The organism is Streptomyces sp. NPDC050147 (genome assembly GCF_040660195.1).
Classification (GTDB): domain Bacteria; phylum Actinomycetota; class Actinomycetes; order Streptomycetales; family Streptomycetaceae; genus Streptomyces.
This window is the reverse complement of the sequence record NZ_JBFALJ010000018.1, coordinates 55,424-170,766: the sequence shown is the minus strand read 5'-3', so window position 1 is coordinate 170,766 and position 115,343 is coordinate 55,424. Positions and strand designations below refer to the sequence as shown.

Sequence of the window (115,343 nt, the reverse complement as noted above, 5' to 3'; positions counted from 1 at the left end):
CGAGCTCGCGGGTTACGCCGACGACCTGGACGCCGATCCCCTGCGCCTCGCGGCGGTGGAGGAACGGCGGGCCGCGCTCACCCAGCTGACCCGGAAGTACGGCTCCGACATCGATTCCGTGCTCGCCTGGGCCGAGGAGGGGGCCGCGCGGCTCACCGAACTCGAGGGCGACGACGACCGCCTGGCGGAACTCACCGCCGAGCGGGACGCACTGCGGGGCGAACTGGCGGGGCTCGCGCAGGCGTTGACCGACGCGCGCCAGGAGGCCGCGTCGCGGTTCGCGGCGGCCGTCACCGCCGAGCTGGCCTCCCTTGCGATGCCGCACGCGCGCGTGACGATCGACATCACCAGTACGGAGGTGCCGGAGGGCTCGGACGGTGTGCCGGTGGACGGGCGCTTCGTCGCGTACGGCCCCGCGGGCGTGGACGAGGTGGAGCTTCTCCTCGCCGCGCATCCGGGCGCCCCGCCGCGGCCGATCGCCAAGGGCGCGTCCGGCGGTGAGCTGTCGCGCGTGATGCTCGCCGTCGAGGTCGTCTTCGCGGGCACGGACCCCGTGCCGACGTACCTCTTCGACGAGGTCGACGCAGGTGTCGGCGGCAAGGCCGCGGTCGAGATCGGCCGCAGGCTCGCCCGCCTGGCCAAGTCCGCGCAGGTCGTGGTCGTGACACATCTGCCGCAGGTGGCGGCGTTCGCCGACCGGCAGCTGCTGGTCGAGAAGACGAACGACGGAAGCGTCACGCGCTCCGGGGTGCAGGTGCTGGAAGGTGAGGACCGGGTGCGTGAGCTGTCCCGGATGCTGGCGGGCCAGGAGGACTCGGAGACCGCCCGGGCACATGCGGAGGAGCTGCTGGCGACGGCTCGGGGGGACGGGTAGCGGGGTCGCGGGCGGGGGCCTTTGCGGGCGGGGGCGCTTTTTGCGGGCGGGGGCGCCTTCAGCGGGTATGCCTTGTGTACCGCCGGTCACCGGCTTCGCCGTGTTCGTCCTCAAGCGCCGGACGGGCTGGAATTCGGGGCGTCTCCAGTGGGCAGGCATTGGGTCGCGTCGGTCACTGGCTTCGCCGTGTTTGTCCTCAAGCGCCGGACGGGCTGGGGTCTGGGTGTCTCCTGTGTGCAGGCATTGGGTCGGGTTGGTTGCCGGGTTCGCCGTGTTCGTTCTCAGACGCCGGGTGGGTTGGAGTTTGGGGCGTCTCCTGTGTGCAGGCCTTGTGTCGGGCATTGGGTCGCGTCGGTTGCCGGGTTCGCCGTGTTCGTCTTCGAGCGCCGGGCGGGCTGGAATCCGGGGTGCCTCCAGTGCGCATGCCTTGCGTAGCGTCGATCGCCGGGTTCGTCCTCGGATGCCGGGCGGGATGGAATCCGGCCCCCGTACCCTGATTCACATGATCACCCGCAAGCCCGCCCGACGCCTCACCGCCCTCCTCGCCGCTGCCGCCGTCACCCGGGCGGCCACCACCGTGCTGCGTTCGCGTGCCCCCGGCGGTCCCGACCGCTGGCAGCGGAGGAACTACGCGGGGCGGGCGGTTGAGTTGTACGCCGGGCCGGCCGCCGCCCTCGGTGCGGCGGCCGGGGCCGTGGCGCTGCCCGCGAGGACCCGCGCCGCCGCCGCGCTCGCCGTGCTCGGGGCAGGGGCCTGCGGGGCGTACGACGACACGGCGGGGGAGGGCGATCCGCGCCGGGGTTTCCGTGCTCACCTGGGCGCGCTGCGGGGCGGCGAAGTGACCAGCGGGGCCGTGAAGTTGTTCGGGGTCTCGGCGGCGGGGCTCGCCGCGGGCGCACTGCTCAAGGAGCGGCCGGTGGACAAACTCCTCGCGGGCGTGGTGATCGCGGGCACCGCCCACTTCGTCAACCTCGTGGACGTACGCCCGGGAAGGGCCGCCGGAGCTGTGGTCGCGCTGGGGACACCAGGGCTGTTGCGCCAAGGCGCCGCCGGGGTCCTTTCCGCCACCTCGGTGGGAGCCGCGGCGGCCGTCCTGCCGGACGACATCGGGGAGCGCGCCATGATCGGCGACGCGGGAGCACACGCCTTGGGCGCGGCACTCGGCCTTGCCGTCGCCGCGGGCAACGGCCGCGCGGGGCTCGCCGTTCATGCGGCGGGCGTGGTGGCGGCAGCCGCGTACGGCGAGAAGGTCAGCGCGATTGCGGGAAGTCGGGCCTAGGGCTCGGCTGGGCTGCCGGCGGCTGTGGCTTTCCAGCAGCACGACCCCGGCAGCAACATCCACGACACGACACGACACGACACGACACGACACGACACGACACGACACGGGCGCCGGGTCCGACCGCGCATCCCCGCGCCGTCGCGTTAAGGGGGAGCGCCTCATGGTGGGGGTGTGGGAGCGCCTTTTTTGTTGGCGGTGCTTGGCCTTGACGTTGTTGTGGCCGCCGGGCTGATGCGTGGCTCTGGCCCTGTCAGGGCCTGCCGTTTTCGTGGGCTGATGCGTGGCCCGCGGCGGAGTCCTGTCGTGCCCGGGATTTCGAAAGCCTTCCGCCCGGCAGGACGTCGCTGCGAAGATGCGGGGGCCGTAAGCCGTTCGCGGTGCCGAAACCTCGTTGTCCTCACCCGTGTGGGTGATCCGGATCAGGGAGTTGCCCGCCCCGACACGGAAGAGACCTTTCAGCGGTGCCGGAACGTCCGTACGGACTGGCATCCTTGGCGCAGCCCCCGACGCCTACCCAGGAGCCCCGGCTACGTGAGCCACGTGAGCAGCCACTCACCGCGCGGTCAGACCCCGATGCACACGGTGCAAGTCCTGGGCGGAGGCAGCGCGAGCAGCAGTGCACACGTCAGGTCGCTCGCCGGGGGCCTCGCGGCGCGGGGCGTACGGGTCACGGTGTGTGCCCCCACGGAGGCGGCCGACGCCTACGACCTGACGGGCACCGGCGCCCACCACGTCCACGTACCGCGCAGCAGCGACCCCGCGTCCGTCGCCTCCCTCCGCCTGGCCTGTGCCGACGCCGACCTCGTGCACGCGCACGGTCTGCACGCCGCACTCCGCGCCACCCTCGCGCTCACCGGCCGCAGCACCCCCCTCGTCGTCACCTGGCACACGCGCGCCCACGCGGAAGGCGCGCGCGCCCGCGTCCTGCGCCTCCTGGAGCGGCGCGTGGCCAAGGCCGCGGCCGTGGTCCTCGGCACCTCCTCCGACCTCGTCGACCGCGCACGCGGCAGGGGGGCGCGGGACGCCCGCCTCGCTCCCGTCACGTTTCCCGCGCCGCGGCCGGTGGCCGGGGCGGCCGAGGACGCCGAGGGGCTGCGCCACAAGGCCCTCGCCGAACTCGGCGTCTTCGGGCGGCCGTTGATCGTCACCATCGGCACGCTCGAACGGCAGCGGGGCTACGACATCCTCCTGGAGGCCACGCGCGCGTGGCGCCACCTCGACCCGCAGCCGCTCCTCGTCATCGCGGGCGAGGGGCCGGAGCGCGGCGCCCTGCAACGCCGTATCGAGGGCGAAGACCTGCCTGTCCGGCTCGTCGGGCGGCGCGACGACGTACCCGAGATGCTTGCCGCGGCCGATCTCGTGGTGCTGCCCAGCAGTTGGGAGTCCCGCTCCGTGCTCGCCCAGGAGGCCCTGCACGCGCGCGTGCCGCTCGTCGCGACCGCTGTCGGCGGCATCCCCGAACTGGTCGGCGACGCCGCCGTGCTCGTCCCGTACGGCGACCCCGAGGCCCTGGCCACCGCCGTCACGCGCCTCCTCGCCGATCCCGCGCTCAGGGAGCGTCTCAAGGACAGGGGCACGGCCCAGGCGGCGACGTGGCCGACCGAGGACGAGACGGTCACCCAAGTCCTGGGCGTCTACGACGAGTTGACCCAGCCCTACGGCATGTAGCCAAGGGCGGCGCGGCTACGCCACATGCCTGCGCGCCCGCAGCGCCAGGCTCAGCGCGAGCACCGTCTGCGGGTCGTCCAGGTCCGTGCCGAGGAGCTCACTGATCCGGGCCAGGCGGTTGTAGAGCGTCTGACGGTTCAGGTGCAGTTCGCGCGCCGTCTCCGCCTTGCGCCCCGCATGGGCCAAGTAGGTCTGCAGGGTCGGCAGCAGCGGTGGCTTCGCGCGCAGGTCGTGGGCCCGCAGCGGGCCGATCGCGCGGTCCACGAACGCCGCGAGCGCCGAGTCGTCGTAGTTGTGCAGCCGCCACAGCAGCAGGTCGATGTCCAGCCGCCGCGCGTCGTACCAAGGCCGGTCGACGAGGCCCTGCGCGGCCGTCGCCGTCTCCGCCGCGTGCCGAAGGCCCGCCGAAGCCGCCGCCCAGCCGCCCGCCACCCCCACCACCACGACCGGCGGCAACGCCCCGGCCCGCTGCATCCCCGCCCGCTCCACGCCCGCCCGCAGCGCTGCGGCGACCCGGTCGGCCACCGCGGTGCGTTCGGATTCCGAGCGGAGTCCCAGGAGCAGCGGGACACGCCCCTCGACCGGACGTACGCCGAGCAGCACCGGCACCCCCACCGCCGCGAGCTCCTCCGCCACCGCCCGCGCGAGCACCGCCCAGCCACCGCCGGGCGGCAGCCCGTCCGCGAGCCGCATCACGACCGGGAGCAGCGGGCTCTCGCCGGGCTTGAAGCCGAGCACCCGGGCCTGGGCGGGCGCGTCGTCGGCCAGGATCCGCCCCTCCGCCAGATCGGTCAGGAAGTCGCCCCGGCCCCGCGCGGCGAGCTCCTCCTCCTGGCGGGCCTGCATCAGGACCACCGCGAGCGAGCCCGCGGCCCGCTCCGCCGCGATCCGGTGGACCGGAAGCAGCGCGGACTCCACGGCGAGCAGCACCAGCCGGGCGCGCACCGAGCCCGACCCCGGACCGCCGCCCGGCACGTCGACGAGCAGCGCGCTCGCGGGCGGGCCGTCCTTGTGGTGCCCCCGCAGGCCCTCCCAGACCTGGAGCGGATCGGCACACTCCGTGCCCGCCCCGGCGGCGTACAGGAGCTGCCCGTCCGCCGTCTCCAGGAACACCGGATTCTTGCTGAAGTCCGCCAGGACGTTCAGGACTTGGGGTATGCCGCCCCCGCCGAGCAGCGCCTCCGTGCAGCGCCGGTGGACCTCCTCGGCCCGCTGGAGCAGCGCGTAATGGCCGTTGACGATCTCGGTGTGCACCTCTTCGGTGACCGTCACGAAGGGCACCTCCCGGTGCAGCTGCACCAGCGGGAGACCCGCCGCGCGTGCCGTCTCCACGATCGCCGCCGGGAGCCGTGCGAAGCGCGGGCCCAGCTCCACGACGAGCGCCGCGATACCGCGCTCGGCGAGCTTGCGCACGAAGACACGCTGCTCGGCGGGGCGCGCGCCGAGGCCAAGGCCCGTCGTCAGGAGCAGCTCGCCGCCCTTGAGGAGGGAGGCGATGTTCGGCACCTCGCCCGCGTGCACCCATCGCACCGTGCGCTGCAGCCGCTCGGCGCCCGCGACCACCTCGGGCAGCCCGCCGCGAAGTCCCGGAAGTTCCAGGGCACGTTGCACGGTGATGCCGCCCTGAGTGCCCTGCGTGCCCTGACTTTCCATGGGGCGGACGGTACCTGCGCTCACGTTCCTGGAACATCTCCGACCCGTTACAGGAATGATCTGATCCGCTCTTACCCCGACAACTCGTCGCCCCGGAGCGTCAATTGCGCGACCCCCTGTCGGTTGTGGCGTACGTCACGCCACGGCAGGGTGCCCGCCATGTCAGAGCACACGTCCGAGCAACCCACCAGACCCGGGGTCCACCGCCTCAAGGCGAACTCCGTCGGCCTCGTCGGCGTCGTCTTCATGGCGGTCGCCACCGCGGCGCCGATCACGGCGATGACCGGCAACCTGCCCATCGCCGTCGGCGCGGGCAACGGCACCGGAGCACCCGCGGGCTATCTCTTCGCCACGCTCGTCCTGACCGTCTTCTCGGTCGGATACGTCGCCATGGCCAAGCGGATCACCGCCGCCGGCGCCTTCTACGGTTACATCTCGCACGGCCTCGGCCGCATCGCGGGCATGGCGTCCGGGATGCTCGCCGTCCTCGCGTACGTCGTCTTCGAGGCGTCGATCGTCGGTGTCTTCGCGTACTTCGCCAAGACCACCGTCCACGATCAGCTCGGCGCGGACCTGCCGTGGATCCTCTACGCGGCCGCGATGCTCGCCGTCACCGTCGTCCTGTCGTACTTCGACATCAACCTCACCGCGAAGGCGCTCGGCGTGATGCTGATCGCCGAGATCGCGGTCCTCTTCGCCGTCGCCACCGCCGTACTGATCCACGGCGGCGGCCCCGACGGCATACCCGTCGAGCCGGTCAATCCCAAGAACGCCTTCACCGGCACCTCGGCCGGCCTCGGCCTCTTCTTCGCCTTCTGGTCCTGGGTCGGCTTCGAGTCCACCGCCATGTACGGCGAGGAGTCCCGCGAACCCAAGAAGGTCATCCCACGCGCGACACTCGTCTCGGTCGTCGGCGTCGGCCTCTTCTACATCTACGTCTCCTGGATGACCATCGCGGGCAACGGCCTCGCCGGTTCGGTCAAGGTCTCGCAGTCCAGCAGCCCGCTCGACCTGTTCTTCGACCCCGCCCACGCCTTCATCGGAGCCTGGGCGGTCGACACCTTCCAGTGGCTCCTGATCACCGGCTCGTTCGCCTGCGGCATGGCCTTCCACCAGTGCGCGTCGCGCTATCTGTACGCCATCGGGCGCGAGGGATTCCTGCACCGCGGCCTTGGCCGCACACACCCCCGGCACGGCTCCCCGTACATCGCCTCCTACGTCCAGTCCGCGATCGCCGTCGCGCTGGTCGCGGCCTTCTGGCTCACCGGCCAGGACCCGTACATCCACCTGTACACGCTGCTCGCGATCCTCGGCACCATGGCGATCCTCATCGTGCAGACCCTCTGCTCGTTCGCCGTCATCGGCTACTTCCGCAAGAACCACCCCGAGGACCGGCACTGGTTTACGACTCTGGTCGCCCCGCTGCTCGGCGGCATCGGAATGATCGCCGTCGTCGTCCTGCTCGTGATCAACATGGACACCGCGGCGGGCACGGCGGCGGACTCGCTCTTCTTCAAGGCCATCCCGTGGATCGTCGGGCTCGTCTTCTTCGGAGGTCTCGCCCTCGGCCTGTATCTGCGGGCCAGACAGCCCGCCCGCTACGAGATCATCGGCCGGATCGTCCTGGAGGACGCGGCCGAACGCACGGACGGCGACGGGGAACCCGTCGCCGTCCGGACCTGAAGGACCTCGCTAGCCGCCGTACGCCCCGCTGGCCGTAAGCCGCAGTGCCGTGTCGATCAGCGGCACGTGGCTGAACGCCTGCGGGAAGTTGCCGACCTGGCGCTGCAGCCGCGGATCCCACTCCTCGGCGAGCAGCCCCAGGTCGTTGCGGAGCGCGAGCAGCTTCTCGAAGAGCTTGCGGGCCTCGTCCACCCGGCCGATCATCGCCAGGTCGTCCGCCATCCAGAACGAGCAGGCCAGGAAGGCACCCTCGTCGCCCTCAAGGCCGTCCACGCCCGCGTCGTCGCCGGTGGTGGGGTAGCGCAGGATGAAGCCGTCCGACGTCGAGAGCTCCCGCTGGATCGCCTCGATCGTGCCGATCACGCGCTTGTCGTCGGGCGGCAGGAAGCCCATCTGCGGGATGAGCAGCAGCGAGGCGTCCAGCTCCTTCGAGCCGTACGACTGCGTGAACGTGTTCCGCTCCTTGTCGTAGCCCTTCTCGCAGACGTCCCGGTGGATGTCGTCACGCAGGTCGCGCCACTTCTCCAGGGGGCCGTCCGCGTCGCCGGACTCGATGAGCTTGATCGTGCGGTCCACGGCGACCCAGACCATCACCTTGGAGTGCACGAAGTGGCGGCGCGGGCCGCGAACCTCCCAGATGCCCTCGTCCGGCTGGTCCCAGTGCGTCTCCAGATACCGGATCAGCTTGAGCTGGAGCAGCGAGGCGTAGTCGCTGCGGGCCAGGCCCGTCATGTGCGCCAGGTGCAGGGCCTCGGTGACCTCGCCGTACACATCGAGCTGAAGCTGGTGCGCGGCGCCGTTCCCGGCCCGGACCGGTGTCGAGCCCTCGTACCCCGGCAGCCAGTCGAGCTCGGCCTCGCCGAGCTCGCGCTCGCCCGCGATGCCGTACATGATCTGCAGGTTCTCCGGGTCGCCCGCCACCGCGCGCAGCAGCCACTCGCGCCAGGCGCGGGCCTCCTCGCGATACCCGGTGCGCAGGAGCGAGGAGAGCGTGATGGCGGCGTCGCGCAGCCAGGTGTAGCGGTAGTCCCAGTTGCGGGAGCCTCCGATGTCCTCCGGCAGCGACGTCGTGGGCGCCGCGACGATGCCGCCCGTGGGGGCGTACGTCAGGGCCTTCAGAGTGATCAGCGAGCGGACCACGGCCTCGCGGTACGGGCCGTGGTAGGTGCAGTGGTCCACCCACTCCCGCCAGAAGTCCTGCGTGGCCTCCAGGGCGTTCTCGGGCTCGGCGGGCGGGGGCGGCTCCTTGTGCGAGGGCTGCCACGAGATGGTGAAGGCGACCCGGTCACCGGGCGAGACCGTGAAGTCCGAGTACGTCGTCAGGTCCTTGCCGAAGGTCTCGGCCGACGTGTCGAGCCACACGGAGTCGGGCCCCGCGACGGCCACCGTGCGCTCGTCGACCTTGTGCACCCAGGGCACCACACGGCCGTAACTGAAACGCATCCGCAGGGCGGAGCGCATCGGCACCCGGCCGCTGACGCCCTCGACGATCCGCACCAGCTGCGGGGCGTCCGTGTCGCGCGGCGGCATGAAATCGGTCACGCGGACCGTGCCGCGTGGGGTGTCCCACTCGGATTCCAGGATCAGCGAGTCGCCGCGGTAGGTGCGCCGCGCGGCGGTCGGCGGTTGCGCGTCGGGGCTGTGAGCGGGCCCGAGACGCCAGAATCCGTGCTCCTCCGTGCCGAGCAATCCGGCGAAGATGGCGTGAGAGTCGAAGCGGGGCAGGCACAGCCAGTCGACTGTGCCGTCCCGGCAGACCAGGGCAGCGGTCTGCATGTCTCCGATGAGTGCGTAATCCTCGATGCGCCCGGCCACGTGCATCTCCAGTCAAACGGCCACGTCGCCCTCGAGGGGCGCTCGCTCTACGGTCAAGGGTTCGCTGTGAAACGAACTGCTCGAGCCTCTTGTTTCATGAACGGTAGTGGGGGGTGATTGCCGTTAGTCGGTCCGGCTCGGCAGCAAGTGTCCGAGCAGGATACGACGCACCTCGGTGATCTGCGCGCCGCTCATGGCAACCAGCCTGCGCCGAACGGGTGAGCGCCAGGTGAGGGAGGTGTGACGTGGGCGCCCGAGCGTGGCCGGAAGCAGCCTCGCTCGGTCGCTGATACCCTGGTAGCCCGTGAGCCGGTGGTCATAGAACCCCCGAACCGCAGCGACGGCACCTCCTCCACATCCTGGGACGAGGCCGGTACGCACCCTTCAGACCGCGACCACGGGAGCCCCCTCTTGGCCATGCAGACTCGATCCTCGGCGTCATCGACGACCAAGCACATCTTCGTCACCGGGGGTGTCGCCTCTTCCCTCGGCAAGGGTCTGACTGCCTCGAGCCTGGGCGCGCTCCTCAAGGCGCGCGGCCTGCGTGTCACCATGCAGAAGCTCGACCCGTACCTCAACGTCGACCCCGGCACGATGAACCCCTTCCAGCACGGTGAGGTGTTCGTCACGAACGACGGCGCCGAGACGGACCTGGACATCGGTCACTACGAGCGCTTCCTGGACGTCGACCTCGACGGCACGGCCAACGTCACCACCGGCCAGGTCTACTCGCAGGTCATCGCCAAGGAGCGGCGCGGGGAGTACCTCGGCGACACGGTGCAGGTCATCCCGCACATCACGAACGAGATCAAGCACCGCATCCGCCGCATGGCCACCGATGACGTCGATGTCGTCATCACGGAGGTCGGCGGCACGGTGGGCGACATCGAGTCCCTGCCGTTCCTGGAGACCGTCCGCCAGGTCCGTCACGAGGTCGGCCGCGACAACGTCTTCGTCGTGCACATCTCGCTGCTGCCCTACATCGGCCCCTCCGGCGAGCTGAAGACCAAGCCGACCCAGCACTCGGTCGCGGCTCTGCGCAACATCGGTATTCAGCCGGACGCCATCGTGCTGCGCGCCGACCGCGACGTACCGACCGCCATCAAGCGCAAGATCTCGCTGATGTGCGACGTCGACGAGGACGCGGTGGTCGCCGCCATCGACGCCAAGTCGATCTACGACATTCCGAAGGTCCTGCACACCGAGGGCCTCGACGCCTACGTGGTCCGCAAGCTGGACCTCCCGTTCCGCGACGTGAACTGGACCCAGTGGGAGGACCTCCTGGACCGGGTGCACAACCCGGACCACGAGGTCACGATCGCGCTGGTCGGCAAGTACATCGACCTGCCCGACGCCTACCTCTCGGTGACCGAGGCGCTGCGCGCCGGCGGCTTCGCCAACCGCGCCCGCGTCAAGGTCAAGTGGGTCACCTCCGACGACTGCAAGACCGCGGCGGGCGCCGCCAAGCAGCTCGGCGACGTCGACGCGATCTGCATCCCCGGCGGCTTCGGCGACCGCGGCGTGACCGGCAAGGTCGGCGCCATCACCTTCGCCCGTGAGAACAAGATCCCGCTGCTCGGCCTCTGCCTGGGCCTGCAGTGCATCGTGATCGAGGCCGCCCGCAACCTCGCGGACATCCCCGACGCCAACTCCACGGAGTTCGACGCGGCGACCGCCCACCCGGTCATCTCGACCATGGCGGAGCAGCTGGACATCGTCGCGGGCGAGGGCGACATGGGCGGCACGATGCGACTGGGCATGTACCCGGCGAAGCTCGCCGAGGGCTCCATCGTGCGTGAGGTGTACGACGGCAAGGAGTACGTCGAGGAGCGCCACCGTCACCGCTACGAGGTGAACAACTCCTACCGCGCCGAGCTGGAGAAGAAGGCCGGCATCCTCTTCTCCGGCACCTCCCCGGACGGCAAGCTCGTCGAGTACGTCGAGTACCCCCGCGAGGTCCACCCCTACCTGGTCGCCACCCAGGCGCACCCGGAGCTGCGTTCGCGCCCGACCCGTCCGCACCCGCTCTTCGCGGGCCTGGTGAAGGCGGCGGTCTCCCGACAGGAAGAAGCGCGCCAGACGGGCAAGTAACACAAGAGCGATACGGTTGCCGGGGTACGAGCCTTATGGGGCGCGTGCCCCGGTTTCTGTTTGCACGTGTGGGAGGACAGGGCGACATGACGATCAAGGACACCGCCGAAGAGTGGCAGGTTACGGCCACGAAGACGCCCTTCGTGGGGAACAAGACCTCCGTGCGCACCGACGACGTGGTCATGCCCGACGGGACCGTCGTCACCCGTGACTACCAGGTGCACCCCGGCTCGGTCGCCGTACTCGCCCTGGATGACGAGGGCCGCGTCCTGGTCCTGAGCCAGTACCGCCACCCCGTCCGCCACAAGCTCTGGGAGATTCCGGCGGGACTGCTCGACATCCCCGGCGAGAACCCCCTGCACGCCGCCCAGCGCGAGCTCTACGAAGAGGCGCACGTCAAGGCCGAGGACTGGCGTGTCTTGACCGACGTCTACACCACACCCGGCGGTTGTGACGAGGCCGTGCGCATCTTCCTGGCCCGCGATCTGTCCGAGGCCGAGGGCGAGCGCTTCGAGGTCTCGGAGGAGGAGGCCGACATGGAGCTGGCGCGCGTACCGCTCGAAGAGCTCGTACGCGGTGTGCTCGCCGGTGAGCTGCACAACAACTGCCTCGTCGTGGGCGCTCTCTCGCTGACGGCCGTGCTGAGCGGCGACGGCGTCGACGCGCTGCGCCCGGCCGAAGCGCCCTGGCCCGCGCGCCCCTTCGAGGCCTGAGAAGCACCGCTGGGGGCCATCGGAGCTCTCCGGTGTGACGATCTGCTGATCCGATCGGGGGACTTGTGCGCGCTGCTCGCCGGGGGAGACGGCAGGGCCTGAACTAGGCTCTGGAAGCGTCCCGACCGGAGTCCCGGCGGGTTCGCGCGCAGGCGGACGGAGCATGGCCCGTGACGGATCAGGCGGTCGACACGGACGGTTCGGCGGCGGGCGGCGCGGTGCCGCGGCCCGCTCCGGCCCAGTCTTCCGAAGACAGTCGATTCGTCGGCCGACGCAGGGAGTTGAAAGAGCTCCGCGCCGACATCGACCGCACGGGGCTCGACACCATCGCCGGTCGCAAGGCGCCCCGGGCGCGCGTGCTCCTCATCGCGGGCCGCCCCGGCTCGGGCCGCACCGCGCTCGCCGAGGAACTCGCGCGGCAGGTCGCCGACGACTACCCCGACGGGGTGCTCCGCGCCCACCTCACCGAACCCGACGGCACGCGCGTGCCCACGGAACGCGCCGCCCGGGAACTCCTGGACGCCCTCGGCGTGCCCGCACCCCCGGGCGCCGACGAGGACGAGCTCTCCGAAGTGCTCCGCGAAGCCCTGACCGGACGCAGGGCCCTGCTGCTCCTCGACGGTGCCGCGGACGCCGAACAGGTCGACCCGCTGCTCCCGGACACGCCCGAGTGCCTGGTCGTCGCCGTGTCCCAGGGCCCGCTCACCGGGATTCCGGACGTGCGGCCGTGCACGCTGGGCGGCCTGGACACCGCCGCGGGGGTCGAACTGCTCTCCCGCGCGGCGGGCCCGGTACGCATCACCGTCGACCCGCGGTCGGCGGAGAGCCTGGTCGAGGCCTGCGCCGCGCACCCCGCCGCGCTCGTCCTGGCCGGCGGCTGGCTCTCCGGGCGGCCCAAGGCGGCCGTCGCCGACCTGGCCAAGCAGGTGCACGACCGGCCCGAGGACGAGTCCGCGTCCGGCGCCCTCGCCCGCATCTTCCAGCTCTCGTACACCTCGCTGCCGGGGGCTGCCGCGCGGATACTGCGCTACCTCTCCCTCGCCCCGGCCGGCCACATCGACCCGCACACCGCGTCCGCGCTCGCGGGCTGCTCCGTCTCCGCCGCCCGCACGACCCTGGACGACTTCGTGAAGCTCGGCCTGGTCAGGGCCGTGGATTCGCCCCTCCCGCAGTACGAGCTGCCGGCCTGCCTGGTGCCGCTGCTCCGCGCACGCACCGAGAGCCAGGACCGACCCGCCGAGGTGCAGCTCGCCCGGGCCAGGATGCTGGAGCGGACCGTGCGCCTCCTCCAGTCCTGCCGGGCGGTCACGGAACCGGACGGCTCAGGGGCCCGCAAGAAGCTCGCCGGGCTGCCGCGCGCCCTGCGGTTCCCCAACCCCGCCGCCGCCTCGGAGTGGCTGCGCATCCGGCAGCCCGCCCTGCTGGCCGCGGCCCGCCTGGCGGTCGCCGACGGGGAGCTCGACACCCTCGCGCGGCGACTGATGGCGGCTCTGACGCGGGCCCTGGTCGCCCATCGGGGCACGGAGGACGCGGCTCCCGAGCTGTACGGCATCCACCGGCTCGTCCTCGATGTCGCCGAGCGCCGGAATCTGCCCCGCGAGAAGGCGGCGGCCCTGCTGAACCTCGCGGATCTGGACGCGCGGACGGGACGTACGCAAGACGCACTGGTGCGCTATCGGCTGGCTCTGGACGCCGGACGGGAGGCAAATGATCCGTACGCGATCGGCCGCGCGATGGAATCCGTAGGCGGCGCCCATCAGGAGCTGGGGGACTGGTCGCGGGCCTCGGACTGGTTCGGGCGCGCACTCGCCCATCGCCTCGCGCGCGACGAGCGCACCGACGCCGCCCGCCTCTACGGCCGCATCGCCGCGGCGCACACGTACGCGGGTCGCTACGGCGAGGCGCTGCGCAACTGGAGCTCGGCCGTCACCGGGCACCGCAAGACCGGTGATGTGGCGGGCCAGGCAAGGGCGTTGAGCGAGCTGGCGCGGGTGCAGGAGTACGCGGGGCGGCCCGAGGAGTCGCTGCGCACCTGCCAGGAAGCCGTCGAGTGGGCGCGGCGCGCCGGTGACCTGCGGCTCCAGGCCGCGCTGCAGCTCAGGCTCGCCGACACCCTGGACCGGCTCGGCGACCCGGCGGCCGCGCGGCTGCACCGGGCCGCCGCCGATCGCATGCTGGGCACGGCGACCACAGGGAGCGAAGAGGCCGCAGGGTTTGCATCGAAAGCTGGAGCCGCGCCCTCCGCCTACGAAATCCGTAGCACTTCTGCGGAAGATTGATGCATTGAAAGGCTAGACAGCGAGAAGTCCTTCATTAGACTGGCTCCGCCACGTACTTCTGTGGTGTCTCCGATGCGCCCTCTTGTGTATCGGTATGTAGTTCATCGCCCGAAAGATCCCTGAGCCAAGAGGACCGTGATCGACGTGAAGGTCGGCATCCCCCGCGAAGTCAAGAACAACGAGTTCCGGGTGGCCATCACCCCCGCCGGTGTGCACGAGCTGGTGCGCCATGGCCACCAGGTCGTCATCGAGCGGAACGCCGGTGTCGGCTCCTCGATCACGGACGAGGAGTACGTCTCCGCGGGCGCCCGGATCCTGGACACCGCGGACGAGGTCTGGGCCACCGCCGACCTCCTCCTGAAGGTCAAGGAGCCCGTCGCCGAGGAGTACCACCGCCTGCGCAAGGACCAGACCCTCTTCACCTACCTGCACCTGGCCGCGTCCAAGGAGTGCACGGACGCGCTCCTGGAGTCCGGCACCACCGCCATCGCGTACGAGACCGTCGAGACCGCGAACCGCGCGCTCCCGCTGCTCGCCCCGATGTCCGAGGTCGCGGGCCGCCTGGCCCCGCAGGTCGGCGCCTACCACCTGATGGCCGCACAGGGGGGCCGCGGTGTCCTGCCCGGCGGCGTCCCGGGTGTCGCGGCCGGCAAGGCCGTCGTCATCGGTGGCGGCGTCTCCGGCTGGAACGCCATGCAGATCGCCATCGGCATGGGCTTCCACGTGACCCTGCTCGACAGGGACATCAACAAGCTCAAGGAGGCGGACAAGATCTTCGGCACGAAGATCCAGACCGTCGTCTCCAACGCCTTCGAGCTGGAGAAGGCCTGCCTCGACGCCGACCTCGTCATCGGCGCCGTGCTCATCCCGGGCGCCAAGGCCCCGAAGCTCGTCACCAACGAGCTCGTGTCGCGCATGAAGCCCGGAAGTGTCCTTGTCGACATCGCGATCGACCAGGGCGGCTGCTTCGAGGACTCGCACCCGACGACGCACGCCGAGCCGACCTTCCCGATCCACAACTCGGTGTTCTACTGCGTCGCCAACATGCCCGGCGCGGTGCCCAACACCTCGACGTACGCGCTGACCAACGCGACGCTGCCGTACATCGTCGAGCTGGCGAACCGCGGCTGGGTCGAGGCGCTGCGCCGTGACCACGCGCTCGCCCTGGGCCTCAACACCCATGACGGCAAGGTCGTTTACAAGGAGGTCGCCGAGTCGCACGGTCTCCAGCACGTCGAGCTGGAGACGCTCCTCGGCTGAACCTGACCGCTTTCGTCAACGAAAGTCGTCAATCTCACGCCCACGGCCGGACCTTGAGAGGGGTCCGGCCGTATGCGTATGTCCGTGGACATGGTCAACTCGCCTTGAACGTAACCCTTTAACCGATTCGCACACCCCGGAAATGTGCCAATGGCACCCCGTGCGCCCTTGACATGGGGGCGTTCGATTGCCGACACATCGGGCCGGGTCCGGCGGATTGTGTTGCTGCGGACCGGTGACACGCCATAGAGTCGCCAATCGTCGGCATGGTGCCACGCTGACCTATCGAGAAATTTCCTGGTCACCAAGGAGGTAAGACGACTTGTGAATGAGTCGACATTTGCTCCCGGGGGTGGTCAACCAGGAACCTCTGAGCGGGGCCAAGGACCCGTGGGGCTCGAGGCTGTCGGCTCCGTCGCTGTCCGCACCTTCGCAGCCCGACAGAAACCGCAGCCGACACCGTCTGCACCCCAGAGCATGGATGGCCATCACGTGAACGCCATGGCCGGCGACCGGAGTGGCGAGAACACCACCCACACCCAACTCGCCGACTACGAGGAACTGCCCCAAGGGCACTTCTACGACCCTGACGCCGAGTACGAACCCGATCCCGAGTACGCGGCCACGCTGGCCCCGGACGCGGCCCGTCAGCGCCGTGAGCGCATCGGTCCCACGGGACGCACGCTGCCGTACTTCCCGATCCCGGGTCCGCTGACCGATCACGGTCCCGCGAAGATCATCGCGATGTGCAACCAGAAGGGCGGCGTGGGCAAGACGACGTCGACCATCAACCTGGGTGCCGCGCTCGCGGAGTACGGACGCCGGGTCCTGCTGGTCGACTTCGACCCGCAGGGCGCCCTCTCCGTGGGCCTCGGGGTGAACCCGATGGAGCTGGACCTGACGGTCTACAACCTGCTCATGGAGCGGGGCATGTCGGCCGACGAGGTGCTGCTGAAGACGGCGGTCCCGAACATGGACCTGCTGCCGAGCAACATCGACCTGTCCGCCGCCGAGGTGCAGTTGGTGAGCGAGGTCGCGCGCGAGTCCACGCTGCAGCGGGCCTTGAAGCCGCTGATGCAGGACTACGACTACATCGTGATCGACTGTCAGCCCTCGCTCGGTCTGCTCACCGTGAACGCCCTGACGGCGGCTCACAAGGTGATCGTGCCGCTCGAGTGCGAGTTCTTCGCGCTGCGCGGTGTGGCCCTGCTGACGGAGACCATCGAGAAGGTCCAGGAGCGGCTCAACCCCGACCTGGAGCTCGACGGCATCCTGGCCACCATGTACGACTCCCGCACGGTGCACAGCCGTGAGGTGCTCGCGCGGGTGGTCGAGGCCTTCGACGATCACGTCTACCACACGGTGATCGGACGCACGGTCCGCTTCCCGGAGACCACGGTCGCCGGTGAGCCGATCACGACGTACGCATCGAACTCGGTCGGCGCGGCCGCTTATCGCCAGCTCGCCAGGGAGGTGCTCGCCCGGTGTCACGCCGAGTGAGTCTGCCGGGGGCCGACGAACTGTTCCGCACGACCGGGGGTATGGCGCTGCAGTCGTCGTCCCCGCGACGCCAGGCGAACGGCGAGGCACGGGTCCCCGCGCCCGCCGGCGAGAGCGACGACACCGCTGCCGGTGACGCACAGGGCGGCGCCACGGCGGGAGACGGCGGTGACGCCGAACACGGCGCCGCCGACGCGGAGTCGGGTGAGTCCCGCAGCCGTTCGGCCACCGCCGATGCCGAGAAGGACGGACGCCGCGCCGCACAGGGCCAGGAAGGCGCCGCCGCACAGAGTGGCGGCGGCCGGTCCGCGAACTCCGCCTCCACGGCGCAGGCACGGCGGCGGGCACGGGCCGCCAACCGGCGGCCGAGCGGGCGCGAGCGGCACGACGAGAAGATCACCGTGTATGTGTCCGCCGAAGAGCTGATGGATCTGGAGCACGCGCGTCTCGTGCTCCGGGGCGAGCACGGGCTCGCGGTCGACCGCGGGCGCATCGTCCGCGAGGCGGTGGCGGTCGTGCTCGCGGATCTTGAGTCCCGCGGGGACGCGAGCATTCTCGTACGACGGCTGCGTGGGCGGTAGCGGTAGCGTTCCCGCCTGATGGCCACGACTGACGACTCCGCACCGCCTGCCCCTCGCCGCGCCCTGGGGCGGGGCCCCGGGGCGGCTCCGGCGGAGCCCGAGCCGGAGCCTCGGTCGGTCGTGGAGCCGGAGCCGGACGTGTCCTCCGCCGAGCCCGACGCGTCCCCCGCCGAGCCCGACGACGGCAGGTTCAAGGTCCGGCTCGCCAACTTCGAGGGCCCCTTCGATCTGCTGCTGCAGCTCATCTCGAAGCACAAGATGGACGTCACCGAAGTCGCGCTCTCCACGGTGACCGACGAGTTCATGGCGCACATCCGGGCCATGGGGCCGGACTGGGACCTCGATCAGACCACCGAGTTCCTCGTGGTCGCCGCCACCCTGCTCGACCTCAAGGCGGCCCGCCTTCTGCCCTCCGCGGAGGTCGAGGACGAGGCGGATCTCGCGCTGCTCGAAGCGCGGGACCTGCTCTTCGCGCGGCTCCTGCAGTACCGCGCGTACAAGCGGATCGCGGACATCTTCAGCGAGCGGCTCGAAGAGGAGGCGCGGCGCTACCCGCGGACCGTCGGTCTGGAGGCCCACCACGCGGAGCTGCTGCCCGAGGTCGTCATCAGCATCGGCGCCGCAGGATTCGCCGCGCTCGCCGTGAAGGCGATGCAGCCCCGGGCGAAGCCCCAGGTGTACGTCGACCACATCCATGCCCCGCTGGTCTCCGTGCAGGAGCAGGCCGGGGTGGTCGTGGCCCGGCTCCGGGAGCGGGGCGAGCTCAGCTTCCAGGTGCTCGTGGAGGACGCGGAGGACACCCTCACCGTCGTCGCCCGCTTCCTCGCGCTCCTGGAGCTGTACCGCGAGAAGGCCGTGGAGCTTGACCAGGAGGCCGCCCTCGGCGAGCTGATGGTGCGGTGGACCGGCGGGGACGGCGACGGGGAGCCGACGGTGACCGACGAATTCGACCGCGCACCCGAGCTGACGGGTGAGACGAGTGAGGAGACGGCCCCATGAGCCCCACGAGCCCGGAGAGCCCCGCCGGAGACCTGGCGGGCGCCGTCGCCGATCTGGAGCTGCGGCCGGCCCTGGAGGCGGTCCTCATGGTCGTCGACGAACCCGCCACCGAGGAGCACCTCGCCAAGATCCTCGACCGGCCCCGGCGGCAGGTCGCCGACGCGCTGCGGGAGCTGGCCGACGAGTACACCGTGCAGAAGCGCGGCTTCGAGCTGCGGCTGGTGGCGGGCGGCTGGCGGTTCTACACGCGGCCCGAGTACTCCGCTGCCGTCGAGCGCTTCGTCCTCGACGGGCAGCAGGCACGCCTCACCCAGGCGGCCCTGGAGACCCTCGCGGTCGTCGCGTACCGCCAGCCGGTGAGCCGTTCCCGGGTCTCCGCGGTGCGCGGAGTGAACTGTGACGGCGTGATGCGGACGCTCCTCCAGCGGGGTCTGGTGGGGGAGGCGGGCGCGGAACCCGAAACAGGTGCGATCCTGTACAGGACGACGAACTACTTTCTGGAGCGGATGGGCCTGCGTGGCCTGGACGAGCTCCCGGAGCTCGCGCCCTTCCTCCCCGAGGCGGAGGCGATCGAGGCCGAGACGCTGGAGGGCGTTCCGTCGTTCGACCCGGACGCGCCCGACGCGCCGGGTTACGAGTACACCGAGGGCAAAGACGACTAACGGAAATTTGATGCGAAGCAGCAACGGCAAGAACAGCAGCGGAAACAACGGCGGGAGCCGTGGTGGCAACAGCGGCAGCCGTGGCAGCAGCGGTGGGCGCGGAAGCGGCGGCGGACGCCCGAGCGGCGGTGGGCGCCCGAGCAGTGGTGGACGCCCGAGCGGCGGTGGACGCCCGAGCGGTGGCGGTCGCCCGAGCGGTGGCGGTCGTGACAGTGGTGGCGGCCGCGATTACCGGGGGTCCGGCAACAGCCCCGACCGGCAGGGACGCGGCGCCGGTGGCGCGCGCGACGACCAGGCCGCGCCGAAGCGCGAGAGCAACCCGCGCCCCGAGGAGCGCCGCTACGACGTAGGCGGCGACGCCTCCCGTAAGGGCCGCGGCGCGGCGGCGCGCGGTGGCGCCAAGGGCGGCCCCAGGGCGCCTCAGAGCTCGGACAGGGGTACCCGGCGCGGCGCGGGAGCTCCCGCGACGTCCCGTGAGTACGACGCGCGGCAGGAAGAGCGCAACCGCGAGCGGTACGCGGGCAAGCCCAAGGTCAGCCCGCCCAAGACGTTCCCCGGCGCCGAGCAGGAGGGTGAGCGGCTGCAGAAGGTCCTCGCCCGCGCGGGCTACGGCTCGCGCCGTGCCTGCGAGGAGCTGGTCGAGCAGTCCCGTGTCGAGGTCAACGGCGAGATCGTGGTCGAGCAGGGCATGCGGGTCCAGCCGGAGCGGGACGAGATCAAGGTCGACGGCCTGACGGTCGCCACCCAGTCGTACCAGTTCTTCGCGCTGAACAAGCCCGCCGGTGTCGTCTCCACCATGGAGGACACCGAGGGGCGCCAGTGCCTGGGCGACTACGTGACCAACCGCGAGACGCGGCTGTTCCACGTGGGCCGTCTCGACACGGAGACCGAGGGCGTCATCCTGCTCACCAACCACGGTGAGCTCGCGCACCGCCTCACGCACCCGAAGTACGGCGTGAAGAAGGTCTACCTCGCGCACATCGTCGGCCCGATCCCGCGTGACCTGGGCAAGCAGCTCAAGGACGGCATCCAGCTCGAGGACGGGTACGCCCGCGCGGACCACTTCCGCGTCGTCGAGCAGACCGGCAAGAACTACCTGGTCGAGGTGACGCTGCACGAGGGCCGCAAGCACATCGTGCGCCGCATGCTCGCGGAGGCCGGCTACCCGGTCGACAAGCTGGTGCGGACGTCCTTCGGGCCGATCGCGCTCGGTGACCAGAAGTCGGGCTGGCTGCGCAGGCTGTCCAACACCGAGGTCGGCATGCTGATGCAGGAAGTCGACCTGTAGGCGAGCCCGAGTTCGGCGAAGGCGGCCGGTCCCTGCGGATGCAGGGGCCGGCCGCCTTTTTGTGCGTTGCGGAGTTCACCCCCTCCCTTTATAGTCGTGATGACCATAAAGGGAGGGGGAGTCATGCAGGGCTACGACAAGTACGCCTTCGAGCCGTTCGCCGTCACCGTCGACCTCGCCGTCTTCACCGTCCGCGCGGGCCGCCTGCACGTGCTGCTCGTCGAGCGCGGTCAGGAGCCGTACGCCGGACACTGGGCGCTGCCCGGCGGATTCGTGCTGCCGGACGAGTCCGCCGAGACCGCGGCGGGACGCGAGCTCGCCGAGGAGACCGGCCTCGCCGACGGTCCCGGACTGCACCTGGAACAACTGCGCACCTACAGCGAACCGGACCGCGACCCGCGGATGCGCGTCGTCTCGGTCGCCTTCGCGGCCCTGATGCCCGATCCGCCCGCGGTGCGCGCGGGCAGCGACGCGGCCCGCGCGGAGTGGCTGCCGCACGGCACGCAGGGGCCGCTCGCCTTCGATCACGACCGGATCCTCGCCGACGCCCACGACCGCGTCCGCGCCAAGTTCGAGTACACCGGCCTCGCCACCGCCTTCTGCCCGCCCGAGTTCACGCTCGGCGAGCTTCGGCAGGTCTACGAGACGGTGTGGGGCGCCGAGCTCGACCCGGCCAACTTCCGGCGCAAGGTGCTCGGCACGTCCGGCTTCGTCGAGGCGGTCCCCGGCGCCGCGCGCCTGACCGGCGGCCGGGGCAAACCGGCGGCCCTGTACCGCGCGGGTCCGGCCACCTCCCTGCACCCGCCGCTCCTGCGCCCCTCGACCGCTGACTCGGAAGGAAACCCCTCATGAAGCGTGCCGCCACCGGATCCCTCATAGGCCTCGCCCTGGGGGACGCGCTCGGCTTCCCCACCGAGTTCAACGACGTGCCGTCGATCCTCGCCAAATGCGGGCCCTGGCGGGAGATGGAGCTGCCCAGGCCGGCGATCGTCACGGACGACACGCAGATGACCCTGGCGCTCGGCCGCGGCCTGCGTACCGCCATGGACCGAGGACTGCTCGGGCCGAAGCGGATGGAGCGGCCGGTGCGCGAGGAGTTCGTGGAGTGGTACCAGTCGCCGGAGAACAACCGCGCGCCCGGCAACACCTGCCTCAAGGCCTGTTACCTCCTGAAGACCGGCAAGCCGTGGGAGGAGGCGAGCCAGACGCACTCCAAGGGCTGCGGCGCCAACATGCGCGTCGCGCCGATCGGGCTCGCCCCCGGCCTGAGCGACGAACAGCGGGCGGGCGCGGCCCAGCTGCAGTCCGCGCTCACCCACGGCCACCCGACGGCGCTCGCGGCGTCCGACCTCACCGCGCACGCCGTACGGCTGCTCGCGCAGGGCGCCGAGCCGACGGGGCTCGTCGGGCTGCTGCGCTCGTACGCGTACGAGAACCGGGAGACCTACCACGGTCGCTGGCTCGGCGAGCTGTGGTCGCGGGGCGACGACCCGACGCCGGGGATGTTCATCGCCCGCGGCTGGGACGAGTGCCTCGCCGTCCTCGAACGCCTGGAGGCCGCACTCAGGGACGCCAACCCGGAGACGGACCCCTGCCTGGCCACAGGTGAGGGCTGGATCGCCGAGGAGGCGCTCGCCACGGGGCTGCTGTGCTTCCTGCAGTTCGTGGACGAACCCCTCACCGCCCTGCGCAGGGCCGCCTGCACGTCCGGTGACTCCGACTCGATCGCCTGCCTGGCCGGTGCCTTCGCAGGCGCCCACCTGGGCGCGGACGCCTGGCCCGCCGAGTGGGCCGAGCGGATCGAGTACCGGGGGGAGCTGCTGGAGCTCGGGGCGCTGTGGGACGGCGGGAGCGCGAACGCCTAGGCCGCTGCCGCCGCCGACGCCCGCCGCGCGCGGAACAGGAAGTCCGCCACCCGCTGCCGGTCCGGCTCGGCGGGGAGCGGGCTGCGGGTGGCCGCGGCCTCCGTCTCCTCCGCGAGGCGCTCCATCCAGGACTCGATCTCCGGCCAGGCCACTTCGCCGCGCTTGACCGCGAGCAGTGGCTCGCGCTGGTCGCCGACGTCGATCGTCAGGCCGCCGGTGCGCAGGAGGTCGCGGCAGCTCGTCAGGAGGCGCAGGAGGTGCATGGCGTGCTTCCAGCGGGGCGCGCCGTGCAGGCGTACGTCCGCCTCCAGCTTCTTGTGCTGGCCCAGCGCGTAGCGGGCGAACGTGTCGTGGGCCTGGCGGGAGAGGAACGCGTCGCGCAGGGCCAGGAGCTCACGTCCGGTGTCCGTGACGTGTTCCACGAGGGGGGAGTGCAGGCACTCCAGGACGTTCGGGTTGGCGCGCAGGGCCAGCTCGCAGAAGCGTTCCAGCTCCCAGCTGAACTGCTCGTCCGCCGGTCCTTCCACGTGCGTGGGCGGCTTCTCGAAGCGCCAGAAGAGCGGCGTGGGGGCCAGGAAGACACCCCTGCGGTCGGTGTCGCTGTCGTCCGTTGCCAGGCCGAAGGCGCGCGAGCCCATCACGCAGGCGTAGACGGTGTGGTCGCGTACGAGGTCCAGGGCTGGGTCCTTGGGGTCCTTGGGGCGGTGCATGCGGGGAGCGTACGGGTACCGGCTAGCCGAGGGTGATCGAATTTCCGGTGACCGTGATGTTCCGCGCAGGGAGCGGGCGCGGCGCCGGGCCGTCCGCGACCGAGGCGTCCGCCACGCGGTACTTGCTGCCGTGACAGGCGCAGTTGATCGTGCCGTCCGTGACCTCGCCGACGAGGCAGCCCGAGTGCGTGCAGACCGCGGAGAAGGCCTTGAAGTCGCCGTCCTCGGGCTGGGTCACCACGATCTTCTTGTCCTTGATGACCTTGCCGCCGCCGACCGGGACGTCCGAGGTCTTCGCCAACTCCTCGGCCTGGGGCGGCGGTTCGTCCTTCCCGCCCGATTTCGACGGTGGCTGCGACTGCGACTTCGGCGGCTCCGGCTGAGCGCCCTCGTCCCCGTACTTGCTGCATCCGGCGGTCAGCGCGACCACTCCGCCGGCGGCCAGGACGGTGCGGCGTGACGGCGGTACGTCGCTCATGTCGTCACCCCGAACGTACGGAAGAACCACAGGGCCGACGTCCACCAGACCACCGTGAGGACCACGAAGACCAGGCCGCCGACCACCGGAAGCAGCCAGCCGGGCAGCTTCTCCGAGCGGAGCAGCAGCATCTTGGCGCTGAACGCGCCGAAGAAGAAGCAGCCGAGCAGCGAGTGCCACATCACCCGGGGCGAGTACGTCTGGTAGCCGAGGGCGTAGAGGCAGTGGACCGCCACGGGGACCGACACCAGGAACGCGATCCGGCCCGACCAGCGGTGCAGCACCGACGACCAGGACGGCCCCGGAAGACGCCCGTACACCATGAGCGCCGAGACGACCTGGACCAGCGCGAAGGCGAACGCCGTGCTGCCCAGCCAGGCCTTGACCGCGCTCGTGCTGCTGAACCCGGCGAGGTTGAAGGCCGTGCCCTCGGGGTCGTGCGCCTTGCCGTACACCCCGAGGCCGACCGCGACCACCCCGGCGACCAGGGCGGGGACGAGATAGCGGGCGGCGCTCGGGCGGCGGTGGTCGCCCGCGGCGGGGGGCGGGGTGAAGCCGCCCTGCGTGGCGGCGTTCGGATCGACGCTCATGGCGGCTCCTGGTCGGGGCGGAGCGGGGTCAGGGCACGACGGGGCGGGCGGTGAGGTCGCCGCCGTCGAACGGGACGGTGCCGGTCTCCGGGGCGAGGCGCGGGGCCTTACGCGCCTTGCCGTCCTCCTTGAGGATCCCGACCTGCCGCCCGTCGGGCAGGACGATCCAGCCGCCGTCGATCTCGGCGCCGCGCACCTCGGTGGTCGCGCGGTACAGGCCGGACGGCTTCTTCGCCCTGGCGGCGGTGAAGTCCCGTGACCGCCCGTCGATCTCGACCTTGCCGCGGACCGCGTTGTCGGCGAGCGTGCCTTCCAGCTTCGCGCCGTTCTTGCCGGTGAGGCGCATGGAGCCGTCGTCCTCGACCTTGCCCTTCAGCCAGGACTCCGCGTCGCGGCCGTTGCAGTAGTACGCGATGGCCTTGTCGTCACGGACCGAGACGGAGACCGCGGCGGCGTCGTCGGCCGTGCGGCCCGCGTACTCGGACTTCCCGGGCGGCCTCTTCGACGGGCTCTTCGAGGGGCTCTTCGACGGGCTTTCGGCGGGTGTGGCGGACGGGGCGTCCTCGGTGGGCTTCGCGGACGTGGGGGCGGGCGACGCGGCGCCGCCGGGTGAGTCCCCTCCGTACGACGAATCGCCCGTCCCGGTCGTCGCGTTGAGCGACAGCATGAACAGGGCGAGGAGAAGCCCCCCGAGAAGCGTGTAGAGCGGACCGGAGCGCTTCATGCTGGCCTCCCCCGAGGCGTGGCCTTGACGGCCCCTCCATGCAAGCGGACCCGTGCCCCGGCGTCCATAGTTGAACGGCCACCAATCGGGCCAAAGGGCGACAGGGAGCGATCGGAGTGACATCGGCATGGTTCAGCAGCCGGACTCCTGGGGCACGCGGCGGCAGTCTCGGCAGGCGGGCGCCGCGCACTCGGGCCCGGGGCGCTGACTACCCTTGGTCCGCACAGCAGTCGTAGACACGCGAGCGAGGAGCAGCACAGTGGCGGTACGAGCGGTCCGGGGCGCCGTCCAACTGGAGCGGGACGCGGCCGACCACATGGACGAGCAGGTCAGCGAGCTGCTCACCGCCATCCTCGAACGGAACGCGCTGACCCAGGAGGACCTGATCAGCATCTGGTTCACCGCGACGCCCGATCTGCACAGCGACTTCCCCGCGGCGGCCGCGCGCAAGCTCGGCATCGTGGACGTCCCGCTGATCTGCGCGCAGGAGCTGCAGATCGACGGCGCCATGCCGCGGGTCGTCCGCGTCCTCGCGCACATCGAGTCCCCCAAGCCCCGCGCCGAGATCACACACGTCTACCTCGGCGCCGCGGCCACCCTGCGCAAGGACATCGCCCAGTGAGAACCGCCCTCGTCATCGGAACCGGCCTGATCGGCACCTCCGCCGCCCTGGCCCTCGCATCGCGTGGTGTGACCGTGCACCTCGCCGACCACGACCCCGGGCAGGCCCGCACGGCGGCCGCGCTCGGCGCCGGCACCGACGAAGCGCCCGAGGGGCGGGTCGACCTGTGCATCGTCGCCGTGCCGCCCGCGCACGTCGCCACGACGCTGGCCGACGTCATGCGACGCGACGTGGCCCGCGGCTACCTCGACGTGGCGAGCGTCAAGGGCGGCCCGCGCCGGGAGCTGGAAGCGCTCGGCATCGACCTCGCCCCGTACATCGGCACGCACCCCATGTCGGGGCGCGAGCGCAGCGGCCCGCTCGCCGGCACCGCCGACCTCTTCGAAGGGCGGCCCTGGGTCCTGACACCCACCCGCGACACCGACACCGAGGTCCTCAACCTCGCCCTTGAGCTCGTCGCCCTCTGCCGTGCCGTGCCCGTCGTCATGGACGCCGACGCGCACGACCGCGCGGTCGCGCTCGTCTCGCACATGCCGCACCTGGTCTCCAGCATGGTCGCCGCGCGCCTGGAGAACGCCGAGGAGACGGCGGTGCGCCTGTGCGGACAGGGCATCCGCGACGTCACGCGCATCGCCGCCTCGGACCCGCGGATGTGGATCGACATCCTGTCGGCCAACCCCGGCCCCGTCGCCGACCTGCTGTCCGCCGTCGCCACCGATCTCGGCGAGACGGTGACCGCGCTGCGCGCCCTGCAGTCGGCCGACGACGCGAAGCGGCGCGAGGGCGCCGCCGGGGTCGAGAGCGTGCTGCGGCGCGGGAACGCCGGTCAGGTCCGGGTGCCCGGCAAGCACGGGGCGGCTCCGACCGCGTACGAGGTCGTGGCGGTGCTCATCAACGACCAGCCGGGCCAGCTGGCCCGGATCTTCGCCGACGCCGAGCGGGCCGGGGTGAACATCGAGGACGTCCGCATCGAGCACGCGGCGGGCCAGCAGGCGGGACACGTGCAGCTGCTGGTGGAGCCGAAGGCGGTCCCGGTGCTCGCGGCGGCGCTACGGGAGCGGGGCTGGGCGATCCGGCAGTAGGCACCGCGGGGTACTCGGGTGGGACGGGCGGAAAGGATCCGCCGCGAAGCGGGCGGGACAGGGGCACCCCACCGGGCAGTAAGAGACAGCCGTGGGAGCCAGTAACCTTATCCAGGGCAAGGATTGCCGCCCCGCCCGAGCCCCGTGCACACAGAAAGGTGTCCGCACCCCGTGGAAACCGTGGAAACCGCCGGTCCGGCGCCCGCAGCAGTGATCGTCGCCATCGACGGTCCCTCCGGCACGGGCAAGTCGAGCACCTCGAAGGCCGTCGCCGCCCAGCTCGGCCTCAGCTATCTGGACACCGGTGCCCAGTACCGCGCGATCACGTGGTGGATGGTGCACAACGGCATCGAGCTGACGGACCCGACCGCCATCGCCGCGGTCGCGGGCAAGCCCGAGATCATCTCCGGCACCGACCCGCTCGCCCCGACCATCACCGTCGACGGCATAGACGTCGCGGGGCCGATCCGCACCACCGACGTCACCTCCAAGGTCAGCGCGGTCAGCGCCGTCCCCGAGGTGCGCGCCCGCATCACGGAGCTGCAGCGTTCCATCGCCGCGTCCGCGGAGAAGGGCATGGTCGTCGAGGGACGCGACATCGGCACGACCGTCCTGCCCGACGCCGACCTGAAGATCTTCCTCACCGCCTCGCCCGAGGCCCGCGCGGCCCGCCGCAGCGGCGAGCTCAAGGGCGCCGACGTCGCCACCACGCGTGAGGCGCTCATCAAGCGGGACACCGCCGACTCCAGCCGCAAGACGTCCCCGCTGGCCAAGGCCGGCGACGCCGTCGAGGTGGACACCACCGAGCTCACACTGCAGCAGGTCATCGAGTGCGTCGTCACCCTTGTCGAGGAGAAGCGGGCGGCGAAGTGACAGCGGCGCCGTCGGAACGGGGTGCGGAGGTCGGCCGCCGCATCGGCGTCGGCCTCATGTACGGCCTGTGGAAGCCCCGTGTCCTCGGCGCCTGGAAGGTCCCCACGGTCGGCCCGGTGATCCTGGCCGTGAACCACTCCCACAACGTCGACGGCCCCATGGTGATGGGAACGTCACCCAGGCCGACGCACTTCCTCATCAAGAAGGAAGCCTTCATCGGCCCCCTGGACCGCTTCCTGCGCGGCATCGGGCAGGTGAAGGTGGACCGCGAGATCGCCGACCGCACGGCGATCACCCGCGCCCTCGGCGTGCTGGACCACGGCGGCGTCCTCGGGATCTTCCCCGAGGGCACCCGGGGCGAGGGCGACTTCGCCTCGCTGCGGGCCGGCCTCGCGTACTTCGCCGTACGGAGCGGGGCACCGATCGTCCCGGTCGCCGTTCTGGGAAGCACGGAGAAGCGCGGACGGTTGTTGAAGGGGCTGCCCCCGCTGCGCAGCAGGGTCGACGTCGTCTTCGGCGACCCCTTCGAAGCGGGCGACGACAGCGGACGACGTACGCGCAAGGCGCTGGACGAGGCGACCGTGCGCATCCAGGAGCGGCTCACCGCCCACCTGGCCGACGCCAGGCGCCTGACCGGGCGCTGAGCGAGACTTTCAGTAGTGGGCTCCTTCGAGGCGGTCCACCGATCACGAATACGACAGAGGTACGGACTTCATGAACGACCAGATCCAGCCCGAAGGCTCGGCTGAACACGAGCACGGGGCGCTTGGCGACGCCGAGTACGCGGAGTTCATGGAGCTCGCCGCGGAGGAAGGCTTCGACCCCGAGGACGTCGAGGGCGCGATCGGCGAGGCGGGCCACGGCCCGCTGCCCGCCCTCGCCGTCATCGGACGCCCGAATGTCGGCAAGTCGACCCTCGTCAACCGCATCATCGGCCGCCGCGAAGCCGTCGTCGAGGACCGCCCCGGCGTGACACGCGACCGCGTGACGTACGAGGCCGAGTGGGCGGGCCGCCGCTTCAAGCTCGTCGACACCGGCGGCTGGGAGCAGGACGTCCTCGGCATCGACGCGTCCGTGGCCGCCCAGGCCGAGTACGCGATCGAGGCCGCCGACGCGGTCGTCTTCGTCGTGGACGCCACCGTCGGCGCCACCGACACGGACGAAGCCGTCGTGCGCCTCCTGCGCAAGTCCGGCAAGCCCGTCGTCCTGTGCGCCAACAAGGTCGACGGCCAGTCCGGCGAGGCCGACGCCACCGCCCTGTGGGCCCTCGGCCTCGGCGAGCCGCACCCCGTCTCCGCGCTGCACGGCCGCGGCACCGGCGACATGCTGGACGCCGTCCTGGACGCCCTGCCCGACGCACCCGCCCAGACCTTCGGCACCGGCATCGGCGGCCCGCGGCGCATCGCGCTCATCGGCCGCCCGAACGTCGGCAAGTCGTCACTGCTCAACAAGGTGGCGAACGAGAACCGCGTGGTCGTCAACGAGATCGCGGGCACCACCCGTGACCCGGTCGACGAGCTCATCGAACTCGGCGGCGTGGTCTGGAAGTTCGTGGACACCGCGGGCATCCGCAAGCGCGTCCACCTCCAGCAGGGCGCCGACTACTACGCCTCCCTGCGCACGGCGGCCGCCGTCGAGAAGGCGGAGGTCGCGGTCATCCTGATCGACGCGAGCGAGCCGATCAGCGTCCAGGACCAGCGCATCGTCACGATGGCCGTCGAGGCGGGCCGCGCCATCGTCGTCGCGTACAACAAGTGGGACACCCTCGACGAGGAGCGCCGCTACTACCTGGAGCGGGAGATCGAGTCCGAGCTCCTCCAGGTCGCGTGGGCCCCGCGGGTCAACGTCTCCGCCGAGACCGGCCGCCACATGGAGAAGCTCGTCCCGGCCATCGAGGCGGCCCTCGCGGGCTGGGAGACACGCGTCCCGACAGGTCGGCTCAACGCCTTCCTCGGCGAGCTCGTCGCCTCCCACCCGCACCCGGTCCGCGGCGGCAAGCAGCCCCGCATCCTCTTCGGCACGCAGGCGGGCACGAAGCCGCCGCGGTTCGTGCTGTTCTCCTCCGGCTTCATCGAGCACGGTTACCGCCGCTTCGTGGAGCGCAGGCTTCGTGAGGAGTTCGGCTTCGAGGGCACGCCGATCCACATCTCGGTGCGCGTGCGCGAGAAGCGCGGCCGCAAGAAGTAGGCACGGATGGACCAATGGGCCGGGCCCCGACTTCTCCATGCAGTCGGGGCCCGGCCCATGTGAAGGTGGCGCGGTGGCGTCTCAGATTCCCCGCCGTGGCCCGGGTGGCAGCGCCGCGGGGAACTGCTGATGCACCGTGCCGTGCTGCTCGTGGACGTAGCGGGAGACGTGCAGATGGCTGAACGTGGTGCTCCGGGACTCGTGCCGGTCACCGGCACGGTGCGTGCCGTACGGCGTGCTGCCGAACGACGTGAAGCCCAGATCCTCCTCGCCGCTCCGGTCTCCCGGGAGGGCCTTGAACGACCTGCGGTACTCCGAGTAGAGCGCGTCGTAGATCGGTGTGGCCGAGTGGTCGCCCCGCGTGTCCTGCGCCGAGCGCATGGACGGGATGGGGGTCTGGTATGCGGGCCGGGGGCGGGAGGGGTCGTATGCGTGCACGTATGTGCCAACGACCTCGTGCTCGTACGGATGCGGGGGCCGCGCCGCTTTCACGGGACGCCGGGGGCATGACCGGCGCTTGCCGGGACTCGGGTCGTCGCGGCGGCGCGGCCCGTGGGGCTCAGGTGCCCGCGAGCGGCATCGCCGCCGCGACCAGACGCCCGTGAGTCGCCGCCTTGTCCAGGGCGCCCCGCAGCAGGTCCTCGCGGGGCTGGCGGCCGATGGAGCCGACCGGCGCCGCGAACAGGAGTACCGTCTGGAGCTTGTTCGCCGCGGACCGCCAGGCCTCGGTGACCTGAAGCGGGTGGTGGGCCTGCCACCAGGCGACGGAGGAGCCGCCACCGGCGCCGGGCTGGAGCACCGCGTGCAGCTGGCCGACGGCGAGCAGCACCGACCAGCCGTGCAGCACGGGAGGCACGGCGTCCAGCGAGGTCACCGGCGAGAAGCCCTGCTCGACCAGGAGCTGCAGGAAGTCGTCACCGCCACCGGGGGCGGAACCCGGGCGGGTGATGGGGCCGGTCGGCTCGACGACGAGGGCGGGCCGCAGCTCGCCCTCGATGAGGACGAGGCCGCTGGTCACGCCGAGGACCGCCTGATCGGGTACGCCTTCGGCGGGGCCGGGGCCCGCGACACCGGCGAGGCCGGTGCCCTCCTCACCGGTGATCGAGCGCACGGCACCCTGCAGCTGCTCCTCGGAGACCTGGACGATCTGGGAGGGCAGGCAGGTGGCGTGCGCGAAGGCGAGTACAGCGGTCTCGTCGCCGATGAAGAGGACGGTGCTGGTGCGTTCCTGCTCCGTGTCGCCCGGGGTGCGGCAGGACGTGCAGTCGTAACTGCCCGGGGCGTTCTCTCCGGCGAGCAGCCGGTCTGCTTCTTCGTCGCCGATCTCGGCGCGTACGTCGTCGCCGACGTCGAGCATGCGCGGCACGGGGGGCTCCTCGGGATCGTTGCGTGCGGACCGGGGGTGTGCCCGGCTCATAAGAAGACAACGGGCGATCAGTGGCGCAAGTCACGCGCGGAGGCGAACGGAATCGAACCATCCGCAGCGGAGGGTGAATCGCCCGGCGGCATTCGTCACTCCGCGCCAACAGCTTGCGGATACAGGCAAGTTGGGGCGGTGAGGTGAGTCACAGATCGTCATGGCGACAGGTCGACAAATCCTGAAATCAGCGAATTAAGTGGCTGGCCTGAAATCGCCGATACCGTCGGTAACGGCCAACTGGCCTGGAATGACAAGGAGGTGGTTGATATCGGGCGATCAGGCACCTAGATTCCACCGCCGTGTGCAGCGAGCACCGCTCGGGTACGTCCGCCGGCCGCATCAGGCAGCCAGCTCGAACACCACGGCACGAACGTGCCGAACTCCGGCGGACGGGGCGAGCGGGCCTCCGGCGTCAGATGCGCGAGGAGGTCCGGGTCGCCTGGGGGACCCCGGGTCCTTCGAGAGGGATATTCATGTCCGCACGTCCCAAGTGCGTTCGCAGGACAGCAGTGATCGGCGGAGCGGCGTTGCTCGCCCCGCTGGGACTGCTCACCGCCACCGGCCAGGCCGGAGCGGCGGACAGCGGAGTGTGGGATCGCATCGCGCAGTGCGAGAGCGGCGGAAACTGGCACATCAACACCGGGAACGGCTACTACGGAGGACTGCAGTTCTCCGCGTCCACCTGGCGGGCGTACGGCGGAGGCGCCTACGCGGCGACCGCCGACAAGGCGTCCAAGGCACAGCAGATCGCTGTCGCCGCGAAGGTCCAGCGAGCCCAGGGATGGGGCGCTTGGCCCAGTTGCTCGGCGCGGGCGGGTGCGTCCGGCAGCGCGCCGGGGGCGGCAGCCGCTCCGGCGGCCCCCAAGGCCGCCGAGGCTCCCAAGGCCCCCAGGGCCCCGAAGGCGGCCGAGCAGCAGCCCGCAGAGCCGCAGAAGCGTGCGCCGGGCCACGCGGACCGGGGTTCCGGGCGTGGTGACTACACCGTTCGGCTGGGGGACACCCTCAGCCGGATCGCCGCCGCGCACGGCGTCAGCTGGCAGAAGGTGTACTCCGCCAACAAGGCGGTCATCGGCGGGGATCCGAACGTGATCCTGCCCGGACAGCGGCTCGATCTCTGAGCTCCGTTGCTCCGGGGCGTGGTCCCGCTCGGTCGTCCGACCGGGTGGGGCCGCGCCCGTGGCGGCGCGGCACGGCTCTTCGCGGCGGTGGCGCTGCCTAGCGTGGCCGGATGCATTCGATGCCGATCAAGAGTCTTCGGTCGCTGTGGCCCGCTGGTCTGGTCATCGCCGCTGTCACCTCCCTGCTGCTGCCCGCGTCCGCGTCGGCGCACGTCGCTCCGGCTCCGCCCGCTCCGGCTCCGCCCGCGCCGCCGGTGCGCGCGCCGGGGCCCGGGTCCGCCGCCGCGGCGGGCGACTGCTCCCGGACCGGGGGCCCCTGGAACTGCCTCGCGCAGTGCGAGAGCACGGGCCGGTGGCATGTGAACACCGGGAACGGCTACTACGGAGGGCTGCAGTTCCGGCAGTCCACCTGGGTGGAGCACGGCGGACTCAAGTACGCGCCGCGTGCCGACCTCGCCACCAAGAAGGAGCAGATCAAGGTCGCCGAGGCCGTACTGCGCACCCAGGGGTGGAAGGCGTGGCCCGTCTGCTCCAAGAAGATCCCCAAGGAGATCCGGGACGGATACTTTGCCGTGCACGTCGTGAAGGCGGGGGAGACGCTGAGCTCCATCGCCGGGCGGTACAAGGTGAGGGGCGGTTGGCAAGCTCTGTATCAAGCCAACCGGAAGGTCGTGGGCAGCCGACCGGACCGGCTGGACGTCGGCACCAGGCTCATCATCCCGAGCAAGGCCGCGGCCAAGTCGGCCGAGTCGGCCAAGTCGGTGGAGAGTGCGAAGCCGATGAAGCCGATGAAGCCGGTGAAGCCGGGGGATTCGGGAGAGGTTGCGGAGCCGACGACGCCTGCCGCGTCTGGAGAGGGTGCGAAGCCCGCCGAGTCTGGGCAGTCTGGGCAGGGGGCGAAGCCTGCCGAGCCTGAGGGTGCGAAGCCTGACGCGTCGGCTGTGCCTGGGGAGACTGCTGAGCCCGTCGAGTCCGCTGAGCCCAAGGAGACGGGGCAGACGGGGGAGACGGGGCAGACGGGTAGGCCTGCTGAGGCTGCGGAGTCCGGGGAGACGGTGCAGCCCGGGGAGGTGGGTAGGCCCGGGGAGACGGTTAAGCCCGCTGAGTCTGGCGAGACTGCTGAGCCTGGGGAAACCGCGGAGGCTGGTGAGGCGGTCGGGCCTCCTGAGGCTGCCGAGGACACGGAGTCCGTCAAGGCCGTCCCCGTCGGCTGAGTTCGCTTGCCTCGCCGCTGAACACGACCTCGCCACGGCGTAGTTCGTGTACCACCACTGCCGTCCGGCCCGCGTGTCCGCGCAGGCCGGGCGGCAGACGTTGTTCCGCGATCAGGACGCAGGCGTGCGTGCTCAGGCCCACCAAGAGGTCGTACGTACGTGACGTGACGGCGGGGGACATGCCCTGGGTGGGTTCGTCGATGAGGATCACTCGGGCCCGGGTCGCCAGGAGGGCGCGGGAGAGCGCCAGCATGCGCTGCTCGCCGCCGGAGAGCGTGCCTGCGCGGCGGGGGAGGAGAGGGCGTAGTTCGGGGTACGCGTCCAGGGCCGGGGCGAGGTCGGGGGTGGCCTTGGGGTCGGCCAGGTCGAGGTTCTCGGCGACCGTGAGGTGGCCGAACACCGCTGGTCCGTCCGGTACGAAGCACAGGCCCCGCCTCGCGCGTTCGTGGGCGGTGAGCCGCGTGACGTCCGCTCCGTCCCAGGTGACGGCGCCGGCGGTGAGGGGTGCCGTGCCGGCCAGGGTACGCAGCGCCGTGGTGCGGCCCGAGCCGTTGCGGCCGAGGAGGACGGTGAGGCCGGGGGCGGGGGCGGCGAAGGTCACGCCGTGCAGGACTTCCAGGGGGCCGTAGCGGACTCGGGCCTCGTGGAGTTCGATGCCGGTTCTCATGGGGTCGCCCTGTGGAGGACTTCGGCCGGGGGGCCTGATGCGACGATGCGGCCCGCCGCCATGACGTGCACGGTGTCGGCCAGGTCAGCGACGAGGTCGATGTCGTGCTCGACCACCAGAAGGGCCATGCCGTCGGCGGCCAGTGCGCGCAGGACGCGGGCCAGTGCGGCCACCTCGGCGGTGTCCAGGCCTGCTGCCGGTTCGTCGAGGAGGAGCGTGTGGGGGCGGCCTGCGAGGGCTCGGGCCAGTTCTACGCGTCTGAGGGTGCCGGTGGGGAGGTCCGCGGCGAGGTGGTGGCGGATCGTGGGGTGGTGCAGGGAGAGGAGGCGGAGGGCTTGGTGGGTGGCGGGTTGGGGTGTGGGCGTGGGTGTGGGCCGGGGGTTGGGGCGGGGGTGCCTGGTTTTCGTTTGGTCCGCGGCTACTTGGACGTTCTCCGTGATGGTCAGGGACGGGAATACTGCCAGTTGCTGGAATGTGCGGGCCAGGCCCAGGCGGGTCCGGGCATGGGCGGGGGTGCGGGTGATGTCCCTGCCCGCGAAGGTGATGTGGCCTGTGGCGGGGCGGAGGGTGCCTGCGAGGCAGTGGAAGAGGGTGCTCTTGCCTGCGCCGTTCGGGCCTACTACGGCGGTGATGTGGCCGGGGGGAACGGTGAGGTCCACGCCGTCGAGTGCGGTGAAGTCGCCGTAGGTGGCCGTGATGTTGTGGGCGGTGAGGGGGTGTTGTCGGTGCGGGCCTGCGCGGCGGGGTCCTCTCGGGGGCGGGGCCGCCTCGGTATGTCCGTCCTCGCTATCGTCCGGTGGCCGCGGGGTCGCTTCGGCGCCGGAGCGCCGCGAACCGTGCTCCGGGCGGACATACCGAACCGTCCCCTCGGGTCGCGTCGGCGACTGCGGCCCGGTGCCACCCTCCCGTGCCCCGTCGGCGCCCGCCCGCCGGTGCAGTAGTCGGTGCAGCAGTCGGAGGAGTGGGGTGGGGGGCGGGTGTTCGCCGCGGGGTGATCGGGTGGGTGGGTGGGAGAGCTTGTTCGTGGGGGTGCCGGTGCGGGGTGAACGGGCGGGCGGGTGGGGGAGCTGGGTCAGGGCGCCGCGGGCTCGCTTGCCCAGGGGCGTCAGGGACACGCGGCGGTTCAGCCCCGCGGCAGCCGACACGCGGCGGTTCAGCCCCGCGGCAGCCGACACGCGGCGGTTCAGCCCGGCGGCAGCCGGCACGCGGCCCACCAGGACCGCGAGGACACCGATCAGCGCCGCGGCCACGCCACCGCGCGTCCCCGCGTCCAGCCCCACCAGAAGCGCCGCCGCCACCAACGCGCCGAGCAGGCTGTCCGCGCCGAGGACCACCACCGCCGCGAACCAGAGGAGCCCGCGCACGGGGTCGTACGCGGCGGGGTCGAAGGCCCGTAGGCCCATGCCCAGCATCCCGCCCCCCAGGGCGGCCAGCGCCGCACCGGCCACGAACGCCGTGAGCTTCAGGCCGCGTACCGGCACGCCCGCGGCCGACGCCCCCGCCTCGTGGTCCCGCATCGCGGCGAGCGCGCGCCCCATGCTGCCCCGGCGCATACCGGCCGCGAAAAGCAACGCCGCGGCCAGCAGGGCCAGTTCGAGGACGTAGTACGCGCGGTCGCTGTCGAAGCCCGCGGGGCGGTCAAGGGTCAGGCCCGACGTCGCGTACGGCTGGGCGAAGACGAAGCGGCTGACGCCGACGCCGACCGCGAACGTCGCCAGGGCGAGCGCGAGGCCTCGGCGGCTGATGGCGGGCCAGCCGGTGAGGAGCCCGAGGGGAGCCACCAGGAGGACGGCCACGGCCAGGGCGGGGAGGTGGGGGAGTTCGGGCAGGCCGGGGAAACGGCCCGCCGTCAAAAGCGCGGTGAAGAGGGCGCCCAGACCCGCGTACGCCGCCTGGCCAAGGGAGATCTGGCCGCCCCGGCCGGTGACGACCACCAGGGACAGGAGGATGACGGCCAGGGCCGGGACCTGCACCGAGGTCGTCAGATCCGAGCCCGCGAAGCCCAGCGGGATGCAGAAGAGGACCGCCGCCACGATCCAGGCACCCGGCGGCGTCGGGACGCGCGTCGTCGCCGTGCGGGAGAGTGTGCTGTGCGAACCGACGCCCGGGAGCACGAGAGCGGCGACGAGGAGGGCCACGACGAAGAGGTTCGCTCCCACCGCCTGGAGGAGGGGCTCTGCCCAGCCTGACGGGTGCAGGCGGGTCAACTGGCTCTGCGCCACGCCGAGTCCGAGCGCCACCGACGTCGCGATGAACAGGCTCCGCATACGGGCCGCCACCGCCACCGCCACCACTTCCATCACGAGGAGCGGCAGGCCGTAGGGGTCCAGGCGTACGAAGGGCGCGAGCAGTACGCCGGTGAGGCCTGCCGTGAAGGCGCCGAACGCCCAGCCCGCCGACGCCACCCGGTCCGCGTCGATGCCGCTGAGGACGGCGAGGGGGCGGTTGTCGACCACGGCCCGCAGCCGGCTGCCGAAGCGGGTCCAGCGGGTGACCGCCCAGACGGTGGTGGCGAGGGCGACCGTCACCGTCAGCTGCGCCCAGGGGTCCGCCGGCACAAGGGTGGGCGCGTCCGCCTTCGCTCCTGGGCCCCAGATCAGTGCGGCGCCTCCGACCAGCAGGATGAAGACACCGATGGACGCCACCAGGGTCTGGGCCGGGTCGCTGCCCAGGACCGACAGGGGGCGGAAGACCGCCTTCTCCAGGAGCAGACCGATGGCCGGTGCGATCAGGAGGAGCGTGAGTGCCGCGGCCAAGGGGAGGGGCCAGTTCCACTCCACTGTCAGGTGGCGCAGGACGTACGCGCAGACCATCGCGATCGCGCCGTGCGCGAAGTTGAGGACACCGGTCGCGCGGTACGTGACGATCAGGCCGATGCCGGTGAGGGCCGCCGCGCTGCCGACCGCGAGCCCGGCCAGCGTCAGGTCGTAGCTCAGGGAGGCCACCGGGTCATCGCTCCGGGGAGGGGGTGATGGGGCTCGGCCGCGGTTCGCAGATGGGGCACGGGCTCAGGTCGCCGGTCGCGAGGATGTGGGCGTCCGCGGGGACCGCTTCCGGTTTTCCCGCCACCAGGGGGCAGTCCGCGCGGTGCCAGAGCGCTCCGCCGGGGACCATCAGCAAGTCGCCGCTGGTCGCCACCGGGGCCGGCCGCTCCGTCGTGGTGTCAGGCGAACCCGCCGCCACCAGGAGCTCGTAGAGTTCTTCGACGCGGGCCGTGGCCAACGTGCTTCTGCCGTGGGCGAAGAGCACCGTCCCGGCGACGATCAGGGCCGCGCCCGGCACCGTGCACGACGCCAGGTACGGAATCTGCCGTTCGGCGAAGCGTTCGCCCGACGTGCCGTACCAGCCGACCACGCAGAGCACCGCACCGGCGGCGAGGGCGGCGAAGGCCACCCAGAGGACGGGGCGCACAGCATGGAGCCGGGCCGAACGAACTGTCTGATCCGGTTGAGCCGCCCGCATCTGCGCCCCCTGGGACACGTTCGTAGCGTCGGTGGGCTGTCCATGTCAGCCGATGGCTTGCACTATGCCTTCTGCAAGCTGACGCTGAAAGCTCCGGGCGCTGATGGCCCGGACCGACACCCGGTGGTGAGCCAGATGGTTTTCTGGACCAGCCCCAAGCGGGGGAGCGATCTCAGGCGGGGAAGGGTGCGGAGCGCGGCGCTTGCGGCAGCCGCGGTCCTGCTCGTCGTTCCGGCCGCCGTGGCATGCGGTGACGACAGCGGCGGGGGCGGCGACAGTGATCCGCCCGAGCCGTCCGTGGAGAAGTCGACCCGGGGTGCGTCTTCCGAAGCGCCCGCCAAGGACGCGCCCGCGGATCCGGCCGCGGCCGAGAAGCAGGTCAAGGAGAACTTCGAGAAGTTCTTCGATCCCGCCGTGCCCCTGAAGGAGAAGGAGGCCGTCCTGGAGAACGGGGCGAAGATGCGGGGCGTCCTGGAGAGCTTCAACGGCGACGAGCGCGGCAAGCAGGTCAGCGCCGACGTCAACAAGGTCGAGTTCAGCTCGGCGACCGAGGCGGCCGTGACGTACGCCCTGACCTTGAAGGGCGCCACCGCGCTACCCTCCGCCTCCGGCACCTCCGTCCATCAGGACGACACCTGGAAGGTGTCCGTCAAGACTCTCTGCGCACTGGTGAAGCTGAGCGGCAATGAGTCGCCCGGTCCGGGCTGTTGAGGCCGTTGCCGTAGCCGCGCTGCTCGTGGCGGTGGCGGGGTGCGGCAGCCGGCTCCCCGAGAGCGACTTCGAGGGCAGGAGCACGGCGCCCGCCCCGTCCGGGGCGCCGGTCCGGGTCGGCATCATCACCAGCGCGACGAGCCCGGTCGGCGGCTCCGCCTTCACCGGGCCGCGGGACGGGGCCAAGGCGTACTTCGAGCGGCTGAACGCGCGGGGCGGCATCGACGGGCGCAAGGTCGAGGTACGTACATGTGACGACGGCGGCAGCGGCGTCGGCAACAACGAGTGCGTCCACAAGCTGGTGGAGGAGGAGCGCGTCGTCGCGCTCGTCGCGACCAGTTCCCTCGACTACGCGGGGGCGCCCCGCGTCTCCCGCGCGCGCGTGCCTGACGTCGGGGGCCAGCCGATCGGGTCCGCGTACGACACCCATCCGCACCTGTACGGGATCTACGGCAGCCTCGCCCCGCGCGACGGCAAGCCCGGCTGGGACGGCAAGCTGATCGGCGGCACCGAGGTCTACCGCTACTTCAAGCGGGAGCAGGGGGCGCGTACCGCCGCCGTCGTCTCCTACAACCAGGCCGCGTCCGCCGCGTACGCCCGTCTCGTCAGCCGGGGCCTGAAGGCGGAGGGCTACAAGGTGGTCACCGAGCAGGTCGACTTCGCGCTGCCCAACTTCCGCGCGGCGGCGGCCGACCTGAAGGAGCAGGGCGCCGACCTCGTCTTCGACGCGATGGACACGCACGGCAACGCCCAGCTGTGCGAGGCGATGGACGACGTGGGTGCCGAGGTCACCGCCAAGGTCACCAACGTCCAGAACTGGACCTCCGCCGTCGCCGCCGACTACAAGGACGCGCCGCACTGCCGCAACACCCTGTGGGCCACCGGAGCGAGCCGCAACTACGAGGACACCGACCAGCCGGCCGTACGCGAGTTCCGTAAGGCCATGAAGGGGTACAAGGAGCTCTCGCAGTGGCAGTTGGAGGGCTGGGCCGCCGCCATGTGGTTCACGGACGCGGCGAAGTCCTGCCGGGGGGAGGTGACGCGCGCGTGTGTCGACCGCTTCATGAACCGTGGTGAGTCATACACCGCGCGTGGGCTGCTGCTCCCGGTGACGTACGAGGAGCGGGCCGAGCCGCCGGCGTCCCGTAGGACCTGTGTGTCGGTGGCCCGCTGGAAGGACAGTGAGGGCTGGGTCACACAGGGAGACATGAATGACAACTGTTTCGACGTGCCGCAGCTCTCCTACCAGCCATGATGCGTGTACCCAGCAGGAAAGTTCCCGAAATCGGATACCGATGGCACAACCGTTCAAAAACAAGATGATGAGGGAGCCCAACCCTTGGTCCGTAATCCCCGTCTAACCCTGCGGTAGGCGGACGAGAAGGACTGTCCGCGGGGAAGCGTGGGATACGGGGACGCATGCACATCTCTTTCCTGATTCACAACGCGTACGGAATCGGCGGGACGATCCGGACGACGTACAACTTGGCGAACACACTCGCCGAGCAGCACGACGTCGAGATCGTCTCCGTCTTCCGGCACCGTGACGACCCCGTGTTCTCGCCCGACTCCCGCGTCAGGCTCAGCCACCTGGTCGACATGCGCAAGGACAGCCCCCGCTACGAGGGGGAGTCCGCCGACGCCCTGCGCCCCGCCCGGACCTTCCCCAGCGCGGAAGGCCGCTACGGCCAGTACAGCGCCCTCACCGACCGGCGCATCGCCGAGCATCTCTCCTCGGTCAGCGCCGACGTGGTGGTCGGTACGCGGCCCGGCCTGAACGTGCACCTCGCCCGCGAGACCGCGCGCGGCCCGCTGCGGGTCGGCCAGGAGCACCTCACGCTCGACAGCCACTCCAAGGAACTGCGCCGCCAGTTGCGCAGCGTCTACCCACGCCTCGACGTCCTGACCACGACCACCGAGGCCGACGCCCGCGCCTACCGCCGCATGATGCGCCTGCCCGGAGTCCACGTCCAGGCCGTGCCCAACCCCGTGCCCGCGCCCGGCATCGAGCCCGCCGACGGCAACCAGAAGTGGGTCGTCGCGGCGGGGCGGCTCGCCCCCGTCAAGCGGTACGACCTGCTGATCCGTGCCTTCGACCAGGTGCGTGCCCAGCGCCCGGACTGGCGCCTTCGGATATACGGCGGTGGCAAGCAGAAGGACAAGCTGCGCGCCCTGATAGAGGAACTCGGCCTCTACAACCACGTCTTCCTGATGGGCCCCGCCCATCCCATCGAGCCCGAGTGGGCCAAGGGCTCCATCGCGGCCGTCACCTCCAGCCTCGAGTCCTTCGGCATGACCATCGTCGAGGCGATGCGCTGCGGTCTGCCCGTCGTCGCCACCGACTGCCCGCACGGGCCGGGCGAGATCATCGACAACGGTGTCGACGGACGCCTGGTGGAGGTGGGCAACCCCGACGCGATCGCGGGCGGGCTGCTCGAACTGATCAACAACGACACCCTGCGCCGACGCATGGGGGGCGCCGCCCTCGAGGACTCCGAGCGCTTCGACCCGGCGCGCATCGCCGAACGCTACGACGCGATGTTCACCGGGATGCTCGCCCGCGGCAGCTCCTTCAGCGGCCGGATGCGCGGCTCGCTGCACCGCACCCGCGGCGCACTGCTCGGCGGTGTCTACGCGGTGCGGGACATCGGACACGGGGCACCGACCAGCGGCATACAGACGAAAGGATCCACCGCATGACGGCCTTGGCCACCTCCGACGCCTCATCGCCCTGCGGCTCCGGTGCCGATCAGGACGTCGCGGCGGCACCTCGCGCCGACTGCATAGCCGACTCCGCCGGCGGCCTCACCTTCGACGTCACCGACCCCGGCGGCGAGGGCGCGGCCTACCTGCTGCTGCGCCGCCGCGACGCCGCCTCCGCCGACGAGGACGTACGCCTGCCGCTGTCCCCGGCGGCCGACGGCAGGCTGCGGGCCGCGCTGCCCAGCAGCGTCGAGCTGGCCGAGGGGCGCTGGAACGCCTACGCGGAGGTCGGCGGCGGCACCCCGCGGCGCCTCGCCCCCGGCGTCAACGACCTGCGCTCGCTGGTCGACCGCGCCCCCAGCGGGGCCCGCGGCCACATCGCCGTCCGCATCCCGTACGCGACCAAGCAGGGCAATCTCTCCGTACGCAGCTGGCTGCGCGCCCCGCACGCGGAGATCGGTGAACTGCGGATCGCCGACACCGAGGTGACCGTGCAGGGCCGCGTGTACGGCGTCGCGCTGACCGGCGCCGCATACGCCGAGGCGTCCCGCCGCGCCGAGCCCGAACGGATCGAGCGTTACGAACTGAGCGCGGACGGAGCGGAGTTCAGCTTCGCCCTGCGGTGTGACGTGCTCGCGGACAGCGGCCCCGGCCCCTGGGATCTCTGGCTGCGCCCGGTGGGACAGAGCGAGCCGCCGATCCGGCTCGCCCGGCTCCTCGACGACATCCCGGACAAGAAGCAGATCTTCACCTATCCGGCGGTCCGGCTCGACACCGCGGCGCACGGACCGCTGGAGGCGGGGCCGTACTACACGAACGACAACGACCTCTCGGTCCGGATCCGCGAGGCGAACGCGATCGAGGACTGACGCGCGCGGACCGGACTGACCGCGACGGCGGGCACAATGCCGTCCGCGACGGCGGGCACAATCAGCCCCATGCTGGAGACCTCCGCACGACTGCTCCGCCTGCTCTCGCTGCTGCAGGCCCACCGTGACTGGTCGGGCGCGGACCTGGCCGACCGGCTCGGCGTCACCCCGCGCACCGTACGGCGTGACGTGGACCGGCTCCGCGATCTTGGCTACCCCGTCAACGCGAGCCCGGGCACGGGCGGCGGCTACCAGCTCGGTGCGGGTGCGGAGCTGCCGCCGCTGCTCCTGGACGACGACGAGGCGGTCGCGGTGGCCGTCGGCCTCCGCACTGCCGCGGGACAGGGCATCGAGGGCATCGGTGAGACCTCCGTACGCGCCCTGAACAAGCTGGAGCAGGTCCTGCCGAGCAGGCTGCGGCGCAGGGTGGGCGCGCTGACGGCGTTCACCGTGCCGATGCTCGGGAGCCCGCGGCAGCAGGCCGTGGACCCCTCGGTCCTGACCGAACTGGCCCACGCCTGCCGGGACGCCGAGCGCCTGCGCTTCGACTACCGCGACCACGGCGGAAGTTCGACCCGTCGCACCGTCGAACCGCACCGCATCGTCTGCACGGAGCGCCGCTGGTACCTGGTCGCCTGGGACGTCGACCGCGACGACTGGCGCACGTTCCGCGCGGACCGCATCACCCCGAAGCCGCCGCACGGACCGCGCTTCGCGCCGCGCACCCCGCCCGCCGACGACCTCGCCGCGTACGTCTCCCAGGGCGTCTCCACGCGTGGGTACGCCGCGCGGGCCGTCGTCCGGCTCCTGGTGCCCCTGGAGGAGGCGGCCCAGCGGATCACCCCGTCGGACGGCACGCTGGAGGCCGAGACCGAGCACAGCTCTCTGTTGCGCACGGGCGCCACGAGCCTGGACGTCATGGTGATCCACGTGCTCCTGATGGGCTTCGAGTTCGAGGTCGTCGAGCCCGTGGACTTCACCGAACGGATCAGCTCGGCGAGGGACCTCCTGAGCCGGGCCCTAAACCGGGGTGTTCGGTCTGCGGGTCCGGATACTGCGCCTGGGGCGGATGGAACGCCGCGTACTCCGGATGGTGCAGGTCGAACGCCGGGGACTCGGAGCGGATCCGGGGCAGCGTGACGAAGTTGTGGCGCGGCGCCGGACAGGCGGTGGCCCACTCCAGAGAGCGGCCGAAGCCCCAGGGGTCGTCGGTGTCGACCTTCTTGCCGTACTTGGCCGTCTTCCAGAGGTTGTAGAGGAACGGCAGCGTGGACATGCCGAGCAGGAATGCCCCGATGGACGAGATGGTGTTGAGCGCCGTGAAGCCGTCCGCCGCCAGGTAGTCCGCGTAGCGCCGTGGCATGCCCTCGGCGCCCAGCCAGTGCTGGACGAGGAACGTCACGTGGAAGCCGATGAACAGTGTCCAGAAGTGGATCTTGCCGAGCCTCTCGTCGAGCATCTTGCCGGTGAGCTTGGGCCACCAGAAGTAGAAGCCGCCGAAGGTCGCGAAGACGACGGTTCCGAACACGACGTAGTGGAAGTGCGCCACGACGAAGTACGAGTCGGTGACGTGGAAGTCGAGGGGCGGCGAGGCCAGGATGACGCCGGTGAGCCCGCCGAAGAGGAAGCTCACCAGGAAGCCGATCGACCACAGCATCGGTGTCTCGAACGACAGTGATCCCTTGAGCATCGTCCCCGTCCAGTTGAAGAACTTCACGCCCGTGGGGACCGCGATGAGGAAGGACATGAAGGAGAAGAAGGGCAGAAGCACCGCGCCCGTCGCGAACATGTGGTGCGCCCACACGACGACGGACAGGCCGGTGATGGCCATCGTCGCGCCGATCAGCGGCAGATAGCCGAAGATCGGCTTCCTGCTGAACACCGGGATGATCTCGGAGATGATCCCGAAGAACGGCAGCGCGATGATGTAGACCTCGGGATGCCCGAAGAACCAGAAGAGGTGCTGCCACAGCAGCGCACCGCCGTTCTCCGAGGCGAAGACCATGGAGCCGAAGCGCCGGTCGGCCTCCAGGACGAGCAGCGCGGCGGCGAGCACGGGGAACGCGAGCAGCACCAGGATCGAGGTGAACAGGACGTTCCAGGTGAAGACGGGCATCCGGAACATGGTCATCCCCGGCGCGCGCATCCCGATGATGGTCGTCAGGAAGTTCACCGAGCCGAGGATCGTGCCGAACCCGGAGAGCGCGAGCCCCATGATCCACAGATCGGCGCCGATGCCCGGCGACCGCTCCATGCTGTTGAGCGGCGCGTAGGCGAACCAGCCGAACGAGGCGGGGCCGCTGGGCACCAGGAGCGAGCCGAGCACCATCAGGCCGCCGAAGAGGAACAACCAGTACGACAGCATGTTGAGCCGGGGGAAGGCGACATCGGGAGCGCCGATCTGCAGCGGCATGATCTCGTTGGCGAAGCCCGCGAACGTCGGTGTCGCGAACAGCAGCAGCATGATCGTGCCGTGCATGGTGAACGCCTGGTTGAACTCCTCGTTGGTCATCAGCTGCAGCCCGGGACGGGCGAGCTCGGCCCGCATCATCAGGGCCATCAGGCCCGCGACGAGGAAGAACGCGAACGACGTGATCAGGTACAGGTGACCGATCTTCTTGTGGTCGGTGGTGGTCAGCCAGTCCACGAGGACCCGGCCCGGTGTCCTTGGCCTGACCGGCGGTGCCGCCGCGCTCGCGGTCTCAGTCCCCATCGCTCGCCCCTTCGCCGTCAGCCGCCGGTCCTGCCCGAAGCACCCGCCATGATGCTCGCGTCATACCCGGATCCGACAGGGGGCGTACGGGTCCGCTGTGCTGGAATCTTGAATTCCCTGTGCGTCGTCACATCTCGCCGAGCGCCCTGGATTCAGAAAAGAGGAGGGTGCCGCAAAGGCGAGTGGGCGGCCTGGCCGCCGCGCTATTGCGGTGGTGTCGGAGCCCTCTCGAAGGGTCGGCGGTAAATACAGGAATGGCGTCGGAAGAACTCCGGAACCCCCCGTACGTGTGACGGAGTTAAGGCGAAACGCACGTCGTGATCCTGTGACAGAAGCGTGACCGGAGAGGTACCGGTGACGCATGGTGTCCGGCTACGGCCTTCCGCGGCCGGGCCGCGCCGCCTACCGTTGCGGCCATGGCACCTATTCCGACCCCTCCCGCCGAACCCCAGGACAGCATGGACGCCTACGTCGGCCTCGCGGCCGAGGGCGCCGAGCGGCAGGCCCGCGAGCGCGGCTGGTCCACCGTCAGGTCGTTGCCGCCGGGCGCGATCATCACCATGGAGTACCTCGCGGGGCGGCTCAACTTCGAGGTCAAGGAAGGCGTCGTGGTCCGCTGCTGGAAGGGCTGACGCGACGGCTGCCCGGCATGGCGAAAGGCCCCGGTTCCTGGACGGAACCGGGGCCTTCGCGGTGCGGGGGTTGGGTTGTGCGTACCGGCCCCCGCTGTCTTCGGGTCAGCCGCCCGCGACGGGGCGGGGCGACGTGGCGGAGCGTGTGGCGCGCTCGGAGTGCGGCGGGCGGCGGCTGCCCGCCGGGGTGACCGGGCTGCGCTCGGAGCGCGGCGTGTGCGGGCCCGGGGCGAGATAGGCCGGGGCACGGCCGGGACGGGCGGCACCGACCGGCTCGCGCAGCGGGGGTTCGTCGGCCGGTGCGGTGGCGGGGTGCGGCACCCGCGCGGGGGCGGGGGAGACCGGGGCCGTGAGGCCGGCGCGACGGGCGCGCCACAGGTCCCGCAGGCTGAAGATCCAGCCCTCGACCTGGGTGAGCAGCGGCTCCACCCAGGGCAGCGCGAGCAGGACGAGCAGACCCGCGGCCCAGCCGAGGAAGACATCGCTCAGCCAGTGCGTGCCGAGGTACACGGTGGTCAGGCCGACGCTGAGCGAGACCACGGCGGAGAGCGCCGAGAGATAGCGGCGGGTGCGCGGGGTGGACGCCATGTAGGCCAGGATTCCCCAGGTCACGACGGCGTTGGCGGTGTGACCGGAGGGGAATATATCGCCGCCGAGCCACATCTCGTTGGCGCCGATCGTGGTGGCGTAGTGCGGGCCGAGGCGGCCCATGCCGATCTTGGCGGCGCCGACCGTGACGTTCAGGAGCAGCAGGGCGGCGCCGAACGACAGGAGCGGGCGGATCGTGTGCTGACGCCAGGAGCGCCAGCCCAGCCAGGCCGCGACCATCACGGCGGTCGGGCCGCGCTGGCCGAGGACCACCCAGTAGTCGAGGAAGGCGTGGATCTCGGGCCACTGCTGGTAGGGCCGGAAGAACATGACCTGCCAGTCGAACCGCACCAGCCACGACGTGGTCAGCACGGCGACCACGATGGCGAGGTAGAAGGCCAGGGTCGCGCTGAAGAGCACGATCCTGTGCCTGCTCATCCTCGGCAGATCGAGGCCGGCCGGTCGTTCCGGCTCCCGGTCGAGACGGGCGAAGACCCGGTCCAGACGGGTGAGGTTTCGTTCGGTACGCACCCAATCGACGTTACAGCGAGTGAGTGCGGGACTAGGCCGAATCAGTGGCTTTGTGATGACGATGTGATGTGGCATTGATCTCAGACGGAGGTTTATTCCTACGGTTTCCCTATTCCGAGATGAGCCCCTTACTGAATTCTTTGATCATTGGCGTGGCCGTTTTATGGTCCTTATGAATTCGTTCACCGGGTGCTGGTGCGGAATTTCCCGTCCGCTCACCGGGCCGCCCCGGAAACGATCATGGCGGACCCGAGCCGTTCAGCCAGAACGCCCCGTACGCCGCGCTCGCCGCGGCAGCGGCCGCCAGGCCCCCGAGAACCAGCGCCGACCTGCTCGTACGCACCCGGGCGAGCGCCACCGCGAGGGGCAGGAGCAAGGGGAAGGCGGGCAGCAGGAGGCGCGGCTTCGAGCCGAAATAGCCCGCGGCGCACAGCGCGAGCGCCACGACGATCCCGCAGTGGACGAGCAGGGGCAGCGGCTGCTTCTGCCGGACACCGATGACGTACAGCCAGACCACCAGGGCGACCCCGACGATCAGACCGACCCCGGCGAGAGCCGCGGGGAAGGCGGTGAACTTGTCGCCGACGAAGCGGGCGAAGGCGTAGCCGAAGTCGAATCCGTTGCCCCAGCCGGCCTGGACGTCGAGATAGCCGAAGAGGCCGTCGCCGGTGCGGTGGCCGACCCACAGGACGTAGCCCGCGGCGCCGAGCGGCGCGAGCACCACCCCGAGGATCAGGCGCCGGTCCGCCGTGCGCTCCCGCCGGATGTGCACGGCCGCGGTCACCCACAGTGCGGCGACGACCGCGGCGCCCACGGGCCGCGTCAGGCCCGCGAGGGAGGCGAGTACGCCCGCCCACACCCAGCGGCCGGTGAGCACCGCGTACAGCGACCAGGCCGCGAGCGCCGTGAAGAGGGACTCGCTGTACGCCATCGACTGCACGATCCCCACGGGCAGGACCGCCCACAGCGCGACCGCGTAGACCCCCACTCGTCGCCCGTAGAGGTGATCGGCGATCGCGAAGATCCCCCCGGCCGCGCAGAGCGAGGCGAGCCAGCTCACCACCAGGCCGGCATCGGCGTACGACAAGGGGCTGACCGCCGAGACGAGACGCTCCAGCCAGGGCAGCAGCGGGAAGAACGCGAGGTTCGAGTGGACGCTGCCGTCCGGGAGCGTCACCTCCCAGCCGTAGCCGTGCTCGGCGACGCGGGTGTACCAGAGCGAGTCCCAGCGAGCGGTGAGCAGCGTGTGGGCGCTCTTTCCCGCCGCCGCGCTCCAGACCGCGAGCACCGCGACCCCCAGGGCGCGCACCCCGGCGTAGACGAGGAGCGCGGGCGCCGCGCGGCGCAGCGCCGCGCTCGCACGGGCGCCGTAGGACGGCGGGGGCAGGCGTTGGTCCAGGTCGGTCACGGGCTCGATTATCGGCGCAGGCGGGAACCGGTGGGCCTGCCGGGGGCGTGGTCCATGCGTGGGCAGCGTGGCGTACGCCACACCCTCTCCGCGCAACCGTGAGAGGTCCGCCACGCGCCACAGCCGTGAACTCGCGTACTCTGACGGCTCACTCGCCTTTCGCCGCCGCCAGCTGGGAGATCACGTCCCGCGGGGCCGCCGTAGCGAGGGATCACTGGGAGGTATCGCACATGTCGGGTTCAACCACGGCCACCGCTCCTTCCGGCCGTCGGGTACCCGGGTCGCAGGGCGGCGCCAACCGCTGGCTGGTGCTCGTCGTTCTCTGCACAAGCCTGCTGCTCGTCGCCGTCGACGCCACCGTTCTGCACGTCGCCGTGCCCGCCGTCACCGAGGACCTGAAGCCAGGTGGCATCGAGCTGCTGTGGATCGTGGACATCTATCCGCTGATCTGCGCCTCGCTGCTCATCCTCTTCGGCACGCTCGGTGACCGGGTGGGCCGCAGACGGGTGCTGCTCCTCGGCTACGCGCTCTTCGGCGTGGCCTCGGCCGTGGCGGCCATGGCGGACAACGCCCAGGTCCTGATCGCGGCCCGCGCCCTGCTCGGCGTCGGCGGTGCGATGATCATGCCCGCCACGCTCTCGATCCTCCGCCAGGTCTTCCCCGACCGGCGCGAGCGTGCCGTCGCCATCGGCGTGTGGAGCGCGGTGGCCGGAATCGGCGCGGCGGGCGGCCCGCTGCTCGGCGGATTCCTCCTGGAGCACTTCTGGTGGGGCTCGGTCTTCTTGATAAACATCCCGCTGATGCTGGTCAGCCTCCCCATCGGACGCCTGCTCCTTCCCGAGTCGACGGGTGACCGCGACGGGCCGTGGGACGTGGTCGGCGCGCTGATGGCCGCGGGCGGCCTCTTCGGCATCGTGTTCGCGGTGAAGCGGGCGGGCGGCGGCGAGTCGCCGTTCGGCATGACCACCCTTCTCTCGTTCTTCCTCGGCGCGGCCCTCCTGGTGGGCTTCGTCCGCAGGCAGCGGCGGCGCAAGCATCCGCTCATAGACCTGTCGATGTTCGCCCGGCCCGCGTTCAGCACCTCGCTGGGCTGCATCGTGCTCGCGATGCTCGCCCTGGTCGGCCTCGAACTGGTCGCCGCGCAGTATCTGCAGCTGGTGCTCGGCCTCTCCCCGCTGGAGACGGGGATGCGGCTCGTTCCGCTCACCGTCGCCGCGATGGCCGCGGGCCTGGCCGGAACGAAGCTCCTGCACCGCTTCGGCCCGCGCACGATGGTCGCCTCCGGCTTCACCCTGACCGCGGCGGCCGTGGTGGTGCTGACCGGAATGGGCGACCAGGCCAACGACCCGCTCCTGCTCGTCAGCTTCGTGCTGCTCGGCCTCGGTCTGCAGACCACGCTCTTCGGTTCGTACGAGTCGATGCTCAGCGAGGCGCCCCAGGCGCAGGCGGGCGGCGCCGCCGCGATCGGCGAGACCTCGTACCAGCTGGGCGCGGGCATCGGCATCGCGCTGCTCGGCAGCGTCATGAACGCGGCGTACGCGCCGGGCCTCTCGTCGGTGCGGGGCGTTCCTGACAAGGCGAGTGCCGCCGCCAGCCACTCGTTGGGCGAGGCGTACGAGGTCGCCTCGGGACTCGGGGGCGGCGCGGGCGAGGCGCTGCGCGTCGCCGCGCGCGAGTCCTTCGTGCACGGGCTGCACGTGACCCTGCTGGTCAGCGCGGGGCTGCTGCTGCTCGGCGCGCTGATGGCGCTGAAGCTGCCGCGCACCATGGAGTGCGGGGCGCCTGCGGCGCGGCCTGAGCAGGGGGTTCCTGCGCCCCGAGGGGAGGCGGAGGTTCCTGTGGAGTCCGTCCGCTGAGGTGATCCGGGCCTTCGGCCGGGGATTTCCCCCCACCCACCCGGCCTTATGGACGTGCGGGATGCTGCGTCGTAACGTCAACGCGAGCCGTAAGTAACTACCACTGCTAGTTTTTGCGCCGCCGGAGGCCCGAGATGTCCGCACGCAGCCGTACGCCCCTGCCGCCCTTCGACCCCGCCGACCCCCTCGGCATCGACGATCTCCTGGAGCCGGAGGACCTCGCGATCCGCGAGACCGTCCGCACGTGGGCGACCGACCGCGTCCTGCCGCACATCGCCGACTGGTACGAGAAGGGCGAGCTGCCCGGCATCCGCGATCTCGCCCGTGAGCTCGGCTCCCTCGGCGCGCTCGGCATGTCCCTGGAGGGCTACGGCTGCGCCGGGGCGAGCGCTGTCCAGTACGGGCTCGCCTGCCTCGAGCTCGAAGCCGCCGACTCCGGCATCCGCTCGCTCGTCTCCGTACAGGGTTCCCTCGCCATGTACGCCATCCACCGCTTCGGCTCCGAGGAGCAGAAGCAGCGCTGGCTGCCCGGCATGGCGGCGGGCGAGATCATCGGCTGCTTCGGTCTGACCGAGCCGGACCACGGGTCCGACCCGGCGTCCATGCGCACCTTCGCCAAGAAGGACGGCACCGACTGGGTGCTCACCGGACGCAAGATGTGGATCACCAACGGATCTGTGGCCGGGGTCGCCGTGGTCTGGGCGCACACCGACGACGGAATCAAAGGCTTCGTCGTCCCCACCGGCACCCCGGGCTTCTCGGCGCCCGAGATCAAGCACAAGTGGTCGCTGCGGGCAAGCGTCACCAGTGAGCTGGTGATGGACGAGGTACGGCTGCCCGCCGACGCGGTGCTTCCCGAGGTCACCGGGCTCAAGGGCCCCTTGAGCTGTCTCTCTCACGCGCGCTACGGCATCGTCTGGGGAGCGATGGGCGCCGCCCGCTCCTCCTTCGAGGCGGCCGTCGAATACTCCAAGACTCGCGAGCAGTTCGGCAGGCCCATCGGCGGCTTCCAGCTCACTCAGGCCAAGCTCGCCGACATGGCGGTCGAGCTGCACAAGGGCATCCTGCTCGCGCATCACCTCGGCCGGCGCCTCGACGCGGGCAGGCTCCGCCCGGAACAGGTCAGCTTCGGCAAGCTCAACAACGTACGGGAGGCGATCGAGATCTGCCGCACGTCCCGGACGATCCTGGGCGCGAACGGGATCTCGCTGGAGTACCCCGTGATGCGGCATGCGACGAATCTCGAATCGGTGCTCACCTATGAGGGCACCGTCGAAATGCATCAACTCGTGTTGGGCAAGGCGCTCACCGGTCTTGACGCTTTCCGGTGAGCGGCCTCGCCCACTAGCTCTGGTTGAAGAAACCGTCCGTCGGACGGCTCGTGGCCTCCCCGTTGACGATGTTCGTGTCAGCGGGGCTGAGCAGGAAGACCCGCGTCGCCACGCGCTCGATGGAGCCGCGCAGACCGAACGTCAGACCTGCCGCGAAGTCCACGACGCGCTTGGCGTCGCCGGGGTCCATCGACGTGAGGTTGATGATGACCGGGACACCGTCCCGGAAGAGCTCACCGATGCCGCGCGCGTCCCGGAAGCTGTCCGGGGTCACGGTCCCGATCCGGCGCCCTTCCTCTTCGGCGGCCTCGGCCACCACCCGCACCCGCGGGTCGGTCACCCAGGCATCGCCGGGCCCCTCGGCCCCGTCGTCGTCGTAGCCGTCGTAGTAACGCTCGTCATTGTTGTTGTCGTCGACGAGGCCAAGCCAGGCACTCGCCTTGCGCACCGATCCCATGGACGCCTCCTCTCACAGCGGGCTTTCTGCGTTCCGCATCCCCATGTTCGTCCATGATGCGGATAGTGCGCCAAGTGGATAGTCGCCGCGCGGGGTTTTCGTGACGGTACTGGTGCAGAGTCAACACGCCGTAAACGCGTGGTTCCCCAAGGGTGCGGCTGTATACGTCTGCTGACAGTAAGTGAAATATGATTGTTCACGGCGTATGGGTGACGACCCGTACGTCCGGGTGAACGGACCCCTCGATACGATGCCCGAGTTGATGGATGACAGGCTCACGGGGGAGTCGCATGTTCGGAATCGTCAGGCCCCGCAGCCATCGTCTGGGCGAGGGGCTCAAAACGCAATGGATGGCGCACCTGTGCGGCCTCTGTCTTGCGCTGCGCGGTGACCACGGGCAGTTCGCCCGGGTCGTGACCAACTACGACGGCCTGATCATCTCGGTTCTGACGGAGGCTCAGGCCCAGGAGTCCACCGGCTGGCGTCGCACCGCGGGACCCTGTCCTTCCCCAAGCTCTTAAGGAGCAGGGGAGACCCCAACCGCGGTATGCGCACCGCTTCCGTCGCGCGGGGCGAGGGCGCACGGCTCGCCGCCGCGGTCTCGCTGGTGCTCGCTTCGGCGAAGGTGCGCGACCACGTCGTCGACGGCGACGGCATCTTGGCGCGCAGGCCGGTGGCCGCCGCCGCCCGCAAGGTCGCACGGAGCTGGGACCGGGCGGGTGCCCGCACCGGCGCCGCTGTGGGCTTCGACACGGCGGTTCTGCTCGACGCCGTCGAACGGCAGGTCGGCATCGAGGGCTTGGCGGGCCGCGGCACCTCCCTGCTCGCGGTCACCGAGCCGACCGAGACCGCGACCGCCGCGGCCTTCGCGCACACCGCCGTCATCGCGGGCAGGCCGGGCAACGCCGAGCCGCTCGCCGAGGCCGGCCGCCTCTTCGGCAGGCTCGCGCATCTCCTGGACGCCGTGGAGGACAAGGAAGCTGACGCCGCGTCGGGTGCCTGGAACCCTCCCCCAAGCTCTTCAGGGGCAGGGGGGACCCCCATCGGCCACCGGCACCGGACTCGGCGAGGCGCGGCGCCTCGCGGACGATGCCCTGCACGGCATACGGCTCGCACTGCGCGACGCCGAGTTCACCGACGGCAAGCTCGCCCACATGCTGCTCGCGCATGAGCTGGGGCGTTCGGTGGACCGTGCCTTCGGGACCGACGCGTGCGGGCACACACATGAGGTGACGGCCCATCAGGGTGGTTCCTTCGGGCCGCCGCCGGGTGGGCCCTATGGCCAGCAGGGCTACGGAGGCGGCAATCCGTACGGAGGCGACAACCCGTACGGAGGCGGGACGCCCGGCGGGGGTCAGGGCGGCCCCGGTGGTCCCGGTGGGTTCGGTGGTCCGGGCGGTCCCGGAGGCCCCGGTGGGTTCGGGGGAGGGCCCGGGTTCGAGCCGCAGCCGCCCAAGCCGGGCAAGAGGGGCTTCTGGGCGGGGTGCGCGGTCGCCATCGGGCTCTGCTGCACCTGCAAGCTGTGCTGCGCCGATTCGTACGAGGGCCCCTGGTCCCGCAAGAAGCGGGAGGGCTGCTGCACCAACTGCGGCGACAGCGGATGCTGCTCCTGTTGCGAGTGCTGCTCCTGTTGTGACTGCGGGCTTTAGGCACTCGGCGTTCTCCGCTCCGTCCACGGGTTCGTCGTGGCCGGGAGTTCCCGCGAGCCCGTGCAAGGCTTGATCACATGACGACGGACGCAGCACGCGACTGGAAGCACTGGCACGAGCAGCGGACGGAGACGGTGTCCGCGCCCTACGGCCCGCTCTCCCTCACCGGCACCCACTGGCTCGCGGATTACCCGGATGGATCGCTTCCGGACATCCCCGGACGTTGGACCGAGGCGGGCGACGAGATCGTCCTGACCGCCGAGACCGGCGACCGGCTCACCCTGGACGGGCAGCCGTTCGGCGGTGAGGCCAGGCTCGTCGCCGATCCCGGGCCGGTCGCCGCGGCCCGCGTCGGGTACGGCGAGCGCCGCCTGGTCGTGCTGCGCCGCGAAGGGCTCTGGGCGGTACGCGACTTCGACCCCGAGTCCGCGACGCGCCGCGCCTTCGAGGGCATCGAGGCCACCGAGTACGACGCGCGCTGGGCCGTGCCGGGGCGCTTCACGCCGTACGCCGCCGAGAGCACCACCGACGGGGTGCGCACCGTCCGGGTCGGCAACGCGGACGGGGTGGAGCGAGGGCTCGGTCTCGGGGGTGAGCTGGCCTTCACCCTGGCCGGAAAGGACCACACGCTCCAGGTTTCGGTGGAGGGTGACGGCTCACTGTGGGCGGTCTTCGCCGACGCGAGCAGCGGGGTCTCCAGCTATCGGTTCCGGTTCCTGCGGCCCGCCGCTCCGGACGCCGAGGGGCGCACGACGGTGGACTTCAACCGTGCGCTTCTTCCCCCGTGCGCCTTCGCCGACCACTTCATCTGCCCCTTCCCGCCCCCGGGGAACACTCTCGACGCCGAGATCGCCGCGGGAGAGCGGAACCTGGTCGGCCGCTGACACGTCAGAGGCACAGCCGATGACCGAGCCCCGGCGGCGTACGACAGAGGTGTCAGCCGTCGGGGTCGGTCGCCGGGTATCCCGCCGACGGCCGAAAGGCGCCCTTGTGCGCGGTGTCTCCGGCCCGAATACTCCCGAGCAAGCGCTTGTCAGGAGCACGGCATAACCGGAATCCGGCTTGCCTCTTGCTCATTGGCTGCGCCTCACGGGCCCCAACCCACCGGGCCCACTGACTTCCCCTCGGGAGGAACAACAAGTGAGGAACAAGCGCACCACCCCCCGCAGCGGCATAGCGAGACGTACTCGTCTGCTCGCCGTGGCCACCGGACTCGTGGCCGTCGGCGCGCTCGCCGTCCCCGCCGCGAACGCCAATGACGTCACCACCTTCAGCTCGGCGCAGCTCACCAAGGCGAGCGACGCGGTGCTCGACGCGGATGTCGCAGGCACCGCATGGAGCGTCGACAAGGCGACGAACCGTCTGGTCGTCACCGCCGACAGCACCGTCTCCAAGGCCGAGATCGCCAAGATCAAGGAGGCGGCGGGCAGCAACGCGGGCGCCCTCAAGGTCGAACGCACCCCCGGCAAGTTCAGCAAGCTGATCTCCGGCGGCGACGCGACCTACGCGTCGAGCTGGCGCTGCTCGCTCGGCTTCAACGTCCGCAGCGGCAGCACCTACTACTTCCTCACCGCGGGGCACTGCACCGACGGTGCGGGCACCTGGTGGGCCAACTCCGCGAAGACCACGGTGCTTGGATCCACGCACGGCTCCAGCTTCCCGACCAACGACTACGGCATCGTCAGGTACACGAACTCGTCGATCACCAAGTCGGGTACGGTCGGCAGCCAGGACATCACCAGTGCGGGCAACCCCACCGTGGGCCAGAGCGTCACACGGCGCGGTTCCACGACCGGTACCCACAGCGGCCGGGTCACCGCCCTGAACGCGACCGTCAACTACGGCGGCGGCGACGTCGTCTACGGCATGATCCAGACCACGGTCTGCGCCGAACCGGGCGACAGCGGCGGCCCGCTCTACGCGGGGTCCAAGGCACTGGGCCTCACCTCGGGCGGCAGCGGCAACTGCTCATCGGGCGGCACGACCTTCTTCCAGCCGGTCACCGAGGCGCTGAGCCGGTACGGCGTGAGCGTCTACTGATCCACGTACGGCCAGTTCGCAGCCAGCACCTGAAGAGTCCCCGTCCGGCAGTCCGGGCGGGGGCTCTCTCCTGTCTCCCGTCTCCCTTTGCGCGTCCCGCGGCGTTACCTTCGAAGTGCACGCCCAACACGCCCAATTCGGACCCTGGGGGCCGGCATGGTCGAGGAGCTGGTGGCGGCGGGAGTGGCCGTCGGATGTGCCGGAGCGGTCTATGCGCTGGCCGCGGCGCGTGTCGTCAAACAGTACGAACGGGGCGTGGTGCTCCGGCTCGGGCGGCTGCAGCGTTCGGTGCGCGGGCCCGGGTTCACGATGATCGTGCCGTTCGTGGACCGGCTCCGCAAGGTGAACATGCAGATCGTCACGATGCCGGTCCCGGCGCAGGACGGCATCACCCGGGACAACGTCACGGTGCGCGTGGACGCGGTCATCTACTTCAAGGTGATCGACGCGTCCGAGGCCGTCATCCAGGTGGAGGACTACCGCTTCGCGGTCTCACAGATGGCGCAGACGTCGCTGCGTTCGATCATCGGCAAGAGCGATCTGGATGACCTGCTCTCCAACCGAGAGAAGCTCAACCAGGGCCTGGAGCTGATGATCGACTCTCCCGCGGTCGGGTGGGGCGTGCAGATCGACCGGGTCGAGATCAAGGACGTGTCGCTGCCCGAGACGATGAAGCGCTCGATGGCCCGGCAGGCCGAGGCCGACCGCGAGCGGCGGGCCCGCGTGATCAACGCGGACGCCGAGCTGCAGGCCTCCAAGAAGCTGGCCGAGGCGGCGCACCAGATGGCGGAGGAACCGGCCGCCCTCCAACTGCGGCTGCTGCAGACCGTGGTGGCGGTCGCCGCGGAGAAGAACTCGACCCTCGTACTGCCCTTCCCCGTGGAACTCCTGCGCTTCCTGGAGCGGGCCCAGCCGGCGCAGCAGCCGGGCGCGACCGGGGGCGCGCCTCCTGCCGCGGTGACCGAATCTCCCGCCGCGGTGACCGGATCTCCCGCTGCCGCGCTGCCGGATTCCGGTGCCTCACCTTCGGAAGCCGGTGAGCGGGACGCGCCAGGAGCGTCGAGAACCGGACAGGACTAGTCCTTACCCGCTGCCGATCACCCGCTCGCACGCGGTGTTTGCAACGGAAACCGACGTGGTGTGACCGGGGCGGGTGAAGACACAGGGGGCGCACAGTGTTTGTCGCGTGCGCGTCCTGAAGTAGACCTTGTGTGCTACCAGGCGGTATCGGGATAGTGGGCCGCATCCCTTGGCATGGACGCGGCTTTCGCAGCGTGTGCGACTCCGTGCCGGTACGCCTTCCGGTCCCCAGGTCCCCACACCGAACGGACCGACCCCCCACAGGAGGACGTGAGTTGAAGCACCGACGCATATCCAAGCGACGTGCCACCGTGGCAGGTGCGGGCATCACCGCACTGATCGCCGCCGGAATCACCTTCCAGACTGCGAACGCGAGTGAGAGTGCCCCGACCCCCACGCCGGACACCCTCTCGGTCGCGAAGGCCGGAAAGCTCGCCTCGTCCATCGGCAAGGATCTCGGCCTGGACGCGGCAGGCACCTACTACGACGCCAAGGCCAAGAACCTCGTCGTGAACGTCCTCGACAAGAGCGCGGTCGACGCCGTCGAGTCGGCGGGCGCCAAGGCGAGAGTCGTCGAGAACTCCCTCGCCGAGCTGAAGAGCGCCCGCTCGACGCTCAGCGACAAGGCGTCCATCCCCGGCACCTCGTGGGCGGTCGACCCGGCCACCAACAAGGTCGTCGTCACGGCGGACCGCACGGTCAAGGGCGCCGACCTCGACAAGCTCGGCGCGGTCGTGAAGGGGCTCGGCTCCAAGGCCGAACTCCAGCGCAGCAAGGGGGAGTTCAAGCCCTTCATCGCAGGTGGCGACGCCATCTGGGGTGGCGGCAGCCGCTGCTCGCTCGGCTTCAACGTGGTCAAGGACGGTGCTCCGCACTTCCTGACCGCGGGCCACTGCACCGAGGCGGTGACCAGCTGGTCCGAGGAGCAGGGCGGCCCGGTCATCGGTGAGAACGCGGGTTCCAGCTTCCCCGAGAACGACTACGGCATCGTCAAGTACACCGGTGACACCGCGCACCCCAGCGAGGTGAACCTCTACAACGGCTCGACGCAGGCCATCACCAAGGCGGGCGACGCGACCGTCGGCCAGGAGGTGCAGCGCAGTGGCTCGACCACGCAGCTGCACGACGGCACGGTCACCGGTCTCGACGCCACCGTGAACTACGGCAACGGCGACATCGTCAACGGACTCATCCAGACCGATGTCTGCGCCGAGCCCGGTGACAGTGGCGGCGCGCTCTTCGCGGGTGACACCGCGCTGGGTCTCACCTCGGGCGGCAGCGGTGACTGCACCGCCGGCGGGGAGACGTTCTTCCAGCCGGTGCCGGAGGCGCTTTCCGCCTTCGGCGCGGAGATCGGTTAGATCCCGGCGGGATCAATGGGCAGGGTGGGGGCCGGACCTCTTCGGGGGTCCGGCCCCTCTGCGGGTTGGACGTGGCCGGGCGCTGCTAGCGCTTGGGCCAGTACCAGAGGGGTTCGTCGAGGAGGCCCTCTCTGCCTGCCACTGTCGTCTGGCCGGACTCCTTCACCAGCTCTATGGAGTTCACGTCGAGGCGGTGGCGCGGGGCGCCCTTCTCGATGGCGTCCGCCAGTGGGCCGGCGTGGGTCACCAGGACGATCTGCGTGTCCTTCGTCGCGGTGAGGATCAGGTCCGCGAGGGGGCGCAGGAGGTCGGGGTGCAGGCTCGTCTCCGGCTCGTTCAGGACCAGGAGCGAGGGTGGCCGGGGTGTGAGAAGAGCGGCGGTCCACAGCAGATAGCGCAGCGTGCCGTCGGACAGTTCGGCCGCTCCCAGGGGGCGGTTCAGTCCGCGCTGGTGCAACTGGAGTTCGAAGCGTCCCCCGCTGTCGACGATCCCCACCCGGCTGCCCGGGAAGGCGTCGTCCACCGCGGCGTCAAGGGCCGCCGGGTCGCCGATCTCGCGGATGGTCTGGAGCGCGGCGGCCAGGTCGGCGCCGTCATGGCCGAGGACAGGCGTGCGGGTGCCGATGCGGGCGGCGCGGGCGGGCGCTTCGGCGTCGGTGCGCACGTGGTCGTAGAACCGCCAGGAGCGGATCAGTTCGCGCAGCCTGAGCAGGTCGGGGGCGAGCTGCGGATCGGCCAGCTCGCCGAGCATGCTGTCGTACGGCCTGATGCCCTGGGTGCGGTGCCAGCCGCCGTCGGCGGTGCGGGTGCGCACGGCGGGGCCCGCGCGGTCGCAGAGCAGCGCGGCGGGGCGCAGGACGGGTCCGGCCCAGGTGCACTCGCGCTTGATCTCCGGGTCCAGGTTGAACATGGAGGGGGCCGCGCCGGAGCCCGAGGTGGGGACGGGGTACCCGAAGTCGACCGCGTACCCGAACTCGTCACCGGCGAAGCCGAGACGGAGGCTGGTGGCCTCCGCCTTCGAGGGGCCTGCCCACAGCGCCGAGGGGAGTCCGCCCTCGCGGGCCAGGGCCGAGACCGCGCCGCCCCGCGAGGAGTCGGCGAGCAGCCGCAACGCGCGGTACAGGCTCGACTTGCCGGTGCCGTTGGCGCCCGTCACGACGTTCAGCCGGTTCAGTGGGACGATCAGTTTGCGCAGGGAGCGGTAGTTTTCGACCGCCAGGGTGGTGATCATCGCTCAAGACTCGCACCCGGGTCTGACAACACCCGTGGAGTGCGGGCCGCCGGGCGGGCCGCCCGGCTCACCGGCGGTGGGCGCCGGTGCCCGTGTGCGTTTCCTCCGTCGCGGGCCTCCGGCCCGGCTGGCGGTCCCCGCGCAGCGCGGACATGACCAGGGTGATGACGGTGCCCACGACCGCCCAGGCCGCGAGCACCAGCATCGGTCCGGTGATCGCGTTGCCCTTGAAGTACGCGATGGAGCGGGCCACCCAGGTGCCCGCGCCCGGCGGCAGCCAGGGGCCGATCTCCTTCCAGAACGGCGGCAGCATCGGCAGCGGGAAGGCGCCGCCCGCGCTCGGGTTGCCCGCGATCACGACGAGCAGGACGGCGAGGCCGATGCCCACGATGCCGGTCAGCGACTGCAGGGCGAGCGTGATCATGCCGACCGAGAAGACGACGAGGGAGCCGAGGCCCCACAGGCCCATGATGCTGCCGGGCAGGGCGTCCAGGATCGGCCCGATGATGAGCGCGCCGCCGAGGCCGCCCGCGATCGAGTAGAGCGCCATGGCGCCGGTCCTGATCAGGGCGCGCTGCCGGTTGGTGGCCCGGGCGCCCGCGCTGATCGCCAGGATCGAGGCGCACAGGTAGCCGCCGACGCACCAGCCGACGACCAGGTAGAAGGACGAGAGCCCGTCGAAGTCCTTGGTGGACGCGGGGGCCACGTCCACGGTCTTGACCGTCCGCTTCTCGGCGCCGTCGACCTGGGTGGCGATCTTCTCAAGGGCGGTGGCAAGGACGGTGCCGCCGCCCGAGCCGACCAGGAGGGTGTCGGTCGTGCCCCGGGGGTCCACGATCAGGGCCCCGTCGATGTCGCGGTTCATGATCTGGTGCCGGGCGGCGGCCTCGTCCTTGACCACGCGCGGGTCGAGCGGGTCGCCGGGGAGTTTCCCGAGCTTGTCCGAGGTCTCCTTGGCCGCCGGTCCCGGAGCGACGACTCCGAAGGGCACGTCTTTCGGCTTCGGGTCGTGCAGGGCCCCTACGTAGGAGGCGATGAACAGCAGCTGCAGGGCCAGTACACCGATGACCAGCAGGGCTGCTCGCGGGGTGACGGCGCTCTTCAACTCATCGGTGAAACTCATGCCCCCCACGCTCCGTGGCCCTTGCCGTTCCCGCAGGTGGGTGGGGCCGAATGGGTGAAGCGGAGTGCCGTTCGACTCGGGTGTCGTACGTACGTTCGAAACTTGGGTATGGTGGAGGCGGGGGATGTGAGAACGGATCGATTCGGGGTTTCAGGAGGTGCGTGTGCCCGGGTTCACGCATCTGCACACCGTCTCCGGGTTCTCCCCGCGGTACGGGGCCTCGCACCCGGAGCGGCTTGCCGAGCGCGCCGCCGAGCGGGGCATGGACGCCCTCGCGCTCACCGACCGGGACACCCTCGCGGGGAGTGTCCGGTTCGCCAAGGCCTGCGCGAAGGCGGGGGTGCGGCCGCTGTTCGGGGCCGAGCTCGCGGTGGGGGAGCCGGCACCACCGCGCGGTGCGCCGCGGCGGACTCCGGTGCGCGGAGGTGCCTTCATCGACGAGTCGACCCCGCGCGTGACCTTCCTCGCCCGCGACGGCGCCACGGGCTGGGCCGCGCTGTGCCGCCTGATCACCGCCGCGCACCGGAGCGGCCAGGGGCAGCCCGTGCTTCCGTGGGAGGAGAACCACGGCGAGGGCATGACCGTGCTGCTCGGCCCCGCGTCCGACGTGGGGCGCGCGCTCGCCGCCGGGCGCCCCGACCGGGCCGCCCGCCTCCTCGCCCCCTGGCGCGAGCGCTACGGAGACGCGCTGCGCCTGGAGTCCGTGTGGCACGGCCGCGAAGGCACCGGACCCGGTTCGCTCCGCCTCGCCGCCCGCACCGTCGGCTTCGCCGCCGAGCAGGGCGTCCGCCCCGTCCTGAGCAACGCCGTCCGCTACGCCGACGCCGGCATGGGTCCGGTCGCCGATGTGCTCGACGCCGCGCGCCGTCTCGTCCCCGTCGACCCGACCAAGGAACTCGACAGCGGGGAGCGGTGGCTGAAGGGCGCCGACGCCATGCTGGGCAACGCCGAGCGGATCGTGGAGGCCGCCGGTTTCCGCCGCGACACCGCCCACCGCCTCGTCGAGCAGACCCGGTCGGCCGCCGCCGAGTGTCTCGTCGACCCCGAGGACGACATCGGCATCGGCTCCGTGCGCTTCCCCGAGCCGCACCTCGTCGGCGCGGGCCGCCGCACCGCCCAGCGCGTGCTCGCCTCACGGGCGGCGGCGGGCATGGTGCTGCGGGGGTACGACAGGCGCCGCGAGTACTGGGAGCGGATGCACCACGAGCTGGACATCATCGCGTACCACGGCTTCGCCTCCTACTTCCTCACCGTGGCCCAAGTGGTGGACGACGTACGCGACTTGGGTATCCGAGTGGCGGCGCGTGGCTCCGGCGCGGGGTCCCTGGTCAACCACCTCATCGGCATCGCGCACGCCGACCCCGTCGAGCACGGCCTGCTCATGGAGCGGTTCCTGTCCACGCGCCGGGCCGTTCTGCCGGACATCGACATCGACGTGGAGTCGGCCCGCCGCATCGAGGTCTACCGCGCGATCATCGACCGCTTCGGCACCGAGCGGGTCGCGACCGTCGCCATGCCCGAGACCTATCGGGTCCGCCACGCCATCCGTGACGTGGGCGCCGCCCTCTCCATGGACCCGGCCGAGATCGACAAGATCGCCAAGTCCTTCCCGCACATCCGCGCGCGGGACGCCCGCTCGGCCATGGAGGAGCTGCCCGAACTGCGGGCGGTGGCGAAGGAGACGGAGCGCCACGGCCGGCTCTGGGAGCTGGTCGAGGCGCTGGACGCGCTGCCGCGCGGGGTCGCCATGCACCCGTGCGGGGTGCTGCTCTCCGACGCCTCGCTGCTCGCGCGTACGCCCGTCGTGCCCACCAGTGGCGAGGGCCTGCCCATGTCCCAGTTCGACAAGGACGACGTGGAGGACCTCGGGCTGCTCAAGCTCGATGTGCTCGGGGTGCGGATGCAGTCGGCGATGGCGCACGCCGTGGGGGAGGTCGAGCGGGCCACGGGCGAGCGGGTGGACGTGGACGCGGCGCCGCCGGGGGACCCCGCGACGTATCAACTCATCAAGTCCGCCGAGACACTGGGCTGTTTCCAGATCGAGTCGCCGGGCCAGCGTGACCTGGTCGGGCGGCTGCAGCCCGCGACCTTCCACGACCTGGTCGTCGACATCTCGCTCTTCAGGCCGGGACCGGTCGCGGCCGACATGGTGCGGCCCTTCATCGAGGCCCGGCACGGCCGCGCGCCCGTCCGCTATCCGCACCCGGAGCTGGCGGAACCGCTCAAGGAGACGTACGGCGTCGTCGTCTTCCACGAGCAGATCATCCAGATCGTGGACATCATGACCGGCTGCGGTCGCGACGAGGCGGACCGGGTGCGGCGCGGGCTCTCCGACCCCGAGTCGCAGGGGCGGATCCGGTTCTGGTTCGCGCAGCAGGCGGCGGCGAGGGGATACGACGCCGAGACGATCGGCCGGACGTGGGAGATCATCGAGGCCTTCGGGTCGTACGGCTTCTGCAAGGCGCACGCGGTGGCCTTCGCCGTGCCGACGTACCAGTCGGCGTGGCTGAAAGCGCACCACCCGGCCGCCTTCTACGCGGGGCTGCTCACGCACGACCCCGGGATGTACCCCAAGCGGCTGCTGCTCGCGGACGCGCGGCGGCGAGGGGTGCCGATCCTTCCGCTGGACGTGAACCGGTCAGCGGTCGCTCACCGTATCGAACTGGTGTCCGAGCCGAGGGGGACCTGGGGCCTGCGCCTCGCACTCTCCGACGTCCACGGCATCAGCGAGGCGGAGGCCGAGCGGATCGCGGCCGGGCAGCCCTACGCCTCGCTCCTCGACTTCTGGGAGCGGGCCAGGCCCGGCAAACCGCTCGCGCAGCGGCTCGCGCAGGTCGGCGCGCTCGACGCGTTCGGCGCCAACCGCCGCGATCTGCAACTGCACCTGACGGAGCTCCGGCGAGGCTCGCGGGGCTCGTCGGGGGCCCAACTCCCCTTGGCGGGCGGGCGGAAGACGGCACCCGCCGGACTGCCCGACCTGGACGAAGCGGAACGGCTCAGCGCCGAGCTCGGCGTCCTCGGCATGGACTCCTCACGCCATCTCATGGGCGACCACGCCGAGTTCCTCCGGGAGCTCGGCGTGCTGACGGCCCGCCGCCTGAGAGAGGCCGAACACGGGGCGACCGTCCTTGTCGCGGGCGCCAAGGCGGCCACCCAGACCCCGCCGATCCGCTCCGGGAAACGGGTCATCTTCACCACCTTGGACGACGGCACGGGCCTGGTCGACCTGGCCTTCTTCGACGACGCACACGAACGGTGCGCGCACACCGTCTTCCACTCCTGGCTGCTCCTGGTCCGCGGAGTGGTGCAGCGGCGCGGGCCGCGCAGCCTCAGCGTGGTCGGCGCCGCCGCGTGGAACCTGGCGGAACTGGTGGAGCTGCGGCGGGAGGGCGGACTCGAAGCGGTGGGGGCACGCCTTGCCGAGCCGGGCCCGGAGGGGGAGCCCGACGCGGCCCCGGCGGACGGCGGCCGCCGCATCCGGATGTCCACGGGGTACGAGATGCACCCCTGGGCCGACCTCCAGCCGCCCGGCGAACGCGCGGCCACAGGGCGGAAGTTGTGGCACCAGAGCCCGGGGAGCGCGGGATGAGCACTCTTTGCGTACGGTTCCTCCTGCCGCCCATGTACGAGGCCGCCATGCCGCGGCTGCTCACGTTGCTCGGCGAGTTCAGCCCTGTCGTCGAGGCACTGCCGCCCGACGCCGCGCTCGTCGACGTACGGGGAGCGATGCGTTACTTCGGGCGGGACGCCGTCGAGCTCGCCTCGGTGATCCGGGTGCGGGCGCTCGCCCACCACGGCGTGGACTGCGTGATCGGCGCCGGGCCGGGGCCGATGCTGGCACGGATGGCCGTGCGGGAAGCCGCGCCGGGCGTGACCCGAGTCGTGGGCCCGGAACCGGAAGCCGTCGCGGAGTTCCTCGGTCCGAAGCCGGTCGCCGAACTGCCCGGGGTCGGCCGCGCCACCGCCCGCACCCTCTGCTCGTACGGGCTCGACTCCGTCGGCAAGGTGGCCGCCGCGCCGCTGTCCACGCTGCAGCGCCTCGTCGGCGCCCGCGCGGGCCGGGAGCTGTACGAGAAGGCGAACGGCGTCGACCGCGCACGCGTCGTGCCGAACGCCGCGGCCCGCTCCCTCGCCTCCGAACGACCTTTCGCCCGCGACGAGTTGGACCCCACACGCCATCGCAGGGCGCTGCTCTCGATCACCGAGGAACTCGGCGCGCGGATGCGCGACGAGGACCAGGTGTGCCGTTCCCTCGCCCTCACCGTGCGTTACGCGGACCGCACGGGCTATTCGACGATCACCCGCACCCGTACGCTGCCCGAGCCGACCGCCCACTCCTGCGCGCTGACCGGAACCGCGTACCGCATGTACGAGGCGCTCGGCCTCCAGCGGGCCCGGGTGCGCGGCATCTCGCTGCGCGCCGAAGGGCTCGGCCCGGCCGAACACGCCGCCCACCAGCTGATGTTCGACCCGGTGGACGACAGGGCCCGCAAGATCGAGGCGGTGGCCGACCGGGCGCGGGCGAAGTTCGGTCCGGGTGCGATCGTGCCGGGAACACTGGCGGCGTAGCCGCGCCCGGCAGGCAACGGGCTACAGGTCGCGGCGGCGCACCGTCACGACCGTGACGGCCAGCGCCACCAGCGGCCATACGGCGAACACGATCCACGCCTCGGTGACCGACACCGGGTACTTGTCCTCGGGGAAGGGGATCGAGGGGTTCATCACCAGCTTCTGCCACGCGGAGAGCGGCATCGCGTTGCCGATCTCCTTGACCCATCGACGGGTCTCGCCCTGAAAGAGCGCGGGCAGCAGGAGCAGTGTCACCAGGGTCGCCACGACGGTGCCCGTGGCGTGCCGCACGAGAGCGCCTGCCGCCATGCCGACCAGCGCGCACAACGGCGCGAGCAGCGCGCCCGCGGCGACGGCGCGCAGCGCGCCGGGATCGTCGAGCGACAGGCCGCCGTACTCGCGCAGGAGCGCCTGGGTCGTGCCGAACGAGACCCCCGAGACGACCATGCCGAGCGCCAGCATGACCGCCGTCACGACGGCCACCTTGGCCAGCACCACCGCGCGCCGGTCGGGAACGGCCGCGAACGTCGTACGGGCCAGGCCGCTGGTGTACTCACCGAAGACCGCGATGGCGCCGACGCTGCCCGCGATGACCATGAAGATCTGCCAGGCGGGATCGACGAAAGCGGTGTGCAGGGGATCGAACCGCATGTGGGCGTCAAGGCCGTCCGGGGGCGGCGGCAGGTGCGCGAGCCGGACGGCGTTGGACTGCGCGGAGTTCACGTTGATCCCGATGACGACCAGCGCGCCGATCCCGAGAACCCAGTACGTGGAGCGCAGCGACCAGAGTTTGATCCACTCGGCGCCGATGAGGTCGCGGAAGCGGGCACGGGGCTCGGCGGTCACCGTGAGGGCGAGCGTCTGCGGTGTCGTCATCGGGGTTCTCCTGCCAGGTATTCGGCGCTGTCGGCGGTGAGTTCCATGAACGCCTCCTCCAGGGAGGCGGCTCTGGTTGTCAGCTCGTGCAGCAACAAGCGGTGCCCAAAGGCGAGTTCACCGATGCGGGCTGCGGGCAGGCCGGTGACGGTGAGTGTGTCGCCGTCCGTCTCCACCGACGCGCCCTCGGCGGTCAGGGCTTCCGTCAGTTCGCGGGCGTCCGGCGTTCGCACCGTCACGCGTCGCCGGGTCCCTCGCGCCGCGAAGTCGGTGAGGCTCTCCGCCGCGATCAACTCGCCCCTGCCGATGACGATCAGCTGATCGGCGGTGTTCTCCATCTCCGTCATGAGGTGGCTGGACACGAACACCGTGCGGCCCTCGGCTGCCAGGCGCCGGAAGAGCCCGCGTACCCACAGCACACCTTCCGGATCGAGGCCGTTGAGGGGCTCGTCGAACAGCAGCACCGGCGGATCGCCGAGCAGCGCGGTCGCGATGCCGAGCCGCTGCCGCATACCCAGCGAGAAGCCGCCGGTGCGCTGCCGGGCCACCTCGGCGAGGCCGACCTCGCTCAGCACCTCGTCGACGCGGGAGCGCGGAATGCGGTTGCCGTGGGCCAGGGCACGCAGGTGGGCGCGGGCCGTGCGACCGCCGTGCACGTCGCCCGCGTCCAGGAGAGCGCCGACGTGGCGCAGGCCGCGGGGCCGGTCGCGGAAGGGGCGGCCGTCGATGACCGCGGTCCCGCCGCAGGGGTCGATCAGGCCGAGGAGTATCCGCAGGGTGGTCGTCTTGCCCGCGCCGTTGGGGCCCAGGAATCCGGTGACCTGGCCCGGACGCACGGTGAAACTCAGGTCCTTGACGGCGCTCTTGTCGCCGTACCGCTTCGTCAGTTCATCGACTTCGATCACCCGGACCACGGTGCCGTCCACCGGGGCCGCGCGGCATCGGGCCGAAGGCCACACCCGCCGCGGACTTCGGTAGCCCACGGGCGTAGGACCGCGGGCCGATACCCCTGCGCCAGAAGGGCACTTACGATCGGCACATGGACATCGACCCAGGTCAGCCCACCGTCGAGGAGGGACGGCGACGACGTGTGCACCAGCGCCTGTGGCCGTCGGTGCGCACGGGCCTGGCCTGGAGCGGGGCCGTGGTCTATCCGTTCGTCACGTACGTGACCTTCGACCACGGCCAAGGCGGCTTCGACGTACTGATGGTCCTCGCGTCGGTCGCGCTGACGGCCGTGGTCGCCTCACTCCTCAGGCGCAGGCCCCTGCCGGCGCTGGTCTTCCTGCTCCTGGGCGCGGTGGCTGCCACGATGGAGATGCGCAAGATCGAGGTCAGCTATCTCCAGACGCTGGCCGGGGTCTGCGCCGTCGGCTATCTCGCCGCCACCCGCCCGCGCCGCACCTCGGTCGCCGCCGCGCTCATGGCCTTCACGGCCCAGGCCGTCACCCTCTTCGTCTTTCCGCCCGACGGTGGGTGCCAACCCCCGTACCCGGCAGCCGGCTGCCGGCCCTCCGGCTGGGCGAGCAGCAACGGCGAGACCGTGGCGTTCGTCGCCGTCGCCCTCATCGCCGCCTGGATGGCGGGCAGTTCGGCCCGCGAGCGCCGTACGCACGCCGACGCGCTGCGCGCCCAGGCCACCGACCGTGCCGTCACCGCCGAACGGCTGCGCATCGCACGGGAGTTGCACGACATGATCGCGCACAGCATCGGGGTCATCGCCATCCAGGCGGGCGTGGGCAGCCGGGTCATCGACACCCAGCCCGCGGAGGCCCGCAACGCGCTCAGAACCATCGAGGCCACCAGCAGGGAGACCCTCGCGGGCCTGCGCAGGACGCTGGTCGCCTTGCGCAGGCCCGAGCCGGACGCGGTAGCCCAAGAACTTGCCCCCACCCCGTCCGCGCCGCCCCGCGAACCCGCACCTGGCCTCGGGGACGTCGACCGCCTCGCCACGGCGGCGCGGGACGCCGGGGTCCGCGCGGAGGTCCGCCGGCTCGGGGAGAGCGGGCCGCTGCCCGCCGACATCGACCTGGCCGCGTTCCGCATCCTTCAGGAGGCCCTCACCAACGTCGTACGGCACGCGGGAACGGACGCCTGCCGGGTGACCGTCGAGCGGAGGGAGGGCGAACTGGCCCTCGCGGTGGAGGACGACGGCCGCGGCGGCCTGCCCGCGGGCACCGGGTTCGGCCTCGTCGGCATGCGGGAGCGCGTGGCCCTGCTGCACGGCCGGTTCACCGCGGGGCCGCGCCCCGAGGGCGGCTTCCGGGTGACGGCGCTGCTGCCCTTGCCGCCGAGGGAGGACCGATGACTGACCCCGCCGTCCCCGCCGTCCCCGCCGCCCCCACCGTCCGTGTCCTCCTCGCCGACGACCAGCCCCTCGTCCGTGCCGGCCTGCGCGTCCTGATGGCGGACACCCCCGGCATCGAGGTCGTGGGGGAGGCGGGGACGGGCGCCGAAGCGGTCCGACTCACCCGGGACGTACGCCCCGACGTCGTCGTGATGGACATCCGCATGCCCGGCATGGACGGCATCGAGGCCACCCGTGTGATCACGGCGGAGGCGGCTTCGGCGACGCGCGTTCTCGTCCTCACCACCTTCGATGACGACGACTACGTGTACGGGGCGCTTCGCGCGGGCGCGAGCGGGTTCCTCGTCAAGGACATGGCACTGGAGGACATCCTCGCGGCGATCCAGGTGGTGGCCGCGGGGGACGGCCTGATCGCGCCGAGCGTCACCCGGCGGCTGATCGCGGAGTTCGCCGCGCGGCCCGAACCGAGGCCGCGGGCCCGGCGGAGGGTCGACGGCATCACCGACCGCGAGTGCGAGGTGCTGACGCTGGTCGGCCGTGGTCTGTCGAACGCGGAGATCGCGGCCGAACTCTTCATCACCGTGGCGACGGTGAAGGCGCACGTGGCTCGGCTCTTCGCCAAGCTGGACTCCCGCGACCGGGTCCAACTGGTGATCATCGCCTACGAGGTGGGGCTCGTGTCGCCTCCGCGCTGACCCCGCGGCGGCCCCCGGGCGACCGTGCCAGTGTCTGCTGGAAGTTTTTCCGGCACGCAACTTCACACTTTTACTACTCGCCCGTAATTTGTCGTGTGCACGGCATCCTCGTGATCCGGATCACAGGGCTCACTCATCGCAACTCCCTTGAGCCGCAAGGAGATCACCCGATGCTGCCCTGGAGACGCACGCTCAGAGCGTTCACCGCCGCCCTCCTCATGACGGGCGTACTCACCCTCGCCCCCGCCGCCACGGCGACCGCCGACACCGCACCGTCGTCAGCCTCTTCAGGCTCCTCAGCCTCTTCGGCCTCGTCACGGGGCTGGAACGACTACGACTGCAAGCCGTCCGCCGCCCACCCGCGCCCCGTGGTCCTCGTCCACGGCACCTTCGGCAACTCCATCGACAACTGGCTCGTCCTGGCGCCCTATTTGGTGAAGCGCGGCTACTGCGTCTACTCCCTCGACTACGGCCAACTGCCCGGAGTGCCGTTCTTCCACGGGCTCGGCCCGATCGACAAGTCGGCCGAGCAGCTCGACGGCTTCGTGGACAAGGTGCTCGCCTCGACGGGCGCGGCCGAAGCGGATCTCGTGGGCCACTCGCAGGGCGGCATGATGCCCCGCTACTACCTGAAGTTCCTCGGCGGCGCGGAAAAGGTCAACGCCCTGGTCGGCCTCGCGCCCGACAACCACGGCACCACCCTGCTCGGCCTGACCAGGCTGCTGCCCTACTTCCCCGGCATCGAGGACCTGCTCACCACCAAGACCCCGAGCCTCGCCGACCAGGTGGCCGGATCGCCGTTCCTGACCAAGCTCAACGAAGGCGGCGACACCGTCCCCGGAGTGCGCTACACCGTCATCGCCACCAAGTACGACCAGGTGGTCACCCCGTACCGCTCGCAATTCCTGAACGGGCCCGGCGTACGCAATGTGACCGTCCAGGACCTGTGCCCGGTCGACGTGTCGGAGCACGTGGCGATAGGAATCCTCGACCGCGTCGCGCACCACGAGGTCGCGAACGCGCTGGACCCGGCGCACGCGACGCCGAGCACCTGCTTCTCCTGAACGCGGAGCCGCCGCTGACCGGGGTCAGCGGCGGCTCGACGCGTACTCGACGCGTACTCGACGGGTCAGCGACCGTGGCGCGCCGTCCGGCGGCGGGCCGTGCCGAACATGGCCGCGGCGCCGATGGCGAGGGCGGCGGCGCCGCCGATCGCGATGTACGAGGTGGTGCTGTCGCCGCCGGTCTCGGCGAGGTTCTCGTTGGTGGCCGCGGGCTTCGCGGCGGAGCCGTTCACCTCGGGCTGGTTACCGGAGGCGTCCTCCTCGGTGGCCGGGGCCGGGGCGGCCTCGGAGGCCTCGGCGCCGGTCTTGGCGTCACTGTCACCGTGGCCGTGGTGCTCGACCGAGGACTTCTCGGCGCCCGCGGCGATGTCCTTCTCGGAAGGGGCGGACGCGGTCGGGGCCGGAGCCGCGGCCTCGCCACCGCCGCTGTCCTTACCGCCGCTGTCCTTGCCGAAGACGACGTCGGAGCAGGTGTAGAAGGCCTCGGGGGAGTCCGAGCGCTGCCAGACCGAGTAGATCAGGTGGCGGCCCGACTTGGCGGGGACCTTGCCGTCGAAGACGTAGTCACCGTTCTCCATCTTCGGGTCGGTGACGTCGACGAAGGGCTTCTCCTCCAGGTCCGACCACTTCAGGGGCTTGGTCGGGTCGTACGAGTCCTTCGTGATGTACAGCTCGAAGGAGCCCTTGTGCGGGGCGGTGCCCTTGTAGCGGAAGGTGTGGCTGCCGCCGGACATCTTGCTGGACGGCCAGTCGGCGCGCGGCAGGTCGAGACCCTTGTACTTGTCGTTGCCCGCGCTGCACAGCTTCCCGTCGGGGATGATCTCCTTCGACTTGCCCGCGGCGTTGGCGATGTTCACGCCGTTCCAGTCGTAGAAGGCCTGCGTGCCGCTGGCGGCGACAGCGGCCTTGCAGGCGGCCGACGTCGGGGACTCCGGACCCTCCTGGAAGCACGCGGAGACACGGCTCACCGGGTCCGTCATCGAACCGTGCGCTGCGGCCGGGGCGGCCGAGAGGGCGGTCAGGGCGAGCGGGGCGATGCCGGCGGCGGCGATCGCGGCGACCTTGCTTCGGCGTGCGGTCATGAGTGGTTCTCCTCAGCGGCGGTTCAAGGGGGGTGGGGGACACGAGACGGTTGCGAACGGCCGGTGCCGCCCCCCGATCACGTGCGGCGCCGACGGTTCGTAACCGGCCCGGCGACGAGAAAACTAGCCGCTGAAATCCCCGGATTCGCCTGCTGGGAGGGGGTGATGACGATCTTTATGGTGGGGTTAAGGGAGCCCTCAGGCTCCGCTCAGGTCATGCCCGAATTGCCCCGGGGAGCTCTCCGGGCCGAGCGCTAGCGGATCCACCGATACCGCCGCTCCGGCCGCCCCGTTCCCCCGTACCGAAGCGTCACCTCCGCCCGTCCCGTGTCCGCGAAGAACTCCAGATAGCGGCGGGCGCTGACCCGGGAGAGCGTGCCCTCCTGGGCGCACTCCGAGGCGGACAGGCCCTCGGGGTGGCCCCGCAGCGTCTGCTCCACCAGGTCCGCGGTGTGTGCCGCCAGGCCCTTCGGGAGTTCGCGGGAGCCGGGCGGGCGGGTGCCGAAGATCTGGTCGACGTCCTCCTGGCGCGCCTCGTCAAGGCCGTCCAGGCGCGCCCGTACCGCCGCCACGTGCAGCAACTGCTCCCGCAGTGCCGCCTGGTTGAACGGCTTGATCAGGTAGTGCAGCGCCCCGGCCCGCAGCGCCGCCCGCACGATCTCTGCGTCCCGCGCGGCCGTGATGAACAGCGCGTCCAGCGGCTGCCGGTCCCGGTCGCGCTCCTCGGAGGACCGCAACTCCCGTAGCACCGCGATGCCGTCCATGTCGGGCAGATAGACGTCGAGCAGGACGAGATCGGGGCGCAGCCGTTCCACCGCGGCCAGCGCCTCCGCACCGCTGTGCGCCACTCCCACCACCGAGAATCCGTCCACCGCGGACACATAACGGCTGTGCAGTTTGGCGACCATGAAGTCGTCGTCCACGACCAGCACCCTTGTCATCGCCGCAGGCTATGGGCGCGACCACAACGACCACAACGTCCGTTGATTCCGGAAGAGAGACAGCTTCTTAACGCGCAGGCAACATGTGGGCCACCTCACAGGTATCCCCGTCCCCGCGGACGGCGGCCGGGTTCCCTCCCCCCACGGGGAGCCCGGCCGCAGCAACTCCTCCGTACCGACCAGGTACCCGACTACGTACCGACAGGTGGTGGCACACGTGCGTCTGCGCACACCCCTTGCCCTGCTCGGGGCCGCGCTGCTCGTGCTCGCAGGGCCGCCGCTGCTCTCCACGGGCAGCGGCTCCGAGACCGGCACACAGATCCCCGGCCTGCGTTTCATGGTCCCCAACACCCCGGGCGGCGGCTACGACATCACCGCCCGCACCGCGGCGAAGAACGCCGAGGACGCCGGACTCACCCACAACATCGAGGTGTTCAACCTGCCCGGCGCCGGCGGCACCGTCGGCCTCAGCCGCCTCGTCGGCGAGCACGGCAACGGCAAGCTCGCGATGTCCATGGGCCTGGGAGTCGTGGGCGCCGCACGCTCCAACGACTCGGCCAAGACCCTCGCCGACACCACCCCGATCGCCCGCCTCACCGAGGAGCCGGACGTCGTCGTGGTCGCCAAGGACTCCCCGTACAAGGACATCAAGCAGCTCGTCGCGGCCTGGAAGAAGAACCCGGGCAAGCTCCCCGTGGGCGGCGGCTCGTCCCCCGGCGGCCCCGACCACCTCGCCCCGATGCTGATGGCGCGCGCCGCGGGCATCGACCCGAAGAAGGTCAACTACGTCCCCTTCGACGGCGGCGGCGAACTCCTCGCCTCGATCCTCGGCAGGAAGGTCGCCTTCGGCGTCTCGGGCGTCGGCGAGTACCTGGACCAGATCAAGTCGGGCGAGCTGCGCCTCCTCGCGGTCACCGGACCCGACCGCGTCGACGGCCTGGAGGGCCCCACCCTCAAGGAGTCCGGCTACGACGTGAACTTCACCAACTGGCGCGGCATCGTCGCCCCGCCCGGCCTCTCCGAAGCCGAACGCAAGAAACTCACCGTCCTGGTCAAGAAGCTCCACGACTCCCCTCAGTGGCGCAAGTCCCTCAAGACCAACGGCTGGGACGACGCCTTCCTCACCGGCGACAAGTTCGGCGACTTCCTGGCCGCCCAGGACAAGAGCGTGGTGTCCGTGCTGAAGGAGCTGGGACTGTGACGACGACCGCCGAAACCCCGTCGAGCCCGCCCGAAAAGAGCGGCGGCGGCCGCCGCACCTGGCTGCGCGAGCACTCCGAACTCGGCGTGTGCGTCATGCTGCTCGCCCTCGGCGTCCTCGTCCTCACCGACGCCCTCACCATGGACGTCGAGATCGGCCAGCGCGGACCGATCGGCCCCAGGACCGTCCCGATCGCCGTCGGCATCGGACTCCTCGTCGTCGCCGTCATCCTCGCGATCGACGTCCTGCGCGGCGGCCGCGGCGAAGCCGAGGGCGGCGAGGACATCGACCTGTCCGAACCCGCCGACTGGCGCACCGTGCTGCTGCTCGCCGGAGTCTTCCTCGGCGCCACCGTCCTCATCGAACCGCTCGGCTTCCCCATCGCGGGCGCCCTGCTCTTCTGGGGCGCCGCGTACGCACTCGGCAGCCGTCACCTGGACCGCGATCCGCTCATCGCGGCAGGGCTCTCCCTGTTCACGTACGTCGTCTTCAACAACCTGCTCGGGGTGCCGCTGCCCGGCGGACCGCTGATGGGAGTGCTGTGACATGAACGCCTTCAACTCCCTGATGGACGGCTTCGGCACGGCCCTCACCCCCATGAACCTGCTCTGGGCCGCCGTCGGCGTGCTCCTGGGCACCGCGATCGGCGTCCTGCCCGGCATCGGTCCCGCGATGGCGGTGGCGCTGCTGCTGCCCGTGACGTACGGCCTTGAGCCGACCGGCGCGTTCATCATGTTCGCGGGCATCTACTACGGAGCGATGTTCGGCGGCTCCACGACCTCGATCCTGCTGAACACCCCGGGGGAGAGCGCGGCGGTGGTGGCCGCCATGGAAGGCAACCCGATGGCCAAGGCGGGGCGCGGCGCACAGGCGCTCGCGGCCGCCGCCATCGGGCACTTCGCGGGCGGCATCATCGGCACGATCCTCCTGGTGGCCCTGGCGCCGACGGTCGCGGAGCTCGCGGTCGACATCGGGGCGCCCGACTACTTCGCCATCATGGTCCTCGCGTTCATCGCCGTGACGTCGGTGCTCGGTTCGTCCCGCGTACGAGGACTGGCGTCCCTCCTCATCGGCCTCACCCTCGGCCTGGTCGGCCTCGACCAGATGACCGGGCAGCAGCGCCTGACCTTCGGCTCGCTCCAACTCGCCGACGGAATCGACGTGGTGATCGTCGCGGTCGGTCTCTTCGCGATCGGTGAGGCACTGTGGGTCGCGGCCCATCTGCGGCGCACGAGCGGCGAGGCGATCCCGGTCGGCCGCCCCTGGCTGGGCAAGGCCGACGTGAAGCGCACCTGGAAGGCGTGGCTGCGCGGCCCGCTCATCGGCTTCCCGTTCGGTGCGATCCCCGCGGGCGGCGCGGAGATCCCCACCTTCCTCTCGTACGTCACCGAGAAGCGCCTGTCCAAGCACAAGGACGAGTGGGGCAAGGGCGCGATCGAGGGAGTGGCCGGCCCCGAGTCGGCGTCATCGGCGTCGGCGGCGGGCACCCTCGTCTCCATGCTGACGCTGGGCCTGCCCACGACGGCCGTGGCGGCAGTCATGCTCGCCGCCTTCCAGCAGTACGGAATCCAGCCGGGCCCGCTGCTCTTCGAACGCGAACCGGACCTGGTGTGGGGCCTGATCGCATCCCTCTTCGTGGGCATGGTCCTGCTCCTGGCCCTGAACCTGCCGCTGGCCCCCGTCTGGGCGAAGCTGCTGCGCATCCCGAGGCCCTACCTCTACGCGGGCATCCTCTTCTTCGCCGCGGTCGGCGCGTACGCGGTCGGCGGCGAGGCACTGGACCTGGTGATCCTGCTGATCATCGGCCTCATCGGCTTCGGCATGCGGCGCTACGGCCTGCCCGTCCTGCCCGCGGTCATCGGCGTCATCCTCGGCCCCAACGCCGAGCAGCAGCTGCGCCGCGCCCTGCAGATCAGCGACGGCAGCGTCAGGGGTCTGATCGACACGCCGTTCTCGATCACGGTGTACGCGATCATCGCGCTGATCGTGCTCTGGCCGCTCCTGAAGAAACTGCTGGTGCGGGGCAGGAGCAGTGACGTAGACGTAAAGGCATGACCCAGGACACGACCGACGACATCCGCCCCGCGACCGCCGCCGACGTCCCCGCCGTGAAAGCGGTGACGGACGCGGCGTACCACCCCTACATCGAGCGCATCGGCGTCGTGCCCGCCCCCATGGAGGCGGATCACGCGGCGGAGGTGGCGGCGGGGCGGGTGCATGTCACCGGGGACCCGGTGGTGGGCGTCCTGGTCCTCGTCCCGCACGAGGACCACCTGTTCCTGGACAGCATCGCGGTCCACCCCCGGGCGGCGGGCCAAGGGGTGGGCCGCCGCCTGCTCGCCTTCGTGGACGAGCGGGCGCGGTCCCTCGGGCTGCCGGAGGTCCGGCTCTACACGAACGCGATGATGTGGGAGAACCAACGGATCTACCCTCGATACGGCTACGAGATGGTGGAGCGCAGGGTGGACGGGCCGTACGACCGCTACCACTACCGGAAGAGGATCTAGCTCCTCCTTTCGCCCCGGGGTCTCACCCGTCCGGCCACCAGGTCCGCTGGATGTCCTTGCGAACCTCGGGGCGCTCACGAGGTCGCTCTCGCTCCTCGGACTCGTACTTCTCCCGGATCTGCCGATTGGTGGGCTTCCCGACGGTCTTGTGCACGGTCACACGGCGCATGGCTGCCTCCCTGTACTACCGATGTCCAAGGTGGGACGTCGGTAGACCTCTGCGGGGAGGGTTTCTCATCGAAGGTGGATTGTCAGTGGCGAGTGTCACCATCACCGGATGACGATCGACTGGGACGCCGAGGCAGCCACCTTCGATGACGAGCCCGACCACGGGCTGCGGGACGCGGTGGTGCGGGACGCGTGGGCGAAGCGCCTGCGGGACTGGTTGCCCGATGTCCCGGGCGACGTCCTCGACCTGGGCTGCGGCACCGGAAGCCTGGCCCTGCTCGCGGTGCGCGCAGGACATCGCGTCACGGCGGTGGACCTGGCTCCGAAGATGGTGGAACGGGCCCGCGAGAAGCTTTCGGGGCACGCCGCGCAGGTGCTGGTGGGCGACGCCGGCGCGCCCCCGGTGGAGGGGCGCCGCTTCGACGTGATCCTTGCCCGGCATGTGCTGTGGACGCTGCCGGACCCGGAGGCGACGCTGAGGCACTGGTGCGGGCTGTTGCGGCCGGGCGGGCGCCTGGTCCTGGTCGAAGGCGTGTGGGGCACGGCGAGCCCTGCCGGAATCCCCGCGGACCGACTGATCGATGCACTGACCCCGATGGCCACGCGTCTCCACTCCGAACGCCTGTCGGGAGACGAGCGGCTGTGGGGGAAGAAGGTGGAGGACGAGCGCTACGCGCTGGTGGCGGTCCTCCCCACGGCGCCCACGCCCGGCCGCCACAAGGAGGTGGTGGACGTGCACCTCATCCTCCGCCGCGGAGACGAGGTGCTGCTCGCCCGCCGCGCCCGCACCGGTTACGGCGACGGCCTGTTCAACCTCCCCTCGGGCCACGTCGAACCGGGCGAGGACGTCCGCGCGGCGGTGATCCGCGAGGCCCAGGAGGAAATCGGCCTGACCCTCGCCCTCGAAGACGTGAGCGCCGCCCTCGTCCTCCAGCACCGGGGACCGGGCGAGGAAGCCCGCATCGGCTGGTTCTTCGAAGCGACCTACGGCGCGGGCGGCGAGCCCTTCAACGCGGAGCCCGACAAGTGCGACGAACTGACCTGGCACGCGACGGCGACGCTGCCGGACGACATGGTGGCGTACTGCAGGGCGGCACTTGAGGCATGGCGGGCCGGGGAGCGGTTCGCCCTGCACTGGCAGGAGGACGGGGACGGGGTGCGGTTCGAGAAGGGTGCGGCTGACCGGGCGGTCGCCCTCGCGCCCGCGCGGGGCGCGCACCATGTGGAGCTCTGGGTGCCGGACTTCGCTGCCGCGGAGGCTTCCTGGGGCTGGCTGCTGGGGGAGTTGGGGCATGTCCGTGAGCAGCGGTGGGAGAACGGCGGCAGTTGGCGGCGGGGCGCGACGTACGTGGTCCTCGAACAGTCGCCGGACATGCGGGACGGCATACATGACCGGCGGCGGCCCGGCCTGAATCATCTGGCGTTTCCTGTGCGGAACGGGGCGGAACTCGACCGGCTGGTGGACCAGGCTCCCGGACACGGCTGGTCCTTGCTCTTTCCGGACCGGCATCCGTTCGCGGGAGGCGAGGAGCACCGCGCGGCGTATCTGGAGGACCGGGCCGGGTTCGAGGTGGAGCTGGTGGTCGGGGGCTGATGCGGCGGGTGGATCAGACACCGGGCAGGCCGTTCATGGGCGGGGCGGGGCCGGGGTGAGTGAGGCCTTGGTGCGGGCCAGCCGCTCCAGGTGGTCCAGGGCTGCCAGGGCCTTGGACGCCGCCTCGGGGTCGTGTTGAGCGAGGCCGCTCTCGGCGAACTCGTCCTCGTCCAGGCGGAGGACCGTCTCGCCGTCCGCCGAGCACCACAGGTCCAGGTCCAGGTCCTCCACCGTGAGGGTGGCGCCGTCCCGTACCGCGGGGCGCGTCACGTCGCAGTACCACCCCTTCAGGACGCCCGCGGACGTGCGGACCTCCTTCACGGCGTACCAGCGATCACGCCAGTAATGCTCCGTGAAGACGTCGCCCGGCTCGAAGCGTACGAAGCCGAAGTCCCGTACGCCGTCGGCCGACCACGGTGCGCGGACCGTCACCACCGTGCCGTCGTCCGTGATCACCTGTGCCGGGTAGCGGATCTTCGTGCGGCCCGCCTTCCTCAAGACGACCTCCACCTGGTCGCACGGCATCTCAGCCGAGGTCCCGGACATGGCGTACCTCCGTCGCGCAGATTTCGTAGCCGAACCACTTGTTGATCGCGAGCATCGGCTCGTTTCCGGCGTCGTTGCCGGTGAACGCCTCCGTGTATCCGGCGGCCCGCGCCCGGTGCAGGGAGTCGTTCTTGGTGAGCTTGGCGAGACCGCGCCCGCGGAACGCCCGTCCGGTGCCGGTCATGCCGCTCGCGTAGCGCGACGCGTCGTCCGTGCGCGCCAGGGTGAAGGAGGCAGGCGTGCCGTCCACCATCGCCACCGAGGTCAGCTCGCGGTTCACCAGAGGGTGGTTCCAGGTCTCGGCGAGCCAGTGCCCGTAGTCCGTCAACTCCGCGCCCACGTCGCTCGGTTCGTCGGCGACGGTCTGCGCGTCCAGCTCGAAGAGGGCACGCGGGTCATCCCCGAACGACGCCCCCGTACGCAACTCCACCCCGTCCGGCGGCTCGTGGCGCGGTGGCAGCGGGCCTCCTGCCAGGTCGAGGCGGAGGAAGTGGGCCGAGCGGCTCGCGCGGTAGCCGCGCGCGGCGGCGAAGGCGCGGTTCGCGGGCTCGTCGAGCACCCAGGAGAAGACCGTGGTGGCTCCCTCGTCCGCCAGACACTCCTGCGCCGTCCGCAGGATCAGCGAACCCGCGCCGAGCCCGCGCCGCTCGGGGAGTACGTAGACGTTGGCGAAGCCCTGGCCCGGTGCTGGGCTGTCGTGGGCGATGCCCACCTGCGCCGTGCCGATGATCTCCCCCTCGGCCTCGGCCACCAACTGGCGGTAACGCGCGTCGGGATGGGCGTGCTCCAGGTCGAACCGGACGGAATCGGCGGTGGCGAGCATGGCGGGTACGCAGGCGCGGCGCACGGCGGCGAACGCCTCGGCGTCCGGCGTGTTGCCGGCGCGCAGGGCGCGGACAAGGACGGTCATGGGGCCGCACGCTACGCGCGCGGAGCGTCGGGGTGCCTCTTATTTTCCTGGGGTGCGGGACAATCGCGGCGTGACTTTGAAGATCGAGATCGACGGTGGCGCGGCGGAGAGTGGCGTGCCGCCCTACGAGCAGGTGCGGACGCAGATCGCCGAGCAGGCGCGGGGCGGGACGCTGCCGGTGGGGTACAAGTTGCCGACCGTGCGGGGGCTCGCCCAGGACCTCGGGCTTGCCGCCAACACGGTGGCCAAGGCGTATCGGGCCCTTGAGGCGGACGGAGTGATCGAGACGCGGGGGCGGCACGGGACGTTCGTCGCCGCCGCGGGGGACGCGGCCGCTCGGGAGGCTTCGGCCGCGGCCCAGGCTTTTGCCGAGCGGGCTCGGCGGCTCGGCCTCTCCGAGGCGGGGGCGTTGTCCGCTGTGCGGGATGCCTTGCGGGCTGCTTATGGGGACTCGGGGTGAACGCCGCTTCCGGGCGGGGTGGCGGATCCGGGCTACAGATAGAGCCCCGCATCCGCCCCCTCCCGTGCATTGGGCACCGACGTAGGTGACGTCCCGCGCCGCAGCGCGTACAGCTCCGCCAGCGTCGCGCCCTCGCGAGGAACCCCCTCGTCCGTGCCGAGCCAGTCGATCGACTCGGCCCGGGTCAGGCTCCCGACCTCGATCCGGGCGAGGCACCGGCCGGGCCTGACCACCGCGGGGTGCAGCCGCTCCAGGTCCTCGTTGGTCGTGACGCCGACCAGGACGTTGCGGCCCTGCCCGAGCAGCCCGTCCGTCAGGTTCAGCAGCCGCGACAACGCCTGCCCGGCGGTGTGCTTGGCCTCCCCGCGGATCAGCTCGTCGCAGTCCTCCAGAAGCAGCAGCCGCCAGCGCCCCTTCGCCGTGCCGTCGTCCTCGCCGATCGCGATGTCCATCAGATAGCCGACGTCGCTGAACAGCCGCTCCGGGTCCAGGACGCAGTCCACCTGACACCAGTCCCGCCAGGAGCGCGCGAGCGTCCGCAGCGCCGACGTCTTGCCCGTACCCGGCGGACCGTGCAGCAGCAGAAGGCGGCCCGAGATGTCCTCGGGCACCGTCTTCATCAGGGAGTCCATGGCCTCGGCGACCGGTGCGGTGTAGTTCTCCCGCACCTCCTCCCACGTGCCGGCGGCGATCTGCCGCGTGGTGCGGTGCGGGCCGCGCCTGGGAGAGACGTACCAGAACCCCATGGTCACGTTGTCCGGCTGCGGCTCCGGTTCGTCCTGCGCGCCGGCCGTGGCCTGCTTCAGGACCTTCTCCGCGAGGTCGGCGCTCGTCGCCGTCACGGTGACGTCCGCGCCGCGGTTCCAGCGCGAGACCAGCAGCGTCCACCCGGCGCCCTCGGCCAGCGTCGCGCTGCGGTCGTCGTCGCGGGCCGCGCGCAGCACCGTCGCACCCGGCGGGAGCAGCGTGCAGCCGGACTTGACGCGGTCGATGTTGGAGCTGTGCGAGAAAGGCTGCTCGCCGGTGGCGAAGCGGCCGAGGAAAAGGGCGTCCACGACGTCCGACGGGGTGTCGCTGTCGTCGACGTTGAGCCGGATCGGCAGGGTGTCCTGAGGGTTCGCAGACATGCCGCCATGATCCGGCACGCATGTGCCCCTGTGCATCCTGGTTTACGTACTCCGCCGGTACGACGCCGCACTCCGGCGTACTCCCTCGGGTACGGAAAGGCTTGAAGGCGCCGCCGGAATGCCCCGAACCCATAGCAACGGAACCTGTGCCACCGCCAACCGGCGCCGTTACGATTGCCCCTGATGGGACGTCATGGGTGGAATTCGGGGGCACTGCGGTGGCGACTCGCCGCGCTGCTCGGCATTGGTCTGGCCGCACTGGCCCTGGTCCTGACCGTCATCACCACGCTTCCCGACGACGGCACGGGCACCGAGGGCACCACACGTGACGGCGACAAGGTGCACGGCACCCCCGCCGTCCCGCCCGGCGACGCGGAGCCGGCCGTCGGCTGGGGCTTCACCCACACCCAGTACAGCGCGGACGAGGGCGGCGCCGCGGCCACCCGGCGTGCCGAGGAGCTGCTCGTGGGCAAGCCGCGCCCGTTGCCGCAGATCCAGCACATCATGGGCTGGGGCGCGAGCAACCCCGAGCCGGTCGAGGGGCGCTACGACTTCGAGGCGATGGACCGGCGGATGGACTTCATCCGCGCCACCGACGGCACGCCGGTCATCACCCTGTGCTGCGCCCCGGACTGGATGAAGGGCGGCGAGCCCGGCGCGGACAACACCGACTGGAGCCAGCAGGCCCTGGAGACCGCCCCGGAGCGCGCCCACTACAAGGACTTCGCCAAGCTCGCGGGGACCGTCGCCAAACGCTATCCGGACGTCCGGCACTTCATCGTCTGGAACGAATTCAAGGGCTTTTGGAACACCGAAGAGGCCCGCTGGGACTACGAGGGCTACACCGAGCTCTACAACCTGGTCTACAAGGAGCTCAAGAAGGTCAACAAGGACATCATGGTCGGCGGTCCCTACCTGGTCATGGACAGCGTCGACCCGCGCCAGACCGAGGGTTCGTCGGCGAAGGTCAAGGGGCCTTGGGGCCGCCTGGACCAGCGTGTCCTGGACGCCTTCGACCACTGGAACAAGAACAAGTCGGGCGCGGACTTCGTCGTCGTGGACGGCTCCAGCTACACCGTGGACGACGAGATGCTCCCCGACGAGTTCAAGGCCACCGACAAGCTCACGGCGGTCGGCAAGTGGGTGCGGGAGCGCACCGGAGACCTGCCGCTGTGGTGGGCCGAGTACTACGTGGAACCGGGCGACAGCAAGGACAACCGCGACGACTGGTCCGAGCCGCACCGCGTCGCCGTCCAGGCCTCGGGGCTGATGGCGATGGCCCGCGGCGGCGCGAGCAGCGGTTTCTACTGGAACCCGCAGAAAAGGGGGGAGCGCTGCGCGGGCTGCCTGTGGCGCTCCACCGAACTCGAGGACGGCGGCACGGAGTTGCCGATGCTGAAGATGCTCTCCCGGTTCAGCGACGCGTTCCCGCCCGGCACGCAGTACGAGAAGGTCTCCGTCGCCGCCGACGACGTACCGAACGTACGTGTCCTCGCCGACGAGAAGACCGTGCTCGTCGTGAACACCCTCGACCGCTCGATCGACGCGAAGGTCGACGGCGAGCGGTTCGAGATGAAGGGGTACGAGGTGAAGTGGCTGAAGCGGTGAGCCGCTTCAGCCGTCCCCGGCCCCGTACTACGCCATCGTCAGGAACCGCTGGACCAGCGAGGCGAGCAGCACCGCGAGCAGCGGCAGCGAGAACCAGAAACTGCTCTGCAGCCAGCGCAGCTGCCGCACGCTCGGCTCCACCGCCACCCGCACGACCTCACGCGTGGCGAGCAGCAGGACCAGGGAGATCGCCGCGAGCGCGCCGATCACCGACCACGGGGTCCAGGTCACCTGCGGGCCGATCGGGCCCGGATCGGCCTTCTCGACCTTGCCGTTCGGCTGTTTGCGCAGCGTGTAGAGGGTCGCGTCGTCGTTCGTGAAGGCCTTCTTGAGCTCCTGACGGTTGTCGAGGTTCGCGATCAGCCGGGTGTCCCAGGTGCCGGAGTAACCCACGTCCATCTGGAGATAGACCGTCTGACTCTTGTTGATCATCAGGTACGAGTTGGGGCCCGCGTCCTTGAGCGCCTTCACCAGGCTGGAGACCAGCACCGGGTCGGGCGGCGCGAGGGTCGGGACGTACTGGACCTTCTCCATGTCCCGTGTGCCCCACGGCATCGCGGGCGTCACGTTGTTGACCGTGTCGTCGCTCATCCACAGCAGCCGCACCGTCGGGTCGTCGTGCTCGTACACGTACTCCATCGCGGCGACCTCGCCGGCCCGGGTCCGCTCGAAGGGTTCGTTGCCCCAGCGCGCCACCAGGAAGCCGCCCATCAGGACGAGACCCGCCATCAGCGCGGCCAGCGGCGCAAGACTCACCCGGTCGCGGTCCCGCTCCTTGGCGGTGATGCCCGCGCGCGGGAAGAACGCGAGCCCGGCCAGGAGCGCGGCACCGGGCAGCGCGAACATGAAGACCCGCAGGGCCATCTCGCCGCCGTACGACTGCATGCCGAAGCCCAGGAACGGGACGAACGTCAAGGCGAGCAGCGAGCGTTCCGTGTACTTGTGCTCGCGCCGCCGCCACCAGCCCCAGCAGGCGAACGCCATGACGCCGCCGGCCAGCGCGACGCGCGCGTACAGGACGAGTTGATGGGTCGAACTGCCGCCCTCGATCCGACCGGACACCGACGACGACACATTGCCGCCGACGCCGCCGATCCCGCCGAACAGCTCGTCGAAGTGCCCCGACCAGTACGGCTCCGCGAGGAAGCCCACCCAGACGGCGACGAGGACCGCGAAGAGGATCGGCAGGCCGCGCAGCTCCGAACGGCCCACCAGGACGAGCACGGCCAGGACGCCGAGCATCACGAACGGCGTGAGCTGGTGCGCCGGGACCGTCGCCGCGAACAGGGCGATCAGGACCAGCAGCAGCACCGCGCGCTGCCGCCGGTCGGCGGGTTCGACCTCCAGCTCGCCCGGCCGCCGCCTGGCCCACAGCACGTGGGGCGCGCGGAACCACACGAGGAGCACCGCGACGAACACCAGGTAGAGGAGGTACGTGAAGCCCTGCGGGGAGAAGTAGTCCTGGCCGACCCAGCCGCTCAGCGCGAAGATCCACAGACCGGCCCACTTGGCGCGCCAGGACGCCCGCATGGAGCGCACGAGCAGGAGCATCGGTGCCAGGTAGAGCAGTTGCATGGCCAGCGGCCACCAGCGGATCACCTCGGTCATGTCCGAGACGCCGCACGCCTTCGCCACGAAGGTGGCCGCCGCGAAGAACCCGGGCCAGCTCCAGCGCGCGTCCAGGTCGGGCACCGCGGACCCGGTCCTGTCGATGTACTCCATGAAGCCCAGGTGCTGCCAGGCCGTCGCGAACCGCGGCTCGTCCTCGATGACGGCGGGCAGCGCGTGCAGGCAGACCACGGTGGCGACCAGCGTCACCAGGAGCAGGGCCTTGTGCGGCCGCTCCATCCAGAGCAGCGAGGCGAAGGCGACGACGAGCAGCGCCGCCCCGAGCAGGGTCGCCGTGGGCAGCACCGAGATGAGCCCGAGCCCGCCCATCGTGTCCAGGTCGGCTTCGGTGAGGTCCAGGGCGGGCAGCCAGTAGAGGGCGAGCGCGAAGGCGAGGAACAGCGCCATGAAGACGGCGCGGCGGCGGGGGAGGGGGGCAGGCGCGCCGACGGGCTCGGGCGGTGCCTCGCGCGTCCGCACGGCCGTCGCCGGTTCTTCGGCGGGCGGCGTGACGGCGGAGGACACCGAGGAGCGCATCGGCGTGAGCCGCGCCGCCACGTCCTCGGCCTTTGCCGCCTCTTCCTCGACCTCGTCCCGCGGTTCAGGTGACTTCAGCGGTGATCTCAGCGCCCAGGTCGGCCGGTGCTCCATGTCGTCCCCCTCGTCCCCCGTGCCCGCGGGCTTCTTGGCCGCGGGCCTCCCCGCGGCGGCCCTTTTGACGGCGGGCATCCCGGCGGCAGGGGTCCCCGGCCCCGGCCGCATGTCGGGCCTGCGCTCCGGATGCTCGAAGTCGGGCTGCACGGCCAGCTGCAGCGTGTCCGAGTCGAGCGACTCGCGCAGTGCCCAGGCGGGCCCACGCCGCTCCCTCTTGCGCCCCGCCTCCTCGGCGGTGGGCGCCGGCGCGGACTCGGGCGTCCCCAGGTCCGCGAGATCGCCGTCCGGCGCCCCCGCGTCGTCCGGCGAGGACGGCGCGGCCCCCCGCGCCACCCGGTACAGCTTCGGCGCCGCGATCGCCACGAGCACCGTGAGGCTGCAGATCTCCGCGACGCCCGCCCCCGTCAGACCCATCCGCGGCAGCAGAAGCAGCGTCAGGCCGAGCACGAGGAAGCACAACAGGCCCTGCATCCAGGCGATTCCGGCCGTACGGCTCTGCGCGCGCTGCACCGCGAAGTACGTCTCCATGACGACCCGCAGCGCCGCGCCCACCGCGAACCAGCGCAGCAGCGGCGTCGCCGCGTCCGCGTACCCCTGGCCGAAGACCCGCAGGATGTAGGGCGCGCCGATGAAGAGCAGACCGCAGACCGGCAGCATGATGCGGGCCATGCGGCGCAGCGCGGCCCGGGTGTTCGCCGCGAGCCGCGCCGGGTCGTGCGCGCCCTCGACGGTCAGCGACGCGCCCATGTTGATGGCGAGCAGGTTGACCGTGCCGCCGATCGTGGTGGTGATGTAGAAGTACGCGTTGTCGACGGAGCTGACCTGCGAGGCGACGATCACCGGCACGAGATAGACCACGGCGAGCGAGAAGAGCGAGCCGGTGTAGTCGCCGGCCAGGAAGCGGCCCATCTCGCGCAGGGTCGGCGGCCGGGTCTTGTCCTGGGTCGCCTTCACATGCCGTGGCACGAGTCGCCGGAACACCAGCCAGCCGAGCGGGACGACCGACATGGCGATGGCGGCGACCCATGAGACGAACACGCCCGCCGTCGGGATCGCCGCGGCCACCGCGATCAGCAGCCCCAGCTTGACGATCGAGAAGATCGTGTTGCCGACCGGCACCCACAGCGCGCTGCGCAGCCCCGTAAGCACCCCGTCCTGGAGGGTGAGCAGGGACCAGGCGATGACCGCGGCGATGAAGCCGAGGCCGTTCAGCGGGCCGTGCAGGAACTGGTACGAGGGCCCCCACAGGTCGAGCGTGAACAGGAAGATCAGCGCGGCGAACGCGACGACCACCGAACTGCTCGCGTACGTACGGAAGATCAGCTTGCCCGTGGCGCGCCCCGCGATGGGGATGAAACGGGCCAGCGCCCCCGTCAGGGTGAGGGCGGTGAGTCCCGCGAGGAGCTTCATGGCGGCGATCGCCGCCGAGCCCTGGCCGACCGCCGACTCGGAGTAGTACCGAGCGGCGGCCAGCCAGAAGCCGACGCCGAGCACGCCGGAGATGCCGGTGTTCAGCATCAGCGCGTAGGCATTGCGGAACAGGGGACTCCCGCCGCCGGAGCCGCCCGAGCCGCCGCCGAGCAGGCGCATTCCGCGCCTCCTGCCCGACTTGCCGGACGGCGGCCGCTGTTCGGTGCCGGGGGTCCCAGAGACGTCTGCCTGGGCGGTCGACGTGTCAGACACGGGTACGAGTTGCCTTCCGGCGGGCCTGTCGGGCTCTGCGGACCACGGCGTACCCCTTGGTGTGGGCACGGTCCCTTGCGAAGTTCAGGGCGATCGAACGGCCCTCGACGAGCCGCTCGAACTCCTCGATGCCGGTGGAGCGACGCACGGTCACCCGCTGCAGGGCGTACGGCCCCTGCGCGCGCCGGGCGAGGCCGTTGCCGACCGCCAGCGACTGGGAGAACCCGGCGCCGCGCACCGTGCGGCGCACCCGCCGGCTCGAATAGCCGTACGGGTAGGCGAAGGAGGCGGGCCGGGTGCCGAGCTCTTCGGTGACGATCTCCCGGCAGCGCAGCAGCTCGGACCAGAGATCGTCGTCGTCGAGCTGGTCGAGCTGCGGGTGTGTGTGGCTGTGCCCGCCGATCTCCGTGCCCGCGGCGGCCAGTTGGCGCACCTGGTCCCAGTTCAGCATCAGGTCGAGGCCGCCCCCGGTGTCGTATGACCCGCGCAGCCAGCCCGTGGAGACGAAGAGCGTCGACGCGAAGCCGTGCTTGGTGAGCACGGGCAGCGCGTGCCGGTGCACGCCCTCGTAGCCGTCGTCGAAGGTGATCAGGACGGGCCTAGCGGGCAGCGCGCGGCCGGGCGAGCGCCAGATCGCGGCGAGACCGGCCGTGGTCAGTGGGGTGAACCCCCGCTCGCCGAGCAGTTCGAGCTGCTCGGCGAACGCCCCCGGGGACACGGACAACGCCCGGGTCTCCAGGGTCGGTTCATGCGCGATCGAGTGGTACATGAGTATCGGCACGGGAGCGTTCATGACCGCCCGCCTCGGCCGATCGGTGCCGTGCTCATGCCGCAGCCCCCTCACCGTCCGCATCCGTCCCGATCCCCACGACCGAGAAAGAGGCGCCTGACCTGCGCGCGCGGACACTCCCGAGGACGTACCCCCCGGCCGCCGTGACCACGCCCGCCACGATGGCTCCCGCGCGACCCGCGCCGCCGGGACGGGCGAGCAGCGCGTCCCGCACCCCGCGCCCGACACCGGCGGGAAGGACGCGCGTGGCGTAGCGCCGCTCGGACTCGAGGCCCTTGTCCGCGCCGACGCTGCGGGCCACGAGCGCCTTGGACAGGCCCTCCGCGTACGTCCGCGTGCGGAAGTACCGGAATTGCTCGCGCGCCGCGGGGACGCGGTGGTGGATCACCGCCCGGTCGTCGATGAGCAGGATCGCGTCCGGCCTGGCGCGGGTGAGGCGGATGCACAGCTCCGTCTCCTCGCAGCCCAGCGGACGCTTGTCGCCGTCGCGCCCGATGCCGGTCGCGAAGCCGCCCGCCGCCTCGAACGCGGTGCGGCGGAAGGAGGCGTTTCCGCCCAGGACGTTGCGCACCCGCACGCGCCCCTCGGGCAGCCCCTTGTACGTACAGCCGACGACCCAGTCGAACTCCTCGGGGAACCAGGCGGGCCTGCGCCGGGACTCCCAGACGGGCATGGTGCGCCCGCCCACCGCGAAGACCTTCGGGTCGGCGTACCCCTCGGCGAAGTGGCGCAGCCAGTCCCGCTCCGCGACCGCGTCGTCGTCGAGGAACGCGATGATCTCGCCGCTGGAGGCGGCGATCCCGGTGTTGCGCCCGGCGGAGAGGCCGCGGGGGCCCGCGTTGGCGAGCACCCGCACCCCTTCGGTCTCCTTGTACTCCTTGCCGAGGCGGTCGAGGAGCGAGACGTTGTGATCCACCACGAGCAGCGTTTCCAGAGCCGCCAGGGACTGTGCCCGCACCGAGGAGACCGCCGCGAGGATGTCCTCCCAGCGGTCCTCGGTGTAGACGCAGATGACGACGGAGATACCCGCGACCGTGCCTCCCCCGTGGTGGTGGGCAGCGCTCAAGACACCTCTCCCTGACGCGTGCGGAAGGGAACACCACGAGTACGGCGGCGCTGCCCACGGCGGTTGGAGCGCTCCGTGAGGATGACCCTCAGGACGCGCAGACCGTCGCGTACGGCGCTGAGATTGCTGACGCCGTGGATGCGCAGATACTCGTGGCTGGGGATCTCCTGCACCTTGAGCCCGGCCTTGACGACCCGGATGTTCATCAGGGTCTCCACCTCGAAGCCCGTGCAGTCGAGGTCTATCTTGTCGAGGCAGTGCCGCCAGAAGGCGTTGTAGCCGTAGCACAGGTCGGTGTAGCGGGCGCCGAACTTGGCGTTCACGACGGAGCACAGGACGTGGTTGCCGAGCTTGCGGATCGGCGTCATGTCGTCCGTGGCTCCGCCGTTGGCGAAGCGCGAGCCCTTGGCGAAGTCCGCGCCCGAGACGAGGGCGGAGACGTAGCTGACGATCTCGTGCCCGTCTGCCGAGCCGTCCGCGTCGACCATCACGATGATGTCGCCGGAGCACGCCTCGAAACCGGTGATCAGGGCGTCACCCTTGCCCTTGCCCAGTTGCCGCACGACCTTCACGTCCGGCCACAGCTCTCTCGCCACGGCCACCGTGTCATCGGTGGAATTGCCGTCCACGAGCACGACCTCGTGGATCCAGTCGGGCAGTGTCTTGAAGACGTAGGGAAGATTCTCCGCCTCGTTCATCGCGGGAATCACGACGCTCACCGGCGGTGTGATCGCCAGGTGCGTGGAAATCGGGCGGTAGTTACCGGTCAGTGCCGGCTTCTTTAACGGGTCCTGATCCGGCTCGGCCGGGCGCACAAAAGACGTCATGAGTCTGATCCCTCTCGTCCGGTGGACCGCCCACCCCCGGGCAGTCCGGCTTTGTATCCGGTTCGAAAGGGGGGTTGTCACTTGCGCATGACGAAATGGATCTCCGTGCATGCCGAGTGAGCTGGCATCGCGCGGGTCGTGACTCGGCAAGAATGCAATCGCCGAGCACGGCACCCCCCTACCGCGCCCCGCGCCGGAACCACCGCGATCTTGAGCCCTCCCCTAGATCGCATTGCGTGATGGATCGATGCGGGTGGATGTATGACGGTATTGATGATTGAGACCGTATGGCAAGACCTGGAACGTGGCCTCACGTTTTCGATGATTTGGCCGGTCTTGGCGGGCACATATGGAGTGCCCTGTTCCTGTCTTCTTGCCGCTACTCCTTCTTTCTTGATCGTATTTTTCCGAACTGTTTCAGCAGCTTGTCGGCGGGTTCAAAGAATTCCGGTCTCGACAAGACGGTGTTGCGCAGCGCCCTGACCGGAGCGCGCCGCGCCCGGTGGCCGAGCGCTGTCGGATGGCGCAGAGCCACCCACCCCTCGGACACGGTGAGTTCGCGTGTCTTCAGGGAGTCCTTGTACTGCTTCTGGCCCCGCCCGAGGTCGAGATATGCGATGCCGTCGGCGGCGGCCGCCTCCGCCATGTGCAGATGCATGATCAGGCCGGGCGAGTACTTGGCGAACGCCGGGTCGTAGGCCGGGAACCACTGCGCGATGATCCGCTCGGAGCGCAGTCCGAAGTGCGCGGCGACCGGCACCTCGCCCACATACAGCACCGAGAGCAGGCCGGCGAACTGAGCGGACCCGGTGTGGAAGAGCTGCCGCACGAGCTGCGTGATCCAGGCGTGCGCGAAGCGGTCGCTGCGGCCGGTCCTGCGGTACTGGGCCGACTTCCACCCCATCAGGGTGCGCAGGACCGCGGGGTCCCGCTCGTCGTGCACGTAGCGCACGGGGCCGTGGTCGCGCCTGAGCCTGCGCTCCTTGGCGTGGGTCGTGCGGATGAACTTCGGCGACTTCGCCTTGAGCTGGGCGAGATAGGCCTCGTACCCCTGGTCGATGTCCATGACGGGGGAGGCGAAGGAGCCGGAGGCGCCCGCCTCGAACGGCCCCTGACCGCCGGCCAGATGGTCGAACTCGTACACCGCGAGCCCGCAGGCCCGCAGCAGCTCCCGCGTGTCCCACGTGAAGCCGGGCCGGTGCACGAGGCCCTGGCAGTCGGAGACACCGAGGCCGATGGCCCGGCCGACGCCGGTGATGGATCTCTCGAACGGGAAGAACGCCGCGGGCTCACCGGCCTCGCGTACGACCGCGATCCGCACCCCGCGTCGGCAGCGGCCCACCGCGAGGGTGAACTCCGGGGAGAGGAAAGGATTGGCCAGCTCGGGAGCGCCGTGCAGGTGGGCCTTGGACTGCAGAGCCGTCCAGGCCACCCGGTCCGCGGCGGTGAGTTCTCCGGGGCGGTGCACGGTGATGTCCACGTCAGGAGGTCCGCCTCGTCGGGGTACGGCGTCGAAGTTGCCGTACCAGTACCAGCAGATAGATGAGCGACCCGATCACGGTGATGGCGACCACCCCGCCGCGTACCGACCACATGTGGAGGGCCAGCATCGCCTGGGCCACCAACAGATTGACCGCGACGGCCCCGGAAACGGAAGTAACGATCCGGCCCCATGGATCAAGTCCGCCGAGAGCCGCGCCGATTGCCGCGCCGGGCGCGGCCAGGAGGAAGAACAGGGTGAAGGGCGCGCGCAGCGGCGAATCGATGTCCGTGAGTGCCAGCATCGCGCCGACCGCGCCCACCGCCACCGCCATGCCCGCCAGCAGCGACAGCGCGTCTTCGTGACGTCTGGGACGCTCCCCGGGCTCTCGCCCGGTGTCTGATGACGGTGCCTTGATCCTTATGGTCTGCATGGGCGACTTTGCCCCCCGAAGCGCCGGATGCCGGGCTTCAATGTCGCGCAGTCGGCGGCGGCGCGTCAAGACGCGGAGGGGCTGCGCAGATGTTCGGCGATGAACCCCTGAACCGGAGCGTAACTCCCTGTGTGGGCAGGGGAATTGAAGGGGAACTTATTGACATGAGCACTATCGACCGCTGAGGGGAGTGGTACCACAGTCGAGGCAGAAATCCTGCTAAGGGAGGTTCCATGAGATTGTCCCGAATCACGGCATACGCTTCCTCACTCCTCCTCACCACCGCCTTCGCCCTCACCGGGGCCACAGCGGCTCAAGCGGACCAATCATCCGGTCAACAGGCCGCGGCCACCGGCTATGTGGCGCTCGGCGACTCCTACTCGTCCGGAGTCGGAGCCGGCGCCTACGACAGCGGAAGCGGTGACTGCAAGCGCACTCCACGCGCGTACCCCGCACTGTGGGCGGCCGCCAACTCACCCTCCAGCTTCAACTTCACGGCTTGCTCGGGCGCTCGTACGGGTGATGTCGTGGCCAATCAACTCGGCCCTCTCGGCTCCGGTACCGGCCTTGTCAGCCTCTCCGTGGGCGGCAACGACGCCGGCTTCGCCGACGTCATGACGACCTGCGTGCTCCAGTCGGAGAGCAAGTGCCTCGCGCGCATCGCGCAGGCGCGCAGCTACGTCGAGACGACGCTGCCCGGCAACCTCGACAGGGTCTACTCGGCGATCAGCGCCAAGGCACCGGCCGCCCAGGTCGTCGTGCTCGGATACCCCCGCTTCTACAAGCTCGGCGGAGGCTGCCTCGCCGGCCTCTCCGAGAAGGAACGCGGCGCCATCAACAGCGCCGCCGACTTCCTCAACTCCACGACCGCCAAGCGCGCCGCCGACCACGGCTTCACTTTCGGCGATGTGACCTCCACCTTCACCGGGCACGAGATCTGCTCGGGCGACGCGTGGCTGCACAGCGTGAACTGGACCAACATCGGCGAGTCCTACCACCCCAAGGCCGCGGGCCAGTCCCGCGGCTACCTCCCTGTGTTCAGCGCCGCGGCATCCTGACCCACTCCGTCCGTCCCTACTCGTTCGGCGCATAGGAGGAGGCCCCGCCCGTCGGGGTCTCCTCCTCGCATGTCACCGAGTAGGCGACCGAGTTGGAGTCGGCTTTCACCGGGCTGCGCACCTCCACGCTGATCTCGTTTCGATGCGTCGAGCCCGGCTCCCCGCCGACCGTCTCCGTGTGGTGCACCTGCTTGGTCTTGTTCCCGCCGGAGGCGAAGCTGAGCGTCTTCCAGCCGGGGTCGCTCGGCTCGCCGGACTTGGTCACCCAGCGATAGTCGACCGTGACCGGAACCCGACCCACGGTGAACGTGGCCGTGAAGGAGGGGGCCTGCCCGGCAGCCGGCGGACAGACGCCGCTGTACTGCGTGTTCGAGCCGGAGACCGTGACCTTGACGGACTGCGCCGGGTGCGTGGTCGAACCGCCGCCGTTGCCGCCACCGCCGTCGTCGCCCCCTCCGCCGCCACCGTCCGTGGACCCGCCGTCGGTCGAGCCGCCGTCACCACCGCCGCCGTTGCCCGATCCTCCGCCGTCACTGCTGCCCGACGTGCCGTTGCCGCCGTTCTTGCCGCCGTCGGAGCCGCCTCCGTTGGCTCCGCCGTCGCCTGCTCCTCCTTCGGAGGGGGCGTCGTTGTTGCCGCCCCCTCCTCCGTCGTCGCGGTTGACCAGGGCGTACACGAGTCCGCCCAGCGCGAGTGCCAGGGCGACCAGGCCCGCGGCGAGGACAAGGGCCGTGCGGCGTGAGCGGGCCGTGGGGGCGGTGGTGGTCGTGGTGACGACCGGCTCCTGCCGGTCCGGAGGCGGCGGAGACGGCGAGGGCGCGCGGTGTTGCTGATGTTGCTGTTGTGACGTGACGGTCGGCATGTACGGCAGAGGCGTCGCCACCTGCGGGGTGCCGCCCGCCGCGACGAGCCGCAGCTGGTGCTCGGCCTCGGCGGCGGAGATCCGGGCGGCGGGGTCCTTCCGCAGCAGCCCTTCGATGACCGGGACCAGCGGCCCCGCGCTCCGGGGCGGCGGCAGCTGCTCGTCGACGACCGCACGCAACGTACTGAGAGGCGTGTCCTGCCGGAACGGCGAATGGCCCTCGACGGCGGCGTAGATCAGCACCCCCAGCGACCAGAGATCGGACTCGGGGCCCGGCCGCTGCCCCAGCGCCCGCTCCGGGGCGAGGAACTCGGGGGAGCCGACCACCTCACCCGTCATGGTGAGAGCCGAACTCCCCTCCACCATGGCGATCCCGAAGTCGGTGAGCACGACCCGGCCGTCGTTCGCGATGAGTACGTTGCCGGGCTTGACGTCGCGGTGCAGGACCCCGGCGTCGTGGGCGGCGCGCAGGGCGGCGAGCACCTCGGCTCCGATACGAGCGGCCCGCTGCGGCGGCATCGGGCCCTCCGCGTCCAGGACGTCGGACAGCGAGAGTCCCCGCACGATCTCCATGACGATCCACGGGCGCCCGTCCTCGCTCGCCACGTCATAAACCGTCACCACATTGCGGTGCGGGATGCGGGCGGCCGCCCAGGCCTCGCGCTCCAGGCGGGCGTAGAGCCGGTCGACCTCGCTGGCCGGGAGCCCCGCGGGCGCGCGCACTTCCTTGACCGCGACCTCACGGCCCAGGACTTCGTCGCGGGCCCGCCAGACCGTGCCCATGCCGCCCTCGCCCAAGCGGGCGAGCAAGCGGTAGCGCCCCGCGATCACACGCTCGTTCGTGCTCACGGGCGTCCCCCATCCGCAGCAGTGCGATTCTCCACAAAACTACCTCAACCGAGCGCGGTTGCCGCCCCCTTGAACACCAATCCACACCCCAGGGCGACCACGACCAGGGCGGACCCGCCGCCCGGCGACCGCCCGCGGGCCGCAGAGCTATTGCAGGCCCTGCGGCCAGGGCGACTCCGTAGCCGAGGGCACGGCGCTTCACGGGTGCCCCGCAGCGCTCGTCGCCCGAACGAGCGTTGCCCGCCCCTCCGCCCGATACCCCGCAGCTCCGTCCACCCCGAACAAGCTTTCCCGCCCACCCGCCCACCCGCCCGATTGCCCCGAAGCGGCATGGGCACCGGGTCGCAGTCGCCGACGCGACCCGAGGGGACGGTTCGGTATGTCCGCCCGGAGCACGGTTCGCGGCGCTCCGGCGCCGAAGCGGCCCCGCGGCCACCGGACGATAGCGAGGACGGACATACCGAGGCGGCCCCGCCCCCAGAACGGCGTGCGGGCGACCTCACGACGCTCCCACCGCCCGCTTGATCGCAGCCCGGTGGTAGACGGACGACGGGCGGCCCCGCCCCCAGGGCGGTGTGCGGGCGACCGTGCGATGTTTCCACCGCCCTCTCGATCGCAGCCCGGTGTTACACGAACGACGGCTCCCGGAACCCCGTGGCCGTGGCGCGGCGGGCGTGGCCGGGCGTCTGGCCGTGCCTCTCGGCACCGTCAAGACGCGGCTGCGCGACTGCCTGGGCGCCGCTACGGGAGGCCCGACGTGAGCCGTGGCTTCGAGAGAGCCGCCGTTCGGGCGTCCCGCCCGCCTGCGCGAGCGAGAGCGCGCCGAAGCACGTGAGATCGCCCACGTCCTGGCCGCTCCGGACGCACGCGCGAGCGGGAAGAGAAACACGTGGGGTCGCGGCATCGACGTCGTCGCCCCGGTGTCCACGCGGCGCGCCGTAGTGCGTCACGGGCCCGAGCGCGTCCACCGCGTCACTGGCCGTGACCGCCGGACCCGATGAACGCTCAGAGCGGCCCGCTTCCGCCCCTCTTGTCCAACTCGCCCTGGAATCAGTCGTATTCGGAGAGTAATCGTCAACCTCCTTACGGGGTAGGTGAATCCTGTGACCGGGATGCACGAGTGTCGGGACGGGGCGATAGGGTTAACCTGCCCTGGGCCGGGTGCCCTCGTACGGGTGGGGAGTGACATGGAACAGATAACGGTGCGCAGCAGGGCGCGTGTCCCTGCGATCACCTGCGGGAGCAGCGCGACCAGCTCGCGTCTCGACCGCCATCTCGCAGTGCTGGGCGGCCCCGCCGTCCCGCAGGTGGAGACGGCGGAAGCGACGCTGCTGATGCGTGAGCTGACCTCGCGGGGCGCGCACGACCGCAGTGGCCACGGTGCACGTGTGCGGAGGGTCTCTCTCTTCGCTCCCTTGCGCAGGCTGCGTCGGTCGCTCTTTGGGGGTCGCTGACCACGGGTGGTCGGGGGTTCGGCCGCCGCTCAGCGGCGGATTTGCTCCCACCCACCCGCCCCTTCCCACTTCACACACGTCACTCGACAAGCACTCCTTGTAACACCCGTGTCATGCGCACCTGTTGACGCCGCAACTTCCGGGCCCCAATGTGGCTGGTTGATTGGCTGATACACCCAACCTCACCCCCGGAGGTGCGCGTGTGTGACCTGCACGATCAGCATGAGCATGAAGCACTCCCCGCGAGCGGCCCGTCGCTGAGCCGCCGCCACATCATGCAGCTCCTCGGCGCGGCCGGTGTCACCGCCGGCGTCATGACCGCCGACGCGGACCCGGCGATGGCCGCCGGCGCCGACGACAGCCCCGCGGCCTACGAAGCGCCCGAAGACCTCGCGGCCGACACCCCTGCCAAGCGCGCGGCGCTCGACTGGATCACCTCCCACGACGACCGGATCACCGGCCTGAACGCCGAGATCTGGGACAACGCCGAGCTGTCCCTGCGCGAGTGGAAGTCCTCCATCGCCGAGGCCGACTTCCTCGAACAGGTCGGATTCGACGTGAAGTTCGGCACCGCGGGCTTCCCGACGGCGTTCACCGCCACGTTCACGTACGGCAGGGGCGGACCCGTCCTCGGCTTCAGCGGCGAGTACGACGCGCTGCCCGGCCTCTCACAGAACAAGGGCGTGGGCCACCACGATCCGCGCGAGTACGTCCACGACCCCTTCGCCCCGAGCTACGGCCCCGGCCATGGCTGCGGCCACAGCGCGCTCGGCACGGCGGCGGCCGCCGCCGCGGCAGCCGTGGCGCAGGCCGCGAAGAAGCACCGGCTCCCCGTCACCGTGAAGTTCTTCGGCTCCACGGCCGAGGAAGCGCTGATCGGCAAGACGTACGCCGTCAGCAAGGGCGTGTACGACGGCCTCGACGCGTTCCTGGACTGGCACCCCTCGACGGCCAACGCGACCGGCTGGGGCACCACCACCGCGATGACCGCCGTCACCTTCACCTTCCTCGGCGTGGCAGGGCACGGCGGCACCCCGCTCGGCAACAAGTCCGCCCTGGACGCCGCCGTGATGATGGCGACGATGTCGGAGTTCCTGCGCGAGGAGAACCTCGCGCCGAGCGGCCGCCTGCACTGGGTGATCAACAACGGTGGCGACATCCCGAACGTCACCCCGGAGATCGCCGAGATTTCGTACTACGTACGCGAGGGGAGCCCCGCCCGCGTCCAGGTCCTCCTGGACAAGGTGATCGCGGTCTCCGAAGCGGCCGCGAAGGCGTCCCAGACGACCGTCCGCCACCGCGTCACCTCGGCCTGCTGGAACCAGCTCCCGGCCAAGGCCTTCGCCGAGCTCCTGCACGCCAACATGCGCGAGATAGGCCCGCCCCGCTTCACCTCCGAGGCGCATGAGCTGGCCAAGGAGCTCCAGGAGTCCCTGGGCCTTCCCCAGAAGGGCATGCACGACAAGATCGGTGAACTGACCCCGCCCAACCCGGTGTTCATGGGCGGCGGCTCGACGGACGTCGCCGACATCAGCTGGAACGTCCCCACCGTCTCGATGGGCGCCGCCCTCGCCCCCATCGGCACCAAGATGCACACCTGGTCCACCGCGGCCTGCGCGGCGGCCGCTCCCGGTCAGGCCGCGGTGATCGCCGCAGCGAAGTACCTGGCGGCGACCGCGATCGACCTGATCACCCAGCCCGAGCGCCTGAAGGCGGTCAAGGACGAGTTCAAGGAGCGTACGAAGGACGTCAGTTGGAAGACCGCGCTGCCGGACGGCTATGAGCCGCCGATGTACGAGCCCCCGGCGTGGTTCCTGAGGAAGACCGGCCAGAAGTGGCCGCCGCCGAACATCACGTGGCCGCCGAAGCGGGTGGTGTCCCAGGAGAAATTCTCCTCGCTCGGACCGGAGCTCGCGCCCCAGAAGTAGTCCGCCCCGAAGGAGAGTGCGGCCGTCCGCTCACCGTCCCCCGTGCGTGTACCGGCGGACGGCGAGCGGCACGCACACCGCGAGCAGGACGAGTGACCAGAGGATCGCCCCGGCCACGGGATGCGCCACCGGCCAGGCGGCGTCCGTCGGCACGGGCGCGTTGCCGCACAGATCACGCACCGCCGTCGCGACCGCGCTGATCGGATTCCACTCGGCGACGGTGCGCAGCCACCCCGGAAGCCCGTCGGCGGGAATGTACGCGTTCGAGAGCAGCGGCAGCATGAACGTCGCGCTGCCCAGCTGTCCCGCCGCCTCCTCGCTCCGCGAGACGAGCCCGAACAAGATGCCGACCCAGGTCGCCGCGAACCGGAAGAGCAGCAACAGGCCGAAGGCGCCCAGCGCTTGAAGTGGGCCGCCCTCGATCCGCCAGCCCATCGCGAGCCCGACGAGCATCAGCGGCACGAGCCCCACCGCGGTGGTCAGGAGATCGGCTGCGGCCTGCCCGAGCGGCACCGCCGAGCGGCTCATGGGCATCGTGCGGAAGCGGTCCATGACGCCACGGTGGGAGTCCTGGGCGGCGGTGAACATGCCGGTCATGATGCCGTTCGCGGCGGTCGCGACGAGCATGCCCGGGACGAGGAAGGCGCGGTAGTCGGTGCCGGGCATGGCGAGGGCGCTGCCGAAGACGTAGCCGAAGAAGAGCAGGAAGACGATGGGCATCGTCTGTGTCATGACGAGGATGGCGGGCGCGTGCCTGATGCGCCGCAGATGCCGGCCGAGGACGGCGGTGCCGTCGTAGAGGATGGCGCTCATGCAAAATCCCTTCGGGGCGATCGGGTGGGTGGGCGGGAAAAATTTGCCGCGAAGCGGCGGTCTAGGAAACGCGAGCGACGAGCCGCAGAAAGACCTCGTCCAAAGTCGGCGCCCGAAGCGTCGCGTCGACGACAGGCACCCCGGCAGCATCAAGCTCCCGTACGACACGCGGAAGCGTGAGATCCGAGTCCAGGGCGACGACCCCGGCGGTGCGCCGCTCGGCGTCGAGGACAGGCTCGCCCCCGGTGAGCTGATCGAGGACGACCGCGGCAGCGGACAGCGCCTGCGCCGCCGCGTCCCGTGGCAGGACGACCTCGACGTAACTCCCGATCTGCGCTTTCAGCGCGTCCGGCGTCCCCCGGTGCGCCGCACGCCCCCCGTCGATCAGGACGACCTCGTCGGCAAGCTGATCGGCCTCCTCCAGATACTGCGTGGTCAGCAGGATGGTCGTCCCCTCGGCGGCCAGCTCCCGTACGGAGTCCCAGATGCCGTTACGGCTGTGCGGATCGAGCCCCGTGGTGGGCTCGTCGAGGAACAGCACCCTCGGCCGTACCAGCAGACTCGCCGCGAGGTCGAGCCGCCGCCGCATGCCCCCGGAGTAGGTGCGAGCGGGCCGGTCGGCCGCGTCCGTGAGGCCGAACCGGTCGAGCAGCTCCTCACCCCGCGCCCGCGGAGCCCGCAGCAGCCGGGCGAAGAGCCGCAGATTCTCCCGGCCCGTCAGGTCCCCGTCGACGGAGGCGTACTGCCCGGTCACCCCGATGAGCCGCCGCACCGTGGCAGCCTCCCGCACCACGTCGTGCCCCGCGACGAACGCCCTCCCGCCATCCGGTGTCCGGAGCGTGGTGAGCAGCCGCACCGCGGTCGTCTTGCCCGCACCGTTCGGTCCGAGCAGCCCGCACACGGTGCCCTCGGGGACGGCGAGGTCGAGCCCGCGCAAGGCATGGACGTCCCCGAAGCGCTTCTCCAGGCCTTCACTAAGTACAGCGTACGTAGAAGTCATGCGGGCACGGTACCTCACTACGTACGCTGTACGTAACTAACATGGGGAGCGAGGTGATGATCAATGGCGGGCCGAGCGGCCGAACCGGAAGTGATCTGGGCGCGCCCCGAGCGTGCGGGCCGTGGCCCGAAGCCCGCGTACAGCAGGGCGGACATCGCGGCGGCGGCCGTCCGCATCGCCGACGCGGACGGCATCGACGCGGTCTCCATGCGCAGGGTCGCGGCCGAGCTCGGCTGCGGCACCATGTCGCTGTACAACTACGTACCGCGCAAGGAAGACCTGTACGAGCTGATGGTCGACGCGGTGAGCGGCGAGTACGTGCTGCCGGCCGGACCGCCGGACGGCGGCTGGCGCGCCGAGATGCTGGCGCTCGGCCGGCAGACCCGCGAGATCATGCGGCGCCACCCGTGGCTGCCGCGGATCATGTCGACGCTCTACGGCTTCAGCCCGAACGCCCTGCGGTATCTGGAGCACTGCCTCGGCGCCCTGGAGGATCTCGACGCGCCCTACGGCACCAAGATGGAACTCATCGGGATGGTCAACGGCTCGGTCATGACGTACGTCGTCAACGAGTTCGCCATGGCGGAGCGCGCGCGGGCTCTGCCGTGGTCGGAGGAGCAGGAGCAGCAGGCGCGGTTCGCCTACCTCGCGGGGCAGGTGGGCGGTGGGGCCTATCCGCGGCTCGCGGCGGCGCTCACGGAGGGGCCTTCGCCGGGGGACGCCGACGAGGTGTTCGACCGGATGCTGAACCGGCTCCTGGACTCGTTCACCTGAGAGCCGGTACCGGTGCCCATGCCGGTGCCGGGGCCGCCGTCGCTCAGGCCGGGGTCTTTTCCTCCTGGTCCCGGAGGCCCGCGCGGGCCGGGCGGCTCAGATGAGGGCGAACTGGCCGCCGGGGCCTTCCTCGTGGTGGTCCAGGACCGAGGCCGGGCGGCGGGCCGTGCCGGGCACGGGGAGGATGCCTGCCCGGTGCAGTGCGTCCGCGGTGATGGCGGAGGTGGTTGCCCCCTCGAACGACCTGCTCAAGTCGGCTTGGAGGGGGCGGAGTTCCGCCAGCAGCGCGAGTACCGTGATCAGCTCCAGAAGCTCGGACGTCCAGACCTGCGGCCACTCCGTCGGCCGGATCGCCTCCAGGGAGCCTCTCTCACCCGTCTCCGTGCGCCGCGCGAACCACAGCTCAAGGACCCGCACGCCGCTCACCTCGAACTCCCACGCCTCCCGCGGCACCGGCGAGATGCGGCCCGCGTCCACGCACAGGGCCTCCTCGTCGGCGTCGTACGAGACCTCAGCGGGGCGGGCGGGGAGCGGCGCGCGGACGTAGGGTCGCCGGCCGCCGGGAAGCTTCGGCCGTGTGCCGTCACCGCGGGCCTGGAGCGCGAGGACGCGGCGCCCAAGCTCCGTGCCCCGCGTCCAGAGCTCCGGGTCGGACGTCAGCGGCACCCGGCACCCGGCCGGTGACGGCTGCGCGACGGCGAGCGTCCAGGCCAGCAGATCCCCGGCGTCGACGACGTCCTGGCCGAGCGACGCGGACAGATGCGCCAGCAGGCCCGGAGCCGCATTGGGTTCGATGCCCCCGGGGCGGCGGAACAGCGGGCGGATGCGGCCCGGCCGCCCGGCGGGGGAGCGCCCGTCCGGCAGCACGGCGGAGGCAAGGACCGCGGGGCCCGAGGAACCGGTGACGTGACCCTGCTCGACGAGGAACAGCTGACCCTCGCCCGCGACGCGCCACAGCTCCGGGCGCGCGGCGTCGATGAGCCGGTGGTCCGGGATCAGCCACTGTTCGTCGAAGGGGCCGTGCAGGACGCGCACCGGTTCGGGGCAGGGGCCGGGCTCGGCGGCCAGCGGCACCGTGCCGCCCGGATGGCCCGGGAGTTGGGCGACCGCGGTGTGCAGCGTGCGCGAGCGCGAGGGGGAGAGCAGCTTCTCGCGTTCCGCCGTGTCCGCCCGCACGAACGCGGACCAGCGGGCTCTGAGGGATGCGGCGTCCGGTCCCATCGGCCACCCGCGGCCCGGCCGGAGCGGTGCGACGGACCACGGCATGAGGTCCGCGAGCAGCGGCGCTTCGTCGTGCGTCACGCCCGGCATCGTACGTCGAGACCCTTACGTCGCGTCGAGGGTGACCGTGAAGGAGAAGCGGTCCCCGCGGTAATGGATGCGCGCCACGTCCAGGGCGCGTCCTTCCTCGTCGTACGTGATGCCCGTGTAGTGCAGGATCGGGCTGAGCAGCGGCACTTCGAGGAGGCGGGCCGTCTCCGGGTCGGCGAGCGTGGCCTCGACGGTGTCGGTGATGCGGCTGATGCGAACGCCCACCACGTCCCGGAGGACCTTCGTCATGGGCCAGCGCGTCAGGTCGTCGAGGTCGACGCGGTCCGCGAGCTCGGGGCGTACGAAGTTGTGGGCGTGGTTGGTCGGTTCGCCCGTCTTCTCGTCGCTGCGCAGCCGGTGGTACGTCGCCACCTCGGTCAGATCCGGGAAGTAATCGGCGAGTTCACCGGAGACCGGGCCCGTGCCGTGCGCGAGCAACCGCGTGCTCATGCCCGACTGCTGGGCCACGATCGCGTCGACCGAGCCGAGCAGCCGGACCGGTGAGCCGCGCTGGGCGCTCGGCTCGATGAACGTGCCGCGCCGCCGGTGCCGGGTGATCAGGCCCTCGTCCTCCAGCTCCTTGAGCGCCTGGCGCATGGTCAGGACGCTCACGCCGTAGTGCCCCGCCAGCTGCTCCTCGGTGGGCAGCCGGAGCGGGGCGTCGGGCGTGCGGCCGAGTATCGAGGCGCGCAGGGACTGCGACACCTGGTACCAGAGCGGCAGCTTGCGATTCAGGACGATCGAGTCCGGGGCGAAAGCGGTCACGGTCTCTCCGAATCAGTCAATCAGTCCGCATCGGCATCAGCATCGAAACGGATCAGTTGCCGATCAGTTTCGAAAATGGCGCTCCAGACCCTCCCACACATCGTCGTATCCGCGCTGCAGGTGTCCGGCCTGGGCTGCCTGTTCGGTCGCCGTCACCGGCCAGCGCGTCTCGAACATGAAGGCAAGCCCGTCGTCGATCTTCTGGGGCTTCAGCTCGGCGGCCGACGCCTTCTCGAAGGTGTCGCGGTCGGGGCCGTGCGCCGACATCATGTTGTGCAGCGAACCGCCGCCGGGCACGAAACCTTCCGCCTTCGCGTCGTACGCGCCCTCGATCAGGCCCATGTACTCGCTCATCACGTTCCGGTGGAAGTACGGCGGCCGGAAGGTGTCCTCGCCGACCAGCCAGCGCGGCGCGAACACGACGAAGTCGACGCCCGCCAGGCCCGGGGTGTCGGACGGCGAGGTGAGCACCGTGAAGATCGACGGGTCCGGGTGGTCGTAGCTGATGGTGCCGAGGACGTTGAAACGACGCAGGTCGTACACGTACGGGACGTGGTTGCCGTGCCAGGCGACGACGTCGAGGGGCGAGTGGTCGTAGGTCGCCCGCCACAGGTTCCCGCAGAACTTGTTCACGACCTCCACCGGGCGGCCGTCGTCGGCGCTGTCCTCGTATCCGGCGACCGGAGCCCTGAAGTCCCGTGCGTTGGCAAGGCCGTTCGCGCCGATCGGGCCCAGGTCGGGGAGCTGGAAGGGCGCGCCGTAGTTCTCGCACACATACCCGCGGGCGGTCTCGTCGAGGAGCTCCACACGGAAGCGCACCCCGCGCGGGATGAGCGCCACCTCGCCCGGCTCGGCGCACAGCAGGCCGAACTCGGTGCGAAGGAGCAGCCCGCCCCGCTCGGGTACGACGAGGAGTTCGCCGTCCGAGTCGCTGAACACCCGGTCCGTCATGGAGGCGTTGGCGTGGTAGAGGTGCACGGCCATGCCGGTGCGCTGGGTGGCGTCGCCGTTGCCGCCCAGGGTCCACAGGCCCGCGAGGAAGTCCGTGCCGGGTGCGGGCTCGGGGAGCGGGTTCCAGCGCAGGCGGTTGGGGTCGGGCGTCTCGGTGAAGGGGGCCGTCCGCAGTGCGCCGTTGTCGACGCGGGTGAACGCCGGGTGCGCGGCCGAGGGGCGGATGCGGTAGAGCCATGAGCGGCGGTTGTGCGCGCGGGGCTCGGTGAAGGCGGTGCCGCTCAACTGCTCCGCGTACAGGCCGAGGGGGGCGCGCTGGGGCGAGTTCCGGCCGTGCGGCAGGGCGCCGGGCACGGCTTCGGAGCTGTGTTCGTTGCCGAAGCCGGAGAGGTACGTCAGTGCCTCGGCCGTCTTGCGTGCGTCGCTCGCGTCCGCACGCACTGCGCCGCTGGTGTGTTCCCGGCTCATCATCGCTCCCTCGTCAACGATTCCTATGGGACACCGTAGGATTCACTTTTTCCTTCCGCAAGGGGGTCCATGGATGTGAACAATGCTCTACTCTCCCGGGGATGCCCCACCGTGATCAGCCACAGCACCCTGCGCCCCCGAAGACTTTGCGCCGCGTGCCCGTGCAGGAGCGCAGCGCCGAGCGTCTGACCCGCATCCTCGATGCCTGCGCCGACCTCTTGGACGAGGTCGGCTACGAAGACCTGAGCACCCGCGCCGTCGCCGCCCGGGCGGGCGTCCCGATCGGCTCGGTCTACCGCTTCTTCGGCAACAAGCGGGCCATGGCCGACGCTCTGGCCCACCGCAACCTCGACGCCTACGCGGAGCGCGTGGCGGCGCGGATGGCCGGGGTGGAGCGCGGCGACTGGCGCGGTGCGGTCGACGTGGCCTTCGACGAGTTTCTCGCCATGAAGCGCGGCGTCCCCGGCTTCGGCCTGGTCGACTTCGGCATCCCCTCGGCCCCCGACGCGATGCCCGACGCCAACTCGGACGTGGCCGCGCGGGTGGCGGGACTGCTCGCGAGCCACCTCGACCGTCCACTGGACAAGAAGCTGCGCCGCACGGTGCTCGTCGGTGTCGAGGCGGTGGACGCCGTCCTTCAACTCGCCTTCCGTGTGCACCCGTCGGGCGATCCCGACCTGATCGACGAGACGCGGACCCTGCTGCACTCCTATTTCGCGGGCTCACTGGACTGAACGTTTCGCGGGCTCACCGGACCGAACGCAGGGGACGCGGTGCGCGGTTTCGCGACGGGATCGTTCGCGGGGCCTGACGCCATGCATACCGGTCGGTATGGTGAGAGAGCACGTGCGCCTCAGCCGCCGCCCTGGAGGGTCCTCCATGCCCAGCACAGCCCTGCGTATCTGCCCCCTCTGCGAAGCCACCTGCGGGCTCACGCTCACCATCGAAGGGACTGCCGGCGCCGCGCGCGTGACCGGAGCACGCGGGGACCGGGACGACGTGTTCAGCCATGGCTTCATCTGCCCCAAAGGCGCCTCCTTCCCAGAGGCCGACTCCGACCCCGACCGCCTGAAGGGCCCCCTCGTACGCAAGGACGGCGTGCTCCACGAGGCGAGCTGGGACGAGGCGTTCGACGCCGTCGCCGCCGGGCTGCGCCCCTTGATCGAGCGGTACGGGCCGCAGGCCGTCGGCGTGGTGCTCGGCAACCCGAACGTGCACACCATGGCGGGCGGCCTCTACCCGCCCGTGCTGCTCGGCTCGCTCGGCACCCGCAACATCTTCACCGCGAGCACCGTCGACCAGATGCCCAAGCACGTCTCCAGCGGACTCCTCTTCGGCGACGCGTTCGCCATCCCCGTGCCCGACCTGGACCGCACCGACCATCTCCTCCTGCTCGGCGCCAACCCCCTGGACTCGAACGGCAGCCTGTGCACGGCCCCCGACTTCCCGGGCAAGCTGAAGGCGCTGCGCGCGCGAGGCGGCACACTCACCGTCGTCGACCCACGCCGCACCCGCACCGCCAAGCTCGCCGACCGGCACCTCGCGATCCGGCCCGGCACGGACGCGCTCCTGCTCGCGGCCATGATCCAGGTCCTCTTCGCGGAGCAACTCACCGACCTCGGCGTGCTCGAAGGCCAGGTGGAGGGTGTCGACGACGTACGGGAAGCCGTACGGCACCTCACCCCCGACGCCGTGTCCGCGGCCTGCGACGTGCCCGCCGACACCATCCGCGCCCTCGCCCGCGACCTGGCCGCCGCGCCCACCGCCGCCGTCTACGCCCGCATGGGCGCGAGCACCGTCGTCCACGGCACGCTCACCAACTGGCTGGTCGACGTACTGAACGTCCTGACCGGCAACCTCGACCGGCCCGGCGGCGCCCTGTTCCCGCTCTCGGCCACCGACCGCGCACCGCGCCCGGCGGGCCCCGGCAAGGGCTTCGCCCTCGGCCGCTGGCGCAGCAGGGTGAGCGGGCACCCCGAGGCCAAGGGCGAACTGCCGATCGCCGCGCTCGCCGAGGAGATCGACACTCCCGGCGACGGCGCGATCCGCGCGGTCGTCGCCGTCGCGGCCAACCCCGTCCTCTCGACGCCCGACGGCGACCGGCTCGACAAGGCCCTGGCCTCACTGGACTTCATGGTCAGCATCGACCCGTACCTGAACGAGACCTCCTGCCACGCCCACGTGATCCTGCCCCCGCCCCCGCCCTCCCAGAGCCCGCACTTCGACTTCGCCTTCAACGGATTCGCCGTACGCAACCAGGTCCGCTACACCCGCGCCGCGCTGCCCCTGGCGGACGGCAGGATGGCCGAGACGGAGATCCTCGCGCGTCTCGTCCTGGCCGCGAGCGGTATGCACGGCGGTGACCCGGCCGCCGTGGACGCGATGGTCGTCGACAAGACCCTCGGCAAGGCCGTCACCGAGCCGCACTCGCCCGCGTACGGCCGCGACCCCAAGGAACTCGCCGCTCTCCTCACCGGCGAAAACGGCCCCGAGCGGCGGCTCGACCTGATGCTGCGCCTGGGCCCCTACGGCGACGGATTCGGCGCACACGAGGACGGGCTCACCCTCGACCGGCTGCTCGCCCACCCGCACGGCATCGACCTCGGACCGCTGAAGACGCGCCTCCCGCAGGTGCTCAAGACGCGCAGCGGCCGGGTGGAGCTCTTCCCCGGACCGATCGCGGACGACCTGCCGCGCCTGACGGACGCGTTGCGCGCCGCCCCGGACGAGCTCGTCCTCGTAGGACGCCGCCACCTGCGCTCCAACAACAGCTGGATGCACAACGTGCGCACCCTCACCGGCGGCTCCAACCGCTGCACCCTGCACGTCCACCCCGCGGACGCGGCCCGCATCGGCCTGGAGAACGGCGGCCACGCGCGCGTGGAGGCCGCCGGCGGCTCGCTCACCGTCCCCGTGGAGGTGACCGACGCCGTGCGCCCCGGAGTGGTCAGCCTGCCGCACGGCTGGGGCCACGACCGTCCCGGCACCCGCCTGGCCGTCGCCGCCGAGAACCCGGGGGTCAATGTGAACCAGCTCCTGGACGGCACCCTCCTCGACCCGCTCTCCGGGACGTCCGTACTGAACGGCTTCCCGGTGTCCGTCACCGCCCTCGTTCCAGCGACAACTCGTTGACCTGGAGTTTTGCGCTTATTGCTCACACGTCAACATCTTGTTAACACTTGAGAACGGGTCCTAACGTCAACCGGACCGCCAGACCTGGTGGGAGTTCGATGGTGAACGTTAGGTAGCCCCCATGCTGACAATCCTCGGATTCGTCATGATCGCCACCTTCCTGGTGCTGATCATGATGAAGAAGATGTCGCCGATCGCGGCACTGGTGCTGATCCCCGCGCTCTTCTGCGTGTTCGTAGGAAAGGGAGCCCATCTCGGGGACTACGTCCTCGAAGGCGTCGGGAATCTGGCGCCCACGGCGGCCATGCTCATGTTCGCCATCGTCTACTTCGGCGTCATGATCGACGTCGGCCTCTTCGACCCGATCGTCCGGGGCATCCTGCGCTTCTGCAAGGCGGACCCGGTGCGCATCGTGGTCGGCACCGCGCTGCTCGCCGCGATCGTCTCGCTCGACGGCGACGGATCGACGACCTTCATGATCACGGTCTCGGCGATGTATCCGCTCTACAAACGCCTCAAGATGAGCCTCGTCGTCATGACGGGCGTCGCGGCCACCGCCAACGGCGTCATGAACACCCTGCCCTGGGGCGGTCCGACGGCCCGCGCCGCGACCGCCCTCAAGGTCGACGCCGCCGACATCTTCGTGCCGATGATCCCGGCGCTCGCCATGGGCCTCGTGGCCGTCTTCCTCCTCTCCTACGCACTGGGCCTGCGGGAGCGCAAGCGGCTCGGCATGCTCTCCCTCGACGAGGTCCTGGAGAAGGAGACGGCGAGCGAGACGGTCCTGGTGGGTGCGGGTGGCGGCACCGGCGGGCGGACCTCGCTCGTCAAGAAGACCACCGGGGGAGCGGGCGCGGGAACGGACGCGGACCCCGCGGGTGAGGCCGACGAGGCCGACGAGGCCGGCGAGGAGGAGGACGACGGCTTCCAGGGGCTCGACCCGAACCGTTCCACCCTGCGCCCCAAGCTCTACTGGTTCAACGCCGGTCTCACCGTGGTGCTGCTCACCGCCATGATCATGGAGTGGCTGCCGATCCCGGTGCTCTTCCTGCTCGGCGCGGCGCTCGCCCTGACGGTCAACTTCCCGCACATGCCGGACCAGAAGGCCCGCATCGGCGCCCACGCGGAGAACGTCCTCAACGTCACCGGCATGGTCTTCGCGGCCGCCGTCTTCACCGGCGTCCTCCAGGGAACCGGCATGGTCGACAGCATGGCCAAGTGGCTCGTCGACGCGATCCCGGAGGGCATGGGCCCGCAGATGGGCCTGGTCACCGGCCTCCTGTCGCTGCCGCTCACCTACTTCATGTCGAACGACGGCTTCTACTTCGGTGTCCTGCCGGTCCTCGCCGAGGCGGGCCAGGCGCACGGCGTCGGCACGCTGGAGATCGCCCGCGCCTCGATCGCGGGACAGGCCCTGCACATGTCGAGCCCGCTGGTGCCCGCCGTGTACGTCCTCGTGGGCATGGCCAAGGTCGAGTTCGGCGACCACACCAAGTTCACCGTCAAATGGGCCGTGCTCACCTCGCTCGTCGTGCTCGGCTCCGGAATCCTCTTCGGCATCATCTGATGCCATCGACACCGGGCCGGGCCTGGTTGCTGCGCCTCGTCATCGCCTTCAGCTTCGCGCAGGGGGCGGTGTCGATGGCGCGTCCGGCCGTCTCCTACCGGGCTCTCTCGCTGGGCGCCGACGAGCGGGCGATCGGGGTCATCGCGGGTGTGTACGCCCTGCTCCCGCTCTTCGCCGCCGTGCCGCTCGGACGCAGGACGGACCACGGACGGTGTGCCCCGCTCCTGCCGATCGGCGTGGTCCTCATCGCCGGAGGGTGCGCGCTCAGCGGCACGGCGGGGACGCTCGGCGCGCTCGCCGCCTGGAGCGGCGTGATGGGCCTCGGCCACCTCTGCTTCGTGATCGGCGCCCAGTCGATCGTCGCCCGGCAGTCCGCCCCCGACGAACAGGACCGCAACTTCGGGCACTTCACGATAGGCGCCTCGCTCGGGCAGCTGATCGGACCGATCGCCGCGGGCTCCCTCATCGGCGGGGACATGGGGCGTACGAGCGCCCTCGCCCTGCTCGTGTCGGGAGCGGTCGCGGCGGTCGCGCTCACCTCGCTGTGGCGCATCGAGCACGTCCGTCCCGCCGACGGCTCGGCCGAGCGCGGCGACAAGGTCCCGGTGCTCGGCATTCTGCGCACCCGTGGCGTGCCCGCGGGGATCTTCATCAGCCTCGCGGTGCTCTCCGCGACGGACATCCTCACGGCCTACCTGCCGGTGGTCGGTGAGCACCGGGGCATCGCGCCCGCGACGGTCGGCGTGCTCCTCTCGCTGCGGGCCGCCGCGACGATCGCCTGTCGGCTCGTCATGACGCCGCTGATCAATCTGCTCGGCCGTACGGTGCTGATCGTCGTCACGTGTCTGCTGGCCGCGGTGCTGTGCGCGGGGGTCGCGCTGCCGGTGCCCGTGTGGGGGCTGGGGGTGATGCTGGTGCTGCTGGGGTTCTGTCTCGGGGTCGGGCAGCCGTTGTCGATGACGACTGTCGTGCAGGCCGCTCCGGAGGGGGCGCGGTCCACCGCGCTCGCGTTGCGGCTCACGGGGAACCGGCTGGGGCAGGTGGCCGCGCCCGCGGGGGCGGGTCTCATCGCCGGGGTGGCTGGGGTCGCGGCTCCGTTCGTGATGCTGGGCGGGCTGTTGCTGGTGGCTGCCGGGCTGGGGCTGAGGCGCAGCCCTGCGGGGCTTTCCCCGACCTCGCCCCTTCCAGGCACCGGGGGCGCCACCCCCAGACCCCCGCTGCTCAAACGCGGGAGGGGCTGAGGGGAGCTGAGGCGCGGGAGGGGCTGAGGGGCTGAGGCGCCGGAAGGCCCGAAAGGACCACAGGCGCCACAGGAGTCGAGGGGAGCAGGCACGCGACCCCTACTTCACCCGCATCTCGCACCTCAACCGCCGCTCGTGGCCCACGGTCCGCTCCGGGCCCGTCAGGGTCAGCGGCACCCGATGGTGGATCGCCGTGCTGGACGCGCCGAAACGGAGTTCCAGAGTCCCCGGGTCGACGATGCGGTGGCCCTCGGGGCCCGTGTACGCGGCGAGGTCGGCGTGGAACGTGGCCTCGACCTCCGCGGACTCACCCGGCGCCAACGGCACACGGGCGTAGCCGACGAGGCGGACCACGGGACGCGCCACCCGGCCCACGGGGTCGTGGAGGTAGAGCTGGACGACCTCGGCTCCCGAGTGACCGCCCGTGTTGGTCACCGTGACGCGCACCGTCACCTCGCCGTCCGTGGGCAGTTCCCCGGGGACGGGGGACACGTCCCAGGCGAACGTCGTGTACGACAGGCCGTGGCCGAAAGGGAACAGCGGCGTCGGGTCGAGGGAACTCGCCTCCCCGCGGTGACCGAGCGGGGGAGCCAGGTACGTCCAGGGCTGGCCCGTCGGCTCGCGGGGCACGCTGACCGGCAGCCGCCCCGACGGATTGACCCGGCCCGACAGCACGCCCGCGACCGCGCCGCCGCCCTCCTCGCCGGGGAAGAACGCCTGCACCACCCCGGCGAGGCGGTCCGCCCAGCGCCCGAGCGCGTAGGGGCGGCCGGTGAGGAGGACCAGGACCGCGGGGGTCCCCGAGGCGAGGGCGCCGTCCAGCAAGTCGCCCTGATCGTCCGGCAGTTCCAGGTCCGCCGCGTCACACCCCTCGCCCGACGTGCCCCTCCCGAAAAGCCCGGACCGGTCCCCGGCCACGACCACGCAGACGTCCGCGTCGGCCGGATCCGCCACGAACACCGCCTCCGGGAGCTCCGCGCGCAGCGCCTGGAGCAGCGTCGGCACGGCGAGGCCCATCGGCAACTCCGGGTGCTCCACGCCCACATGGCGCGGGAAGGTGTAGCAGCCGAGCATCGCCGCCGGGTCGTCGGCGAGCGGGCCCACCACGGCGATCCGCGCGTCGTGCGCCAGCGGAAGCGCCCCGTCGGCGTTGGCGAGCAGGATGACCGACTCCTCGGCCAACTCGCGGGCGAGCAGCCGCATATGAGGCGGGTCGAGGTCCACGGGCGACGCAGCGGCCGGCCCCGGCGTCCAGTCCGGGTCGAGGAGCCCCAGTTCGCACTTCTGGGTCAGTACGCGCAGGGCCGCCCGGTCCACCGCGTCCTGCGGGGCGGCGGCCCCCGCCCCGAAGCACCGCACCGCCGGAAGCTCGACGTCCACGCCCGCCGTCAGGGCGAGCGCGGCGGCCCCCGCCCTGGAGCCCGTGACCCCGTGGGCCGACTCCAGGAAGGACACCCCGAAGTAGTCCGAGACGACGGTCCCGGTGAACCCCCAGTCTTCGCGCAGGAGGTGGGTGAGCAGCGCCTGGTGGGCGTGGGCCGGGAGCCCGTCCAGGTCGTTGTACGCGGGCATCACCGAGCGCGCGCCCCCTTCACGTACCGCCATCTCGAAGGGCGGCAGGATGACGTCCGCCAGTTCGCGCGGGCCGATGGACACGGGGGCGTGATTGCGGGCCCCGCGCGATGCCCCGTAGCCCGCGAAGTGCTTGAGCGTGGCGATGATCCCTGCCGACTGGAGGCCTTGGACGTAGGCCGTGCCGATGGTCGCCACCAGGTAGGGATCCTCGCCGATGGACTCCTCCGTGCGGCCCCAGCGAGGATCTCGTACGACGTCCAGGACCGGGGCGAGCCCTTGGTGGACGCCGACCGCGCGCATCGACTCGCCGATGGCTGCCGCCATCCGGCCCACGAGCTCGGGGTCGAAGGAGGCGCCCCAGGCGAGCGGTGTGGGGAAGACGGCCGCCTGCCAGGCGGTGAAACCGGTGAGGCACTCCTCGTGCGCGACGGCGGGCAGGGCGAAGCGGTTCGCGGCGCGGACGCGCTCCTGGAGGGCGGCGAGCCGGGCGGCGCCCTCGGCGGGCTCCACGGGGGCCGTGCCGAAGGGGCGCGTCACCTGGCCGAGCCCGTGGGGGAGCAGTGCTTCCAGGTCGACGCGTTCGGCGACCTCGTGCTGGAGCGGCGCCACATCGCCGCTCTCCTGGGCGTCCGAGCCGGGCCAGACGCTGTAGAGCTGGGCGAGTCTCTCCTGTGCCGTCATCCGGGCGAGCAGGTCCGCGGCCCGCTCGGACGCGGGCAGCGTGGTGTCCTGCCAGGGGTGGACCATGAAACTCCTCAAGTCAGCGGCCGCCCGCGCCCATCAGACCGTCGACCAGCTGACGGCGGGCGAAGAGATACACGGCGAAGATGGGCACGATGGACAGGACCACGGCGGCGAGCAGCGCCGGCACGTCGACGCGGAACTCGCCGACGTAGTCGTAGAGCCCGAGGGTGAGCACCCGGGACTCGGGGGACTGGGTGAGGATCAGCGGGAAGAGGAAGCCGTTCCAGGCCTGCAGGGCGGTGTAGACGGCCGCCGTGGAGATGCCCCCGCGGGACATCGGCACGACCAGGCGCAGCAGGATGCGGGCGGGCCCGGCACCGTCGAGAGCCATCGACTCGTACAGCTCCTCGTCGATGTCGCGCATGGAACCGGCGAGGATCAACACGCTCACGGGCAGCGCGAACGCGGCCGTCGGCAGGATCACCGCAAGCAGCGAGTCGTACAGCTGCAACTTCGTGATCAGCAGGAACACCGGGATGATCACGGCCTGGGCGGGAATCGCGAGGCCGAGCAGGAACATCTGGAAGAGGCGCTGGGCGCCCCGGCCCCGCGCACGCACCACCGCGTAGCCGACACACACGCCGAGCACCAGGACGATCGCCACACAGGCGACCGTGACCACCGCGGTGTTGAGGAGATAGGTGAAGAAGCTGCTGTCCAGGACGCGGCGGTAGTTGTCGAGGGTCGGATCGGTGGGGACGGAGAGCGCGCCGCGGTCGAAGTAGGCGTCGCGCGACTGGAGGGTCGTGGCGAGCAGGACGTACAGCGGCAGCGCGATGATCACCAGCCAGACGAGCGAGGCTGCTCCGGCCGGGAGATTGGGGCGAGTGCGCCGCCGACGGCGGGTCTTGCGCGGCGGACGTACCGGGGCATGGGTACCCGGCCGCTCGATGGTGCTGGTCACAGGCCCTCCCGCGTGGAGCGCATCGCCGCGAAGCCGGTGAGCCGTACGAGCAGCAGGGAGATGCCCGTCGCGACCACGACGAGCGCCGTGGCGATGGCGCTCGCGTAGCCCATGTCGCGGGAGACGAAGCCGCTCTCGTACATCCAGTAGGGGACGATCGTGGTGTCCGTGCCGGGGCCGCCCTCGGTGAGGATCAGCACGGTGTCGAAGAAGGTCAGGGCGCCGACCACCATCAGGACGGACGAGGTGATGATGGTGTTGCGCAGCTGCGGCAGCGTGATGTGGAAGAACTGCCGCACCGTGCCCGCCCCGTCGATCGACGCCGCGTCGTAGAGGGAGCGCGGGATCTGCCGGGCCCCGCCCTGGTAGAGCAGGGTGTGGAACGGGATGAACTGCCAGGCCGCCACGAAGAGCACTGCGCCGAACGCCCCGCGCGAGGAGCCGAGTACGTCGCCGTCCGCGAAGCCGATCCACGGCCCGATGTCGGCGATCAGGCCGAAGTTGGGGTCCAGAAGAGTCTTCCAGAGCAGCGCGAGCGCCACCGACGAGGCGAGCAGCGGCAGGAAGAAGACGGCGCTCAGCACGGCGCGGTTCTTCTGCCGGCCGGCCGCCCAGACGCCGAGCAGCAGCGCGATCGGCGTCTGGACGAGCCAGGTCAGCGCGGTGAGCAGCAGACTCAGGACCACCGCCCCGCGCATCGTGGAGTCCTCCCACAGCCGGCGCCAGTTGCCGGTGCCGCTGAAGGCGGGCAGGCCGCCGAGTCCGTCCCAGTCGGTGAAGGAGAGATAGCCGACGAGGAGGAGCGGGCCGAGCGCGAAGCAGAGGAAGAACAGGGCGCCGGGCGCCGCCCACAGCAGACCGGGACGGCCCACGCGGCTGCCGGCGGGGGCCGGGCTCACTTCACCCGCCGCATCGCGTCGGCGAAGCCCTTCGGGCTCAGGTCGCCGTTGAAGAGCTTCTGCAGGTTGTTGGTGAGCGGTGCGGTGAACTTGGCGGGCAGGGCCTGGTCCCACGAGAGCGTGAAGGAGGGGGCCTCGCGCACCATGTCGTACTGATACGCGGCGTACTCGGGGCTTTCGTGCGCGGCGAGCTGCTTCTTCGCGTCCGCGGTCGCCGGCACGTCTCCATTGGCGACGAGGTCCTTGGAGTAGGCCTCCTGGGAGGCGAACTTCAGGAACTCCACTGCCGCGTCCCGCCGTTCGCCCTTCTTCACCCGGGCGTTGACCGACCAGTAGTTGGTGGGGTTGCCGACGACGTCCTTGGGGTCGCCCTTGCCGCCGGGCACCGCGGGGAACGAGGTCCAGCCGAGGCCCGACTCGGCGAACTTCTTCTGGTTGGCCTGCTGGTTGGCGTACTCCCAGCTGCCCATCAGGTGCATGGCGGCCTTGCCGCGGGCGAACAGGGTGGACGCGCCGTCCGCCGTGTAGTTGACGGACTTGTAGTTCGTGCCGAACGCCCCGCGGTCGACCAGGTCACGGATCATCTCGCCCGCCTCGATCATGGCGGGGTCGCTCCAGGCGGAGGCGTCGCCGTCCATGATCTTCTGGAAGACTCCGGGGCCGCCGATCCGGTCGAGGAGGTACTCCAGCCACATCAGTTCGGTCCACGGGTCGGCGCCCGCGAGTGCGAACGGTGTGACGTCCCGCTCCTTGAAGGTGTCGATCAGGTCGAGCATGTCGTTCCAGGAGGCGGGGGGTTCGGCGCCCGCCTCGCGGAAGACCTTCTTGTTGTAGAAGAGGATCACCGGCTGCATGCCGCGCATCGGAACGCCGTAGTACGTCCCGTCGATGCGGCCCGCGTCCAGGATCGAGGGGATGAACGCCTTCTTCAGCGCGGGGTCCTTCTTCATGTACGGGCCGAGGTCGACGAGCATGTCCTTGGCCGCGAAGTCGCTGATGGAGCCGCCGCCCCAGTTGAAGAAGATGTCGGGGGCGTTGCCGGTGCCCATCGAGGTGCGCATCTTGTCCTGGTAGCCCTCGCCGGGGATCTCGACGAGTTTCACCTTGACGTCCGAGGTCTTGTTGAAGCGGTCGACGACCTTGCGCTGAACGGCCGCCGACGGGTCGCCGTAGACCCAGGCCTCCAGCGCGGCGCCACCACCGCCCCCGCTGTCCTGGGGCCCGCCGCTGCCGCAGGCGGTCAGGCCGGTGGCGGCGAGTGTCAGGGCCGCGGTGGCCAGGGCCGTACGTATGCGTCGGCGCAGGGGAGGGGTAGGCATCGCAGCGCACCTTCCGGAAGAGTTCCGAAAACTATCGGTCGATGCGCACGGAAGTTACGGGCGACGCCCGGGCATGTCAACGCTCCTGGCAGGAAAGGGAGTTCGGGGACGCTCGGGACGAGATCGGGAGGCCGGTCGGGAGGCCGACCGGGTGGCAGATCGTCTGAGGGGCGTTCAGGTGCGCGCCGCGGTGCTCGCCCGCACCACCAGCTCCGTGGCCAGCTCGACGCGGGGCGACGCGGGCTCCTCGCCGAGCGCGAGCCGCAGTACCGTACGGGCCGCCAGCTTGCCCATGTCGGACAGCGGCTGGCGCACGGTCGTCAGGGGCGGTGCCGACCAGCTGACCTCCGGCAGATCGTCGAAGCCCACCACGCTGAGGTCCTCGGGAACCCGCAGGCCGCGCCGCCGCAGGGCCTCGATCGCGCCGAGAGCCATCTGATCGCTGGCGGCGAAGAGCGCGGTCGGCGGCTCGGCGAGGCCGAGGAGCGTCCCCGCCCCGGCGAACCCGGACGCGTGGTAGAAGTCGCCCGGCACGATCAGCGCGTCGTCGACGGGCACATCCGCGCCCTCCAGCGCGGCCCGGTAGCCGTCGAGCCTGGCCCGCGAGCACAGGAGCCTCGGCGGTCCGGCGATGAAGCCGATCCTGCGGTGGCCCAGGGAGAGCAGATGTTCGGTCGCGGCCATCCCGCCCGCCCAGTTGGTGGCGCCGACGGTCGGTGCGTCCAGGGCGGGTGAACCTGCCGGGTCGATCACGACGAGCGGCACGCCGAGCCGGCGCAGCTCGTCGTGGAGCGTCGGTTCCAGGACGGAGGTCACCAGGATCACGCCGTCCGACGCGCGGGCCCGCAGGTTCTTCATCCACTGGCGGGCCGAGCCGAAGGCGCCGTGGATCGCGGAGACGACCGTGCCCGCGCCGGCCGCGTGTGCCACTTCCTCCACCCCGCGGATGATCTCCACGGCCCAGGGGCTGTCGAGGTCGTTGAAGACCAGGTCGACGAGGGCGGCGCGGCTGCCGGGCGCGCTCGGCCGCCGTTCGTAGCCGTGCTCGCGCAGCAGGTCCTCGATGCGCGCGCGGGTCTCCTCCGAGACGTCGGACCGGCCGTTGACCACCCGCGACACCGTCGGCACCGAGACGCCCGCCTGCCTGGCTATCTCCGTGATGGTCACCTTGCTCCTTGACCGGCTCACTTCCCACCTCCGTCGAAAACCTTGCAGAAGCCTTCCGGAACACCGGAGTTGAGGTGAAGCCTAGAGGAGAGGACCGCCGGACGAGCCGGCGTACGGAAGTTCCCCGGAGGCGCCGGCTGCCTCCGGGGAACGGGTGCTGCTCAGTAAAGACCTGTTGGCTACGGGACGATCTTCAGCAGCCTGTTCGGCGAGCCGCTGCCCGGGCTCGTGACCTTGCCCGTCGTGGCGCCGTTCACCAGTGCCGACGAGACCTGGGCCGGCGTGGCCGAGGAGTGGCCCGCCAGGTAGACGGCCGCGGCACCCGCGACATGGGGAGTGGCCATCGACGTACCGGAGATGGTGTTCGTGGCCGTGTCGCCGGTGTGCCAGCCCGCCTTGATCGAGACGCCCGGCGCGAAGATGTCCAGGACCGAGCCGTAGTTGGACCAGCTGGCCTTGGCGTCCGTGTTGCTGGTGGCGCCCACGGTGATGGCCGCCGGGACCCGCGCCGGGGACGACGAGGAGGCGTTGACGCCCTCGTTGCCCGCGGCGACGGCGTAGCTGACGCCGTCGGCGATCGAGTTCTTCACCGCGTTGTCCAGTGAGGTGGACGCGCCGCCGCCGAGCGACATGTTGGCCACGGCGGGGGCGCCCGCCGCGTGGTTGCTCGTCACCCAGTCGATGCCCGCGATGACTCCGGCGGTCGTGCCGGAGCCATTGTT

95 protein-coding genes and 3 pseudogenes (2 of these 98 running past the window's edge) are annotated in these 115,343 nt (G+C 71.1%); 55 read left to right on the top strand and 43 right to left on the bottom strand.

The genetic code is table 11. The features are described from left to right. The 3 genes from recN to AB0I94_RS26355 form a co-directional block, all read left to right on the top strand. Positions 1–874, top strand: partial view of a DNA repair protein RecN gene (recN, locus tag AB0I94_RS26365; RefSeq protein ID WP_363312149.1) — the 3' portion only. 854 nt of this gene lie to the left of the window's left edge; only the last 874 of its 1,728 coding nucleotides appear in the window; the start codon falls outside the window, past its left edge; its stop codon occupies positions 872–874. 502 nt (positions 875–1,376) lie between these two features. After that, positions 1,377–2,153 carry a hypothetical protein gene (locus AB0I94_RS26360; protein WP_363312127.1) on the top strand — a complete coding sequence of 259 codons (777 nt, stop codon included), beginning with the start codon at positions 1,377–1,379 and terminating at the stop codon, positions 2,151–2,153. 534 nt (positions 2,154–2,687) lie between these two features. Continuing rightward, entirely contained in the window at positions 2,688–3,824 is a 1,137-nt protein-coding gene (locus AB0I94_RS26355; protein WP_363312126.1) for a glycosyltransferase family 4 protein, read from the top strand. Between the two features lie 15 nt (positions 3,825–3,839). Here AB0I94_RS26355 and AB0I94_RS26350 read toward each other — a convergent pair whose 3' ends face one another. Next, positions 3,840–5,477, bottom strand: a complete 1,638-nt coding sequence (locus tag AB0I94_RS26350; protein WP_363312125.1) for a PucR family transcriptional regulator — start codon at positions 5,475–5,477, stop codon at positions 3,840–3,842. A gap of 159 nt (positions 5,478–5,636) precedes the next feature. Between AB0I94_RS26350 and AB0I94_RS26345 the strand changes: the two genes are divergently transcribed. After that, entirely contained in the window at positions 5,637–7,160 is a 1,524-nt protein-coding gene (locus tag AB0I94_RS26345; RefSeq protein WP_363312124.1) for an APC family permease, read from the top strand. Positions 7,161–7,169: 9 nt separating this feature from the next. On the opposite strand, the gene AB0I94_RS26340 is transcribed toward AB0I94_RS26345, so the two are convergent. Then, the gene (locus tag AB0I94_RS26340; protein WP_363312123.1) at positions 7,170–8,981 is read right to left on the bottom strand and encodes a glycoside hydrolase family 15 protein; all 1,812 of its coding nucleotides are present in this window, start codon (positions 8,979–8,981) and stop codon (positions 7,170–7,172) included. 411 nt (positions 8,982–9,392) lie between these two features. On the opposite strand from AB0I94_RS26340, the gene AB0I94_RS26335 reads away from it, so the two are divergent. The 11 genes from AB0I94_RS26335 (at position 9,393) to AB0I94_RS26285 (ending at position 22,213) form a co-directional block, all read left to right on the top strand. Beyond that, a complete protein-coding gene (locus AB0I94_RS26335) occupies positions 9,393–11,066 on the top strand; it encodes a CTP synthase (protein WP_363312122.1) in 1,674 nt (557 codons plus the stop codon). A gap of 86 nt (positions 11,067–11,152) precedes the next feature. Continuing rightward, a complete protein-coding gene (locus AB0I94_RS26330; RefSeq protein WP_363312121.1) occupies positions 11,153–11,779 on the top strand; it encodes an NUDIX hydrolase in 627 nt (208 codons plus the stop codon). Positions 11,780–11,997: 218 nt separating this feature from the next. Then, positions 11,998–14,058, top strand: a complete 2,061-nt coding sequence (locus tag AB0I94_RS26325) for a tetratricopeptide repeat protein (protein WP_363312148.1) — start codon at positions 11,998–12,000, stop codon at positions 14,056–14,058. Between the two features lie 135 nt (positions 14,059–14,193). Beyond that, entirely contained in the window at positions 14,194–15,318 is a 1,125-nt protein-coding gene (gene ald, locus AB0I94_RS26320; protein WP_363312120.1) for an alanine dehydrogenase, read from the top strand. Positions 15,319–15,642: 324 nt separating this feature from the next. Further along, positions 15,643–16,818, top strand: coding sequence for a ParA family protein (locus AB0I94_RS26315; RefSeq protein ID WP_363312119.1), 1,176 nt, complete (start codon positions 15,643–15,645; stop codon positions 16,816–16,818). Next, the gene (locus AB0I94_RS26310) at positions 16,803–17,399 is read left to right on the top strand and encodes a hypothetical protein (RefSeq protein ID WP_363312118.1); all 597 of its coding nucleotides are present in this window, start codon (positions 16,803–16,805) and stop codon (positions 17,397–17,399) included. The genes AB0I94_RS26315 and AB0I94_RS26310 overlap by 16 nt, the downstream gene beginning before the upstream one ends. An 18-nt stretch (positions 17,400–17,417) precedes the next feature. Beyond that, a complete protein-coding gene (locus AB0I94_RS26305) occupies positions 17,418–18,398 on the top strand; it encodes a segregation/condensation protein A (RefSeq protein ID WP_363312117.1) in 981 nt (326 codons plus the stop codon). Continuing rightward, positions 18,395–19,060: an SMC-Scp complex subunit ScpB gene (gene scpB / locus AB0I94_RS26300; RefSeq protein WP_363312116.1), complete on the top strand. Its 666-nt coding sequence runs from the start codon at positions 18,395–18,397 to the stop codon at positions 19,058–19,060. The genes AB0I94_RS26305 and scpB overlap by 4 nt, the downstream gene beginning before the upstream one ends. A gap of 10 nt (positions 19,061–19,070) precedes the next feature. Next, positions 19,071–20,348: a pseudouridine synthase gene (locus AB0I94_RS26295; protein ID WP_363312115.1), complete on the top strand. Its 1,278-nt coding sequence runs from the start codon at positions 19,071–19,073 to the stop codon at positions 20,346–20,348. A gap of 123 nt (positions 20,349–20,471) precedes the next feature. Continuing rightward, positions 20,472–21,200, top strand: coding sequence for an NUDIX domain-containing protein (locus tag AB0I94_RS26290; RefSeq protein ID WP_363312114.1), 729 nt, complete (start codon positions 20,472–20,474; stop codon positions 21,198–21,200). Then, a complete protein-coding gene (locus AB0I94_RS26285) occupies positions 21,197–22,213 on the top strand; it encodes an ADP-ribosylglycohydrolase family protein (protein ID WP_363312113.1) in 1,017 nt (338 codons plus the stop codon). Before AB0I94_RS26290 ends, AB0I94_RS26285 begins: the two co-directional genes overlap by 4 nt. Here the strand turns inward: AB0I94_RS26285 and AB0I94_RS26280 are convergent. Genes AB0I94_RS26280 through AB0I94_RS26265 form a run of 4 tightly spaced genes read right to left on the bottom strand, consistent with a single transcriptional unit; the run spans position 22,210 to position 24,715 of the window. Beyond that, positions 22,210–22,923, bottom strand: a complete 714-nt coding sequence (locus tag AB0I94_RS26280; RefSeq protein WP_363312112.1) for a nucleotidyltransferase domain-containing protein — start codon at positions 22,921–22,923, stop codon at positions 22,210–22,212. The genes AB0I94_RS26285 and AB0I94_RS26280 overlap by 4 nt on opposite strands. A gap of 22 nt (positions 22,924–22,945) precedes the next feature. Further along, the gene (locus AB0I94_RS26275; RefSeq protein ID WP_363312111.1) at positions 22,946–23,401 is read right to left on the bottom strand and encodes a Rieske (2Fe-2S) protein; all 456 of its coding nucleotides are present in this window, start codon (positions 23,399–23,401) and stop codon (positions 22,946–22,948) included. Further along, complete coding sequence (locus tag AB0I94_RS26270; RefSeq protein ID WP_363312110.1) at positions 23,398–23,991, bottom strand: DUF6529 family protein; 594 nt, start codon at positions 23,989–23,991, stop codon at positions 23,398–23,400. The genes AB0I94_RS26275 and AB0I94_RS26270 overlap by 4 nt, the downstream gene beginning before the upstream one ends. Before the next feature lie 28 nt (positions 23,992–24,019). Then, positions 24,020–24,715 carry a hypothetical protein gene (locus tag AB0I94_RS26265; protein ID WP_363312109.1) on the bottom strand — a complete coding sequence of 232 codons (696 nt, stop codon included), beginning with the start codon at positions 24,713–24,715 and terminating at the stop codon, positions 24,020–24,022. Between the two features lie 259 nt (positions 24,716–24,974). Here AB0I94_RS26265 and aroH point away from each other — a divergent pair, with 259 nt between their 5' ends. From aroH to der, 5 genes are all read left to right on the top strand, one after another. Then, positions 24,975–25,337 carry a chorismate mutase gene (gene aroH, locus AB0I94_RS26260; protein WP_363210717.1) on the top strand — a complete coding sequence of 121 codons (363 nt, stop codon included), beginning with the start codon at positions 24,975–24,977 and terminating at the stop codon, positions 25,335–25,337. Beyond that, the gene (locus AB0I94_RS26255) at positions 25,334–26,419 is read left to right on the top strand and encodes a prephenate dehydrogenase (protein ID WP_363312108.1); all 1,086 of its coding nucleotides are present in this window, start codon (positions 25,334–25,336) and stop codon (positions 26,417–26,419) included. The genes aroH and AB0I94_RS26255 overlap by 4 nt, the downstream gene beginning before the upstream one ends. A 180-nt stretch (positions 26,420–26,599) precedes the next feature. Further along, positions 26,600–27,292, top strand: a complete 693-nt coding sequence (cmk, locus tag AB0I94_RS26250) for a (d)CMP kinase (protein ID WP_363312147.1) — start codon at positions 26,600–26,602, stop codon at positions 27,290–27,292. Next, on the top strand, positions 27,250–27,936 hold the full coding sequence (locus AB0I94_RS26245) for a lysophospholipid acyltransferase family protein (RefSeq protein WP_363312107.1): 687 nt from the start codon (positions 27,250–27,252) through the stop codon (positions 27,934–27,936). Before cmk ends, AB0I94_RS26245 begins: the two co-directional genes overlap by 43 nt. Positions 27,937–28,006: 70 nt before the next feature. After that, the gene (gene der, locus AB0I94_RS26240) at positions 28,007–29,479 is read left to right on the top strand and encodes a ribosome biogenesis GTPase Der (RefSeq protein ID WP_363312106.1); all 1,473 of its coding nucleotides are present in this window, start codon (positions 28,007–28,009) and stop codon (positions 29,477–29,479) included. Between the two features lie 231 nt (positions 29,480–29,710). Here the strand turns inward: der and AB0I94_RS26235 are convergent. Next, positions 29,711–29,917: pseudogene (locus AB0I94_RS26235) on the bottom strand (hypothetical protein); the annotation flags it as partial. 121 nt (positions 29,918–30,038) lie between these two features. After that, a complete protein-coding gene (locus AB0I94_RS26230) occupies positions 30,039–30,845 on the bottom strand; it encodes a hypothetical protein (RefSeq protein WP_363312105.1) in 807 nt (268 codons plus the stop codon). Between the two features lie 527 nt (positions 30,846–31,372). Here AB0I94_RS26230 and AB0I94_RS26225 point away from each other — a divergent pair. Continuing rightward, positions 31,373–32,017 (top strand): transglycosylase family protein, encoded by a 645-nt coding sequence (locus tag AB0I94_RS26225; RefSeq protein ID WP_363312104.1) that lies wholly within the window; start codon positions 31,373–31,375, stop codon positions 32,015–32,017. 110 nt (positions 32,018–32,127) lie between these two features. Next, complete coding sequence (locus AB0I94_RS26220) at positions 32,128–33,231, top strand: transglycosylase family protein (RefSeq protein ID WP_363312103.1); 1,104 nt, start codon at positions 32,128–32,130, stop codon at positions 33,229–33,231. Here AB0I94_RS26220 and AB0I94_RS26215 read toward each other — a convergent pair. The 3 genes from AB0I94_RS26215 to AB0I94_RS26205 are packed head-to-tail and all read right to left on the bottom strand — an operon-like array spanning position 33,209 to position 37,360. Beyond that, a complete protein-coding gene (locus tag AB0I94_RS26215) occupies positions 33,209–33,898 on the bottom strand; it encodes an ATP-binding cassette domain-containing protein (protein WP_363312102.1) in 690 nt (229 codons plus the stop codon). The two genes, AB0I94_RS26220 and AB0I94_RS26215, sit on opposite strands and share 23 nt — an antisense overlap. Next, positions 33,895–36,843 carry a branched-chain amino acid ABC transporter permease/ATP-binding protein gene (locus tag AB0I94_RS26210; RefSeq protein WP_363312101.1) on the bottom strand — a complete coding sequence of 983 codons (2,949 nt, stop codon included), beginning with the start codon at positions 36,841–36,843 and terminating at the stop codon, positions 33,895–33,897. Before AB0I94_RS26210 ends, AB0I94_RS26215 begins: the two co-directional genes overlap by 4 nt. A 4-nt stretch (positions 36,844–36,847) precedes the next feature. Beyond that, positions 36,848–37,360: a hypothetical protein gene (locus tag AB0I94_RS26205; protein ID WP_363312146.1), complete on the bottom strand. Its 513-nt coding sequence runs from the start codon at positions 37,358–37,360 to the stop codon at positions 36,848–36,850. A 135-nt stretch (positions 37,361–37,495) separates the two neighbouring features. Here AB0I94_RS26205 and AB0I94_RS26200 point away from each other — a divergent pair, with 135 nt between their 5' ends. From AB0I94_RS26200 to AB0I94_RS26180, 5 genes are all read left to right on the top strand, one after another. Then, positions 37,496–38,071, top strand: coding sequence for a hypothetical protein (locus tag AB0I94_RS26200; RefSeq protein WP_363312100.1), 576 nt, complete (start codon positions 37,496–37,498; stop codon positions 38,069–38,071). Further along, positions 38,046–39,326: an ABC transporter substrate-binding protein gene (locus AB0I94_RS26195; protein WP_363312099.1), complete on the top strand. Its 1,281-nt coding sequence runs from the start codon at positions 38,046–38,048 to the stop codon at positions 39,324–39,326. Before AB0I94_RS26200 ends, AB0I94_RS26195 begins: the two co-directional genes overlap by 26 nt. A gap of 164 nt (positions 39,327–39,490) precedes the next feature. After that, positions 39,491–40,771 (top strand): glycosyltransferase family 4 protein, encoded by a 1,281-nt coding sequence (locus AB0I94_RS26190; protein ID WP_363312098.1) that lies wholly within the window; start codon positions 39,491–39,493, stop codon positions 40,769–40,771. Beyond that, positions 40,768–41,643: a hypothetical protein gene (locus AB0I94_RS26185; protein ID WP_363312097.1), complete on the top strand. Its 876-nt coding sequence runs from the start codon at positions 40,768–40,770 to the stop codon at positions 41,641–41,643. Before AB0I94_RS26190 ends, AB0I94_RS26185 begins: the two co-directional genes overlap by 4 nt. 69 nt (positions 41,644–41,712) lie before the next feature. Continuing rightward, entirely contained in the window at positions 41,713–42,783 is a 1,071-nt protein-coding gene (locus tag AB0I94_RS26180; RefSeq protein ID WP_363312096.1) for a YafY family protein, read from the top strand. On the opposite strand, the pseudogene ctaD reads toward AB0I94_RS26180, so the two are convergent. Further along, a pseudogene (ctaD, locus tag AB0I94_RS26175) lies at positions 42,722–44,356 on the bottom strand (cytochrome c oxidase subunit I); the annotation flags it as partial. The gene AB0I94_RS26180 and the pseudogene ctaD sit on opposite strands and share 62 nt — an antisense overlap. Positions 44,357–44,772: 416 nt before the next feature. Between ctaD and AB0I94_RS26170 the strand changes: the two are divergent. After that, the gene (locus AB0I94_RS26170) at positions 44,773–44,988 is read left to right on the top strand and encodes an I78 family peptidase inhibitor (RefSeq protein ID WP_363312095.1); all 216 of its coding nucleotides are present in this window, start codon (positions 44,773–44,775) and stop codon (positions 44,986–44,988) included. Positions 44,989–45,093: 105 nt separating this feature from the next. On the opposite strand, the gene AB0I94_RS26165 is transcribed toward AB0I94_RS26170, so the two are convergent. Then, positions 45,094–46,107 carry a phosphatase PAP2 family protein gene (locus AB0I94_RS26165; RefSeq protein ID WP_363312094.1) on the bottom strand — a complete coding sequence of 338 codons (1,014 nt, stop codon included), beginning with the start codon at positions 46,105–46,107 and terminating at the stop codon, positions 45,094–45,096. Between the two features lie 238 nt (positions 46,108–46,345). Further along, positions 46,346–47,515: a glycosyltransferase family 39 protein gene (locus AB0I94_RS26160; protein WP_363312093.1), complete on the bottom strand. Its 1,170-nt coding sequence runs from the start codon at positions 47,513–47,515 to the stop codon at positions 46,346–46,348. 230 nt (positions 47,516–47,745) lie between these two features. Here AB0I94_RS26160 and AB0I94_RS26155 point away from each other — a divergent pair, with 230 nt between their 5' ends. Both AB0I94_RS26155 and AB0I94_RS26150 read left to right on the top strand, forming a co-directional pair. Beyond that, positions 47,746–49,371, top strand: a complete 1,626-nt coding sequence (locus AB0I94_RS26155) for an MFS transporter (RefSeq protein ID WP_363312092.1) — start codon at positions 47,746–47,748, stop codon at positions 49,369–49,371. Positions 49,372–49,505: 134 nt separating this feature from the next. Next, the gene (locus AB0I94_RS26150; RefSeq protein WP_363312091.1) at positions 49,506–50,702 is read left to right on the top strand and encodes an acyl-CoA dehydrogenase family protein; all 1,197 of its coding nucleotides are present in this window, start codon (positions 49,506–49,508) and stop codon (positions 50,700–50,702) included. A 13-nt stretch (positions 50,703–50,715) separates the two neighbouring features. On the opposite strand, the gene sepF is transcribed toward AB0I94_RS26150, so the two are convergent. Then, positions 50,716–51,159, bottom strand: coding sequence for a cell division protein SepF (sepF, locus tag AB0I94_RS26145; protein ID WP_363312090.1), 444 nt, complete (start codon positions 51,157–51,159; stop codon positions 50,716–50,718). A gap of 290 nt (positions 51,160–51,449) precedes the next feature. Between sepF and AB0I94_RS26140 the strand changes: the two are divergent. From AB0I94_RS26140 to AB0I94_RS26120, 5 genes and pseudogenes are all read left to right on the top strand, one after another. Beyond that, positions 51,450–52,808 (top strand): annotated as a pseudogene (locus AB0I94_RS26140) (DUF5685 family protein). A 77-nt stretch (positions 52,809–52,885) separates the two neighbouring features. Further along, positions 52,886–53,692, top strand: a complete 807-nt coding sequence (locus tag AB0I94_RS26135) for a DUF1684 domain-containing protein (RefSeq protein WP_363312089.1) — start codon at positions 52,886–52,888, stop codon at positions 53,690–53,692. 256 nt (positions 53,693–53,948) lie between these two features. Then, positions 53,949–54,848, top strand: a complete 900-nt coding sequence (locus AB0I94_RS26130; RefSeq protein ID WP_363312088.1) for a S1 family peptidase — start codon at positions 53,949–53,951, stop codon at positions 54,846–54,848. 156 nt (positions 54,849–55,004) lie between these two features. Then, positions 55,005–55,928 carry a slipin family protein gene (locus AB0I94_RS26125; protein ID WP_363312087.1) on the top strand — a complete coding sequence of 308 codons (924 nt, stop codon included), beginning with the start codon at positions 55,005–55,007 and terminating at the stop codon, positions 55,926–55,928. A gap of 275 nt (positions 55,929–56,203) precedes the next feature. Beyond that, positions 56,204–57,289, top strand: a complete 1,086-nt coding sequence (locus AB0I94_RS26120; RefSeq protein ID WP_363312086.1) for a S1 family peptidase — start codon at positions 56,204–56,206, stop codon at positions 57,287–57,289. A gap of 85 nt (positions 57,290–57,374) precedes the next feature. On the opposite strand, the gene AB0I94_RS26115 is transcribed toward AB0I94_RS26120, so the two are convergent. Beyond that, complete coding sequence (locus AB0I94_RS26115; RefSeq protein WP_363312085.1) at positions 57,375–58,520, bottom strand: AAA family ATPase; 1,146 nt, start codon at positions 58,518–58,520, stop codon at positions 57,375–57,377. 67 nt (positions 58,521–58,587) lie between these two features. Further along, complete coding sequence (locus AB0I94_RS26110; protein WP_363312084.1) at positions 58,588–59,643, bottom strand: DUF3533 domain-containing protein; 1,056 nt, start codon at positions 59,641–59,643, stop codon at positions 58,588–58,590. A 163-nt stretch (positions 59,644–59,806) separates the two neighbouring features. On the opposite strand from AB0I94_RS26110, the gene AB0I94_RS26105 reads away from it, so the two are divergent. Beyond that, the gene (locus AB0I94_RS26105; RefSeq protein WP_363312083.1) at positions 59,807–63,232 is read left to right on the top strand and encodes a DNA polymerase III subunit alpha; all 3,426 of its coding nucleotides are present in this window, start codon (positions 59,807–59,809) and stop codon (positions 63,230–63,232) included. Continuing rightward, complete coding sequence (locus AB0I94_RS26100) at positions 63,229–64,212, top strand: hypothetical protein (RefSeq protein ID WP_363312082.1); 984 nt, start codon at positions 63,229–63,231, stop codon at positions 64,210–64,212. Before AB0I94_RS26105 ends, AB0I94_RS26100 begins: the two co-directional genes overlap by 4 nt. 21 nt (positions 64,213–64,233) lie before the next feature. Here AB0I94_RS26100 and AB0I94_RS26095 read toward each other — a convergent pair whose 3' ends face one another. Together AB0I94_RS26095 and AB0I94_RS26090 are read right to left on the bottom strand one after the other, a co-directional pair. Beyond that, positions 64,234–65,088 (bottom strand): ABC transporter permease, encoded by an 855-nt coding sequence (locus AB0I94_RS26095; protein ID WP_363312081.1) that lies wholly within the window; start codon positions 65,086–65,088, stop codon positions 64,234–64,236. Then, positions 65,085–65,993, bottom strand: coding sequence for an ATP-binding cassette domain-containing protein (locus tag AB0I94_RS26090; protein WP_363312080.1), 909 nt, complete (start codon positions 65,991–65,993; stop codon positions 65,085–65,087). The genes AB0I94_RS26095 and AB0I94_RS26090 overlap by 4 nt, the downstream gene beginning before the upstream one ends. A gap of 134 nt (positions 65,994–66,127) precedes the next feature. Here AB0I94_RS26090 and AB0I94_RS26085 point away from each other — a divergent pair, with 134 nt between their 5' ends. From AB0I94_RS26085 to AB0I94_RS26075, 3 genes are all read left to right on the top strand, one after another. Further along, entirely contained in the window at positions 66,128–67,396 is a 1,269-nt protein-coding gene (locus AB0I94_RS26085) for a sensor histidine kinase (protein WP_363312079.1), read from the top strand. After that, entirely contained in the window at positions 67,393–68,091 is a 699-nt protein-coding gene (locus AB0I94_RS26080) for a response regulator transcription factor (RefSeq protein WP_363312078.1), read from the top strand. Before AB0I94_RS26085 ends, AB0I94_RS26080 begins: the two co-directional genes overlap by 4 nt. Before the next feature lie 170 nt (positions 68,092–68,261). Next, on the top strand, positions 68,262–69,155 hold the full coding sequence (locus AB0I94_RS26075) for an alpha/beta fold hydrolase (RefSeq protein ID WP_363312077.1): 894 nt from the start codon (positions 68,262–68,264) through the stop codon (positions 69,153–69,155). Positions 69,156–69,220: 65 nt separating this feature from the next. Here AB0I94_RS26075 and AB0I94_RS26070 read toward each other — a convergent pair whose 3' ends face one another. Together AB0I94_RS26070 and AB0I94_RS26065 are read right to left on the bottom strand one after the other, a co-directional pair. Continuing rightward, complete coding sequence (locus tag AB0I94_RS26070; protein ID WP_363312076.1) at positions 69,221–70,237, bottom strand: lytic polysaccharide monooxygenase; 1,017 nt, start codon at positions 70,235–70,237, stop codon at positions 69,221–69,223. Between the two features lie 254 nt (positions 70,238–70,491). After that, a complete protein-coding gene (locus tag AB0I94_RS26065) occupies positions 70,492–71,178 on the bottom strand; it encodes a response regulator (protein ID WP_363312075.1) in 687 nt (228 codons plus the stop codon). A gap of 217 nt (positions 71,179–71,395) precedes the next feature. Here AB0I94_RS26065 and AB0I94_RS26060 point away from each other — a divergent pair, with 217 nt between their 5' ends. Genes AB0I94_RS26060 through AB0I94_RS26045 form a run of 4 tightly spaced genes read left to right on the top strand, consistent with a single transcriptional unit; the run spans position 71,396 to position 74,886 of the window. Further along, the gene (locus tag AB0I94_RS26060) at positions 71,396–72,379 is read left to right on the top strand and encodes a tripartite tricarboxylate transporter substrate binding protein (protein WP_363312145.1); all 984 of its coding nucleotides are present in this window, start codon (positions 71,396–71,398) and stop codon (positions 72,377–72,379) included. After that, entirely contained in the window at positions 72,376–72,924 is a 549-nt protein-coding gene (locus tag AB0I94_RS26055) for a tripartite tricarboxylate transporter TctB family protein (RefSeq protein WP_363312074.1), read from the top strand. Before AB0I94_RS26060 ends, AB0I94_RS26055 begins: the two co-directional genes overlap by 4 nt. Before the next feature lies 1 nt (position 72,925). Then, the gene (locus AB0I94_RS26050) at positions 72,926–74,434 is read left to right on the top strand and encodes a tripartite tricarboxylate transporter permease (protein ID WP_363312073.1); all 1,509 of its coding nucleotides are present in this window, start codon (positions 72,926–72,928) and stop codon (positions 74,432–74,434) included. After that, positions 74,431–74,886 (top strand): GNAT family N-acetyltransferase, encoded by a 456-nt coding sequence (locus AB0I94_RS26045; RefSeq protein ID WP_363312072.1) that lies wholly within the window; start codon positions 74,431–74,433, stop codon positions 74,884–74,886. Before AB0I94_RS26050 ends, AB0I94_RS26045 begins: the two co-directional genes overlap by 4 nt. 22 nt (positions 74,887–74,908) lie before the next feature. Here AB0I94_RS26045 and AB0I94_RS26040 read toward each other — a convergent pair whose 3' ends face one another. Continuing rightward, positions 74,909–75,055 (bottom strand): hypothetical protein, encoded by a 147-nt coding sequence (locus AB0I94_RS26040; RefSeq protein WP_363312071.1) that lies wholly within the window; start codon positions 75,053–75,055, stop codon positions 74,909–74,911. Between the two features lie 108 nt (positions 75,056–75,163). Here AB0I94_RS26040 and AB0I94_RS26035 point away from each other — a divergent pair, with 108 nt between their 5' ends. Beyond that, entirely contained in the window at positions 75,164–76,648 is a 1,485-nt protein-coding gene (locus tag AB0I94_RS26035) for a trifunctional class I SAM-dependent methyltransferase/NUDIX hydrolase/VOC family protein (protein ID WP_363312070.1), read from the top strand. Between the two features lie 33 nt (positions 76,649–76,681). Here the strand turns inward: AB0I94_RS26035 and AB0I94_RS26030 are convergent, their stop codons facing one another. Beyond that, complete coding sequence (locus AB0I94_RS26030; RefSeq protein WP_363312069.1) at positions 76,682–77,194, bottom strand: DUF402 domain-containing protein; 513 nt, start codon at positions 77,192–77,194, stop codon at positions 76,682–76,684. Continuing rightward, complete coding sequence (locus AB0I94_RS26025) at positions 77,175–78,104, bottom strand: GNAT family N-acetyltransferase (protein WP_363312068.1); 930 nt, start codon at positions 78,102–78,104, stop codon at positions 77,175–77,177. The genes AB0I94_RS26030 and AB0I94_RS26025 overlap by 20 nt, the downstream gene beginning before the upstream one ends. Positions 78,105–78,174: 70 nt before the next feature. Between AB0I94_RS26025 and AB0I94_RS26020 the strand changes: the two genes are divergently transcribed. Beyond that, on the top strand, positions 78,175–78,564 hold the full coding sequence (locus tag AB0I94_RS26020) for a GntR family transcriptional regulator (RefSeq protein WP_363312067.1): 390 nt from the start codon (positions 78,175–78,177) through the stop codon (positions 78,562–78,564). Between the two features lie 32 nt (positions 78,565–78,596). On the opposite strand, the gene AB0I94_RS26015 is transcribed toward AB0I94_RS26020, so the two are convergent. Further along, positions 78,597–79,691 (bottom strand): DUF5925 domain-containing protein, encoded by a 1,095-nt coding sequence (locus tag AB0I94_RS26015; protein ID WP_363312066.1) that lies wholly within the window; start codon positions 79,689–79,691, stop codon positions 78,597–78,599. A gap of 183 nt (positions 79,692–79,874) precedes the next feature. Here AB0I94_RS26015 and AB0I94_RS26010 point away from each other — a divergent pair, with 183 nt between their 5' ends. After that, positions 79,875–81,299 carry a xylan 1,4-beta-xylosidase gene (locus tag AB0I94_RS26010; RefSeq protein WP_363312065.1) on the top strand — a complete coding sequence of 475 codons (1,425 nt, stop codon included), beginning with the start codon at positions 79,875–79,877 and terminating at the stop codon, positions 81,297–81,299. A 27-nt stretch (positions 81,300–81,326) separates the two neighbouring features. Here the strand turns inward: AB0I94_RS26010 and AB0I94_RS26005 are convergent, their stop codons facing one another. The 6 genes from AB0I94_RS26005 to AB0I94_RS25980 all read right to left on the bottom strand — a co-directional run bounded on the left by AB0I94_RS26005 (position 81,327) and on the right by AB0I94_RS25980 (position 89,909). After that, complete coding sequence (locus AB0I94_RS26005) at positions 81,327–85,151, bottom strand: lipopolysaccharide biosynthesis protein (protein ID WP_363312064.1); 3,825 nt, start codon at positions 85,149–85,151, stop codon at positions 81,327–81,329. Positions 85,152–85,236: 85 nt separating this feature from the next. After that, positions 85,237–86,037 (bottom strand): polysaccharide deacetylase family protein, encoded by an 801-nt coding sequence (locus tag AB0I94_RS26000; RefSeq protein ID WP_363312063.1) that lies wholly within the window; start codon positions 86,035–86,037, stop codon positions 85,237–85,239. Positions 86,038–86,068: 31 nt separating this feature from the next. After that, a complete protein-coding gene (locus tag AB0I94_RS25995; protein ID WP_363312062.1) occupies positions 86,069–87,100 on the bottom strand; it encodes a glycosyltransferase family 2 protein in 1,032 nt (343 codons plus the stop codon). Beyond that, positions 87,097–87,927, bottom strand: coding sequence for a glycosyltransferase family 2 protein (locus AB0I94_RS25990; RefSeq protein WP_363312061.1), 831 nt, complete (start codon positions 87,925–87,927; stop codon positions 87,097–87,099). The genes AB0I94_RS25995 and AB0I94_RS25990 overlap by 4 nt, the downstream gene beginning before the upstream one ends. A 379-nt stretch (positions 87,928–88,306) precedes the next feature. Continuing rightward, on the bottom strand, positions 88,307–89,407 hold the full coding sequence (locus AB0I94_RS25985; protein ID WP_363312060.1) for a GNAT family N-acetyltransferase: 1,101 nt from the start codon (positions 89,405–89,407) through the stop codon (positions 88,307–88,309). A gap of 1 nt (position 89,408) precedes the next feature. Continuing rightward, the gene (locus AB0I94_RS25980) at positions 89,409–89,909 is read right to left on the bottom strand and encodes a hypothetical protein (protein WP_363312059.1); all 501 of its coding nucleotides are present in this window, start codon (positions 89,907–89,909) and stop codon (positions 89,409–89,411) included. A 164-nt stretch (positions 89,910–90,073) separates the two neighbouring features. Here AB0I94_RS25980 and AB0I94_RS25975 point away from each other — a divergent pair, with 164 nt between their 5' ends. After that, a complete protein-coding gene (locus AB0I94_RS25975; RefSeq protein WP_363312058.1) occupies positions 90,074–90,898 on the top strand; it encodes an SGNH/GDSL hydrolase family protein in 825 nt (274 codons plus the stop codon). Positions 90,899–90,914: 16 nt separating this feature from the next. Here AB0I94_RS25975 and AB0I94_RS25970 read toward each other — a convergent pair whose 3' ends face one another. Then, complete coding sequence (locus tag AB0I94_RS25970) at positions 90,915–92,543, bottom strand: serine/threonine-protein kinase (RefSeq protein ID WP_363312144.1); 1,629 nt, start codon at positions 92,541–92,543, stop codon at positions 90,915–90,917. Between the two features lie 1,253 nt (positions 92,544–93,796). On the opposite strand from AB0I94_RS25970, the gene AB0I94_RS25965 reads away from it, so the two are divergent. Together AB0I94_RS25965 and AB0I94_RS25960 are read left to right on the top strand one after the other, a co-directional pair. Continuing rightward, on the top strand, positions 93,797–94,063 hold the full coding sequence (locus AB0I94_RS25965; protein ID WP_363312057.1) for a hypothetical protein: 267 nt from the start codon (positions 93,797–93,799) through the stop codon (positions 94,061–94,063). A 200-nt stretch (positions 94,064–94,263) separates the two neighbouring features. After that, the gene (locus tag AB0I94_RS25960; protein ID WP_363312056.1) at positions 94,264–95,991 is read left to right on the top strand and encodes an amidohydrolase; all 1,728 of its coding nucleotides are present in this window, start codon (positions 94,264–94,266) and stop codon (positions 95,989–95,991) included. A gap of 30 nt (positions 95,992–96,021) precedes the next feature. Here AB0I94_RS25960 and AB0I94_RS25955 read toward each other — a convergent pair whose 3' ends face one another. Together AB0I94_RS25955 and AB0I94_RS25950 are read right to left on the bottom strand one after the other, a co-directional pair. Then, on the bottom strand, positions 96,022–96,804 hold the full coding sequence (locus AB0I94_RS25955; RefSeq protein ID WP_363312055.1) for an ABC transporter permease: 783 nt from the start codon (positions 96,802–96,804) through the stop codon (positions 96,022–96,024). A 61-nt stretch (positions 96,805–96,865) separates the two neighbouring features. Further along, complete coding sequence (locus AB0I94_RS25950) at positions 96,866–97,804, bottom strand: ATP-binding cassette domain-containing protein (protein WP_363312054.1); 939 nt, start codon at positions 97,802–97,804, stop codon at positions 96,866–96,868. 63 nt (positions 97,805–97,867) lie between these two features. Here AB0I94_RS25950 and AB0I94_RS25945 point away from each other — a divergent pair, with 63 nt between their 5' ends. Further along, on the top strand, positions 97,868–98,578 hold the full coding sequence (locus AB0I94_RS25945; RefSeq protein WP_363312053.1) for a TetR/AcrR family transcriptional regulator C-terminal domain-containing protein: 711 nt from the start codon (positions 97,868–97,870) through the stop codon (positions 98,576–98,578). Between the two features lie 96 nt (positions 98,579–98,674). Here AB0I94_RS25945 and AB0I94_RS25940 read toward each other — a convergent pair whose 3' ends face one another. The 3 genes from AB0I94_RS25940 to hmgA form a co-directional block, all read right to left on the bottom strand. After that, complete coding sequence (locus AB0I94_RS25940; protein ID WP_363312052.1) at positions 98,675–99,889, bottom strand: type ISP restriction/modification enzyme; 1,215 nt, start codon at positions 99,887–99,889, stop codon at positions 98,675–98,677. 15 nt (positions 99,890–99,904) lie between these two features. After that, positions 99,905–100,654: a GntR family transcriptional regulator gene (locus AB0I94_RS25935; protein WP_363312051.1), complete on the bottom strand. Its 750-nt coding sequence runs from the start codon at positions 100,652–100,654 to the stop codon at positions 99,905–99,907. A 63-nt stretch (positions 100,655–100,717) separates the two neighbouring features. Then, the gene (gene hmgA, locus AB0I94_RS25930; RefSeq protein WP_363312050.1) at positions 100,718–102,073 is read right to left on the bottom strand and encodes a homogentisate 1,2-dioxygenase; all 1,356 of its coding nucleotides are present in this window, start codon (positions 102,071–102,073) and stop codon (positions 100,718–100,720) included. A 101-nt stretch (positions 102,074–102,174) separates the two neighbouring features. Here hmgA and AB0I94_RS25925 point away from each other — a divergent pair, with 101 nt between their 5' ends. The 4 genes from AB0I94_RS25925 to AB0I94_RS25910 all read left to right on the top strand — a co-directional run bounded on the left by AB0I94_RS25925 (position 102,175) and on the right by AB0I94_RS25910 (position 108,013). Beyond that, the gene (locus tag AB0I94_RS25925; protein ID WP_363312049.1) at positions 102,175–102,807 is read left to right on the top strand and encodes a TetR/AcrR family transcriptional regulator; all 633 of its coding nucleotides are present in this window, start codon (positions 102,175–102,177) and stop codon (positions 102,805–102,807) included. A 145-nt stretch (positions 102,808–102,952) separates the two neighbouring features. Further along, positions 102,953–105,205 (top strand): molybdopterin-dependent oxidoreductase, encoded by a 2,253-nt coding sequence (locus tag AB0I94_RS25920; protein ID WP_363312048.1) that lies wholly within the window; start codon positions 102,953–102,955, stop codon positions 105,203–105,205. A 121-nt stretch (positions 105,206–105,326) separates the two neighbouring features. Then, positions 105,327–106,772, top strand: coding sequence for a citrate:proton symporter (locus AB0I94_RS25915; protein ID WP_363312047.1), 1,446 nt, complete (start codon positions 105,327–105,329; stop codon positions 106,770–106,772). Next, the gene (locus AB0I94_RS25910) at positions 106,772–108,013 is read left to right on the top strand and encodes an MFS transporter (RefSeq protein WP_363312046.1); all 1,242 of its coding nucleotides are present in this window, start codon (positions 106,772–106,774) and stop codon (positions 108,011–108,013) included. The genes AB0I94_RS25915 and AB0I94_RS25910 overlap by 1 nt, the downstream gene beginning before the upstream one ends. A gap of 99 nt (positions 108,014–108,112) precedes the next feature. On the opposite strand, the gene AB0I94_RS25905 is transcribed toward AB0I94_RS25910, so the two are convergent. From AB0I94_RS25905 to AB0I94_RS25880, 6 genes are all read right to left on the bottom strand, one after another. Continuing rightward, entirely contained in the window at positions 108,113–110,335 is a 2,223-nt protein-coding gene (locus tag AB0I94_RS25905; RefSeq protein WP_363312045.1) for a glycoside hydrolase family 3 N-terminal domain-containing protein, read from the bottom strand. A gap of 13 nt (positions 110,336–110,348) precedes the next feature. Next, positions 110,349–111,236, bottom strand: coding sequence for a carbohydrate ABC transporter permease (locus tag AB0I94_RS25900; protein ID WP_363312044.1), 888 nt, complete (start codon positions 111,234–111,236; stop codon positions 110,349–110,351). Next, positions 111,233–112,135, bottom strand: a complete 903-nt coding sequence (locus AB0I94_RS25895; RefSeq protein ID WP_363312043.1) for a sugar ABC transporter permease — start codon at positions 112,133–112,135, stop codon at positions 111,233–111,235. The genes AB0I94_RS25900 and AB0I94_RS25895 overlap by 4 nt, the downstream gene beginning before the upstream one ends. Then, positions 112,132–113,454: an extracellular solute-binding protein gene (locus tag AB0I94_RS25890; RefSeq protein ID WP_363312042.1), complete on the bottom strand. Its 1,323-nt coding sequence runs from the start codon at positions 113,452–113,454 to the stop codon at positions 112,132–112,134. The genes AB0I94_RS25895 and AB0I94_RS25890 overlap by 4 nt, the downstream gene beginning before the upstream one ends. A gap of 174 nt (positions 113,455–113,628) precedes the next feature. Then, positions 113,629–114,642, bottom strand: a complete 1,014-nt coding sequence (locus AB0I94_RS25885; RefSeq protein ID WP_363312041.1) for a LacI family DNA-binding transcriptional regulator — start codon at positions 114,640–114,642, stop codon at positions 113,629–113,631. 158 nt (positions 114,643–114,800) lie between these two features. Next, positions 114,801–115,343 carry the 3' portion of a S8 family peptidase gene (locus AB0I94_RS25880; protein ID WP_363312040.1) on the bottom strand. It continues 672 nt past the right edge of the window, so only the last 543 of its 1,215 coding nucleotides appear in the window; its start codon lies beyond the right edge, outside the window — the gene reads right to left on this strand; it ends in the stop codon at positions 114,801–114,803.

Bases quoted from the DNA above. Each gene is read 5' to 3' on its own strand.
- AB0I94_RS25955 (WP_363312055.1), bottom strand. From the start codon at position 96,804: ATGAGCGCCATCCTCTACGACGGCACCGCCGTCCTCGGCCGGCATCTG.
- scpB (WP_363312116.1), top strand. From the start codon at position 18,395: ATGAGCCCCACGAGCCCGGAGAGCCCCGCCGGAGACCTGGCGGGCGCC.
- AB0I94_RS25925 (WP_363312049.1), top strand. From the start codon at position 102,175: ATGCCCCACCGTGATCAGCCACAGCACCCTGCGCCCCCGAAGACTTTG.
- sepF (WP_363312090.1), bottom strand. From the start codon at position 51,159: ATGGGATCGGTGCGCAAGGCGAGTGCCTGGCTTGGCCTCGTCGACGAC.
- AB0I94_RS26330 (WP_363312121.1), top strand. From the start codon at position 11,153: ATGACGATCAAGGACACCGCCGAAGAGTGGCAGGTTACGGCCACGAAG.
- AB0I94_RS26015 (WP_363312066.1), bottom strand. From the start codon at position 79,691: ATGTCTGCGAACCCTCAGGACACCCTGCCGATCCGGCTCAACGTCGAC.
- AB0I94_RS26280 (WP_363312112.1), bottom strand. From the start codon at position 22,923: ATGCACCGCCCCAAGGACCCCAAGGACCCAGCCCTGGACCTCGTACGC.
- AB0I94_RS26040 (WP_363312071.1), bottom strand. From the start codon at position 75,055: ATGCGCCGTGTGACCGTGCACAAGACCGTCGGGAAGCCCACCAATCGG.
- AB0I94_RS26180 (WP_363312096.1), top strand. From the start codon at position 41,713: ATGCTGGAGACCTCCGCACGACTGCTCCGCCTGCTCTCGCTGCTGCAG.
- AB0I94_RS26125 (WP_363312087.1), top strand. From the start codon at position 55,005: ATGGTCGAGGAGCTGGTGGCGGCGGGAGTGGCCGTCGGATGTGCCGGA.
- AB0I94_RS25970 (WP_363312144.1), bottom strand. From the start codon at position 92,543: ATGGGCACGGTCTGGCGGGCCCGCGACGAAGTCCTGGGCCGTGAGGTC.
- AB0I94_RS26075 (WP_363312077.1), top strand. From the start codon at position 68,262: ATGCTGCCCTGGAGACGCACGCTCAGAGCGTTCACCGCCGCCCTCCTC.
- AB0I94_RS26095 (WP_363312081.1), bottom strand. From the start codon at position 65,088: ATGACGACACCGCAGACGCTCGCCCTCACGGTGACCGCCGAGCCCCGT.
- AB0I94_RS26070 (WP_363312076.1), bottom strand. From the start codon at position 70,237: ATGACCGCACGCCGAAGCAAGGTCGCCGCGATCGCCGCCGCCGGCATC.
- AB0I94_RS26065 (WP_363312075.1), bottom strand. From the start codon at position 71,178: ATGACAAGGGTGCTGGTCGTGGACGACGACTTCATGGTCGCCAAACTG.
- AB0I94_RS26270 (WP_363312110.1), bottom strand. From the start codon at position 23,991: ATGAGCGTCGATCCGAACGCCGCCACGCAGGGCGGCTTCACCCCGCCC.
- AB0I94_RS25975 (WP_363312058.1), top strand. From the start codon at position 90,074: ATGAGATTGTCCCGAATCACGGCATACGCTTCCTCACTCCTCCTCACC.
- AB0I94_RS26080 (WP_363312078.1), top strand. From the start codon at position 67,393: ATGACTGACCCCGCCGTCCCCGCCGTCCCCGCCGCCCCCACCGTCCGT.
- AB0I94_RS26170 (WP_363312095.1), top strand. From the start codon at position 44,773: ATGGCACCTATTCCGACCCCTCCCGCCGAACCCCAGGACAGCATGGAC.
- AB0I94_RS26035 (WP_363312070.1), top strand. From the start codon at position 75,164: ATGACGATCGACTGGGACGCCGAGGCAGCCACCTTCGATGACGAGCCC.
- AB0I94_RS26200 (WP_363312100.1), top strand. From the start codon at position 37,496: ATGGTTTTCTGGACCAGCCCCAAGCGGGGGAGCGATCTCAGGCGGGGA.
- AB0I94_RS26290 (WP_363312114.1), top strand. From the start codon at position 20,472: ATGCAGGGCTACGACAAGTACGCCTTCGAGCCGTTCGCCGTCACCGTC.
- AB0I94_RS26115 (WP_363312085.1), bottom strand. From the start codon at position 58,520: ATGATCACCACCCTGGCGGTCGAAAACTACCGCTCCCTGCGCAAACTG.
- AB0I94_RS26135 (WP_363312089.1), top strand. From the start codon at position 52,886: ATGACGACGGACGCAGCACGCGACTGGAAGCACTGGCACGAGCAGCGG.
- AB0I94_RS25905 (WP_363312045.1), bottom strand. From the start codon at position 110,335: ATGGTCCACCCCTGGCAGGACACCACGCTGCCCGCGTCCGAGCGGGCC.
- AB0I94_RS26295 (WP_363312115.1), top strand. From the start codon at position 19,071: ATGCGAAGCAGCAACGGCAAGAACAGCAGCGGAAACAACGGCGGGAGC.
- AB0I94_RS25990 (WP_363312061.1), bottom strand. From the start codon at position 87,927: ATGACGTCTTTTGTGCGCCCGGCCGAGCCGGATCAGGACCCGTTAAAG.
- AB0I94_RS25950 (WP_363312054.1), bottom strand. From the start codon at position 97,804: ATGACTTCTACGTACGCTGTACTTAGTGAAGGCCTGGAGAAGCGCTTC.
- AB0I94_RS25915 (WP_363312047.1), top strand. From the start codon at position 105,327: ATGCTGACAATCCTCGGATTCGTCATGATCGCCACCTTCCTGGTGCTG.
- AB0I94_RS26030 (WP_363312069.1), bottom strand. From the start codon at position 77,194: ATGTCCGGGACCTCGGCTGAGATGCCGTGCGACCAGGTGGAGGTCGTC.
- AB0I94_RS26225 (WP_363312104.1), top strand. From the start codon at position 31,373: ATGTCCGCACGTCCCAAGTGCGTTCGCAGGACAGCAGTGATCGGCGGA.
- AB0I94_RS26215 (WP_363312102.1), bottom strand. From the start codon at position 33,898: ATGAGAACCGGCATCGAACTCCACGAGGCCCGAGTCCGCTACGGCCCC.
- AB0I94_RS26205 (WP_363312146.1), bottom strand. From the start codon at position 37,360: ATGCGGGCGGCTCAACCGGATCAGACAGTTCGTTCGGCCCGGCTCCAT.
- AB0I94_RS26005 (WP_363312064.1), bottom strand. From the start codon at position 85,151: ATGCGCCTGCTCGGCGGCGGCTCGGGCGGCTCCGGCGGCGGGAGTCCC.
- AB0I94_RS26285 (WP_363312113.1), top strand. From the start codon at position 21,197: ATGAAGCGTGCCGCCACCGGATCCCTCATAGGCCTCGCCCTGGGGGAC.
- AB0I94_RS26050 (WP_363312073.1), top strand. From the start codon at position 72,926: ATGAACGCCTTCAACTCCCTGATGGACGGCTTCGGCACGGCCCTCACC.
- AB0I94_RS26085 (WP_363312079.1), top strand. From the start codon at position 66,128: ATGGACATCGACCCAGGTCAGCCCACCGTCGAGGAGGGACGGCGACGA.
- AB0I94_RS26185 (WP_363312097.1), top strand. From the start codon at position 40,768: ATGACGGCCTTGGCCACCTCCGACGCCTCATCGCCCTGCGGCTCCGGT.
- AB0I94_RS25965 (WP_363312057.1), top strand. From the start codon at position 93,797: ATGGAACAGATAACGGTGCGCAGCAGGGCGCGTGTCCCTGCGATCACC.
- AB0I94_RS25945 (WP_363312053.1), top strand. From the start codon at position 97,868: ATGGCGGGCCGAGCGGCCGAACCGGAAGTGATCTGGGCGCGCCCCGAG.
- AB0I94_RS26305 (WP_363312117.1), top strand. From the start codon at position 17,418: ATGGCCACGACTGACGACTCCGCACCGCCTGCCCCTCGCCGCGCCCTG.
- AB0I94_RS26275 (WP_363312111.1), bottom strand. From the start codon at position 23,401: ATGAGCGACGTACCGCCGTCACGCCGCACCGTCCTGGCCGCCGGCGGA.
- AB0I94_RS26345 (WP_363312124.1), top strand. From the start codon at position 5,637: ATGTCAGAGCACACGTCCGAGCAACCCACCAGACCCGGGGTCCACCGC.
- AB0I94_RS26155 (WP_363312092.1), top strand. From the start codon at position 47,746: ATGTCGGGTTCAACCACGGCCACCGCTCCTTCCGGCCGTCGGGTACCC.
- AB0I94_RS26025 (WP_363312068.1), bottom strand. From the start codon at position 78,104: ATGACCGTCCTTGTCCGCGCCCTGCGCGCCGGCAACACGCCGGACGCC.
- der (WP_363312106.1), top strand. From the start codon at position 28,007: ATGAACGACCAGATCCAGCCCGAAGGCTCGGCTGAACACGAGCACGGG.
- AB0I94_RS26340 (WP_363312123.1), bottom strand. From the start codon at position 8,981: ATGCACGTGGCCGGGCGCATCGAGGATTACGCACTCATCGGAGACATG.
- AB0I94_RS25890 (WP_363312042.1), bottom strand. From the start codon at position 113,454: ATGCCTACCCCTCCCCTGCGCCGACGCATACGTACGGCCCTGGCCACC.
- AB0I94_RS26350 (WP_363312125.1), bottom strand. From the start codon at position 5,477: ATGGAAAGTCAGGGCACGCAGGGCACTCAGGGCGGCATCACCGTGCAA.
- AB0I94_RS26190 (WP_363312098.1), top strand. From the start codon at position 39,491: ATGCACATCTCTTTCCTGATTCACAACGCGTACGGAATCGGCGGGACG.
- AB0I94_RS26010 (WP_363312065.1), top strand. From the start codon at position 79,875: ATGGGACGTCATGGGTGGAATTCGGGGGCACTGCGGTGGCGACTCGCC.
- AB0I94_RS26110 (WP_363312084.1), bottom strand. From the start codon at position 59,643: ATGAGTTTCACCGATGAGTTGAAGAGCGCCGTCACCCCGCGAGCAGCC.
- AB0I94_RS26360 (WP_363312127.1), top strand. From the start codon at position 1,377: ATGATCACCCGCAAGCCCGCCCGACGCCTCACCGCCCTCCTCGCCGCT.
- AB0I94_RS25920 (WP_363312048.1), top strand. From the start codon at position 102,953: ATGCCCAGCACAGCCCTGCGTATCTGCCCCCTCTGCGAAGCCACCTGC.
- AB0I94_RS26000 (WP_363312063.1), bottom strand. From the start codon at position 86,037: ATGAACGCTCCCGTGCCGATACTCATGTACCACTCGATCGCGCATGAA.
- AB0I94_RS26195 (WP_363312099.1), top strand. From the start codon at position 38,046: ATGAGTCGCCCGGTCCGGGCTGTTGAGGCCGTTGCCGTAGCCGCGCTG.
- AB0I94_RS25940 (WP_363312052.1), bottom strand. From the start codon at position 99,889: ATGCCGGGCGTGACGCACGACGAAGCGCCGCTGCTCGCGGACCTCATG.
- AB0I94_RS26265 (WP_363312109.1), bottom strand. From the start codon at position 24,715: ATGAAGCGCTCCGGTCCGCTCTACACGCTTCTCGGGGGGCTTCTCCTC.
- AB0I94_RS26150 (WP_363312091.1), top strand. From the start codon at position 49,506: ATGTCCGCACGCAGCCGTACGCCCCTGCCGCCCTTCGACCCCGCCGAC.
- hmgA (WP_363312050.1), bottom strand. From the start codon at position 102,073: ATGAGCCGGGAACACACCAGCGGCGCAGTGCGTGCGGACGCGAGCGAC.
- AB0I94_RS26220 (WP_363312103.1), top strand. From the start codon at position 32,128: ATGCATTCGATGCCGATCAAGAGTCTTCGGTCGCTGTGGCCCGCTGGT.
- AB0I94_RS26335 (WP_363312122.1), top strand. From the start codon at position 9,393: ATGCAGACTCGATCCTCGGCGTCATCGACGACCAAGCACATCTTCGTC.
- AB0I94_RS26045 (WP_363312072.1), top strand. From the start codon at position 74,431: ATGACCCAGGACACGACCGACGACATCCGCCCCGCGACCGCCGCCGAC.
- AB0I94_RS26100 (WP_363312082.1), top strand. From the start codon at position 63,229: ATGAGCACTCTTTGCGTACGGTTCCTCCTGCCGCCCATGTACGAGGCC.
- AB0I94_RS25910 (WP_363312046.1), top strand. From the start codon at position 106,772: ATGCCATCGACACCGGGCCGGGCCTGGTTGCTGCGCCTCGTCATCGCC.